At 44.2% G+C, this 94,041-nt stretch carries 87 protein-coding genes, 1 tRNA gene and 1 other annotated feature (1 of these 89 cut by a window edge); of the genes, 54 read left to right on the top strand and 34 right to left on the bottom strand.

The features are described from left to right. The first annotated feature begins 299 nt into the window (after positions 1–299). On the top strand, positions 300–4,529 hold the full coding sequence (fdhF, locus tag OQJ75_RS13200) for a formate dehydrogenase subunit alpha (RefSeq protein WP_265973784.1): 4,230 nt from the start codon (positions 300–302) through the stop codon (positions 4,527–4,529). Positions 4,530–4,648: 119 nt separating this feature from the next. Here fdhF and OQJ75_RS13195 read toward each other — a convergent pair whose 3' ends face one another. The 6 genes from OQJ75_RS13195 to OQJ75_RS13170 all read right to left on the bottom strand — a co-directional run bounded on the left by OQJ75_RS13195 (position 4,649) and on the right by OQJ75_RS13170 (position 11,128). Continuing rightward, positions 4,649–5,629, bottom strand: coding sequence for an alpha-L-glutamate ligase-like protein (locus OQJ75_RS13195; protein WP_048616279.1), 981 nt, complete (start codon positions 5,627–5,629; stop codon positions 4,649–4,651). 3 nt (positions 5,630–5,632) lie between these two features. Then, the gene (locus OQJ75_RS13190; protein ID WP_265973783.1) at positions 5,633–7,138 is read right to left on the bottom strand and encodes an inactive transglutaminase family protein; all 1,506 of its coding nucleotides are present in this window, start codon (positions 7,136–7,138) and stop codon (positions 5,633–5,635) included. A gap of 17 nt (positions 7,139–7,155) precedes the next feature. Beyond that, on the bottom strand, positions 7,156–7,896 hold the full coding sequence (locus OQJ75_RS13185; protein ID WP_265973782.1) for an ATP-dependent zinc protease: 741 nt from the start codon (positions 7,894–7,896) through the stop codon (positions 7,156–7,158). 312 nt (positions 7,897–8,208) lie between these two features. Continuing rightward, positions 8,209–9,180: a tRNA 5-methoxyuridine(34)/uridine 5-oxyacetic acid(34) synthase CmoB gene (gene cmoB, locus OQJ75_RS13180; RefSeq protein ID WP_009846365.1), complete on the bottom strand. Its 972-nt coding sequence runs from the start codon at positions 9,178–9,180 to the stop codon at positions 8,209–8,211. A gap of 174 nt (positions 9,181–9,354) precedes the next feature. Further along, positions 9,355–10,083: a carboxy-S-adenosyl-L-methionine synthase CmoA gene (cmoA, locus tag OQJ75_RS13175; protein WP_017062083.1), complete on the bottom strand. Its 729-nt coding sequence runs from the start codon at positions 10,081–10,083 to the stop codon at positions 9,355–9,357. A 139-nt stretch (positions 10,084–10,222) separates the two neighbouring features. Then, positions 10,223–11,128: a DUF72 domain-containing protein gene (locus tag OQJ75_RS13170; protein WP_265973781.1), complete on the bottom strand. Its 906-nt coding sequence runs from the start codon at positions 11,126–11,128 to the stop codon at positions 10,223–10,225. 314 nt (positions 11,129–11,442) lie between these two features. Here OQJ75_RS13170 and aspS point away from each other — a divergent pair, with 314 nt between their 5' ends. The 18 genes from aspS (at position 11,443) to OQJ75_RS13080 (ending at position 29,336) form a co-directional block, all read left to right on the top strand. Then, entirely contained in the window at positions 11,443–13,215 is a 1,773-nt protein-coding gene (aspS, locus tag OQJ75_RS13165) for an aspartate--tRNA ligase (protein ID WP_265973780.1), read from the top strand. A gap of 212 nt (positions 13,216–13,427) precedes the next feature. Further along, positions 13,428–13,949, top strand: a complete 522-nt coding sequence (gene ruvC / locus OQJ75_RS13160; RefSeq protein WP_004736470.1) for a crossover junction endodeoxyribonuclease RuvC — start codon at positions 13,428–13,430, stop codon at positions 13,947–13,949. A 215-nt stretch (positions 13,950–14,164) separates the two neighbouring features. After that, positions 14,165–15,625: a methyl-accepting chemotaxis protein gene (locus OQJ75_RS13155; protein ID WP_265973779.1), complete on the top strand. Its 1,461-nt coding sequence runs from the start codon at positions 14,165–14,167 to the stop codon at positions 15,623–15,625. A gap of 92 nt (positions 15,626–15,717) precedes the next feature. After that, positions 15,718–16,329, top strand: coding sequence for a Holliday junction branch migration protein RuvA (ruvA, locus tag OQJ75_RS13150; protein WP_017111036.1), 612 nt, complete (start codon positions 15,718–15,720; stop codon positions 16,327–16,329). Positions 16,330–16,432: 103 nt separating this feature from the next. Next, positions 16,433–17,449 carry a Holliday junction branch migration DNA helicase RuvB gene (gene ruvB, locus OQJ75_RS13145; protein WP_017083931.1) on the top strand — a complete coding sequence of 339 codons (1,017 nt, stop codon included), beginning with the start codon at positions 16,433–16,435 and terminating at the stop codon, positions 17,447–17,449. Positions 17,450–18,001: 552 nt separating this feature from the next. Continuing rightward, complete coding sequence (gene cydA / locus OQJ75_RS13140) at positions 18,002–19,588, top strand: cytochrome ubiquinol oxidase subunit I (protein WP_004736475.1); 1,587 nt, start codon at positions 18,002–18,004, stop codon at positions 19,586–19,588. A 13-nt stretch (positions 19,589–19,601) separates the two neighbouring features. Further along, positions 19,602–20,738 carry a cytochrome d ubiquinol oxidase subunit II gene (gene cydB, locus OQJ75_RS13135; RefSeq protein WP_054547301.1) on the top strand — a complete coding sequence of 379 codons (1,137 nt, stop codon included), beginning with the start codon at positions 19,602–19,604 and terminating at the stop codon, positions 20,736–20,738. A 31-nt stretch (positions 20,739–20,769) separates the two neighbouring features. Beyond that, on the top strand, positions 20,770–20,877 hold the full coding sequence (gene cydX, locus OQJ75_RS13130) for a cytochrome bd-I oxidase subunit CydX (RefSeq protein WP_000270284.1): 108 nt from the start codon (positions 20,770–20,772) through the stop codon (positions 20,875–20,877). After that, the gene (ybgE, locus tag OQJ75_RS13125) at positions 20,870–21,172 is read left to right on the top strand and encodes a cyd operon protein YbgE (RefSeq protein WP_017055065.1); all 303 of its coding nucleotides are present in this window, start codon (positions 20,870–20,872) and stop codon (positions 21,170–21,172) included. The genes cydX and ybgE overlap by 8 nt, the downstream gene beginning before the upstream one ends. 172 nt (positions 21,173–21,344) lie before the next feature. Next, positions 21,345–21,782, top strand: a complete 438-nt coding sequence (ybgC, locus tag OQJ75_RS13120; RefSeq protein ID WP_017078182.1) for a tol-pal system-associated acyl-CoA thioesterase — start codon at positions 21,345–21,347, stop codon at positions 21,780–21,782. Then, positions 21,772–22,455 carry a protein TolQ gene (gene tolQ / locus OQJ75_RS13115; protein ID WP_171310808.1) on the top strand — a complete coding sequence of 228 codons (684 nt, stop codon included), beginning with the start codon at positions 21,772–21,774 and terminating at the stop codon, positions 22,453–22,455. Before ybgC ends, tolQ begins: the two co-directional genes overlap by 11 nt. 3 nt (positions 22,456–22,458) lie before the next feature. Beyond that, complete coding sequence (tolR, locus tag OQJ75_RS13110; protein ID WP_004736481.1) at positions 22,459–22,902, top strand: protein TolR; 444 nt, start codon at positions 22,459–22,461, stop codon at positions 22,900–22,902. 13 nt (positions 22,903–22,915) lie between these two features. Beyond that, the gene (gene tolA / locus OQJ75_RS13105; protein ID WP_265973778.1) at positions 22,916–23,980 is read left to right on the top strand and encodes a cell envelope integrity protein TolA; all 1,065 of its coding nucleotides are present in this window, start codon (positions 22,916–22,918) and stop codon (positions 23,978–23,980) included. Between the two features lie 11 nt (positions 23,981–23,991). Next, entirely contained in the window at positions 23,992–25,344 is a 1,353-nt protein-coding gene (tolB, locus tag OQJ75_RS13100) for a Tol-Pal system beta propeller repeat protein TolB (RefSeq protein ID WP_265973777.1), read from the top strand. Between the two features lie 111 nt (positions 25,345–25,455). Continuing rightward, the gene (gene pal, locus OQJ75_RS13095; protein WP_004736484.1) at positions 25,456–25,998 is read left to right on the top strand and encodes a peptidoglycan-associated lipoprotein Pal; all 543 of its coding nucleotides are present in this window, start codon (positions 25,456–25,458) and stop codon (positions 25,996–25,998) included. Positions 25,999–26,031: 33 nt separating this feature from the next. After that, positions 26,032–26,820, top strand: coding sequence for a tol-pal system protein YbgF (ybgF, locus tag OQJ75_RS13090; RefSeq protein ID WP_004736487.1), 789 nt, complete (start codon positions 26,032–26,034; stop codon positions 26,818–26,820). A gap of 210 nt (positions 26,821–27,030) precedes the next feature. Continuing rightward, positions 27,031–28,092 (top strand): quinolinate synthase NadA, encoded by a 1,062-nt coding sequence (gene nadA / locus OQJ75_RS13085; protein ID WP_017105740.1) that lies wholly within the window; start codon positions 27,031–27,033, stop codon positions 28,090–28,092. Positions 28,093–28,304: 212 nt separating this feature from the next. Then, positions 28,305–29,336, top strand: coding sequence for a potassium channel protein (locus OQJ75_RS13080; protein ID WP_265973776.1), 1,032 nt, complete (start codon positions 28,305–28,307; stop codon positions 29,334–29,336). A gap of 75 nt (positions 29,337–29,411) precedes the next feature. Here OQJ75_RS13080 and OQJ75_RS13075 read toward each other — a convergent pair whose 3' ends face one another. Then, positions 29,412–29,981 carry a UPF0149 family protein gene (locus tag OQJ75_RS13075; RefSeq protein WP_114633763.1) on the bottom strand — a complete coding sequence of 190 codons (570 nt, stop codon included), beginning with the start codon at positions 29,979–29,981 and terminating at the stop codon, positions 29,412–29,414. Between the two features lie 171 nt (positions 29,982–30,152). Here OQJ75_RS13075 and OQJ75_RS13070 point away from each other — a divergent pair, with 171 nt between their 5' ends. The 4 genes from OQJ75_RS13070 (at position 30,153) to gltS (ending at position 35,044) form a co-directional block, all read left to right on the top strand. Further along, positions 30,153–32,606 (top strand): hybrid sensor histidine kinase/response regulator, encoded by a 2,454-nt coding sequence (locus OQJ75_RS13070; protein ID WP_265973775.1) that lies wholly within the window; start codon positions 30,153–30,155, stop codon positions 32,604–32,606. 248 nt (positions 32,607–32,854) lie between these two features. After that, positions 32,855–33,304 (top strand): L-alanine exporter AlaE, encoded by a 450-nt coding sequence (locus OQJ75_RS13065; protein ID WP_065204886.1) that lies wholly within the window; start codon positions 32,855–32,857, stop codon positions 33,302–33,304. Positions 33,305–33,484: 180 nt separating this feature from the next. Further along, positions 33,485–33,575: transfer RNA gene (locus OQJ75_RS13060), tRNA-Ser, on the top strand. A gap of 254 nt (positions 33,576–33,829) precedes the next feature. Beyond that, positions 33,830–35,044 (top strand): sodium/glutamate symporter, encoded by a 1,215-nt coding sequence (gltS, locus tag OQJ75_RS13055; protein WP_265973774.1) that lies wholly within the window; start codon positions 33,830–33,832, stop codon positions 35,042–35,044. A gap of 64 nt (positions 35,045–35,108) precedes the next feature. Here the strand turns inward: gltS and OQJ75_RS13050 are convergent, their stop codons facing one another. Both OQJ75_RS13050 and OQJ75_RS13045 read right to left on the bottom strand, forming a co-directional pair. Continuing rightward, a complete protein-coding gene (locus OQJ75_RS13050; protein WP_265973773.1) occupies positions 35,109–35,864 on the bottom strand; it encodes a DeoR/GlpR family DNA-binding transcription regulator in 756 nt (251 codons plus the stop codon). 9 nt (positions 35,865–35,873) lie between these two features. After that, positions 35,874–36,578 carry a glycerophosphodiester phosphodiesterase family protein gene (locus OQJ75_RS13045; protein ID WP_265973772.1) on the bottom strand — a complete coding sequence of 235 codons (705 nt, stop codon included), beginning with the start codon at positions 36,576–36,578 and terminating at the stop codon, positions 35,874–35,876. A gap of 273 nt (positions 36,579–36,851) precedes the next feature. Here OQJ75_RS13045 and OQJ75_RS13040 point away from each other — a divergent pair, with 273 nt between their 5' ends. From OQJ75_RS13040 to OQJ75_RS12980, 13 genes are all read left to right on the top strand, one after another. Next, positions 36,852–37,865, top strand: a complete 1,014-nt coding sequence (locus OQJ75_RS13040; protein ID WP_265973771.1) for a C4-dicarboxylate TRAP transporter substrate-binding protein — start codon at positions 36,852–36,854, stop codon at positions 37,863–37,865. Between the two features lie 108 nt (positions 37,866–37,973). Next, on the top strand, positions 37,974–38,438 hold the full coding sequence (locus tag OQJ75_RS13035; RefSeq protein WP_102434792.1) for a TRAP transporter small permease: 465 nt from the start codon (positions 37,974–37,976) through the stop codon (positions 38,436–38,438). 9 nt (positions 38,439–38,447) lie between these two features. Beyond that, positions 38,448–39,731 carry a TRAP transporter large permease gene (locus tag OQJ75_RS13030; RefSeq protein ID WP_265973770.1) on the top strand — a complete coding sequence of 428 codons (1,284 nt, stop codon included), beginning with the start codon at positions 38,448–38,450 and terminating at the stop codon, positions 39,729–39,731. A 35-nt stretch (positions 39,732–39,766) separates the two neighbouring features. Next, the gene (locus OQJ75_RS13025; RefSeq protein ID WP_265973769.1) at positions 39,767–40,552 is read left to right on the top strand and encodes an HAD-IIB family hydrolase; all 786 of its coding nucleotides are present in this window, start codon (positions 39,767–39,769) and stop codon (positions 40,550–40,552) included. Between the two features lie 670 nt (positions 40,553–41,222). Next, positions 41,223–42,206 carry a hypothetical protein gene (locus tag OQJ75_RS13020; RefSeq protein WP_265973768.1) on the top strand — a complete coding sequence of 328 codons (984 nt, stop codon included), beginning with the start codon at positions 41,223–41,225 and terminating at the stop codon, positions 42,204–42,206. 54 nt (positions 42,207–42,260) lie between these two features. Next, positions 42,261–43,253 (top strand): hypothetical protein, encoded by a 993-nt coding sequence (locus OQJ75_RS13015; RefSeq protein WP_265973767.1) that lies wholly within the window; start codon positions 42,261–42,263, stop codon positions 43,251–43,253. A gap of 3 nt (positions 43,254–43,256) precedes the next feature. Further along, positions 43,257–43,868 (top strand): lipoprotein, encoded by a 612-nt coding sequence (locus tag OQJ75_RS13010; protein WP_265973766.1) that lies wholly within the window; start codon positions 43,257–43,259, stop codon positions 43,866–43,868. A gap of 84 nt (positions 43,869–43,952) precedes the next feature. Continuing rightward, on the top strand, positions 43,953–45,446 hold the full coding sequence (locus tag OQJ75_RS13005; protein ID WP_265973765.1) for a transglycosylase SLT domain-containing protein: 1,494 nt from the start codon (positions 43,953–43,955) through the stop codon (positions 45,444–45,446). 78 nt (positions 45,447–45,524) lie between these two features. Next, positions 45,525–45,695, top strand: a complete 171-nt coding sequence (locus OQJ75_RS13000; protein ID WP_265973764.1) for a hypothetical protein — start codon at positions 45,525–45,527, stop codon at positions 45,693–45,695. 2 nt (positions 45,696–45,697) lie between these two features. Continuing rightward, the gene (locus tag OQJ75_RS12995) at positions 45,698–46,504 is read left to right on the top strand and encodes an ETEC_3214 domain-containing protein (RefSeq protein WP_265973763.1); all 807 of its coding nucleotides are present in this window, start codon (positions 45,698–45,700) and stop codon (positions 46,502–46,504) included. Between the two features lie 55 nt (positions 46,505–46,559). Continuing rightward, positions 46,560–47,537 (top strand): DHH family phosphoesterase, encoded by a 978-nt coding sequence (locus OQJ75_RS12990; protein WP_265973785.1) that lies wholly within the window; start codon positions 46,560–46,562, stop codon positions 47,535–47,537. Between the two features lie 247 nt (positions 47,538–47,784). Further along, positions 47,785–48,717 carry a LysR family transcriptional regulator gene (locus tag OQJ75_RS12985; RefSeq protein ID WP_265973762.1) on the top strand — a complete coding sequence of 311 codons (933 nt, stop codon included), beginning with the start codon at positions 47,785–47,787 and terminating at the stop codon, positions 48,715–48,717. Between the two features lie 129 nt (positions 48,718–48,846). After that, positions 48,847–50,100: a D-amino acid dehydrogenase gene (locus OQJ75_RS12980; protein WP_265973761.1), complete on the top strand. Its 1,254-nt coding sequence runs from the start codon at positions 48,847–48,849 to the stop codon at positions 50,098–50,100. A gap of 78 nt (positions 50,101–50,178) precedes the next feature. On the opposite strand, the gene OQJ75_RS12975 is transcribed toward OQJ75_RS12980, so the two are convergent. From OQJ75_RS12975 to OQJ75_RS12960, 4 genes are all read right to left on the bottom strand, one after another. Continuing rightward, positions 50,179–50,916 (bottom strand): dienelactone hydrolase family protein, encoded by a 738-nt coding sequence (locus OQJ75_RS12975; protein WP_265973760.1) that lies wholly within the window; start codon positions 50,914–50,916, stop codon positions 50,179–50,181. 220 nt (positions 50,917–51,136) lie between these two features. After that, positions 51,137–52,066 (bottom strand): pyridoxal-phosphate dependent enzyme, encoded by a 930-nt coding sequence (locus tag OQJ75_RS12970; RefSeq protein WP_248389963.1) that lies wholly within the window; start codon positions 52,064–52,066, stop codon positions 51,137–51,139. 139 nt (positions 52,067–52,205) lie between these two features. Continuing rightward, on the bottom strand, positions 52,206–53,492 hold the full coding sequence (locus tag OQJ75_RS12965) for a sensor histidine kinase (protein ID WP_265973759.1): 1,287 nt from the start codon (positions 53,490–53,492) through the stop codon (positions 52,206–52,208). Continuing rightward, positions 53,489–54,166, bottom strand: a complete 678-nt coding sequence (locus OQJ75_RS12960) for a response regulator transcription factor (RefSeq protein WP_265973758.1) — start codon at positions 54,164–54,166, stop codon at positions 53,489–53,491. The genes OQJ75_RS12965 and OQJ75_RS12960 overlap by 4 nt, the downstream gene beginning before the upstream one ends. 125 nt (positions 54,167–54,291) lie before the next feature. On the opposite strand from OQJ75_RS12960, the gene OQJ75_RS12955 reads away from it, so the two are divergent. The 3 genes from OQJ75_RS12955 to OQJ75_RS12945 are packed head-to-tail and all read left to right on the top strand — an operon-like array spanning position 54,292 to position 57,246. Beyond that, on the top strand, positions 54,292–55,311 hold the full coding sequence (locus OQJ75_RS12955; RefSeq protein ID WP_265973757.1) for a glycosyltransferase family 2 protein: 1,020 nt from the start codon (positions 54,292–54,294) through the stop codon (positions 55,309–55,311). Then, positions 55,308–56,795 carry an ArnT family glycosyltransferase gene (locus OQJ75_RS12950; protein ID WP_265973756.1) on the top strand — a complete coding sequence of 496 codons (1,488 nt, stop codon included), beginning with the start codon at positions 55,308–55,310 and terminating at the stop codon, positions 56,793–56,795. Before OQJ75_RS12955 ends, OQJ75_RS12950 begins: the two co-directional genes overlap by 4 nt. Then, on the top strand, positions 56,782–57,246 hold the full coding sequence (locus tag OQJ75_RS12945; RefSeq protein ID WP_265973755.1) for a GtrA family protein: 465 nt from the start codon (positions 56,782–56,784) through the stop codon (positions 57,244–57,246). The genes OQJ75_RS12950 and OQJ75_RS12945 overlap by 14 nt, the downstream gene beginning before the upstream one ends. Positions 57,247–57,321: 75 nt before the next feature. Here OQJ75_RS12945 and OQJ75_RS12940 read toward each other — a convergent pair whose 3' ends face one another. After that, complete coding sequence (locus OQJ75_RS12940; RefSeq protein ID WP_265973754.1) at positions 57,322–58,536, bottom strand: benzoate/H(+) symporter BenE family transporter; 1,215 nt, start codon at positions 58,534–58,536, stop codon at positions 57,322–57,324. A 132-nt stretch (positions 58,537–58,668) separates the two neighbouring features. Here OQJ75_RS12940 and OQJ75_RS12935 point away from each other — a divergent pair, with 132 nt between their 5' ends. Beyond that, entirely contained in the window at positions 58,669–59,319 is a 651-nt protein-coding gene (locus OQJ75_RS12935) for a helix-turn-helix domain-containing protein (protein ID WP_265973753.1), read from the top strand. 156 nt (positions 59,320–59,475) lie between these two features. Here the strand turns inward: OQJ75_RS12935 and OQJ75_RS12930 are convergent, their stop codons facing one another. Beyond that, positions 59,476–61,782: a YgiQ family radical SAM protein gene (locus tag OQJ75_RS12930; protein WP_248374882.1), complete on the bottom strand. Its 2,307-nt coding sequence runs from the start codon at positions 61,780–61,782 to the stop codon at positions 59,476–59,478. A gap of 330 nt (positions 61,783–62,112) precedes the next feature. Between OQJ75_RS12930 and OQJ75_RS12925 the strand changes: the two genes are divergently transcribed. Both OQJ75_RS12925 and OQJ75_RS12920 read left to right on the top strand, forming a co-directional pair. After that, complete coding sequence (locus OQJ75_RS12925) at positions 62,113–62,793, top strand: hypothetical protein (protein ID WP_248371977.1); 681 nt, start codon at positions 62,113–62,115, stop codon at positions 62,791–62,793. 131 nt (positions 62,794–62,924) lie between these two features. Next, positions 62,925–63,125, top strand: a complete 201-nt coding sequence (locus OQJ75_RS12920) for a DUF4250 domain-containing protein (RefSeq protein ID WP_248371975.1) — start codon at positions 62,925–62,927, stop codon at positions 63,123–63,125. 139 nt (positions 63,126–63,264) lie between these two features. Here OQJ75_RS12920 and OQJ75_RS12915 read toward each other — a convergent pair whose 3' ends face one another. Beyond that, positions 63,265–64,176, bottom strand: a complete 912-nt coding sequence (locus OQJ75_RS12915; RefSeq protein ID WP_265973751.1) for a LysR substrate-binding domain-containing protein — start codon at positions 64,174–64,176, stop codon at positions 63,265–63,267. Positions 64,177–64,456: 280 nt separating this feature from the next. On the opposite strand from OQJ75_RS12915, the gene metE reads away from it, so the two are divergent. Beyond that, positions 64,457–66,805, top strand: a complete 2,349-nt coding sequence (gene metE / locus OQJ75_RS12910; protein ID WP_265973750.1) for a 5-methyltetrahydropteroyltriglutamate--homocysteine S-methyltransferase — start codon at positions 64,457–64,459, stop codon at positions 66,803–66,805. A 93-nt stretch (positions 66,806–66,898) separates the two neighbouring features. On the opposite strand, the gene OQJ75_RS12905 is transcribed toward metE, so the two are convergent. The 6 genes from OQJ75_RS12905 to OQJ75_RS12880 all read right to left on the bottom strand — a co-directional run bounded on the left by OQJ75_RS12905 (position 66,899) and on the right by OQJ75_RS12880 (position 70,550). Continuing rightward, positions 66,899–67,294, bottom strand: a complete 396-nt coding sequence (locus tag OQJ75_RS12905) for a GspS/AspS pilotin family protein (protein WP_076651723.1) — start codon at positions 67,292–67,294, stop codon at positions 66,899–66,901. 1 nt (position 67,295) lies between these two features. Next, entirely contained in the window at positions 67,296–67,592 is a 297-nt protein-coding gene (locus OQJ75_RS12900) for a YciI family protein (protein ID WP_004741234.1), read from the bottom strand. Positions 67,593–67,787: 195 nt separating this feature from the next. Continuing rightward, positions 67,788–68,186, bottom strand: a complete 399-nt coding sequence (gene yciA, locus OQJ75_RS12895; protein WP_017061510.1) for an acyl-CoA thioester hydrolase YciA — start codon at positions 68,184–68,186, stop codon at positions 67,788–67,790. Between the two features lie 188 nt (positions 68,187–68,374). Then, positions 68,375–68,941, bottom strand: a complete 567-nt coding sequence (locus OQJ75_RS12890) for a septation protein A (protein ID WP_265973749.1) — start codon at positions 68,939–68,941, stop codon at positions 68,375–68,377. Between the two features lie 133 nt (positions 68,942–69,074). Continuing rightward, positions 69,075–69,323, bottom strand: a complete 249-nt coding sequence (locus OQJ75_RS12885) for a hypothetical protein (protein WP_248371963.1) — start codon at positions 69,321–69,323, stop codon at positions 69,075–69,077. Between the two features lie 339 nt (positions 69,324–69,662). After that, complete coding sequence (locus OQJ75_RS12880) at positions 69,663–70,550, bottom strand: LysR substrate-binding domain-containing protein (RefSeq protein ID WP_248371961.1); 888 nt, start codon at positions 70,548–70,550, stop codon at positions 69,663–69,665. A 181-nt stretch (positions 70,551–70,731) separates the two neighbouring features. Here OQJ75_RS12880 and hisC point away from each other — a divergent pair, with 181 nt between their 5' ends. The 5 genes from hisC to OQJ75_RS12855 all read left to right on the top strand — a co-directional run bounded on the left by hisC (position 70,732) and on the right by OQJ75_RS12855 (position 76,072). Then, positions 70,732–71,874, top strand: a complete 1,143-nt coding sequence (hisC, locus tag OQJ75_RS12875; protein WP_265973748.1) for a histidinol-phosphate transaminase — start codon at positions 70,732–70,734, stop codon at positions 71,872–71,874. Between the two features lie 10 nt (positions 71,875–71,884). Continuing rightward, positions 71,885–72,658, top strand: a complete 774-nt coding sequence (locus OQJ75_RS12870) for an ABC transporter substrate-binding protein (RefSeq protein ID WP_248371958.1) — start codon at positions 71,885–71,887, stop codon at positions 72,656–72,658. A gap of 581 nt (positions 72,659–73,239) precedes the next feature. After that, positions 73,240–74,196 carry a TRAP transporter substrate-binding protein gene (locus OQJ75_RS12865; protein ID WP_265973747.1) on the top strand — a complete coding sequence of 319 codons (957 nt, stop codon included), beginning with the start codon at positions 73,240–73,242 and terminating at the stop codon, positions 74,194–74,196. Between the two features lie 67 nt (positions 74,197–74,263). Beyond that, positions 74,264–74,743, top strand: coding sequence for a TRAP transporter small permease (locus OQJ75_RS12860; protein WP_102554269.1), 480 nt, complete (start codon positions 74,264–74,266; stop codon positions 74,741–74,743). A 21-nt stretch (positions 74,744–74,764) separates the two neighbouring features. After that, complete coding sequence (locus tag OQJ75_RS12855; RefSeq protein ID WP_010438025.1) at positions 74,765–76,072, top strand: TRAP transporter large permease; 1,308 nt, start codon at positions 74,765–74,767, stop codon at positions 76,070–76,072. 102 nt (positions 76,073–76,174) lie between these two features. Here the strand turns inward: OQJ75_RS12855 and OQJ75_RS12850 are convergent, their stop codons facing one another. The 8 genes from OQJ75_RS12850 to OQJ75_RS12815 all read right to left on the bottom strand — a co-directional run bounded on the left by OQJ75_RS12850 (position 76,175) and on the right by OQJ75_RS12815 (position 84,951). Continuing rightward, positions 76,175–77,494, bottom strand: a complete 1,320-nt coding sequence (locus tag OQJ75_RS12850) for a dicarboxylate/amino acid:cation symporter (protein ID WP_321163160.1) — start codon at positions 77,492–77,494, stop codon at positions 76,175–76,177. Positions 77,495–77,804: 310 nt separating this feature from the next. Beyond that, positions 77,805–78,611 (bottom strand): tryptophan synthase subunit alpha, encoded by an 807-nt coding sequence (gene trpA, locus OQJ75_RS12845; RefSeq protein ID WP_052879066.1) that lies wholly within the window; start codon positions 78,609–78,611, stop codon positions 77,805–77,807. Further along, on the bottom strand, positions 78,611–79,801 hold the full coding sequence (gene trpB, locus OQJ75_RS12840) for a tryptophan synthase subunit beta (RefSeq protein WP_048613233.1): 1,191 nt from the start codon (positions 79,799–79,801) through the stop codon (positions 78,611–78,613). Before trpB ends, trpA begins: the two co-directional genes overlap by 1 nt. 131 nt (positions 79,802–79,932) lie before the next feature. After that, positions 79,933–81,372 (bottom strand): bifunctional indole-3-glycerol-phosphate synthase TrpC/phosphoribosylanthranilate isomerase TrpF, encoded by a 1,440-nt coding sequence (trpCF, locus tag OQJ75_RS12835; protein ID WP_265973746.1) that lies wholly within the window; start codon positions 81,370–81,372, stop codon positions 79,933–79,935. A gap of 25 nt (positions 81,373–81,397) precedes the next feature. Beyond that, the gene (gene trpD / locus OQJ75_RS12830) at positions 81,398–82,393 is read right to left on the bottom strand and encodes an anthranilate phosphoribosyltransferase (RefSeq protein ID WP_265973745.1); all 996 of its coding nucleotides are present in this window, start codon (positions 82,391–82,393) and stop codon (positions 81,398–81,400) included. Between the two features lie 9 nt (positions 82,394–82,402). After that, the gene (locus OQJ75_RS12825; protein WP_265973744.1) at positions 82,403–83,029 is read right to left on the bottom strand and encodes an aminodeoxychorismate/anthranilate synthase component II; all 627 of its coding nucleotides are present in this window, start codon (positions 83,027–83,029) and stop codon (positions 82,403–82,405) included. 2 nt (positions 83,030–83,031) lie between these two features. Beyond that, the gene (locus OQJ75_RS12820; protein ID WP_248397222.1) at positions 83,032–84,639 is read right to left on the bottom strand and encodes an anthranilate synthase component 1; all 1,608 of its coding nucleotides are present in this window, start codon (positions 84,637–84,639) and stop codon (positions 83,032–83,034) included. 125 nt (positions 84,640–84,764) lie between these two features. Beyond that, positions 84,765–84,879: a sequence feature (Trp leader region), on the bottom strand. Next, positions 84,826–84,951, bottom strand: coding sequence for a trp operon leader peptide (locus tag OQJ75_RS12815; protein WP_009848753.1), 126 nt, complete (start codon positions 84,949–84,951; stop codon positions 84,826–84,828). Its footprint overlaps the feature before it by 54 nt. A gap of 120 nt (positions 84,952–85,071) precedes the next feature. On the opposite strand from OQJ75_RS12815, the gene rnm reads away from it, so the two are divergent. The 3 genes from rnm (at position 85,072) to rluB (ending at position 87,803) form a co-directional block, all read left to right on the top strand. Continuing rightward, positions 85,072–85,926 carry an RNase RNM gene (gene rnm / locus OQJ75_RS12810; protein WP_017069983.1) on the top strand — a complete coding sequence of 285 codons (855 nt, stop codon included), beginning with the start codon at positions 85,072–85,074 and terminating at the stop codon, positions 85,924–85,926. A gap of 62 nt (positions 85,927–85,988) precedes the next feature. Continuing rightward, complete coding sequence (locus OQJ75_RS12805) at positions 85,989–86,609, top strand: L-threonylcarbamoyladenylate synthase (RefSeq protein WP_265973743.1); 621 nt, start codon at positions 85,989–85,991, stop codon at positions 86,607–86,609. Positions 86,610–86,768: 159 nt separating this feature from the next. Further along, on the top strand, positions 86,769–87,803 hold the full coding sequence (rluB, locus tag OQJ75_RS12800; protein ID WP_248371946.1) for a 23S rRNA pseudouridine(2605) synthase RluB: 1,035 nt from the start codon (positions 86,769–86,771) through the stop codon (positions 87,801–87,803). A gap of 197 nt (positions 87,804–88,000) precedes the next feature. On the opposite strand, the gene OQJ75_RS12795 is transcribed toward rluB, so the two are convergent. The 3 genes from OQJ75_RS12795 to yeiP all read right to left on the bottom strand — a co-directional run bounded on the left by OQJ75_RS12795 (position 88,001) and on the right by yeiP (position 89,540). Continuing rightward, a complete protein-coding gene (locus OQJ75_RS12795) occupies positions 88,001–88,483 on the bottom strand; it encodes an RNA methyltransferase (protein ID WP_017061495.1) in 483 nt (160 codons plus the stop codon). A gap of 147 nt (positions 88,484–88,630) precedes the next feature. Further along, entirely contained in the window at positions 88,631–88,960 is a 330-nt protein-coding gene (locus OQJ75_RS12790) for an HI1450 family dsDNA-mimic protein (protein ID WP_004741258.1), read from the bottom strand. 10 nt (positions 88,961–88,970) lie between these two features. Continuing rightward, positions 88,971–89,540: an elongation factor P-like protein YeiP gene (gene yeiP / locus OQJ75_RS12785; protein WP_248371944.1), complete on the bottom strand. Its 570-nt coding sequence runs from the start codon at positions 89,538–89,540 to the stop codon at positions 88,971–88,973. A 137-nt stretch (positions 89,541–89,677) separates the two neighbouring features. On the opposite strand from yeiP, the gene OQJ75_RS12780 reads away from it, so the two are divergent. Then, entirely contained in the window at positions 89,678–90,445 is a 768-nt protein-coding gene (locus OQJ75_RS12780; protein ID WP_248397218.1) for a nucleotidyltransferase domain-containing protein, read from the top strand. A 133-nt stretch (positions 90,446–90,578) separates the two neighbouring features. On the opposite strand, the gene OQJ75_RS12775 is transcribed toward OQJ75_RS12780, so the two are convergent. After that, positions 90,579–92,942 carry a DNA polymerase II gene (locus tag OQJ75_RS12775; protein WP_265973742.1) on the bottom strand — a complete coding sequence of 788 codons (2,364 nt, stop codon included), beginning with the start codon at positions 92,940–92,942 and terminating at the stop codon, positions 90,579–90,581. A 426-nt stretch (positions 92,943–93,368) separates the two neighbouring features. Between OQJ75_RS12775 and uvrY the strand changes: the two genes are divergently transcribed. Both uvrY and uvrC read left to right on the top strand, forming a co-directional pair. Then, the gene (gene uvrY / locus OQJ75_RS12770; RefSeq protein ID WP_004729778.1) at positions 93,369–94,013 is read left to right on the top strand and encodes a UvrY/SirA/GacA family response regulator transcription factor; all 645 of its coding nucleotides are present in this window, start codon (positions 93,369–93,371) and stop codon (positions 94,011–94,013) included. Positions 94,014–94,028: 15 nt separating this feature from the next. Beyond that, positions 94,029–94,041, top strand: the 5' end (the start) of a protein-coding gene (uvrC, locus tag OQJ75_RS12765; protein ID WP_265973741.1) for an excinuclease ABC subunit UvrC. 1,820 nt of this gene lie beyond the right edge of the window; only the first 13 of its 1,833 coding nucleotides appear in the window; the start codon lies at positions 94,029–94,031; its stop codon lies off the right edge, out of view.

Genomic DNA, 94,041 nt, shown 5'->3' with positions numbered 1-94,041 from the left:
AACTCCGTTATTACTCAATTGTAGTTGCAATAACGGGGCGGACCATACATTTTTGTACCTTGAATCTAACATCTACAACAGAACAACTCCCTCTCAATCCTCTCGTTGCTACTGATAAGACCACTCATACCTTATGGTTATTATCAATGGAACTTGTTTGAGGTCACACGCACAAAACCACAAATAATGTATGGTAATGAAATAGATTTAATAATATTAATAATATTAATAATATTGTATTACTTAAATTTTAATTATTGATAACTCGCGTGTGCGAAAGGTAAAGGTAGGACTTAGGTATGATTCAAATCGTTATTGATGGGAAATATCGAATCGTCGAGCAAGGGCAAACCGTTCTTGAAGCGGCAAAAACATGTGGTTTGGAGATCCCATCTTTATGTGGTTTGAACAAAACAGCGGATAAAGTACCGTGTGATTTGTGTGTCGTTGAAGTTGATGGCGTTGGTGTTACTCGCTCTTGTGAGCTTGAAGTGTCTAATGGGTTGAATATTACCACTCAGTCAAAACAGCTAACGAATCATCGACAAGAAGCGTTGAATCGCATCATGACCGATCATTACGCTGACTGTGAGGCGCCATGTCAAACTGCCTGTCCTGCTGGGGTCGATATCCAATCTTACCTACACCATATTGCTCAAAATGATCACATCAAAGCGATTGAAGTGATCAAAAAGACATTGCCAATGCCGCTTTCAATTGGTCGTGTGTGTCCTGCTTTCTGTGAAACCGAATGTCGTCGTAACTTAGTCGATGAATCCATCGCGATTCGCCAACTCAAACGACACGCTGCCGATGCGGACTTAGCCGCTCAAGAAAGCTATATGCCTACGAAGAAGCCCAATAAAGGCAAGAGCATTGCGATTGTCGGTAGTGGGCCTGGTGGCCTTACCGCAGGCTATTACTTGTCGAATGAGGGTTACGATGTCAGTGTTTATGAATCGATGCCTAAGGCTGGTGGTTGGCTACGTTACGGTATCCCTGAATACCGTTTACCTAAGTCGATTCTAGACAAAGAAATCGAGCTAATGTGTCGTAACGGGATGTCTGTAGAGTGTGACAAAAAGTTGGGCGTTGATTTTACATTGTCTGATTTAAGCAACGACTTCGATGCGGTTTGTTTAGCGGTTGGTGCATCACAAGCCGTTGAGATGAATTACGCCGGAAGTGATTTAGTAGGTTGTTACCTTGGCGTCGATTATTTAAAGGACTATGTCACCGATAAACAATACATCACGGGTAAAAAGGTAGCTGTCATTGGCGGTGGTAATACCGCGATTGATTGCGCTCGAACCGCAGTTCGTGATGGTGCTGATACCACGCTAATTTATCGACGAACACGAGATGAGATGCCGGCGGAAGATTACGAAATCGAAGAAGCTGAACACGAAGGCGTCAAATTCCATTTCTTGACCAACCCTGCTGAAAATATTGCTGATGAGAATGGTCATGTATCTGAAATCCGATTAGAACGCATGGCGCTTGGCCCCGCGGATGCATCGGGTCGACGAAGCCCGAAACCGACGGGTGAGTTTTTTGTTGAGGATTTCGATACCGTGATTGCTGCCGTGTCGCAAAAGCCTGATCTGAGCTTTATGGACAATGAAGAGATTGAGATTCCTCTTACTCGTTGGAATACCGCTGATGCCGATCCGCAAACCATGCACACGGGAACAGGCAATATCTTCAGTATTGGCGATTTCCGACGTGGCCCAGCAACCGCTGTCGAAGCGGTGGGGGATGGCCGAATTGCTGCGCAAGCGATCGACCGCTTTTTCCATGGTGATATGGAAAACATTCCGGCTAAACCGTTTAATTCAAGAAAGCACAAGCAGCTAAAAGCGGTGGATCCTGAGCAATACCAGTCCATACAACGTATGGCGCGTAAAATCATGCCAGAGCTCACCCCAGAACAACGCGAGCAAAGCTTCGATGAAGTAGAAACAGGATTTGATAATGCCGATGCAATTGCGGAAGCAGCAAGATGCCTAGAATGTGGCTGCCAAGCCAATACCGATTGCGACCTACGAGACTACTCGACCGAATACAAGGCAACGCAAACGCATCCAGAATATAAAATCGATGTAGCTTCTAACGACAGCTGGCAAGCTATTCGCGCTGAAGAAGCTAAGGTTGGTTTAACAAGACAAAAATTCGCAGTTGATGACAGTTCAGAATTTATTATCTTTGATGCCAACCGCTGTATCAGTTGCGGCCAGTGTATCCAAGCGTGTCGTGAACAGAATGTTCATGGTGTTTTAAGCTTCATGAATCAATCTGATGGTAAGCCGGCATCAAGACCTGAATGTCGTCCTAATTTTGGGGCAGACAAGACCTTAATGGGCGACTCAAACTGCGTTCAATGTGGATCTTGTATTCAGGCGTGTCCAACTGGTGCAATGGTGGATGCTCGTGATAGAAAGCAGGGAGACACAGACCTACTCAAGAAAGTCGATACCATCTGCACCTATTGTGGTGTGGGTTGCAAGCTCACCATGCATGTTGATGAAGCAAAGAACAAAATCCGTTATATCGAGGGCGGGGACTCTCCGGTCAATGAGGGGATGTTGTGTGTGAAAGGGCGGTTTGGTTTCGATTTTGTGGGCAGCGATGCGCGTTTAACCACACCGTTAATCCGCAAAGATGGCTGGCTACAACCCGCAAGTTGGGATGAAGCGATTAAATTGATCGCTGATAAATTTACTGCGATTAAACAAGGCTTTGGCAGCAATGCTCTAGCGGGTTTCTCATCGGCTAAAACCACCAACGAAGACAACTATGCTTTCCAAAAATTCATCCGCCGTGAGCTTGGAACCAACAACGTCGACCACTGCGCTCGTCTTTGCCACGCTTCAACCGTAACTGGGCTTGAAGCTTCTCTGGGCAGTGGAGCGATGACCAATGATATTCCGAGTATCAAGCACTCAGATGTGATCTTTATTATTGGTTCAGATACCACTTCGGCGCACCCAATTATTGGTTCGCATATCAAGCAAGCGGTGAGACATGGTGGTGCTCGTCTTATTGTCGCCGATCCAAAAAGGATCGATATTGCCGATCATGCTGAACTTTACTTAGCGCATCGACCGGGTACTGACGTAATGTTGATCAACGGTGTGATGCAGCAAATCATCAAGCACGGTTGGTATGATCAAGATTATATCGAAGATCGAGTTGATGGCTTTGATACCTTGTTGCAAGAGGTGATGTCACCAAGCTATTCCTTGGATAAGGTCGAACTGGTTACTGGGGTGAAAGCGGAAGATATCTTCGCGATGGCGCGTTTGATTGGTACTGCGGAACGCACTGCGGTGTATTACTCAATGGGTATTACGCAACACACCACAGGGCACGACAACGTTCGCTCAATTGCTAACCTGCAACTCTTATGCGGCAACATTGGTATTGAAGGTGGTGGTATCAACCCATTACGTGGTCAATCTAACGTGCAAGGTGCATGTGATATGGGCGCGTTGCCAAACAATCTGCCGGGTTATCAGAAAGTGTATAACCCAATGGTTCGTCAAAAGTTTGCGATGGAGTGGGGCGTTGCTGATTTGCCTGCTGAAACGGGTTTAACGCTCACAGAGATTATTGATGCGGCGTGTCACCGTGATGTACGTGGTTTATACGTGATGGGCGAAAATCCAGTGCTCAGTGATCCAAACCAAGCGCACGTGATTGAAGGAATTGAAGCGTTGGATTTCCTTGTCGTTCAAGACATCTTCTTAACCGAAACGGCGCAGTATGCTGATGTGGTTCTTCCGTCTTGTTCATTTGCAGAAAAATCCGGTCACTTCACTAATACCGAGCGTCGTGTTCAACGTATTAATCCTGCGGTAGTGCCTCCAGGTGAAGCGAAGGAAGATTGGGTGATTATCCAAATGCTAGCCAACGCAATGGGCGGCGGCTGGGACTACAACACCGTTGCCGATATCACCAATGAGATAGCAAGAGTGACTCCGCAATATGGTGGTTTACGTTGGGAGAACATTACGGTCAACGGCGTGCAATGGCCAAGTAATAAGAATAACCCAGATGGCACGCGTATCATGCACCAGACCCAATTTACGCGTGGGCGTGGTCAAATGGAGGCGATTCCGTTTAGATACGCTGCTGAGCTTCCGGATGCGGAATACCCGTTAGTATTAACGACAGGCCGCATTCTTGAACAGTTCCACACCGGAACCATGACACGTAAAACAAAAGGGCTGGATAACTTAGCAGGGCCGCGTGCTATGGTGAGTGTTCATGATGCTGAGGCGTTAGGTATCTCGAATGGTCAGATGCTTAAAGTATCAACACGTCGTGGTGAAATAGAAATCGCGGCGTTTGTCACTAAGCGAATGCAAAAGGGCGTGGTGTTTATTCCATTCCATTTCGTGGAGTCTCCAGTGAACCGTTTGACTACGACAGCGACGGATCCGCATGCCAAGATCCCTGAGTTTAAGGTGGCGGCTGTGCGTATTGATCCCATTCGTGAGCCAGAGAGTGAAGTAACAGAGGCTTAACCTAATCCGCTAAGTTAAATTGCAGGCATTAAAAAACCGCGTAACTCTTAGAGCTATGCGGTTTTTTATCGAGCTATATTCAGTATGAACTTACTCAGTCGTTTCGCTTTTTATTTAGATTAGCTTGGGACAATTTCGCTACCGTGAACACCAAATTGCTTAGCAGCGTAGGCAACGCGCTCTGCTGGTTTTGGATATTCAGCGGGTGTGCCCAGGTTTTCAATATGATGCAAGCGAGGTAATAAACCTGCGCCGTTTGCAATCTGTATTGCTAATCCAGGACGAGCGTTTAGCTCCAGTACCATCGGGCCTTCTTCTTGGTCTAAAACCATGTCCGTACCCATGTAACCAAGGCCCGTCATTTCCCAAGCGCTTGATGCAAGTGTTAGCAGCTTTTCCCAATGCGGTACTTGAAGTAGCGCCAACTCTTTCCCTGTATCTGGGTGGTGAGTCACTGGGTGGTCAAACTGAACCGCGCGAACGGCTTTACCCGTAGCGATACAGATACCTACGCCCACAGCGCCTTGGTGCAAGTTAGCTTTACCATCAGAAGCTGAAGTAGATAGACGCATCATCGCCATGACAGGGTAGCCCTTGAATACAATGATTCGTACATCTGGCACGCCCTCGTAACTGAAGCCGTCAAAACACTCGTCAAACTTGATGAGGTTTTCAACTACCGCAACATCGTTCTTACCACCGAGAGAGAAAAGACCCGCGAGAGCGTTACTGATGTGACGCTCTACGTCTTCTTCATTGATAGTCGAACCCGATGGCTTGGTGTAAACGCCGTCCTTGTGAGAAGTCACAACAAGGATACCTTTACCACCACTGCCTTGAGCTGGCTTGATTACGAAACCCGGCCACTCTTTTACCATCTTGTGGATTGTTTTTACTTCAGCTTGATGACCAATCACGCCAATCAGTTTTGGTACAGTAGCACCAGCCTGTTCAGCAATGATCTTCGTCTTAAGCTTGTCATCAACGAGTGGATACTTGGAACGATCATTGTAGCGACCAATATAACTATGGTTACGCTTGTTCATTCCCATTATGCCTTTGTCTTTCAACCTAAACGGTGAAGTAAACTGATCAAACATAACTTAGTCCTCCGCTAGCGGTTTAAAGCGACGAAGCTCGGTTAGACGGTATCCTGTGTAGTTACCTAGTAGCAAGATGGTCGCTAGAATAACAAGTTGTAAACCAATAAAGTTAAACGTTAAGTGCTGAATGAACGGGTTAGTCATGCCTAAGTAAACAAGAACCGCAGTGAATAGAGAACCACCACCTTGTAGCATTACTTCTTTCGCGCCTTCTTCTTCCCATAAGATAGACATACGTTCGATAGTCCAAGATAGGATAATCATTGGGAAGAACGTAATAGATAGACCTTCAGTCAGACCGACTTTAAACGCGACCACAGTAAACACAGAGATAATCATGATTACCGTGATGATTACGGCGGATATCCTGGCTACCAAGAGCAAGTTGAGTTTGGACAAGTAACTTCGAATAATCAGACCCGTACCTACAATAAGTAGGAAGCCAACAATACCCGTTACCAGTTGTGTTTGTACAAAGGCTACCGCAATCAGTACTGGCATGAACGTACCAGACGTTTTCAGACCGATAATGACACGTAGGAACACAACAATCAGAGCACCGATGGGAATCAGCATGATGGTTTTAAACATCGCTTGTTCTTCTAACGGTAGGCTGTGAATTGAAAGGTTTAACAGTTGGTCAGCAGAGACTTTACTATTGGTTGCTTCCGTTGGTGAAACCTCTTGAGCAATCATAGAGAAGTGAACTTTACTGTTCTGACCGCCAACAACATCCAGTAGAGAAACGTTTGATTCATCCCAAATCAGCAGGTTTGGTTGAACTTGTTGTTCGCTTGATTCAGGAGAGAATAGAACCCACTCGTCGTTATCCCAGATCTGAATCATGTTTTGAATCGACTGACGACGACGACCATCTTCTAGCTCGATAACACCAACTACTTTGTTGTGTATTTTCGCCGTTGAAAGTAGCTTGTGTGTCGCTTCCACTTTGGTCATGTTGTTCAGAATCAGCGCTGAGTTTTGGCTGTCTGGATCATTAAGTGTTTTGATGAGCTCGCGGGTAAAAGTGATATTGTCAGCAGAACGCTTTGTTGCTCTATCAATCAATGCAAGAGAAGCCGCTTCTTCAGGGCCGTCGAAGCTTGGCTGTGCAACTTCACCTTCTGGTGCGATAGCATCAACTTTTGCTTGGTTGTCGACTAGGAATTGTGTTTTGTAGTAGATGGTTTGAGGGCCATCTGCGTATCGAATAGACCACTCTGCACGGCGACCTGATTCGGTATTCAAGTAAGAGATACCGTAACCTGGCGATGAAGCCGATTCGCCGATAAGTGTGTAGTTAGACTGAGTATGAGGAGCCGCTAAGGAAACTTTTGCTTCTTTGCCTACTGCATTGAACTCGATGCGAGCTTCAACGTCCCAAACCTGTCTGGTTTCCCCTGGAGTCCAAGGTACACCGTAGGTCGTATGTCTGAACATACTCAGTGTTATACCTGCCACGATAAGCAGGAATATAGAGATATAAAATGGAATTCTTGACGTCATAGCTTACCCTACTATTGTTATTTAACTTCCGTTTGTACGTACTTTTTACTTACATCTACTAGCGCTATGTCTTTGATAAATTCGCGCCCTAGTAATACAGGGTGACTCATTTGAGAGCGATCCGCCAATGTAAATTGCGCTTTTTCATGGATTTTTCCAACTTTCACCCATAATTCGATCACAGCTCGACGTTCTGCTTGATCATTGGTTGATTGACGGATTTTTACATAACGTACAACAGGCGCTTCAATCCATTTCTGGTCTTCTTCTGCTTGGGCTTTGTCGTCTAGGTGAAATTTAACCCAGTTCTTGCCGTTACGTTCGAATTCTTTGATATCGACAGCGTTTAAAGAAGAGGTGGTTGCGCCAGTATCAACACGAGCATCAAAACTTTGGGAGATCGAGTCGATAGACACTTTTTCGATACCGCCAAGGATAGTCGGTTGTGATGTAGGAGCGATAGGAGCAACGGCAACAGCGACCGGTTCTTCTTCCTCGAGCTCTTCGATAACCTTGTGTTCCATGCTCGTTAGATGGGTATCTAATTGATTAGAAAGGGTAGTGATTTCGTCTTCTAAGCTTTCAATATAGTCACTTTGATTGCTTAGTTGCAGTTCAAGATTTTGAACCTTATTTGCGATGTTTGTCTCTGAGCGGGAAATAGCGTCGAGAGTTTCTTGGTGGTAGGTAGCACCGTTCGTGAGGGTACAACCAGAGAGCAAACCAACCGCCACAATAGGCGATAATCGCTTAAACATAAAAAAACCTTTGAGAATTAGAGAATAGTTCAGACTATTTAGAAGTTTAGCCTACAAAAAAGGATGCGTGAAGCATCCTATTGTAAGAGTCTGGTCATATTGAATCGCAATGTGAGCGCTACGCCAATTATTGCTATTTGAAATAGCTCACTTATTAAACATAAGTCAATTTTTGTTCAATTCGTGAGCTCAGGAAGCAAAGTTTGCCGCGAAATTAACGGTGGCTTTTTGACCATGTAAGCAATTGTTTTGCTGCCTTAATAGGCTTGTGTTTTATTTATTCAATATGCCACAGCTTGTCGGGCGATAAATCTATGGTTTTGTTGCTACCAAAATCGCACGTCTCGGTGCAGGGTGACCTTCAACCGTTTTACTTGGATCGTTCGGATCGAGGTAATCTGGAAGAGAGTTGTGTGTCATCCATTCGGTGGTGCGTTGTTCACCAATCGTTGTGACATTTTCGTCAACGATTCGTACGTCTTCAAAACCAACTTGTTCTAGCCAGCGTTTCAGTGCGCGAGCTGAAGGGAAGAAGTAGACGTTTCTCATTTGCGCGTAACGGTCAACCGGAACCAGTACCGCATTTTCGTCGCCTTCGATAACCAAGGTTTCAAGAACCAGTTCACCGCCAGACACCAATTGGTCTTTTAGTTGAATCAAGTGGTCCAGTGGTGAACGACGATGGTAAAGCACGCCCATGCTGAATACCGTGTCGTAGGCTTCTAGCTTTGGCAGCTGCTCAATACCTAGAGGTAATAGGTGAGCTCGTTGGTCATCGCCCATCAACTTACGAATCGCTTCAAACTGAACCAAGAACAGGTGAGAAGGATCGATACCAACCGTTAAGCGGGCACCTTCACCCAGCATGCGCCACATGTGGTAACCATTGCCACAACCTACATCGAGAACCGAACGGTTTTTCAATGGAGAGATATGTGGAAGCACACGATCCCATTTCCAGTCACTGCGCCACTCAGTATCGATATGGATATCGTGAACCGTGTAAGGGCCTTTTCTCCATGGGTGGAACGTCTTTAATAGGCTTTCTAACTTTTTAAGCTCGCCCGTGTGAAACGGTGTTGAGCTACCAATCGTCACTGAGTTTTTTAGATCAACTTGGTCTGGCACACCTTGTGGAATCTTGTTTAGTGCACGCAACCAGCGGTCGAAGTCACCGTGCTCTGCATTTTGCCAATCGGTCAGTTGCTGTGGCAGTACATTTAGCCACGGCTGAAGGCGAGTATCTTGGGCAATAAGTTGATAAAAATTGGCAAAATTAAACATAGGTTTTCACTGAGTTGGTGGTGTAGAAATTAAATTTATCACTCGATTAAGAGTGTGGACAAACATGCTAGAGAATCTCGTGTATCGTGTTTGATAAGAGATCCCCAATTCGCTCGTTCCTCGCTCTTGAGGATGACATTTTAGGTGTCGCGACTGTTACGTAATTGCAAATGTTTACTTTATCGCGAACATTGAACCAAAGTTAAAACATTGGAACCAGACTTCGCTGCTTGAGAAGCCAATCTTATCAAATCGCTCTCTGTGAACAGGGATCGAATCTGGGCGCATCACGTTTTCAATTGCGCTACGTTTCTGACTTACTTCTAGCTCGCTGTACCCGTTAGCACGTTTGAAATCATGGTGCAGGTCGATAAGCAGTTCATTTGAGCTTTCATCTTCGAATACGTATTTTTCTGACAGGATTAAGATCCCGCCTGGGCGCAGGCCAGCGTGAATTTTCTCAAGCAGAGCGTATCGATCGTCCGGAGAAAGAAATTGCAGCGTAAAGTTAAGCACTACAACAGAAGCGTCTTTGATTTCGACTTCACGGATGTCAGCTTCAATCACTTCTACCGGCGTGTCACTGCGGTAAGCATTAACGTGCAATTTGCAGCGCTCAACCATCGCCTCTGAATTATCGATAGCGAAAATCGTGCAGCCTTCTTGCTGAATGTGACGACGCATTGAAAGTGTTGCAGCACCAAGCGAGCAGCCTAGGTCGTAAATATTTGAATGTGGCTTTACAAAGCGCTCAGCCAGCATGCCGATTGCAGAGATGATATTGCTATAGCCAGGCACCGAACGTTGAATCATATCCGGAAATACTTCAGCAACCCTTGCATCAAAGGTGAAGTCTCCAATTTTATCAATAGGAGCGGAAAAGATATTGTCTGTGTTGCTCATGGCATTTTCTCTCGACAGTCAGCGTAATTGGCACAAAATTCGTACCAAATAAAAGGGGACGTATTTTACGTAAAAAAAGCGCCACTGTCACGAAAACTGAGATTTAGCTCAAGGTTCGAAGTTAATCAAAGATGATGGGTTAAAACATCGAGATTTGATGGTTGCCTTTTTGAGCTGGAAACTGAGCCAGATCGGGCAGTAATAATGATGTATTTTCAGACACTTGCTTTTGCAGTCGTTTATAGATAGCAATCGCAAGTTCGGGCGCGTGGTTATTGTCTGGGGTGTGGATCATTAAATAGGGTTGTTTGCCTTCATTAAGCCAGTTTGGGATTTTGGCAAACCAAGGCTTAAAAAACTCAATATTAGGTTCTTGGTCTGGGTGACCAATAAATCGAATCATCGGGTTATTGGCAGTCGCTATGGCATGAACAGGAACACGCGGTTTTTTCTGATGCGCATCGATCACCGCTTCTGTGGTGGGTGGCGCAGAGAAAACGGGGCGGCTGTCCATAATGATGCGATTGATGCCTTCCTCAACCAGCCATTGGTTGAAGCGTTTTTCCGCATCGCCCTTATCAAAGAAACCCAAGTGTCGAACTTCGACGCCAAGCTGCATATCTTTTGGGAATAAGGTGCAAAACTTTTGTAGGGCAGGCAGCATGCTGGGCTCAAAACTGTGCGGCAGCTGAATCGTCCATTGACCAATGCGGTAGTGCAGTGGCGACATGGTCATCAAGAACTCTTTGAGCTCTGCTTGGCAGTGTCTGAGTTGCTGCTGGTGGGTGATGAATTTGGGCAATTTGAAGGTGAACTTGAAATCATCGTGACTGGCGGCTTTCCAATTATGAACGGTAGACATACTTGGCGTAGCGTAAAAGGTCGTGTTGCCCTCGACGGTATGAAAAACTTGGGTGTACTTTTCTAAGCGTTCAGCAGGCTTGGTTCCCTTACCATAGAACTGACTTTGCCACTCAGAGTGAGACCACATGGTTAATCCAAGTCTTAGAGGTAAAGTTTCTGTTGTTATTACACGATCATCCATCTATTACACCGTTATCCATCACGCCATCAGTCATTACAAAAAGTTTTTGGGTTGAAACGAAAATCTACTGTACGAGAGTTTTGCTGATTAAGGTACTTTCGAGATATAATTATCGCAATTTTTTCGGTTTTGATGAATCTTTGCGCACTTGATGGGCTAAAAAGCAGCAAAGCCAGATAAAACACAATAAATTCGAATGCGGAAGGTCGATTTTAAGCGAGTTTCCGCGTATAAATGTTCCTTTGCTCTGTTGTGTGGAATGACCACTGACAGCTTGGAAATTAGTAAATAATTAAGAGATTGGGAAATTCATTATGCGTACCCATTACTGTGGTAACCTGAACAAGTCCCTGGCGGGACAAACTGTAGAATTGTGCGGCTGGGTAAACCGTCGCCGTGATTTAGGCGGTCTTATCTTTATTGATATGCGTGATCGTGAAGGCATCGTTCAGGTTGTTGTCGATCCAGATATGAAAGATATCTTCCCGATCGCTAACCAACTGCGTAATGAATTCTGCATCAAGTTTACTGGTGAAGTACGTGTTCGTCCGGACAGCCAAGTAAATAAAGACATGGCTACTGGTGAAGTAGAACTTTACGCGACTGGTCTAGAGATCATCAACCGTTCAGAAGCGCTTCCACTAGACTTCAACCAAACGAACTCTGAAGAGCAGCGCCTTAAGTACCGTTACATCGATCTTCGTCGTCCAGAGATGAGCGATCGTATCAAGCTTCGTGCACGTGCTTCTAGCTTCGTTCGTCGTTTCCTTGATGAGAACCTATTCCTAGACATTGAAACGCCAGTACTAACAAAAGCGACTCCAGAAGGTGCTCGTGACTACCTAGTACCAAGCCGTGTTCACAAAGGTAGCTTCTACGCACTTCCTCAATCTCCTCAGCTGTTCAAGCAACTGCTGATGATGTCTGGTTTTGACCGTTACTACCAAATCGTTAAATGTTTCCGTGATGAAGATTTACGTGCTGACCGTCAGCCTGAATTTACTCAAATCGATATCGAAACATCGTTTCTGTCTTCTCAAGAAGTGCGTAACATCACTGAAAAGCTAGTTCACGATATGTGGAAAGAGCTTCTAGATGTTGAACTGGGTCAATTCCCAGTAATGCCATTCTCTGAAGCGATTCGTCGTTTCGGTTCTGATAAGCCAGATCTACGTAACCCACTAGAACTAGTAGACGTTGCTGACTTACTGAAAGATGTAGAGTTCAAAGTATTCTCTGGCCCTGCGAACGACGAAAAAGGTCGCGTAGCAGTAATCCGTGTACCGGGTGGCGCTAAGCTGACTCGTAAGCAAATCGACGGTTACGCAGAGCACGTAGGTATCTACGGCGCGAAAGGTCTAGCTTGGATGAAGGTTAACGACCGTGCTGCTGGCATGGAAGGTATCCAATCTCCAGTTGCTAAGTTCCTAAACGAAGACGTAATCAACGGTCTTCTTGAGCGCACTCAAGCTGAATCTGGCGATATCATCCTATTTGGTGCAGATAAAGCGAACATCGTTGCTGAAGCAATGGGCGCACTTCGTATCAAGCTAGGTGATGACTTAGAGCTAACAGACAAGAAAGCGTGGGCTCCTCTTTGGGTTATTGATTTCCCAATGTTCGAAGAAGATGGCGAAGGCAACCTTCACGCAATGCACCACCCATTCACATCACCACTTGGTGTGAGCGCGGAAGAGCTAAAAGCAAATCCAGCGGCAGCTAACTCTGATGCATATGACATGGTAATCAACGGCTACGAAGTAGGCGGCGGTTCTGTACGTATTCATAGCGCAGAAATGCAAACGGCTGTATTCGGTATCCTAGGTATCGAAGCTAAAGAACAACAAGAGAAGTTCGGTTTCCTACTTGAAGCGCTTAAGTACGGCACGCCACCACACGCAGGTCTAGCATTCGGTCTTGACCGTTTAGCAATGCTTCTTTGTGGTACAGAGAACATCCGTGACGTTATCGCATTCCCGAAAACAACAGCTGCAGCATGTCTATTAACAGACGCGCCAAGCCTAGCAAACCCAGCATCACTGGAAGAGCTAGCAATCGCTGTTAACTTAGCGAAGAAAGAAGACTAATCAAACGATTAAGCTCAACTTTCTAATCAAGCAGTGAGTTTTCGATAGAGCTTAAGTTTTAGATAGCACTTAAGCTTTCAACAAAACTTAGTTTTTGATAGAACTTTTTCTTTCGCAGAACAACGAAATGCCCGTTAATTTGACGGGCATTTTTTTTTGCGTTCGATATACTAAGCTCATAAAGCATGTATAAATAATCAGTATTTGAAGTTATGTCTATTATCTTAGGGATTGACCCTGGCTCTCGCATTACCGGCTATGGCGTGATTCGTCAAAATGGTCGCCATCTATATTATTTAGGTAGTGGTTGTATTCGCACTTCCGAAAAAGAATTGCCAGGTCGTTTAAAGCAAATCTATGCGGGCGTGAGTGAGATCATTACTCAGTTTCAGCCTGACGTATTCGCGATCGAACAAGTGTTCATGGCGAAGAATGCCGATTCAGCACTTAAACTTGGCCAAGCGCGTGGCAGTGCGATTGTAGCTGCGGTGAATGCTGATTTGCCTGTACATGAATATGCGGCTCGTTTGATCAAACAAGCGGTGACAGGTAATGGTGGTGCTGATAAGTCTATGGTTCAGAATATGGTGATGAGTATGCTCAAACTACCCGCTAAGCCACAAGCCGATGCAGCCGATGCTCTAGGCGTAGCGATCACTCACGCTAACACCAATAAAACCTTGGTCGCACTTGCAGGTAAAGCAACAGGAGCAAGAAAAGGGCGTTACCGTTAAATCTCATTCTATTGTTAGCTCCTAACATTCTGCCTTTTAAAACTATTCTCTTGATGAGCCTCACGCTCGGTTTGGCTCATATCAAAACAATACGCTGCTAAATCCTTGATGAAATGAGATCTTTCGAACATAACCCAGATAATAACATTGCGTATCATTTAACATGTTATTAACATTGGTCGGAGGTCTTACAAGTTAATCAAGGATGATCACTGATGAACCCAATCAAGCTGTGGCGCGCGCTGTTTCTACCCAAAAGTAACGGGTGGAGTAACAACGAAGTCAGACAAGCCGATATCTTACTACTCTTCACTTTTATCGCATTCTTCGTGGGTGTCTATAGCTTAATCAAGTGGACTAAACATGAAGAGCAACTTCTGATCGCCACATCTGTATTTCTTATCGTATTCGAACTGATCTCTGCACTGCTACTTCGTGTGACGAGTAAGCCGAGCCTTGCACTTAACTTTGGTTTTGTCGGCATGGCTGTCCACGCGTTGAACATCATTTATCAAAGCGGAGGGGTTGTGGCTTCCACTCAAGCTTATTGGGTACCTTTGTTGGTGGTCGCTTTTTTCTTATCAGGAACACGAATTGTGGCCTTGGTGTGGAGTGGGTTGGTTATCGGTGTTTCATTAGTGATGACCTCAGCTCATCTTGATGGATTTGAATTTCCGCAGTTAGTACTTACTCCGGAAGCGGTGGTGGTTGAAACCTGGTCTGGTGTGATCATGCCGCTGGTGGTGATTTGCATTGCTCAAGCGTTTACGGCCAAGCAAAAAGAGGTCGCAATCGAAATGGCCGAAGAAGCGATTTCAGAAAGCCAACAGATTGCCAATCAAGCGACTCAAAGTGAAGGGCGTCTGTCAGTCGTGCTTGACCAAGCTAATTCGAATTCGGAAAGCTTACAGGGTGTGTCTGTGCATCTAGACCAACAGTCGCGAGACTTACATTCTCAAGTTGAAGTGCTGAACATCAACTGTGAATCTCAAGCCAGTGCCGCAGAACAGATGAGCCAACAATTGCATCAAATGACCCAAGGCATCGAAGAGTCCAATTCATTTGTCGGTGAACTGAAAGAACGCAGTGAAGCGGTTGGCGAGAAAGCGCAAAAGAGCTCTGAGTCATTAGAAGCCTCAACCAGTGCAATCACTCAGATCATTCAAAGTAATCAAGAGATCATGAAAGTCGCCGATTTGATTACTTCTGTCGCGGAACAAACTAACTTGTTGGCATTAAACGCGGCCATAGAAGCAGCTCGCGCAGGTGAACAGGGACGAGGCTTTGCTGTGGTGGCCGATCAAGTGAGAGAGCTATCGGCAAAAAGCAGTCATTCCGCAATAGAAATTCGAACCTTGTTGGACCGCAGTAAAGACGAAGTGGAGCATGGCCGAGCGATTATTGAGACGACGGCGAATGAGATGAACGGCATCATCTCAGAGGTGCAAACGATCTCGACTGACGTTAATCAGCTGACCAACATTATGGCGATGCAAATGAATTCTCTGAAAGAGCTCGATCTCGCGAGTTCAGAAGTGGCGCAAAGTGTCGCGGAAACTAAATCTGTCTCAGGCCTAGTGGCCAATTATGGTTCTGAATTAACAGGCCATGTTGCTTCGGTAAAAGAACTGGTTGAAAGCCTGAATAGTGTGGTTTCCCAAGCTAAGCAAGCTTAAATAAATCACCTTAATAAACACAAAGAACTGGATAAGCATCCAGTTCTTTTATATTCTGTCCCTCAAATAATATTCCATCAAGAGAGTGAATTGTGATCGGACGCCTACGCGGTACATTAATAGAAAAACAGCCACCAGAGTTGCTAATCGAAGTCAGTGGTGTTGGTTATGAAGTACAAATGCCAATGAGCTGTTTTTATGAATTACCAAACGTTGGCGAAGAGGCAATTATCTACACTCACTTTGTCGTACGTGAAGATGCGCAGCTACTTTATGGTTTCAATACGGTAAAAGAGCGTGCTCTGTTCCGTGAAGTCATCAAAGCAAATGGTGTAGGTCCTAAGCTAGGTCTTGGCATACTTTCAGGCATGACCGCTAGCCAGTTTGTTCAGAGTGTTGAACGTGAAGATATCTCTACGCTGGTTAAACTGCCGGGTGTGGGTAAGAAAACCGCAGAACGTCTGGTTGTTGAAATGAAAGACCGCCTGAAAGGGTGGGGCGCAGGTGATCTGTTTACGCCTGCAACGGATGCTGCGCCAATGGACTCGATGCCAGCGGTTCACGATGCTGAAGAAGAAGCGGTAAGCGCACTACTTGCGTTGGGTTATAAACCGACTCAAGCCTCTAAAGTTGTTGCTCAAGTGGCTAAAGATGGCATGACAAGTGAACAATTGATTCGCGAAGCACTAAAGTCGATGGTTTAATACCTCATATACTTGTTCTACAAAATAGACTCATTCACTTTGCCTTTACACAGAGTCAAGAAGCGCAGAGTCAGGAAGAGCAGAGTTAGGAATAACAGAATTTATGATTGAAGCCGATCGCCTGATTGCACCGGATAATCCGGTCTTTAAAGATGAAGATGTTATCGACCGTGCAATACGTCCAAAGGCGCTAGCCGACTATCAAGGTCAGGACCACGTTCGTAACCAGATGGAGATTTTCATTCAAGCCGCTCAAATGCGAAATGAAGCTCTGGATCATCTGTTGATTTTTGGCCCTCCCGGTTTAGGTAAAACCACGTTGGCAAACATTGTTGCCAATGAAATGGATGTGAGCATCCGTACCACTTCAGGCCCTGTTCTTGAGAAAGCCGGTGACCTTGCGGCGCTACTGACTAACCTTGAAGAAAATGACGTTCTGTTCATTGATGAAATCCACCGTTTGAGCCCTGTGGTTGAAGAGGTGCTTTATCCTGCGATGGAAGACTACCAATTGGATATCATGATTGGTGAAGGCCCTGCGGCACGTTCTATCAAGATTGATCTTCCTCCTTTCACTTTGATTGGCGCAACCACTCGCGCTGGCTCACTGACGTCTCCGTTACGTGACCGCTTCGGCATTACCCAGCGTCTTGAGTACTACAAAGTAGAAGATCTTCAAAATATCGTTCAACGCAGCGCGGATTGCCTTGGCCTATCTCTGGAGTCTGAAGGTGCATTAGAAATTGCTCGCCGTGCGCGTGGTACACCACGTATTGCTAACCGTTTACTACGTCGTGTTCGTGACTATGCGGAAGTGAAAGGCGATGGACATATTTGCCCAGACGTTGCAGATAAAGCACTCAACATGCTGGACGTTGACGCCAAAGGCTTTGACTACATGGATAGAAAGCTTCTGCTTGCAATCATGGAGAAGTTTGGCGGTGGTCCGGTTGGTATCGACAACATGGCAGCTGCGATTGGTGAAGAGAGAGACACCATTGAAGATGTGTTGGAGCCTTACTTGATTCAGCAAGGTTACTTACAAAGAACGCCAAGAGGTCGAATCGCGACCGACAGAGCGTATTTACACTTTGGAATAGATAAACCGTCTAATCGTTAAATTATTCATTTCTAAAGATCCCAGTTGCATAAGCGCTGGGATTTTTTGGTTTTTATTGAATAACAACTCTTTGAGCAAATCGATAAAAAGGCGAATTATCGAAATTCAAAAATGGAAACTTTGATTCCAAGTTTGATTTGGATAACAAAAAATGAAATAAACTGTCATATCTTTTGTTAATACTTTATAGGTAGTTGTAATTGGTATGTTGAGGTGGTGCTGAGCTTTTGTCACAGATATCATGCGCGGTTATTAACAAGGCTAAAATTGGTGTGATTTTAATCATGATTGTTTAAAAATAACTCTAATTTGCTTGAATAAAATTGATACAAATCAACGCAGACTTCTCCTATAAACCTTTTGAAACATACTGATTTTACCAGTAATATTAGCGCCAGCTATATTAGCTCATGCTTAACAATAATCTAACTATAACGGTACGTTTTTGCTACAAATTTCAATTTGTAATAACAATTACATAAATTGTTTTAACATGGATTTTTGCGGTGAATAATCACACAAGTGTCATTCAGCCGACACAAAGGAGTTACCATGATTGATGTTGTTGATCTGTCGCGATTGCAGTTTGCATTTACAGCGATGTATCACTTCCTATTTGTTCCACTGACCTTAGGTATGGCATTTCTTCTTGCCATTATGGAGTCAGTATATGTAATGACGGGCAAACAAATTTACAAGGACATGACCAAGTTCTGGGGTAAATTGTTTGGTATTAACTTTGCTCTTGGTGTAGCGACAGGCTTAACCATGGAGTTTCAGTTTGGTACAAACTGGTCTTACTATTCTCACTACGTTGGAGACATCTTCGGTGCTCCGCTAGCTATTGAAGCGCTTGTTGCATTCTTCCTAGAGTCTACTTTTGTTGGTCTTTTCTTCTTCGGTTGGGACAGATTGTCAAAGCGTCAGCACTTAGCGGTAACGTGGTTAGTAGCACTTGGCTCTAACTTCTCAGCGCTATGGATCTTGGTAGCAAACGGCTGGATGCAAAACCCAGTGGGTGCGGAATTTAACTTTGAAACCATGCGTATGGAAATGGTGAGCTTCGCTGAAGTTGTCCTAAACCCAGTAGCGCAGGTTAAATTCGTACACACAGTAGCGTCTGGTTACACTACGGGTGCAATGTTCATCCTTGGTATCAGTTCATACTACATTCTTAAAGGTCGTGACCTTGCCTTTGCTCGTCGCTCTTTTGCGATTGCAGCATCTTTCGGTATGGCGGCGATCCTGTCAGTAATCGTACTAGGTGATGAATCTGGCTACGAGCTTGGTGAAGTTCAAAAAGTGAAGCTCGCTGCGGTAGAAGCCGAGTGGCACACTGAAGAAGCACCAGCCGCATTTACTGTTTTTGGTATTCCAAACCAAGAAACAATGAATACTGACTACGCAATTAAAATCCCATACGTAATGGGCATCATCGCAACGCGTTCGCTTGATACTGAAGTAACGGGCCTACGTGACTTACGTGATGATCACGTTGATCGTATCCGCACTGGTATGTACGCATACGAGTTGCTTGAAAAGCTACGTTCAGGCGATAAGTCTGAAGAAAACATCGCAGCGTTCGACGAAGTGAAAGGTGACCTAGGTTACGGTCTGCTTCTTAAGCGCTACACAGACGACGTTGTTGATGCAACAGAAGACCAAATCCAAATGGCTGCGGATGATTCTATCCCAACTGTTTGGCCTCTATTCTGGTCATTCCGTCTGATGGTTGCTTGTGGCTTCATCATGCTGTTTGTATTCGGTGCGGCGTTTGTTCAAACGTGTCGTCAGAAGATCGAACAGAAACCATGGGTACTTAAAGCGGCGCTATTCTCAATCCCACTACCTTGGATTGCGATTGAAGCAGGTTGGTTCGTTGCTGAGTTTGGTCGTCAGCCATGGGCGGTTGGTGAAATCCTACCGGTTAACGTTGCTGCATCAGCACTGACTATTGAACAGCTTTGGACTTCTCTATTCGCGATTCTTGCACTGTACACAGTGTTCCTGATTGCTGAAGTTTACCTAATGCTGAAATTCGCACGTAAAGGTCCAAGTAGCTTAAAGACAGGCCGTTACCACTTCGAACAAAACGATAACTCTGTTGAAGACAAAGTTAGCCGTTCAGTTGAAGTATAAGTGAGGGAATATTATGTTTGATTACGAAAGCTTACGACTTATTTGGTGGGTATTGATCGGTGTTCTACTGGTTGGTTTCGCCGTAACTGATGGCTTTGATATGGGTGTCGCAGCTCTTTCACCTGTTATCGGTAAGAGCGACACTGAACGTCGTATTATGCTCAATACTATTGCCCCTCACTGGGATGGCAACCAAGTTTGGCTAATTACGGCGGGTGGTGCATTGTTTGCTGCATGGCCTTTGGTTTACGCGACGTCTTTCTCTGGTTTCTACTTCGCGATGTACGCGACGTTAGCAGCGCTTTGGTTACGTCCACTTGCTCTTGATTACCGCTCTAAGATTGAAGATCCAAAATGGCGTAAAACTTGGGACTACGCACTTTGCTTTAGTGGCACAGTACCACCAATCATTTTCGGTGTGGCATTTGGTAACCTACTACAAGGTGTACCATTTGATCTGAACGAATTTATGATGTCTAAGTACCATGGTACGTTCTTTGCTCTGCTTAACCCATTTGCATTGCTTTGTGGTGTGTTGGCTCTGATGTTGTTCGTGATGCAAGGTGCAACATGGCTTCAAATGAAGACAACAGAAGAACTGCACAGCCGCGCTCGTAACGTTGCTCAGATCACGGGCCTAATCGCTATCGCTCTGTTCGTTATCGGTGGCTTCTGGGTTCAGTCTATTGAAGGCTATGTAATCACTAGCACGATGGACACGTTTGCTGATTCAAACCCACTAAACAAAGAAGTATCACTTCAAGTTGGTGCTTGGATGACAAACTTCGAAACGTATCCAGCAATGTGGGCTGCGCCGATCCTTGGTGTAGCAATGCCACTGCTTGCTGTGATTGCATCTCGCTTTGAGCGTGGTGGTTTCGCATTCTTGTTCTCAAGCCTATCTAATGCTGGTGTTATTTTAACGGCTGGTTTTGCAATGTTCCCATTCGTAATGCCATCAAGCCTGAACCCTAGCCATAGTTTGACTATGTGGGATTCAACAGCGAGTGAGCTAACGCTTGGTCTTATGACCGGAGTTGCGGCGGTAATGGTTCCTGTGATTCTTGGCTACACAACTTGGACATACTACAAAATGTTCGGTCGTCTAGATAAGAAACACATCGAAGATAACGACGTTTCAGCTTACTAAGCTAGAAGTTAAATAACTTAGGAGAAATTTTATGTGGTATTTCGCATGGATTTTGGGTGTACTTCTAGCATGTGCATTCGGCATCATCAATGCTCTATGGTTAGAGCATTCAGAAATGATGGATAAAGACAGTGAGTAATCTCGCGGAGCAAATAGCTAAACTGCATCAACCAATGGATAAGACTCTGTTAAGAGCTTTATCCCTCGTATTGGGTTTCATGCATGTTGGTTTGGTGATGTGGGATCCTGAAGCGTATGCGACAAGCATCGGTGGCTTTAACGCGATCATCGGGCCAATGTTTATTTGGGCAGTGTGCTCAAGCATGGTTTACGGTATCGGGTTTAAGCCTAGAGCTTGGATGTGGCAGCTACTGTTTAGCCCATACGTTTCACTCACCATTTTGCTCTACCTAACGGTGTTGCGCCTTTTATAAAAGGCAGAAGATTTAGGTTCATAACGACGTGAACCTTTATACTTGTTGGGTTTTTAGCCAAAAAGAGGTCATCTTATACAGATGGCCTTTTTTTTCGTCTATTAAATCAAAAAATTCACAGCGATATACTATTAATGATAAGGAGTTAGGTTATAGTGAGATCTTTATCGTTTTGGACTGTGGTATCAAATTGCAAGGAATATCTAAGCCATTTACGTGGCCAGTGACAGTGTATTACGAAGACACCGATGCAGGTGGTGTTGTATACCATTCAAACTATCTTAAGTTTTTCGAACGCGCTCGAACTGAGATGTTGCGCTCAATTGGCGTCTCTCAGCAAGTCTTGTTAGAACAAAATATCGGTTTTGTAGTCCGACATATGGACATTGATTTTATTCAAGGTGCGCGACTTGATGATTCTTTACAAGTCATTACAAATATTTACGAGTTGAAGCGAGCTACCTTGGTCTTCTGTCAAGAGATCGTAAATCCTGATGGCAAGGCATTGTGTAAAGCAATGGTTAAGGTAGCATGTATCGATAATCAAAAAATGAAACCCAAAGCAATGCCAACATTTATTCTCACGGAGCTAACGAATAGTGACTGCTGAAATCTCAATCTTAGGCCTAATTTTAGAAGCTAGCTTACTAGTTAAGATGGTCATGCTGATTCTTATGGGCATGTCTGTTGTTTCTTGGGCAATGATCATAAAAAGAAGTAAAGTATTATCTCAAGCTTCTAAACAAACTGACGTATTTGAAGATAAGTTCTGGTCCGGCGTTGATCTCGCAAAGCTGTACCAAGAGAGCAATAAGCGCAAAGACGATCTTTCTGGTACTGAAGAAATTTTCTACGCAGGCTTTACTGAGTTTGCTCGCCTTCGTAAATCGAATGCAACATCTCCTGACTTCATTATGGAAGGTACTGGCCGTGCAATGCGCGTAGCGGTTGCCCGTGAAGTAGACGAGCTAGAAACCAACTTACCTTTCCTAGCAACGGTCGGTTCTATCAGTCCATACATCGGCCTATTTGGTACGGTTTGGGGAATCATGCACTCATTCATCGCATTAGGTGAAGTGAAGCAAGCGACATTAGCAATGGTTGCTCCTGGTATTGCAGAGGCACTGATCGCGACAGCAATGGGCCTATTTGCAGCAATTCCTGCTGTTATGGCTTACAACCGCTTTAGCAGTCGAGTCGGTAAGCTAGAGCACAACTATGCGACTTTCTCTGAAGAGTTCCACAGTATCCTTCACCGTCAAGCGATGGCTGGCAGGGAATAATAGATGGCCGGATACCAACCTAAAAAACGCAAAATGACAGCAGAGATTAACGTTGTACCTTACATCGACGTTATGCTTGTTTTGCTGATTATTTTTATGGTGACTTCGCCATTCGTTACTCAAGGCGTAGACGTTGAATTGCCTAAGGCTTCAACGGCTCAGTCTGCACAAGATCTATTGGGTGACGACAATGCGAGCTTTATTATCGTTGAAGTGAACAAAGACGGTGAGCTTGGTTTGAGTGTGAATAACGAAGAAGTACAGCGTGGTTTATCGATGGAAGATATTATCGTCCGAGTGAAAGCCGAGCTGTCTCTTAAGCCAAACTCTCCAGTGGCGGTTGGTGGTGATGCCGCAACGCCTTACGCTGAAGTGGTTTTATTACTTGATGAATTAAGCCGTGCAGGTGTGCCAAAGGTTGGCCTATTAACGGATATAAGGGAATAGCTCCGTAGCATTCATGAAAGCGAATAATAAGAAATCCAATAATTTTAGATCACAGCTTCTTATCTCTCTTGGGCTGCACGTCATCTTATTCGTTGCGCTTATTTGGGGGGCGGATTTCACGATGTCGGAACCAAAGCCTACTGGGCAGATGGTTCAAGCCGTGGTGATTGATCCTCAGTTGGTTCGCCAACAAGCTCAACAGATTCGCCAGCAAAGAGAAGCAGCGAGTAAGAAAGAGCAAGAGCGTCTAGACAAACTAAGACGTGAAAGCGAACGACTTGAAAAAAATCGTAAAGCTGAAGAAGAGAACATTCGAAAGCTGAAAGAAAAGCAGGCTAAAGAAGCGAAAGCCGCTCGCGAAGCGGAAAAGCGTCGAGTTGAGAATGAAAAACAACGTAAAGTTGAAGAGGCTCGTTTAAAGCAAGAACAAAAGAAAGCCGCTAAAGCAGAAGCTGATCGTAAATTGAAAGAAGCAGCGGTTGTGAAAGCAGAAAAAGAGCGCAAAGCCAAAGAAGTGGCGATTGCTAAAGCTGAACAAGAACGCGTGGCAAAAGAGAAAGCCGCGAAAGAAGCTGCAGATAAAGCTCGTAAAGAAAAAGAAGCCGCTGAACGTGCTGAAAAGCAACGTATAGCGAAAGAGAAAGAAGCGGCAGCCGCAGCGGAGAAAGCGCGCAAAGCAAAAGAAGCGGCAGCAAAAGCTGAAAAAGAGCGTAAACAGCAAGAAGCAGCATTGAACGATATCTTTGCTGATCTTGAAACTGAAGCGACTCAAAACTCTTCGGCTAAACAACAATTTATTGATGATGAAGCGCAGCGTTACGGCGAAATCTACAAACAAATGATACAAGGCAACTTACGTGTTGAAGATAGCTTCTCAGGTAAATCATGTAGAGTTAATTTACGGCTACTTGCTACAGGTTCAAATGCTATCGTTAAGAGCGTTAGTATTTTGAGTGGAGATAGTCGCCTTTGTGAAGCAAGTAAACGCGCAGTTGCTCAAACGGGAACATTTCCATTACCGTCTGATCCTGCAATCGTTGATAAACTCAAAGACATCAATTTAACCGTTGAGCTATAAAGGAATGTAGTGTGTTTAAAAAACTATTATTTACTCTGAGTATTATACTGTTTAGCGGTGTTCAAGTCGCAAATGCAGCTCTAGAGCTTGTCATTACAGACGGTATTAACTCCGCAAGACCTATCGCTATTGTCCCTTTCCGTTGGGAAGGTGCAGAGCCATTGCCACACGATGTATCAGCGGTTATTGCTTCTGACTTACAACGCAGTGGTAAATTCAGCCCAGTTGCAACAAGCAAAATGCCCCAGACGCCTTACAGCGAAAGTGAGGTGGATTTTGATGCTTGGACTAACTTAGGCGTTGATTCATTGCTAACAGGTAGCATCACTAAAAATGCCGAAGGGCAGTATGTGGTGAACTACCAGTTGATTGACATTGTTCGTGGTCAACTGACTAAAGGACAAAGCCGAGCACTCAGCGATGAAGGGCAATTGGTGCTCTCGAAAGATCACGTGTTGTTCAACAAAAAGGCAACAGTTCCGGGCAAACGTTTGAGAGAATACGCACACCGTATTTCTGATTTAGTGTATGAAGAACTGACTGGCGAAAAAGGTGCGTTCTTAACTCGTATTTCTTATGTGGTAGTGAACGACAAAGATAAATACCCATACCAACTTCGTGTTGCTGACTACGATGGTTTTAACGAGCGCTTGGTGCTTCGTTCTAAGCAACCTCTAATGTCACCGGCATGGTCACCTGACGGCAAAAAGCTTGCTTATGTGAGTTTTCAAAATGGCCAAGCTGAAATATTCATCATGAATATTTACACGGGTGAGCGTGAGAAAGTAACGTCATACCCTCGTCATAATGGTGCGCCAAGATTCTCGCCAGATGGTAAGACATTGGCATTGGTATTGTCGAAAACAGGCAGCCTTCAGGTGTACACTCTTGACCTTGCTAGCCGTAAGCTGACTCAAATTACTCGTGGCCGTTCTAATAACACGGAACCATTCTGGCACCCAGATGGCAAGTCTCTTATTTTCACATCGGATCGTGGTGGTAAACCACAGATTTATAATGTAAATTTGTCCAATAATTCGACTTCTCGTATTACTTGGCAAGGTAGCCAAAACTTAGGTGGCCAGATCACCCCTGATGGTCGATTCCTAATCATGGTCAATCGCAGTAATTCAGGCTTCAACTTGGCTAAGCAAGATTTGGAAACCGGTGCGGTTCAGGTGCTAACAAAGACATTGTTAGATGAATCTCCAAGTATTGCACCGAATGGGGGTATGGTTATCTATAGCTCTATTTACAACAAAACTAACGTACTATCGATGGTTTCTATCGATGGCCGTTTTAAAGCTAGATTACCGGCAACCAACGGACGTGTAAGAGCGCCTGCATGGTCACCGTTCCTCTAGTTAAAGTGATACATTCTTTTAGCTATTGATAGTGTTAACTATTGTGGCATTTAACTATCTATAGCACTTAGTCGCTGTAGAAACTAAGTTTTATAACGTAAGGAAAAAAAGATGCAACTTAACAAAGTTCTTAAAGGCTTGATGATTGCACTACCAGTGATGGCAGTAACGGCATGTAGCTCAACTGATGAAGCAACATCTGCAACTTCAGGTACTGAAAGCAACCAAACAACTTCAGGTTCAGAAGGCAACGTAGACACAACTGTTGTAACGCCAATTGATGCTAACGCTCAACTGTCTGAGCAAGAGCTTAAAGAGCAAGCGCTACGCGAAACTCAAACAATCTACTTTGCATTCGATAACTCTACTATCGCTGGCGACTACGAAGAAATTCTAGCAGCTCACGCAGCTTACCTAAGCAACAACGTTGACATGAACGTTACTATCGAAGGTCACGCTGACGAACGCGGTACTCCTGAGTACAACATCGCACTTGGCGAGCGTCGTGCACAAGCTGTAGCGAAATACCTACAAGCTCTAGGTGTTCAAGCAGACCAAATCTCTATCGTAAGCTACGGTGAAGAGAAGCCACTTCTTCTAGGTCAATCTGAAGATGTGTACGCTAAAAACCGTCGCGCAGTACTAGTTTACTAATTTTAGTAGACTATATAATTGAGGAATTGCCTCATGTTCAGTAACACAAAGCGAGTCATTTTGCTTTCGTTACTGGCAAGTGCAGCGAACACTACGTTCGCTGCACCAGCTCCAGTATCCGATCTCAATAGCACCGCAACCAATTCATCATCTTCCTCTCGAGCAGCGTCTGCATCTAACGAATCAGATATTGAGCGTTTAGAGCGCCTGCTTCAAAATCGCAATCTCGTTCAGCTTCAAATGCAACAGCAAATCGACGACATGGCACTGGAGATCAGTGAACTTCGTGGTGAGCTGGAACGAAACAGCTACGATATGAAGCAAATGCTAGAGCGCCAACGTGAACTGTTCATTGAACTGGATCGTGTGAGAGGCGAGGTGAAAGCAGCAGGAACGGCAACGGTAGCAGTAGCGGCGAGCGAAGGCTCTAAAGACGCTTCTGGTACGTTCAGTACTGATGTGGATGAGCAAACCGCTTATCAAAATGCTGTAGATATGATTCTAAAGCAACGAGACTACACGGGTGCTATCGCAGCATTTCAAAAGTTTCAAAAAGACTTCCCAGATTCAACCTTCACACCTAACTCACACTACTGGTTAGGTCAGCTTTATTTTGCTAAGAAGCAAGATAAAGAAGCCGTGAAGAGCTTTGCCGCTGTTGTGTCATACAAAGACTCAAATAAGCGAGCAGATGCGCTGGTTAAGCTTGGTGACATAGCTGCACGCAACAACAACGCGGCGCAAGCTAAGAAATATTACCAACAAGTCGTTACCGAGTACCCAAACAGTGCTTCGGCTAAAGTGGCTAAAACCCACTTGTAAAACAAAATAGGGGTGCTCAGGTACCTCTTTTTTATACCTGATCACTCCCGTTTAGTGTCTACTTATCTTCTTTATGCTGCCAACACATCGCCTTGTTTATGCGTTTTAAGTATTAGCTAGTCACTACTTGCAACCAATCCTTTTTGATCCTCATCGCTGTCCTGTGTAGAATACTCTAATCCTCGGAAGAAGTTGCGTAGAGCAAGAGCAATGAGTCATATACTAGATAAAATCGATACAGTTTACCCGTTTCCGCCTAAGCCAGTTCCATTGAGCGACGCTCAGAAACAGGCCCACATCGCAAACATCAAAAAACTACTTCAAGAAAAAGATGCAGTTCTAATTGCACACTACTACACCGATCCTGAAATTCAGGCTCTGGCAGAAGAAACTGGTGGTTTCGTTGGCGATTCATTAGAAATGGCTAAGTTTGGTAACCGTCATTCAGCAAGCACTTTGATTATCGCTGGTGTTCGTTTTATGGGTGAATCTGCAAAGATCCTTACCCCTGAAAAACGCATTTTAATGCCAACGCTTGAAGCTGAATGTTCACTTGATCTGGGTTGTCCTGCTGACAAATTTACAGAATTTTGTGATGCTCATCCTGACCACACCGTGGTTGTATACGCGAACACCTCTGCAGCGGTTAAAGCTCGCGCAGATTGGGTGGTTACGTCGAGCATTGCTTTAGAAATCGTTGAAAGCCTAGACGCTGAAGGCAAACCCATTATTTGGGGGCCAGACCGCCACCTAGGTTCTTACATTGCAAATCAAACTGGCGCTGACATGTTGCTTTGGCAAGGTGAGTGTATCGTTCATGATGAATTCTCAGCTGATGCTTTGAAGAAAATGAAATCGGTCTACCCAGAAGCGGCTATTTTGGTTCACCCTGAATCACCAGCAAGCGTGGTTGAACTGGCTGATGCTGTAGGCTCAACAAGCCAACTGATCAAGAAGGCGAAAGAGCTACCTCATCCACAGATGATTGTCGCGACAGACAAAGGTATCTTCTTTAAGATGCAGCAATTGGTTCCTGAAAAAGAGCTGATTGAAGCGCCGACTGCGGGTGCTGGTGCAACTTGTCGCAGCTGCGCACACTGTCCTTGGATGGCTATGAATGGCCTTGAAGCGATTGAAAATGCACTTGAGCATGGTGGTAAGCAACACGAAATTTTCGTTTCTGACGAACTACGTGTGAAGTCTCTTATCCCATTGAACCGCATGCTAGATTTTGCCGAACAGCTTAACCTACAGGTTAAAGGCAACGCTTAATTTCGTTGCCGTGATGATATATAGCAGTCCAGCTTAATCACTGTTTTGATTTTCTCATCAAGAGAAAAACCAGCCGAGTGCTGGTTTTTTTGTATCTGAATATTGGCTATCGATATCAATGTTGTTCTTATGTATCTTTTTCTGATGATATATCTTGTTGATATCGCGTATTTTTTCTAGCATGTAAGTAAGAGATTAAGATTGGGGCTCGAATGATAATCTGGTTACAACTCAAACGCTGGATCAAAGCAAACATCTTTGTTTTGAATGGCAAAAACTTACTGTTTACGTTTCTAGGCTACATATTCTTGTCGTGGTCGATGCTGTACGTCGCTGGTGAAACGGATTTAACCAACTCAATCACAACATTTGCCTATTATCTGGTCGTGACAGCGTCAACCGTTGGTTACGGAGATCTGTCACCGACCACGGCTGCAGGGCAGTGGATAGTCATTCTATTTGTGATTCCGGGTGGACTCAGCCTTTTTGCCGCATTACTCGGTAAAGTGGCAACAGAAGGTGTTGAATATTGGCGAGCGGGCTTGCTAGGGAAAAGGAGAGTTAGAGTGGACAACCACATTTTGATGCTGGGATGGAATGAACAAAGAACTATTCACCTCATCCGCATGCTGCAACACGAAGAAACGGGTAAGCGACCAATCGTATTATGTACTCGTTCAGATATCGAAAACCCGTTACCCGGCGAAATCAATTTCGTCAAAGTAAACAGCTACACAGATGGCAAAGAGATGGAGAAAACGGGTATTGAGTCTGCGAGTTGCATCCTGATTGATAACCCGGAAGACGACATTACCCTGTCTGCAGCACTTTACTGTGCTAACCGAAATCCGAAAGCTCACTTACTGGTTTATTTTAAAGATGAAGCGTTGAGCGACCTGCTACACAAACATTGTCCAAACTCTGAATGTATTCCGGCTGTGGGTGCAGAGATGCTAGCAAAGGCTGCGGTAGACCCAGGTTCAAGTGCGCTTCATCAAGAGCTATTGAGCTCAACAAGAGGTATGACACAATATTCAACGTATTTCCCTGAAGATGCTGAGCCTGTCACCGTCGCGCCTATTTTCTCTGTGTTTAAAGAGAAGTACAAAGCAACGCTGATCGCGATTGATACGGGGAGTGGTATTGAACTTAACCCAGAACTAGACCAAGTTGTCAGCAGCGGTACTAAACTATTTTATATCGCCGACGAGCGAATTGATGACTTCGATTGGAAAGGCTTCTAGAGCTACTATTTTAATCTCGTCCAAACGAAAAAAGGCCTCATTGTGAGGCCTTTTGGTTCAGTATAAAGCTAACTTTTATTGAGCTTCAGCCAGTGCAATACCACGCTGCGTTAATCCGCAAAGCATTACAGGAACAGCGTTAAAGATCTCTTCAAATTGCTCTAGGCCTTCGATGCCTTGCTCTGCAAGTGTCGCAATTGACGTTTCTGGATCGTAAAGCATACTCAGTGAAAGTAACACGCCGCCCACGAGTGCGTTGTCTTCGCTCTCTTCAGGCATCAATGTTTCCCAGTCATCACGGGCGATCTGCCATCCTTGAAGCAAGCCTTCACAGAAATCGCGAGCAGCGGTATTCACCACTTCTGCATCATCCAATTGGCAAGCTTCAGGCCAACTCCACGTTCCTTCAATTAGCTCAGGACGTGTTTTATTCCAAAGCGTGATGATAACTTCAATGTAGCTCTCTAGTTGCTCACCATCCGTAAAAGGTGCTACTTCTTCACCACCCCATAAGAACGGCAGCCACTCGTGAGGGGTTAACACATTAGGTGCCGCTGCCATTGCAGTGACAAAGCCCATTGTTTTGTGTTCTGTGATTAGCTTTCCTTCCAACTCTGGAAGCGCAAGAATATCTTGTAAAGTCAAAGTGAGGTACCGTAAAAGGGAACATATTTGCGCTTATAGTACCAATGAACTTGTGCCAATCAAGCTTCAATCTAAAAAGGCTTGATGTCATGGATGATAAACACTAGGTTTAACAGAAAAGAAAACAATAAAAGAATTATGCAGATACGGTCGTCTTTAAAGAAAAAAAGTATGGTAGCGCTTGGGTTATACCTTGCGATGTTTATTGCCATTGTCGGTAGTGTGACGTATTACGTCGTAGAATCCCCTGTGCGCGCCAAATTACAACAAAACCTCGACTTGCGTACGCAACTGTTATCCGCATTGATTACAGAGCCACTCAGCAGCTCTCAAGGCTTTGTAGATAGTCTAGTTGGCTTTGCTCAAGCACATCACAACGCTGATGATGTTATTCCGCTCTTTAAGTCGATGTTGGCGGCGAGCGACGATACGATCGTCAGTGCCGGAATTTGGCCTGAACCTTATGCGCTTGACTCTAAAAAGCGTCTTAACAGCCACTTTTTCAATAAAGCCGACGATGGAAAAATTGATCAGCTGTTTTCTTACAACAATCCTAAAAATGTTCCTTATCAAGAAGAGTATTGGTACACCTCTGTAGTCAACAAAAAGCAAGGAACCATCTCTTGGAGCGATGTGTATATCGACCCATACACACACGTTCGAATGATTACTGCTTCATCGCCTTATTATTACGACGGCATTTTTGCTGGCGTTGCGACGGTGGATCTCTCGCTTGAAGAGTTGCTAGGCTTTATCAAGAACCACGCCGAAGAATACAATCTTGGCATTATGCTCAGAGATAAACTCAATCAAGTATTGGTTTCGCATAACTTCAATCTCGTTGAAGGGATCTACATCAGTAGCAATCAATTTGGTGATTTCGGTTGGCAAGTGGATGTGGTTAATTCTAAGTCACGTGTAGCAGACGAAGTATTTCGTCAGGTGATGAGTATTGAGGGCGGTATTGTTCCGCTATTGCTACTTTGTGTGATGGCGGGTTACTACTTATTGAACCGTTATTTGATTAGCCCAATTACAACGATTGCTGCACAGGTAGATAGCTCAAAAGCAGGCGAAATCATAGATGTTGACTACTCAAGTGATGACGAAATCGGTCATTTGATTAAAACCTTCAACGAAAAGACCATTTATCTCGAAGCAGAAAAGGTTAAAGCTCAGGCATCCACCAATGCAAAAACCGCTTTTCTTGCGACCCTGTCTCATGAAATTCGCACCCCTATGAATGGGGTATTAGGTACTGCTCAGATCCTGCTTAAAACGCCTCTAAATTCTGAACAAGAGAAGCATCTTAAGAGTTTGTATGAGTCCGGTGATCACATGATGACCTTGCTCAACGAGATCTTAGACTTTTCGAAGATCGAGCAGGGAAGGCTGGATCTTGATGAGACTCGCTTCCCACTCGATTCGATCATCGGCAGTATCAACAGTGTCTACTACACACTCTCTTCCGAGAAAGGGCTGCAATTCAAAGTGTACTCTGAGGTGCCTTCTGGTCGTTGGTACTTCTCAGATAAAGCACGTCTACGACAAATCTTGTTTAATCTATTGAACAACGCGGTGAAGTTTACTTCCAGAGGCTTTGTCGAGGTGTACCTGAAAGAAGTCGTAGAGGGGAGTGACACCTATCTTTGTATTCGAGTTCGCGACACCGGAATTGGTATCTCTAAAGAAGCTCAAAAGCGTATTTTTAAACCATTTGAACAAGCGGAGTCTTCGACCACAAGACGTTTTGGCGGTACAGGCCTTGGCTTAGCGATAGTGAAGAAAATTGCCCAATTGATGGATGGCAGTATTACCGTTACCAGTGAAGAAGGGATAGGCACGAGCTTTGATGTTCGATTGAAGATTCAGCCATGTCAGCCTGGTGAGATAGAGAGTTTGCCACATAAGAAGTTGGACTACTCAGGCTTAAAAGTATTGATTGTCGAGGATAACCGAACGAATACTGTGATCATTGAAACCTTCATGAGCAGCAAAGGTTTCACTTGTAAGAGCGTCGAAAATGGTGAACTTGCAATACAAGCAGTGGTTGCCGAGCGCTTTGATTTGGTACTCATGGATAACCATATGCCTGTGATGGATGGCGTTGAATCAACCACTGCGATTCGTGCTTTGATAGGTGATGTGTCATCGGTACTGGTATTTGGTTGTACGGCTGATGTCTTTAAAGAGACTCGCGAACGTATGCTCGGGGCGGGTGTGGACTACATTATAGCTAAGCCGATTGATGAGCGTGAACTGGATGACGCGTTGTTCCGCTATTCAAATAAGCTTTACCAATACCATGAAGTAAAAGCGGATGCTCTCGAAAGCCAAGATGTAAAAAAACACGACTCGAAAAGTAAAAGTGAGTCACTGCCTAAACCTGATCTGCGAAATAAAGATAACACCGAAGAGCTGTTAGTGACGCTGTATGTGGCGCTAGAAGACAACAACCTAGAACTGATTCAATTTGCACTAGAGAGCCTGCGTGTCCACGTTGAACCTATGAACAACGCTGAACTTACTGAACAAGTCGATAATGCGCTAGAGCAGGTTTCTTTAGGAGCACCACCTACACAAGATGTCATCAATATCATTACTGTAAATTTACCTATGGCCTAGATGTTGTTTAATTACAGAAAGTAAATAACGAATTGTATATTATTTGACCTTAGTGTAATTTTTTGGTGAAAGTGACTGCTTTTTAAGTGGTTTTTGGTTGTTAATTTACAACTTGATTTACAATTTGAAATGTATGACTGCTAATCTTATGGTTTAATAGAGACATTATCTGGCAGGGTGTAAATACACCTTGTTTATATGTTGCTAATTCACTCAATAGGCAGTGATATATTTTAGGTTTAACGTCAATGAAGTCTCGTGGTCCATTTTGTATTCGAAACGCAGCTGCGGATACATTTGCTATGGTCGTTTTCTGTTTTATTTCAGGCATGATCGTAGAAGTGTTTATTTCTGGTATGACATTTGAGCAGTCTCTCGCTTCTCGAACGTTATCTATCCCAGTAAACATTGCTATCGCTTGGCCTTATGGTGTTTTTCGTGATTGGTTCTTGCGTAATGGTGCAAAGCTTTCACAAAGTTCGTTGATGAAGAATATTTCTGACCTTTTAGCTTACGTGTTGTTCCAGTCACCTGTGTATGCCGGTATTTTATTGGCGGTTGGTGCTTCAAGCGACCAGATCTTTACGGCTGTAACCAGTAACGCTGTGATCTCATGTGGTATGGGCGTGCTGTACGGTTACTTCTTAGATATGTGCCGTAAATGGTTTCGAGTTCCGGGCTACTATCAACAAGCTTAAGAAAAGCAACAAGCGTAAGTGCAGCGAAAGAATGAAATTTGGTTTGTTTTTGATCTAATGAGTTAATTTGTAATCGAACAAACTGAAAAAGGCACTTTTTTTGACAATGCCCCTTGACCAAAGCAAGCAGAATCAATAAAGTAGCGCCTCGTTGAGTGACAAGCTCAACACACAATTTGTGGAAGGATGGCTGAGTGGCTTAAGGCGCTCGCCTGGAAAGCGAGTATACGTTTATAGCGTATCTGGGGTTCAAATCCCCATCCTTCCACCACTATTCAAAACCCTAGCAGAAATGCTGGGGTTTTCTCGTTTTAGAGCCCCTATATTTCACTTCATCTACATCCATCCCTAGTATCAGTTCCTTTAATCATTCCTTTATAGTTATTTCCTCTATTAATGCCGTCGCAGATTGAACCATATTTGGTGTTTTTATCATCGATAAACGCTTGATCTTTTGGCATGAATCTAGATTATTAATAGTACGAAATATTATTAATAATCTAACTATTAGGAATCCATTACCCCATGACAGAAACCCTAGTTTCTCCAATGCTCTCTTTTACTATCGCGATTTCGTTACTGTTTATCGGTAAAGGTCTGATTGAACGATCTGAAGTGTTAAGAAAGTATTCACTACCAGAGCCTGTGATTGGTGGCTTTGTTTGTGCTGCGACCGTAGCGGCGCTTTACTATATTTTTGAAATCCAAATCACCTTTAGCCTAGATGTCAGAGACTTTTTGCTTCTCTACTTTTTTGCTGGTATCGGACTCCAAGCGGATATTAAGACACTGATTAAGGGTGGGCGACCGTTGTTCATTCTATTGTTTCTTGCTGCCGTCTTTATCGTTCTGCAAAACGTGGTCGGGATGGCTGTAGCTTCTGGCTTTGGAATGGATCCTAAAGCTGGTTTGTTATCGGGCTCTGTTAGCTTAATCGGTGGCGTAGGTACAACGTTAGCGTGGGCGCCAATGTTTGTGGAAGAGTTTGGTATTGCTAACGCGCTAGAGCTAGGTGTGGCGTCAAATACGGTTGGTTTGATAGCGGCGTGTGTGATTGGTGGTCCAATTGCCAACTACCTACTAAACAAGCACAAAGTGAGTCCATCCAATGAAGAAGAAGTGACAGTTGGTGCGTACCAAGAAAGTGAAACTCGCACTGAATTGAGCCATTACGGTGTCTTGTGGGCGTGGTTGATTCTCAACTTAACATTGATGCTCGGTTACAGCCTGAGCGAAGTTATCGATTCGATGGGCTTAAAACTCCCGTTATTCGTTAGCTGTTTAATCGCAGGTATCCTAATCGGCAATATTGGTCGTGCATTGTTCAAGAAACGTCGCACGCAAGAGAAAATTGCACAAGGCCGTAAAGGCTTAGCAATGATCTCTGACATCTGCTTGGGTATGTTCTTGACCATGGCCTTGATGGGGCTGCGTATCTGGGATCTCGATGGGCTGTTTGGTTATATCTCTGTTGTTATGAGTATCCAGGTTTTGCTTTCGCTGCTGTTTACCGTCTTTGTCGTTTATTACTTGATGGGAAGAAACTACGACTCGGTGGTGATATGTTCAGGCTTTGGAGGTATCACTCTGGGGTCAACAGCCACTGCAATCGTAAACATGACTGCTGTGACTCATCGCTATGGTGCAAGTCCACAAGCATTTATTGTGGTGCCATTAGTGTGTGGTTTCTTTGTTGATTTGATTAACGCGTTGGTGATCAGCTTTTTCGTTGGGATGTAACCTTGTCGGCTATTTCCTATACGTAGATTTCAAAGCCTAGCTGTGATTCTAGGCTTTGTTATCTTTAAGCATTGGCTTCGTTATCTTCCACTAAGTTTACATTGAGCTCCGAAGGTAACTGGCTGTTATTGGTGTATATACGATCAAATTGCTCCAATGACGCCACTTTTAGTGCAGCAAAGCGTCCCCATTTACTGGCATCTGCAACAAGCCAACTTTCACGACTATTGTTAATTATCGACTTGGATAGGTCAGCTTCAACTTGTTCATGCTCCATGGCGAAATGACTGTCTGTTACTGAACCACAACCACAAATGCCAATGTCTGCTTCAAAATCGGAAAAGAAGTGGACCACGCTGCTTCCCACCATGTCTTGGTGTTCTCGTCGGAACAAACCGCCAGCCAAATACACTTCAATTTGCTCATTTGCTTCAAGGATTCGAGCGACTTGCAGGTTGTTGGTGATCACTCGCAATGCGGGTTTTGCCAACAAATATTGAGCGATACGAGTGACGGTCGTACCAATGCCCATCATTACCGTTGAACCTTCAGGTATTGCGCCTGCAACCGCCATCGCAATACTGTCTTTTGTTTCAGACTCAACACCAGCACGGAATCGGTAGCTGGTATTAGTGAGCGTAGTGGGTAAGCTCACGCCTCCGTGTACTCTGCGTGCTAGGCCTTGCTCACACAGGTGGTTTACATCACGACGAATGGTTTGAGTGGTGACAGAAAATAACTCGGCTAAGTGGTCGATCTGTATGTCTTGATTAGCCTTAAGCGTTGCGAGTATTTCTTTCTGACGATGGTTCAGTTCCATAGAAGCTCACTAAAATTGGTTTGGTACATCGGTGATGATGTTATCGACACCAAGGTTGAAATATTTAGCCGCCAACTGAGGATCGTTCAGTGTCCATATTTTAAGAACTGTGCCTGAAGCTTTGATCGCTTTCGCCGTTTTCTCATCAAGAATTCGGTGGTCAATATGAATGCTGTAAAGATCGAGCGATTGAAGGGACTCCAGACTGAAATTGTTCCACACTTCGCAGATAAAACCACGTCTAACCTCTGGCATCATCTCTTGGCAAAGGCTTAGTGCCTCTTTTTTGAAGCTTGAGATTAACAGTTTTTCACTAGGGAAGTCCTTTTGCTTTATCAGCGCAACAACTTGGTCAACTAAAGATTTTATTGCCTTATCGTCATATATCTTGATCTCAAGATTCAGAGTAAGACCAAGTTCTAGGCACTTGTCTAGCGCTTCACTTAACGTCGGAATCGAGGTTCCTATAAACTCACTACCAAACCAACTGCCAGCGTCTAACGCCTTGAGCGCAGTGAGATCTAAGTCTGCAATATTACCAGTCCCATTAGTACAGCGGTTCACCGTTTTATCATGAAAAACCATAGGGATACCGTCGGCACTGAGTTGGGCATCAATTTCAACCCAGTCTGCACCTGCTTTCGCTGCTTGCTCAATACTGACTAACGTATTTTCTGGTGCTAAAGAAGCGGCACCGCGGTGGCCTGTAATCATAATGTATTCTCGATGTTCATTTGAAAATTTAAGGGACATTAGCTTTATTTTATTACAGATTTATTATCGATAGGCTATATCAACCCGTTTTAACTGAGAACTGGTTAAAAGAAGTCGGTTAGAGTTTACACAATAGTGAGACCTTACCCTCAATGTGTTCAAGTGGCTAAGATAAATGTTCATATGAATGTAATAATTCGCTTACATACTCTACGAAAACTTAATAACACCCTCTATATTTAGAAAAGATAGCCACGATAAGGTGATTAAAAAATGAAAAAGCTATTAGGTACAGTAATTATGGCGGCAACGTTACTTGTTGGTTGTGGTGAAGCTGACAAGGCCGGAACGGACGCTAAAGACGAGCCGATTAATATCAACATGAGCCTTGTGTTCACTCAAAACGAGCTGTTAACCCAAGAACTCATTAAAGCGACCGATAAAATACGCGAAAGAACCGAAGGTTCGGTCAATATTAAAGTTTTCCCTGGTGGTCAATTACCGGTTTACAAAGACAACTTGGAGCAAGTCGTTAACGGCGCGAACTGGATTGCCGTTGAGGATTTAACCTACCTAGGCGATTACGTACCAGACTTCGCTGCACTGGCTGGCCCAATGTTGTACAACACGTATGATGAATATTTAGCGATGATGGATACAGAATTTGTCGCGGGCTTGAAGGCTAAAGCTGAAGAGAAAGGCATTAAAGTGCTGAATGCAGACTACATGTTTGGCTTCCGTCACATGATCACCAATAAAGAGATCGTGAACTCTGAAGATATGAAAGGGATGCGTATCCGTGTTCCACAAAGCCAGTTGTTTATCAGCACGCTTTCAGCCATGGGTGCGGCTCCAGCTTCTCTGCCATTCCCAGAAACCTATGCAGGTGTTCAACAAGGCGTTGTTGACGGCCTTGAAGGTTCGATTTTGACGATGTACTCAACCAAAATCTACGAAGTAGCAAAGAACATGTCTTTGACTAAACACTTCCTAGGCACGGTTGGTATCTACATTTCACCGACTCTTTGGGACAAGTTTACGCCAGAGCAACAGCAAATCATCAATGAAGAGCTAGAAGCGGGCGCTGAATCTAACACTGCAGAGCTGGTTAAGCTTGATGTTGAATACACTCAAAAACTTGAAGAGCTAGGCGTTACCTTCAATGAAGTTAATTCGGATGAGTTCAATGAGTTGACAGCTGACGTGTACAACCAGTTCCCAACATGGAGTGAAGGTATACACGCAACGATCATGAAAGAGTTGGAAACGATTCGAGCTGCACAGTAATTGTGCGAATGTAGATTAATTCGTTAATGAAGACGGCCTGATTTCCTTCAGGCCGTTTTATTCCTGAAGTAACCGACGCGATGTTGGGTATTTCATTGGAGAAGTCTTTTGTTTTTATTGAAAAATATTGAAGAAATCCTCGCCTCTATAGCTATTTCGATTACCGTTTTAGTTGTCATTATTAACGTTGTTTTGCGTTATGGGTTTGGATTTGTTGTCCCTTGGAGCGAAGAACTCTCGGTTATTTGCTTCATATGGGCTGTCTATTTAGGCATTAGTTCCTGCTATAAACACAAGCTCCACATGGGTGTGGACGTGGTGGTCGCCATGCTGCCAGAAAAAGCAAAAATCCCGTTTAGGTTATGTGTTTCCTTCTTCCTACTGGCTCTGAATATCTTGATGGCTGTTCTGAGTTATCAATACCTGATGTTGTCTAACAAGGTAACGCCAGTGATGGGCATGTCATATTTTGCTATCAATGGCGTGTTGTTACTTTGTTTTTCATTGATGGCAATCCACACGGTTCGATTCATCGTCAGCGATATCGCTTCTCTAAAGCGCTCTTTTAAGTAGGTACGATTAATGGAAAGCTATCTTCCAATCCTTATTCTTTTTGTTCTGTTTCTATTGAATATACCCATTGCGTTTTCATTGATCGCATCGGCAATGGTGTATTTTCTCTTTATTAATGACTCGATTCCAGTCAGCTTGGTAATGCAGCGCTTTATTAGCTCGACAGAGTCATTTCCATTGTTGGCTATTCCCTTTTTTATCATGGTTGGTTCGGTGATGAATTATGCGGGGATCAGTAAAAGCTTGTTGGCGTTTGCAGACTCAATGATTGGTCATAAAACGGGTGGCCTGGCGCAGGTTAATGTGGCGCTGAGTACGTTAATGGGCGGTATTTCTGGCTCTGCGAATGCCGATGCAGCAATGCAATCGAAGATTCTTGCACCTGAAATGACCAAGCGTGGCTATGATCTGCCATTCACGGCGGCTGTAACAGCGGCATCATCAAGTATCAGCCCAGTTATTCCACCGGGTATTAACTTAATCATCTTCGCTCTGTTGGCGAATGTCTCCGTCCATCAGATGTTCATTGCGGGTTATGTACCTGCATTTTTGATGGCGTTGTCGCTGATGGTGACTATTGCGTTCATCGCTCGCAAGCGTCGTTACAAGCCTTCTCGTTCTGAGCCTGCGTTTGCCAAAGAGCGTTTTCATTACTTTCTAAAAGCGATTCCCGCTTTGCTTATTCCCTTTGGCATTATTTTGGGCATGCGTTTTGGTCTGTTTACGCCTACCGAAGCGGGTGCTATTGCCGTATTGCTTTGCGCGATTATTGGGGTTTTTGTTTATCGTCAGCTCGGCTTACGACATATCCCGCTTATCATGCGTGAAACGGTACAGGGCACCAGTAGTGTGATGTTCATTATTATCGGAGCAATGGTCTTCGGTTACTACATGACCCTAGAGCAAATCCCGCACAATGTTGCGTCTGCTTTGATAGAACTTACTGATAACAAGTTACTCTTGTTGCTGTTGATTAACGTGTTGTTGCTCGTTGTAGGGATGTTCATCGAAGGTGGCGCAGCGATGATTATCTTAACGCCGTTGCTGCTTCCGGCTGTGCTTAACCTAGGGGTAAACCCGGTTCACTTCGGCATCATCGTGATCGTTAATATTATGATTGGTGGTGTAACGCCACCGTTCGGTTCGATGATGTTTACTGTATGTTCCATCTTGAAGGTTCGTATGGTCGACTTTGTAAAAGAAGTAGTGCCTTTGCTACTCGCTTTATTGTCGGTGTTGATGTTGCTGACTTTCTCTGAAAGTTTAGTGATGTTTTTGCCGAATTTACTTTAACACTAATAAGTTAGTTTATATTTGAGGGTGTAGAAATGAATTCGGTAACGAATGATTTAGACCAAAATTGGAAAAGCATTGATTGGGTTCTGACGGATGTCGACGATACCTTAACTTGGCAAGGACAGTTGCCACCAGAAACCTTGATTGCGTTAAGCAAGCTTCGTGATTCAGGGAAAAAAGTGGTAGCGGTAACAGGCGCTTGTGCTGGTTGGTGTGATCATATTGCTCAGTTGTGGCCTGTTGATGCGGTTCTCGGTGAGAACGGCGCGTTCATTATGGAAAAGAAAAACGGCAATCTGACATTGCGTTCTGATATCCCTTTGCCAAAAGTCAGTGCTAATCAGAGTAAGCTCAAAGAACAAGTATTAGCTATTTTGAGCGATTACCCAGAGCTCAGTTTAACGCTGGATCAGTCTTACCGTTTGTGTGAGGTCGCTATCGACATCGGCCAAAACCGTCCAAAAGTCGATGATGCGATTATTGAAGAGATTGTCTCTAAGATTCACGCGTTAGGTGCACATGCCACTGCAAGCTCTATTCACATTAATGCTTGGTATGGAGAGCACTCTAAGAAAGCGACATCAACCGCTTTTCTCAAAGAGAAAGGACTATCTGAACAAGAGATAGTAGAGCGTAGTTGCTACGTCGGTGACTCGATGAACGACCAATACATGTTTGAAATCTTGCCTAACAGTGTGGGGGTGGCAAATATTCAACACTACTGGGCGCGACTTGAGCATCACCCATCAGTGGTGATGAGCAAGCCGGGCGGATACGGTTTCTCTGAGTTTGTCGACAAGTTGCTTGCATTAAAATAAATCATCGAGATTGACTTTCGATTTGATGTTCTACTTTATTGGACCTCATTGATGAGGTTCATTTCTATTAATTAATAAGTGTCTTGAAATTTTCCTAAAAATAGACTCTCCCTCTTCTCCGAGGGAGGAGTTTTCTGTCCTATTCATTACCTTTCTTAAATTTTTGTGATAAATAAATTACTAATTTATTTATGTAATCCGCCGCCTGTTTACTTATTTTATAATTCACATCAATTGCGTTCTGGTTGTTTGTTATTCTAATGTTTTAGGGTTGTAACTAAATTAATAATCATTAAAGTCAAAATTACCCACTTGCGTGGATGCTAATTGAGCAATGTTTTGATTTTTATTGAATCAACATCATAAAAACAATCAAAACTATGTGCGTTTTTTAATCTTTAAAGAGAGTTTTTCAAGACTTATCTCACGTTTATATTAAAAAATTAATTAATTTCCTATTGTTTCATAAGTGAGACAAAGTTCTTTATAAACAGAGGCTTGTATTATTAAAACTATTAACTCATCCAAAATCGATCAAATAACGATCAGGAAGGTGATGAAATTTATACATATTTAGATTAAAAATAAATCAAGATTAATAATTGAGATATTTGATTGTTTTAATTTGTATATATAAGATTGCGCCAAATTTTTTAGATATTGGTTTTAAATGTCTTTTAACAGAAATGTTTTTCACTTTCTTATCGTCATTATTTCGGTTTTTATAATTTCTGGTTGTCAGTCAACGAAACCAGAATGGTATTCAAAGCCTCAAGTTGATGACGGTGAATATATTTATTCCGTTGCTCAAGCACGAACGTTATCTCATGCTAAAAAAATCGCTGTAAACAACATTAACGAGAAACTATGGACTCAGGTCGAATCCAGTTTTTACATGCGCGATACCGTGCGAGAAACAAATGGTTCAGGCTTCTCGAACAGCTTGGTCGACAATAAAGTAAATACCAAAACAGAGTCACTGACTCTAAATGGTATTGAATACGTACAGATGGAAGAGAACGATCTCGGGGCTTTTGTTGAAGTCAAAATAAAGAAGAGTTTAGTGACTCAGCAGTTAATACGTGAAATTGAAGATATTAACCGAAAAGCCGAAAGAGAAATCGCAGCCTTAAAGCATGAAGACACACTGCTTTGGTGGCTGGATAATCGCACCGCATATCAGATGCAGCACGACGCGTCAGTACGTATTGCTATGCTCGCGCCCCTAAAGCCTAATTATCAAGCTGATGTTAGTTCAATCGAGAAACTCGTGGTTACGCACGAAGCAGTAAGTAGCCAAATCAATATTCGTCTTTCATCTGATCGAGAATCGAGCAAGGCAGTCCAGTTATTAGGCAATCAGCTCTCTGAATTTAATATTGCCACATCGACATCTAAGAAAAAGAACCAAACGCATATTCTGAAGGTAGATTCAGAACGTCGAAGAAATAAAGTAGGTGACGCATTTATTTCAACACTGGTTTCGAATATTAAAGTGGTAAACATGAATTCGAAAACAGTATCTCGCAGTGAAATTATTTCGACGGGCAATTCTGTTACTAACTACAAATATGCCGACGAAGGGGCTGCTCGCCATTTCGATGAGCAAGTAAAAGAAAAAGGGATTTGGACAGCGCTAGGTTTAATCAAATAGCAAACTCCAGATTCTAGAAAAATAAAATAAAACGAACATGTTCGGAGCGAATAAATGTTAAAGAAAACACTAGTGGCTGGTGCTGTACTTGCAACTTTATCTGGTTGTGCGTCAGTGAGTGAAGTGTGTACGCCTGATACACGCGTAGAAATTGAAGCCGCTGACATTCAGATGCCTTCTTCAGACGACACTAAAGTTGTTGTTCTGCCTGTAGACCTTGAGTTTAAGAACTCAGCATCGAAAAAGATGCAGGCGGCTATGCGAAATGCATTGGAAACACAGATTGATGCAACGGGCGCAAACCTTGTTGACCGTAAAATTGCCAACAAAGTAAAAGGCGAGATCAAACTTGCTGAACAAAGCGGCCGTCTAAGCAGTAAAGGCGTGCCAATCGCTGATTACGCAGTAATCACAGAGATCACTCGTGCTGATCTTTCAACAAAATTCAGTGAACGTGACACCTACGAGAATAAAGACGGTGAAACTAAAGAAATTCCAGCGTCATGTAGTTATGACTTTGATGTAGAGGCGATTGCAAAAGTTGTAGCTCTACCAAGCATGGAAGTAGTGAAGCGTATTAAGCTTGAAGGCGATTACTACTCATCATCAGAAACAAATAACTCTCGTTGTCCGGTTAGCGAATCAGGCTACGGTTCAATGGCGGCGAAAGCTGCAGCAGAAGCTGTAGAGCACTCTAGTGAAATAAGCAAAATGCTAGCGGCAAGTGCACCGGTAGTCGAGATGCGCCAATGTGCTGCTGGTACTCAAGTACGCATCGCTATGGGTAAGCAAAAGAAAATTAAACCGGGTACGGACATTCAATTTTCGAATGCGATGAAATCGATGGAAGGCGAGACTGAAATTTATCCAATCGGCGAAGGTTACGTAGTAAACAATGAAATAAACGCAGTCACGGATAAATACTCATGGGTTGTGATTGAAGAAGAAACATCGCTTAAGATGAAAAAGGGTACTACGGGTAAAATGATTCCAGAAACATGTGATTGGAAAGATTTTGAATGCACACTTAAAAATTCTGGAATTTAATTTATGAAAAAGCTACTTATTGCTACATCGTTAGTGACGGTTCTAGCTGGCTGTCAGAGCAATAACGCGACCGTTAAAGAAACACAAAACTTTGCGCCTTGTACTTTCCCAGACGCACCTACTGTATCTGCTCCGGGCTGGATCTGTGATGTGATTCCTACAGATATCGCTACTGCGGCTAAGGGCTACGCTAAGAAAAGTGCAGCGGGTATGAGTGTGATGCGTAAGATCGCCGTTAATGACGCGCGTGTAAACCTTGCTGCGGAATTTGAAACGGATGTGAGCAACTTGTTCCAAGCAGCGACAGAGGGCGTAACGTCAACTTCAGCTGCTGGCGGCGTAACAGTTGTAACTGAAGATGTTAAAGAGACATTCGAAAACATCACTAAGTCGGTTGTCAATAAAACACTCACTAATAGTCGTATCATCGTAAGCCAAGCAAGCCCAACGGGTGGTTTGTATGTTCTAGTCGGTATGGACCAAGCGGCTTACGACGCGAACATGAACAAAGTTATCGATGAAGTTACTGGTGAAGATTCTGCACTGTGGGATCAATTCAACAACGAAAAAGCGGCAGCGGATCTTGCTGCAGCGTTCGATGCATTGAAAAAATAACCGCGAACGGAACCGCGATTAGTATTAGTGAAAAAGGCCGCCATTTGTGTGGCCTTTTGTCTCTATACACTCTGGGAGTGAACTATGTACAAAATGATCAATAAGACTGTTTTAGCTGTCGTTATCTCAGCTGCTATCAGTTCTCAAGCATTTGCAGTATCAGAAGATCAAAAGCAGCAGCTAAACAGCGCTATTGCTAAGGCGAGCCAGTCTCAAGAAGACAAGATCAAAGAGTTTCATGCTTACGTTAGTGCCTACTTGGATGAATACGAAGCGTGGCGTGATGAATACACCAACAACCTTGATGAACGTCGAAGCGACCTTATCAAGACATGGGGTGAGGGGGAAGTTTCTTCTCAAACCAAACAGGTGGATTATTCTCAAGACGACCAAGTAAAAACGGCTGTCGATTACGAAACCAATACGGCAACAGTCTCTGTGTTGGTGGATGAAGATAGTACTCCGGAAGAGATCGAAGCACTGGTAAAAAACATCCCTGTTGAGGTTGCGGGTCAAAATGTTGAATTAGGCAAGCTTAAGGCGGAAGACCACGCCGTGCTTTACTCTTTGGAGAAAGAGCAAGAAGAGAAAAACTTCGTTATCCAGCAGACACAGAGCCAGATGAATGAGCTGGATGTGCAAGCTGAACGACTGATTTTGTCTGATACCGGCATCCCTGACTCCTTCATTTATCAGCGTGCTCATAATAAAAAAATGGCACTACTGGCTAAGGCTCAAGAGCGTATTGCGGCGCAAACCAAACTGTATGACGAAATGCGTGCAAAACATGGTATTGAAGTGAAGCGACCAGAACCTGCAGTTGAAGTGGTAAAACCCGCTGAAAAAGTCGAAGCTCCAAAAGAAGTCGCCAAGCTAGAACCTGCGCCAACAGAAAAACAGCCACCGAAAGTGGTTGAACAGGTCGTCGAGAAAACGCCACAGCCAGAAGTCGTAAAACCTAAACCTGTTGTTGAAGTTGCAGCAGATCCGGTTAAACCGAAAAAAGTCATCAGTTACAAAGTGAAGCTTCCTGAAAACAGTCTTAAGGCACGTGCGAGCAAGTACAGCACTTTAGCTGAGAAAGAGAGTAAAAACTGGGAAATTGATGCGGCGTTGATCATGGCAATCATGCACTCGGAATCCGCTTTCCGTCCGGATGCTAAATCGCACGTACCTGCGTTTGGTCTGATGCAAGTGGTACCGACCAGTGCTGGTCATGACGTGAATAAACAAGTTCGCAATATCGATGCGCCGATGAAAGTAGCAGACCTATATCAGCCGGTCATCAACGTAGAAACGGGGACGGCTTACTTAGATATCTTGAACAGTAAGTATCTTCGCAAGATCAAGAATGACGAAAGTCGTTTGTATTGTGTCATTGCGGCTTACAACACTGGTGCGGGTAATGTGGCAAGAGCGTTTAATAAAGACCGTTCTACCAGTATTAGCAAAGCTTCAAAGGTCATCAACCAGATGACACCTCAACAAGTTTATGACCATCTCGTGGTGAATCTACCGTACGACGAAACCAAAAATTACTTGAAGAAAGTAAACAGTCGTATTGCGTTATATAAGTAATAAGTCAGGTAAGTAAAACAACAAAGTACATGTCATCCGGCATGTATTTTGTCTACCAATTAAGAATTGAGAGTAACAATGTTTAAAATTTTCGCTTTAGTATTTATCTGTTTCGGCATTTATTTAGGTCTTAATTACAGCGATGAAATTGAAAGTATCATGGATACTGATGCGTTTGAGCGAGTACAAGAGAAAGCTGAAAACGGTACAGATGCGTTAATGGACAAAATCGATGAGATCAAAGGTTAAAAATGTCTGAAGAACAAAACAAGGAAATTCAAAAAGATATTCAGGAAGAGTTGCAAGAGCTTCAAGACACTCAAGAGTCTCTGTTGGAAGAGCAGAAGAAGGGCGGTATAGCTCGTACTATTGGCCTAGTGTCGGTGATTTCCATTGCTTTAGGTGGCTTTAATGACAGCTTTGATGCACTGGAGAAGATGTTTGATTTCGGCTTGTCCCAAATGACAGACATCCCATCACATAGAAAACTAGATAAAATCTATATTCGTTCATCTGCTGAGACGTTAGATCAAACATTTGGTGCACCGGTTTATATTAAACGCGCTTCAACGGATGACGTCATTAAGTATTACCAAGACGATAACTTCATTCTTTCTGCCATTACCAGAGACAATGCGATCGTCGCTTATCTTGTTTTCCCAAATGAAGGATTCGCACCGGAAACGCTAGAGCATGCGGGTGGTTCGGACTTCTTTTCTCAAACGTTTAGCTCAATCGAGAGTGTCAATGAGATCCGTGCATCGTTTGCAAGAACAGGCAACTACTACATTGAAGAGAATAATGGTGGCGAATTTGGCTACTTGTATTCATCTGTCAGTGGTGCAAGTGAGTTTATTTCACCTATGTCACAAGAAAATAGGGAGTTACTTTCTGAAGTGGTGGATGCACTGACGTTGGATGATAACATTGTTGAAAGCGTACAATCTTTGCGCACCAATGCGAAACCGAATTTTTACGGATACAGCACGTTAGGTGTAGGTGCTTTGGAAGAAGCGATCCTGTCTAATACTGAGTATCGACTAATACATAAGATTTAGAGTCTCTTACTTCTATAGCCTCTTCGGAGGCTAGTTTTCAATGAGCGATTTCGAAATGGCAAATATTGAATTTGAAGCTTTTCTAGAAAGGCTGAAAGCGAATAAAAGAGTGATTGTACAAGCTCATGATTTTCCAGACCATGATGCGATCTCTTCTGCTTATGCGCTGGCGTACCTGCTTAAAGAACAAGGCTTGAATCCGTTCATCACCTTCAAAGGACACATCGATAGAGTGTCACTACGAAATCTTATCGATTGGCTCGAAATACCAGTGTATAAACCCGAAGATCTGTGTCTAAAGCCGGACGATAAAATCATCGTGATTGATGGTTGTATTGGTGAGAAGAACATTACTGATTTTACTGGCGAGGAAGTCGGTGTTATCGACCATCATCAGGTGGAAGCGCCTGCGTCGGTTTGGTATAGCGATATTCGATCCGATTATGGTGCAACTGCCACCATTATGGTTGAGTACTATCAGTATTTCTCCGTTGATATACCTAAGCGAGTGGCCACAGCATTGCTGGTCGGTTTGAGTTTTGATACAGCCAACTTCACTCGAAGTGTAAGTGCTTCAGATCTTAAAGCGCTTGCGTATCTGCAAGCCAAAGCCGACAACGCGATCGTGAATAAGATTTGTCGAAACCAAGTTGAGTTCCATGAGTTACAACTCTTCAATGTGATGCTTTCAAGTTTGCGCCGTGAAAAAAATGCCGCATTTGCTGCTCTTCCCGAAGGTTGTCCTAAAAATATGCTCGGTGTATTAGGTGATTTTCTGCTAAGTGTTGATGAGCTTGATATCGTCGTTCTAACGGCTAGAAGTAGTGAAAAATCTTTTATTTCTCTTCGTTCTGAGTGTTCAAAAAACAATGTGGCGAAAATTGTTCGAAAGGTATTGAACGATACAGGAATTGGCTTTGGTGGCGGTCATCCTCATATGGCTGGTGGCATTATCAACCGTCAGCTTCAGCAAAATGATGAACTAGATTACCTTTATGATCTAGTTCGGCCTAACCTTGTGCTTGATGCCTAAGTCCATCCTTAAAGATATTTTCGGCCTATAAGAAGCATTAACTCAACAGGCGATAACGAAAGTTGTCGCCTTTGTTTTATCTACAGCAAGCTAAAAAAATCTATATCAGCCTTTAATGTAATGCCTTGAAGTGACTCGGTGCACAAGTTGATGAGCGCAAACCCTATCTCATCAAATTGGAATATAGGTTAATGCCGAATTTATGAGACGCTTGTTCTTAGTGTCAGTTGAATCACAAGGAAGTTGAATGCACCACTTTAATATCCGCGCGCTGGAATACCTTAATGCTTTATCGAAATACGGGTCGTTACGTAAGGCGTCGAAGATGTTGAATGTTGATCCTGCAGCAGTGAGTCGTATGCTGTCCCAACTTGAAGATCAGGTTGAGATGAAGGTGTGGGAGCGCAACAACCGCCAGTCCTATTTAACGGAAGCGGGAAACGAGTTGTTGAATCACTATCGCACCATTATAAGAGGTGAGGCTGCAGTATTAACTCAATTGACCAAGCTTAAAAATCTGACTGGTGGTAGCGTCAGTATTGCGATAGGTGAAGGGTTTATCACTAATCTAGTGTCTGAGCCGATGCAGACCTTTATGACCCGTTATCCGGACATCAACTTGTCGATAGAAATAGCCGGTGCTCTTGATGCAGTTAAAATGCTTGAAGATCAGCAGATCGATTTTGCCATCACTTACGCAGCAGCACCGCATCCAAAACTACGAACGCATGTGGAACGCAGTCACCCATTAGAACTTATCGCTCCGAAAGGGCACTTTCTAACAATGAAAGAGACATCTGTGACGCTGCAAGAAATCAAAGATGTGTCGCTGGCTTTGATTGACACTTCGACTGGCATGGGACGACTAGTGAAACAAGCCGAGCAAATGTCGCATTTCAATCTCCAACCTAAATTACAAACTAACTCGGTGACTGCGCTGACTAACTTTGTTGTTGCGGGGCTTGGCGTCACTTTTATGCCTAAGCTGACGGTTCTCGAAGAGATAGAATCAGGCCGTATAGAAGTCGTGCCGACTGAGATTGAGGTGTTATCTAAAGCGACCGTTAAGGTGCAGTCTTTGAAAGGAAGAGAGTTGAGTATTCAAGCCGAAACCTTCCTTGAGTTTTTAATGGAGAACACGTCTTTTTTACGTAGCGATGCCCACGCTATCGTTCTGTAATCCCGGGTATTTCTTTTAATTATTAAGTGATGACTTTTTATCAACGCTAACTGTATTGTTAAGTCAATGCTCGCTCAATAAAGTGTCCGAAAGTTACAAGAATGTTGCGTGACATAAAAGGCGGATGCAATGGAAGTTATCGTTATTGGCAGTGGTGTTATTGGGTTGACCAGCGCATGGTATTTGGCGAAAGAAGGCCACTCGGTCACGGTTATTGATCGTCAAGATAACAGTGGTAAAGAAACCAGCTTTGCGAATGCTGGGCAAATTTCTTACGGTTATTCTTCACCATGGGCTGCTCCTGGTATTCCGTTGAAAGCAATGAAGTGGCTCACCCAAGAGCATGCGCCACTAAAAGTGAAACCGTCACTTTCTCCCGAATTAGTTTCTTGGGCGACTAAGATGCTCGCCAACTGCAATCAAGCCAAGTACGCACAGAATAAATCGCGCATGTTGCGAGTCGCTAACTACAGCCGAGATTGTTTGACTCACCTAAGAAACAGTGAACAACTGGCTTATGAAGGTAGGCAGAAAGGGACGCTGCAAGTATTCAGAAGCGAGAAGCAACTGGACGCTATTCAGCAGGATATGAAGCTGCTAAAAGAGAGTGGAATCGAACACTCTCTGTTTGGTGTTGATCAGTGTCTGTCGGTGGAACCGGGATTAGTTGACGTGAAAGACAAGCTGGTGGGCGGCTTATACTTACCTCATGATGAAACGGGTGATTGCCACCAGTTCTGTTTAGCCTTAACTGAGAAAGCAAAGGCGCTTGGCGTTCAGTTCGTGTTTGATACTGAAGTGGTGAGTTTGAATCATCAGAACCAAACCATAAAGAGCATTACGACAACTCAAGGTGAATTCAAAGCGGACGCTTATGTGGTGGCTTCGGGAAGCTACTCTCGTGAATTGCTCAAGCAAGTGGACTTATCGATTCCTGTTTATCCAGTGAAGGGGTATTCGTTGACACTGCCGATCGTGAGTGCGGATAAGTCACCGACTTCAACGGTTATGGATGAGACCTATAAGGTAGCGATGACTCGTTTCGATGACCGAATTCGTATTGCAGGGACTGCAGAGCTTGCTGGTTTTAATTACCTGATTCCAGACAAACGCAAAGCTACGATTGATATGGTGATTAAAGACCTTTTCCCACAAGCGGGAGACTTCTCTAAGGCAGAGTACTGGACAGGGTTAAGGCCGATGACGCCAGATGGCACGCCTATCATCGGCAAGACGCCAATTAAGAATCTGTTTACCAATACTGGTCACGGAACCTTGGGTTGGACGATGGCATGTGGTTCAGGAAAGCTGTTAGCGAGTGTGGTTAGTGGTTCTGATTGCGATATAAAAACAGACGACTTGAGTATTCATCGATACATGTAGTTCATCCAAATACTTGGTCATACGAATCAGCCCATGTTTATCATTAAGCATGGGCTGATTTGGTTTGAGTGTTGCTGCTTATCTGGTGGTGGTTTCTAACACATGAGTGAAGCGATCCCAGGATTTTTGGTCGGCTTCATTTTGATAGTTATTTGAGCCAAACACAGTAAACGCATGTGGAGCGCCACTGTAGGTGATCATTTCATGTGGAACCTTGGTCGTTTCAAGTTCAGCGGCGAGGTTGCCAAAATCTTCCATTGAGATCATGGCATCAGCTGTGCCGTGGAATACGACAACTGGGGCTTTAGTCTGAGAGTAGTCTTGGCCTTTTGGTGTTGACAAACCGCCATGGAAGGTGACGTAAGCCTTCGAAGGAATGCCCGCACGAGCGGCTTCCAATACAGCGGCTCCGCCGAAACAGTATCCCATCATTACGTTGTTATCTAAGTTGCCGCCAAGTCTTTTCGCTTCCATAGCACCAGCGTTGAGTAGCGCACGCATTTTCTCTCGGTCTTTATACAGTTCGCCTGTGTGTTGTTTTTTGTCTTTCACTTCCGTCGGGCGAATGCCTTTACCAAATAGGTCTATGGCGAACACGTTGTAACCCAGTTCGTTGAGCATCTCAGAACGCTTTTTTTCGTAATCGGTTAAGCCATCCCAATCGTGTATAAGCAGTACCAAAGGCGCTTGGTCACTGGCTTCACTCCAATAACCTTCGTAATCCATCCCATCGACTTGATAAGTGACGTTTTCTCCTGAAATCGCTGAGAAGGGCAGTAAAACTGAAAACAGGCCGAGCGTAGTGAGTTTTCGCATGCGTTATTCCTTTCGATGACAATTGACGTTCCAATCGAAAGTATAGATAACGCGATGATTCTCGCCAGATTTCTGTCTCTAATTTGAAGTGTAATAGTAGAGGTGAAAAATGAAGGTGAAATATGTTAAACAACCATCACTTATGAAGTGTGATGGCTGTTTGGCGATGTTTTCAGAACACGAGAATTTAAATTGCTTGAGTTAGAAGTAAGAAGAACAATTACCAGGAAGCGTTGGTCGTGCTGCGGCACATCTTTGGATATTTACGCTGATAGCGCGGCAACATCGACTCGTTGCCTAGGATGCCGCCTTGATGGATATAGATAATGGTTTTGGCTGGGTTGTCTTCTTGCCATTGTTCTAAGCATTGCCACATCAGTGGGTCGTAGAGCAGGTCGAATTCAATATCAGTTTGTTCTTGCAGATCCAACCAAGTTTGATAGTCCTGTTGATACAGCTTACCAAAGTGGTGCTTGGTTTTTAGCGGTAAGATCTGTGGGTGATCGGTTTCGCCAAGTTCATTGAACTGCTGTGTTAAGTACTCACTGCCTCCAACACATGCACAGGTTAAAACCGGGATGTTGTGCACTTTTAAATGCTTATGCAGATACAGAGCCGTGCTTCCTGTGCCAGCTGGCAGTGCCACCGCGAAATCGTGTTTGTTTTCAAAACGAGTCCAGCTGAGTATTTCCATCGCCAGTTGCTTCACGCCGTATTCAGAAAGCTGAGAGCGTCCACCTTCTGGTAACAGAATGCATTGTGAATCTGGCTGTCTTACTTGCTCAATATACTCTTGTGGATGAAGTTTCGAGCCCATCTCTTGGGTTGAAATAACCTTAGCCCCAAGATCAATCGCGCCGCGGTAATTTCCTATAGGGCGTTCTTGTAGCCACTGAGGAAGGTGGTCAACGTAAAACTCAAGCGTCCAACCTTTGATCTTTGCAAGTGCTGCGAGTGAAAACAGAGAGTTAGCCTGCGCGGAACCATAACTTATTAGAGTGGTGGTGTTTGGGTGCTCATCTTCCAGTAGCTTCATGAACTTTCTGGCTTTGTTACCGCAAAAGTGGGAGTGAAGCTGATCGTCACGCTTTAAGAAAAAGGTGTGGTCGTTAAATTGATGCTGAGTTACAGGGCTATTATTTAGTTTCATCGCACTTAGGAAAAATGCTGACTAAATAGCCAGCATTTTTAAATCAAATAGGACCCACGAGTATCTAGTAGCGAGCGAGCTCTGTAAACCAACTAAATCAAGTTTTCGTTGGATATTGTACTTAGTACTACGAGTTTATTTACTCTGGTATGGACAAGGGAGAATCGGTTTGAAAGTCGATTCTCGCGGTGCAGCCACCACAGCTGCGATTGACCAATTCAAAGCCCCATTGGAAGCGTTGACATAAGTCCTCGACAATCAATAAACCCAATCCATGCCCATTCGGGTTGTATTGTTCCTGTAGGCCTTCGCCTTGGTCTTCAATCACAAGACTGTCTTGGGAGAGGGTGATGGTTACAGTGCCGCTATTGGTTGCTGCAATGGCATTTCTCAACAAGTTTCCGACCAGCATATTCATTATCGCGCTGGTGGCTTGAATGGTTGGTTCTGATTGAACGTGCATTGAGATTTCGACATCTTTCTCATCCGCCTGTGCGGAGTTTTTGGAGACGATAGTCTCTAACTCTTGTTGGCTAAATAGTCGCGGTGGCGCATCGTCACTATTTCTTTCATAACGTACGAGGCCTAGTAGTGCATCGACCATCTCTGACATCTGAACAATGGCGTCATCGATACGCTCAACCTGGCGAGATTGAAATTCAGTCGTTTCACTGCGAAGGAGTAACTTATTTGCCCCGCGAGCAACAGTCAGCGGTGTTCTCAATTCATGGCTTGAATAGCGAGCAAAGGCTTGTTCACGCTTGAGTAGTGAATTGATTTCTCTTCGATATTGATTAAGCTGATCGGTCAGTTGGCGAAACTCTACCGCCGCATCATCACTCACACCAAACTCTTCGTTGAGGTTGAGTTTGTTAGACTCAAGTTGTTCAGATAAAGCGTTAAAGGGTTCAATCAGTCGTTTGGACAATCGATAAAGTAAAGCACCAAAGCTAAAAATTAGAATAGAAAGTAACGTCAGTACAAAGGTGGTTGCATAAACCAGTTCGTAAATCTCAAACTCGACGCGGTCGATTTCAGAAAGCAGGATGATTGGGTAGGTTTCACCTTCATCAGAATACTCACCTACATACACCATTCGTGATTCAGGTTCTTCACCAACCTCACCGATGAAGCTTCTTTTGCCTTTAATGTAGTTTAAGTATTTGGCAGGTATCAACGCTGGGTCATTGTAGGCGATTGTAAGATCATCAATTCTTAACTCACCGCTTTCGCCTGCTTGGAATAAACCAACCGCATGGTTACGGTCAATCAGGATGCGTCTTTCACCGACGCGATCTTCTGACATGTAGAGTGCAGCAACAAAAACTAAATAGACAAAGGCCGATACAATCACGGCCATTAGCCCAAAGAAAACAGCTAAGCGGCCGGTCAGGGTTTTAGTGCTCGTGAGAACATTTAAAATCAATTTGATGACTCCAGACGGAATCCAACTTTAGGGACGGTAATCAACATCTGAGTGTCAAAAGGTTTGTCGAGTTGGTTTCGTAATTGATAGATGTGACTGCGCAACACATCATTGTTGGGTTCGTCTTCTTCCCAGAGTTTGTAGGAGATATCTTCGCGAGTAACCACTTCAGGTGCTTTTTGGCACAACATCTCAAGGATGGTGTAAGTGGTTGGGTTGAGTGCGAGCGGCTTATCTTGGCGGTAAGCTTTACGCGTTTTTTGGTCGATGGTGAGTTCGTCAAACTGCAATTTAGAGGACGCAACTTTTCCGCGGTAACGACGAACTAGTGCGTTCATTCTTGCTTCTAAAATATCCAAATCGAAAGGCTTGGTCAGGTAATCATCGGCACCGTGTTTAAACCCTTTTAACATGTCTTCACGGCTATCCAATGCGGTAAGCATCAGTATTGGAGTTGTATTGCCTTGATCTCTTAGCTTGTTACAAACCGTTAGGCCGTCCATTCTAGGAAGCATCAGATCTAATATGATGATATCAAAAGAGCTATCCATCGCGAGTTGCAAGCCAAGCTCACCGTTGTCCGCGTAATCGAGTTCCATGCCAATACACTCAAAATAATCAAACAATACGCCTGCAATTTCGCGGTTATCTTCGACTAATAGAACTCGTTTCATTTTGATTCTCATACAGAAATAGACGGTAACATTATCCTGAGTGAGCGTGAAAAATATGTCAATAACATAACTTTCACTTATGAGGGGGTAGATTGGCTTCAGATTAAAAAATAGAAGAACGTATTATGTCTGAACTTCATATTAGCCGCCCCAAGATATCTACATCGCAGATAAACCCTGCGGTCTCTCTGTCTATCATTGTGCCTTTCTACGATGAACAAGAGGTGTTGGAAGAGTTTCACTCGCGTCTCACTAAGGTTCTCGATAGCTTACCGATCACGAGTGAGATTGTTTATGTCGACGATGGCAGCAAAGACAACAGCTTGGACTTGGTGAGTTCATTCACTTCAATCAATAGCTCGATTTCTGTGATTGGTTTAAGCCGTAACTTTGGTAAAGAGTCAGCCATGAGCGCTGGCCTTGAACATTGTCGCGGACAAGCCGTGATTCTGTTAGACGCAGATCTACAAGATCCGCCTGAGCTTATCCCGCAAATGGTTGCCAAGTGGCGTGAGGGTTATGACGTCGTCAACATGCAGCGCAACCAGCGTGACGGTGAAACTTGGTTTAAGAAGTTTTCAGCGGCGAGCTTTTACAAAGTCATGAACGTGGCTGCGAAGATCGATGTACCAGAAAATGTTGGTGATTTTCGACTATTAAGCCGAGAGGTTGTCGACCATATCAACCAACTGCCTGAACGTAACCGTTACATGAAAGGCATCTTTTCATGGCCAGGTTTTAGACAAGCAACGATTCAGTTTAAGCGTGACGCTCGTTTCTGCGGTGAGACCAAGTGGAATTACCTCAAGCTTATTGGGTTGGCGATGGATGGCATTACTTCGTTCTCGATTCGCCCGCTGCGAATCGCTACAGCACTGGGTGGCCTAGTCGCGCTGACTGCTTTTGTGTATGGGATGGTCATCGTGTTCAAAACCCTGATGTTTGGCGAACCCATTACGGGCTATCCGTCAATGATGGTCGTACAGCTTGCCCTTGGCGGCATCCAACTTTTGAGTATTGGTTTAATGGGAGAGTACATAGGTCGTATTTTCATTGAAACCAAGAATCGCCCTTTGTATCTGATCCAATCCGTGGTCGATACACCTGCATTAAAAACACATTTTAAATTAGAGGAGTCAGCATGAGCCTGAACCGAACGCACTTATGGTATTTGTTGGCTTTTGCATTGGTCCTAAGGCTCTTATCTCTGACGACGTACCCTTTAATGGATACCACGGAAGCGCGTTATGGAGAAATGGCTCGCTTGATGGTAGAAACCGGAAACTGGTTAACTCCTCAGTTTGATTACGGCATTCCTTTTTGGGGCAAGCCACCATTGTTCACATGGATGAGCGCAGCTGGGATTGAGTTGTTTGGTTTGAGTGAATTTGCTGTGCGTGCGCCACACTGGCTAGCAGGTTTCGCGACGATTCTGTTGGTTGCATACATGGCCAAGCGCACAGGACAAAGTGCCTTGGTGGCGGCCGTGGTATTGGCGACATGTGGGATTTTCTCTATCGCTGCGGGTGCTGTGATGACCGACATGGCGTTAACGTTATCGATGACCATTGCCATGTTAGGTTTCTATCTATGTTGGTTAGGAGGAGAGGGTTCGAAGAGAGAAGGTAGTGCGAAGACTAATCGATCTTGGGGCTATGTCGGTTTCATTGGTTTAGCACTAGGCTTGCTTGCAAAAGGGCCTGTAGCGATTGTGATCATGGGTATCGCTATTTTCCCTTGGTTAGTATTACAACATGGCTTCTTTGGCGCTTTCAAAGTGCTATGGCAACGCTTTCCACTGCTATCTGGTTTAGGTGTCATGTTGGCGATTGCTTTGCCTTGGTACATCATGGCTGAAATGGCAACACCGGGCTTTATTGATTACTTTATTGTTGGCGAGCACTTTAAGCGTTTTGTTGTGAGTGGTTGGGAAGGGGATCTTTATGGTTCGGCCCATGATCAAACAAGAGGAATGATTTGGGTTTTCTGGATTCAAGCGGCTGCGCCGTGGTCGGTTGTGTTGCCTATTTTGACTTTTGCCCGTCGTAAGAAAATCGCAGAAGTTAACGCTGAACATAGTGGGTTGTTTTCATTCCTTGTGTGTTGGTTAGTCTCTCCTCTAATCCTTTTCACTATGGCGGGTAATATTCTTCCTGCGTATGTATTACCGGGTATTCCAGCCCTTGGTTTGCTGGTGGCAATGCTTGTGGTAGAAAAAGATAAGAAGTGGTTTTCGAGTGTGGCTTTAGTTCTGCCTGTGCTGTTAATGATTGCGATGGTCTACCTTAACCTAGGCAAAGCGAACGAGAAAAGTGACCGTATTATCTTTGAACAGATTACGGATAAAGCACCGAGCTTTTACGTAGGTAAACGACCGTTCTCTGGGCAGTTTTACAGTCACGGGCAAGCAAAAAAACTGCTTGATATCGAGCAACTGGATGGCATCGACAAGTTCTACTTGATTGGTAAAAGAGCGGAAGTAGAAACCAAAATTAAGGACAACGCGTTAACGTGTATTTTAGAGCCGACGGTGAAAATAAAGCGCGCTTTGTTCAGTTGTCATAGCCAAAACATCAAACCAAATTTGTCGTTGAGTCACATTAGAAGTGCAAGTGATGTTCAGCGTTAACTCGGGGCTGCGAATGATCAATTACAAGCTTCAGACACAGAGCCAAAGGCTTCAGTCCCATCACAAGATAGTTCGGTTTGCAGTGGTTGGTGTTGGCGGGTTTGTTGTTGATTGCTTTGTATTTGCATTGCTCCATTACGTTATTGGATTGCCTTTAATGACTGCGCGAATTGGCTCCTTCATTGCTGCTGTCACGACAACCTGGCTTGGTAATCGTGTGCTGACTTTTGGGTTCAAAGGGCAGGGAAGTTGGTCTGAAAAGCTGATTCAGTGGCAAAAGTTCATGTTCTCAGCGTCGATATCAGCAGTACCTAATCTATTGTGCTTTAAGTTCATGACTGAATTACTGCCAGCGTTTACTGGGGCTGTGTTTATCGCAATGGCCGTTGGTATATTGGTCGGTATGGTGACTAACTACTTGTTTAGTCAGTATTGGGTCTTTACCCGTTAGACAAGAAAGAGAAAGGCAAGTCATCCAATGACCTGCCTTTTTTATTGAATCTCTGTGATAGCTATAAGAGTAAATTTAACTCTGCTCTTTGCCTTCGTTCGCTTGTGTAGATTGAGCCTGTTTTGTTTGAGCCGCTTTTAGTTGCCAGTTCTTGATCGCGTAGCAAATTAAACCTAAACACAATCCCCAAAATGCGCTGCCGACTCCGGCAAAATTAATACCAGAGGCAGTAAGCAAAAAGGTGAGGAGCGCAGCCTCTCTATGCGTTTCATCTGCAAGTGCCGTCGTTAGGCAGTTCGCAAGAGTTGGCAATAAGGCCAATCCCGCAATGGTTATAATGATGGCTTGCGGAACGGATGAGAACAGAGACACAAAGGTTGTGCCTAATATCCCTGCCAACAAATAGAAACCGCCCATCGCTAATGCTGCCTTGTAACGACTTTTCGGATTTGGGTCGGCATTCGGGCTCATGCATATTGCCCCTGTCAGCGCTGCCAAGTTAAAGGCAAAGCCACCAAAGGGAGCGAGCAATAAACCGGTAATGCCTGTTGTGGTGATAATTCGTGACGCTGGAGGGTTATAACCATTGGCTTTCAATACCGCGAACCCAGGCAGGTTTTGTGATGCCATCGTTACCACGAATAGTGGAATGCCGACACTCAAAAGAGACGCCCAGTCAAAATCAGGGGTGATGAACATCGGCTGAGTCAGCGTTAAGTTCACATCTGACAAATCGAGCTTTCCTGCAACGCCACTCATTATGACGGCAAGCAGTAAGATAAAAGGAATCAACAGATTACCAAACTTAGGCTTAGCAAAAATATACGCAGCTAACATGGTGCCGATGATAATCGCTTCTTGAGACAGAGAGGTAAATATTCCGATGCCAAACATCCACAACACACCCGCCAGCATCGCAGAGGCAATTGATGTGGGTATTCGTTTAAGCAGCGTATCAAAGATGCCAGTTAGACCCGTAATGGTGATCAGCAGTGAGCTGAATAGGAAGATAGCCACGGCCTGCTCTACGGTGAGCCCATCCAATGAGGTGATAAGTAGCGCAGCACCCGGCGTAGACCACGCGGTCACGACTGGCTGTTTATATCGCCATGAAAGCAAAATTGTCGATACACCCATGCCAATTCCGAGCGCCCAAAACCATGAAGCGATCTGTTGCTGGCTTGCTCCTGCACTGGTTGCAGCTTGGAAGATGATCGCCGCCGCACTCGCATAACCGATAAATACTGCAATAAAACCAGTACTGATGTGAGAAAACTTAATCTGACCCATACTAACCAATCTCGTTGTACGTTATAACATACATAGGACTCAACTTAGCATCTGTACGTTATAGCGCACAAGTGTTGTTTGTATAAAATTTGTTCGTCATGATTTTAGTCGCGAGCAAACTTAAGTAGGTAGATGAACGAAAACATGCCGAAGAACATCAATGTAGAAGCTAGCTTTAATGTAAAAGAGAGTTTGAGTGGTCAAGACGAGTTGCAAGTCAGCCACAACCTAAAACGGATTCGTAAAGAGAAAGGGTGGAGCCTCGACGCGACTGCCAAAGCGACAGGTGTCAGCAAAGCGATGTTAGGGCAGATTGAACGTGGTGAATCGAGCCCAACCGTCGCGAAGCTGTGGCAAATCGCCACTGGCTTGAACGTTTCATTTTCGAGTTTGATTATGTCTTGCTCCAGTAATGAGCTGGTGAGTTTGTTCCGAGACGCGAATGAGCTGCGTGATGAAAGCCTGAATAAGGGCTTCTCGGTCAGTGTTGTTTTTCCTTTTGAACCATCGTTAGGCTTTGAAATTTATGAGCTTGGGCTAGCAGAGAACTATGAGCACTTTTCTGAACCACACAGTACCGGAGTGATTGAACATATATTGTGTATCTCAGGTCGTATGGCGGTGTTCTTTGACGATAGCTGGTATGAATTGAGCCCGGGACAAGCGGTGCGTTTTAATGCTGAACAGCCCCATGGCTATAAAAACATCGGCACAGAGAAAGCGGTTTTCCACGACATTATTCATTACCCCGACCAATGGCAGCGTCCAAGTTTGATAGTTTGATAGTTTGATAGTTTGATAGTTTGATAGTTTGATAGTTTGATAGTTTGATAGGTTTATTGATTGAAACCATGTGGAAAATCTTCCAGACACAAAAAAGCGCAGCTAAATAGCTGCGCTTTGTATTTTTATGATAACCAAGTAAATGGGGTCGCTATATTAACGCTGTGTTGCGCGCTGGCGATTTTTTCCGTTACTTGCAGGTTTACCACCTTGACCATTGCCTGCTTTGCTGCGGTTTGGCTTGCCATTTCCGCCGCCGTTGCCTTGTGATTGCTGACTAGCAGGGGCTTTTTTGATGAAGCCAGTCGCTGGTTTATTACCATTACCGTTCTGCTTTCCATTGCCCTGATTGCCGTTGCTTTGGCTACCTGTTGGCTTCTTACCACCCGGTTTAGGCTTATTGCCACCTGGCTTAGAATGGTTACGTGGGCTTTCACCACCAAGACCCGGTTGAGCTTTACTGTGCTTAGTTGCGAAACGTTGTGAGCCGTGACGACCAGACTTACGACGTTGTGCTGGTGTCTGAGCTTCAAAATCTTCTTCTGGCACTAAGCAGTTCGCTTTGTCACCAATTAGGTGCTTTTTGCCCATACTGATCAGTGCTTCACGGATGATCTTCCAGTTTTCTGGATCGTGGTAACGAAGTAATGCTTTATGTAGACGACGTTGACGATCACCTTTAGGCACAGGAACATCTTCACGCTTCTTATATTTCACGCGTTTCAGAGGGTTGGTCTCTGAGTAGTACATCGACGTAGCATTACACATTGGCGATGGGTAGAAGTTCTGTACTTGGTCACACTCGTAGTTGTGCTTTTTCAGCCACAACGCAAGGTTAAGCATGTCTTCATCTTCTGTGCCCGGGTGAGCAGAGATGAAGTAAGGAATTAGGTACTGTTTCTTACCGGCTTCAGCGCTGTACTTCTCGAACATCTCTTTGAAACGATCGTAAGTGCCCATGCCCGGCTTCATCATCAGATCCAGCGGGCCTTTTTCAGTATGCTCTGGAGCAATCTTCAAGTAACCACCAACGTGGTGAGTTACAAGCTCACGAACGTATTCTGGAGATTCAATCGCTAGGTCGTAACGTACGCCAGAAGCGATCATGATCTTCTTAACGCCAGGTACTTTTCTCGCAGAGCGGTACAGGTCGATGGTGTGTTGATGGTCTGTGTTTAGCTTTTCACAGATTTTCGGGAACACACATGATGGGCGACGACAGTTAATTTCTGCTTTCGGATCTGAACAACCTAAACGGTACATGTTCGCCGTAGGGCCACCCAAGTCAGAAATAGTACCGGTGAAGCCAGGTACTTTGTCTTTAATATCTTCTATTTCATCCAAGATAGATTCTTTCGAACGGTTCTGAATGATACGACCTTCATGCTCTGTGATTGAACAGAAAGAACAACCACCAAAACAACCACGCATGATGTTAACCGAGGTTTTGATCATGTCGTATGCAGGAATCTTCGCTTTGCCATACATAGGGTGTGGAACACGTTTGTACGAAAGACCAAACACGTAATCCATCTCTTCTGTGGTCAATGGAATTGGCGCTTGGTTAACCCAAAGTTCACGGTCACCGTGACGTTGAATCAGAGCTCGGCCCGAATACGGGTTTGTTTCAAGGTGCAGAATACGGCTAGCGTGAGCGTAAAGAATGCGGTCATTGTTTAGCTTTTCGTAGCCTGGGATACGAACCGCGGTTGTTTTTGCATCGTGACGAGAAGGGCGAATCGTAATCGGCTGCGCTTTAACTTCTTCTTTCTCATCTTTCTTAGTATCACATTGCGTTTCCACTTCGTACGGGTTTACCGGCACGTAAGCTTTGTTCGGCTTTTCGATACGAGAAGAGTCGATGATTTTGAAGCCTTCAGGCGCTGCAGCAAGGTTGATTGCTGTACCACGAATGTCTGTCAGCGTTGACATGTCTTCACCATCAGCAATGCGGTGTGCTACTTCAACCAGTGCACGCTCAGCGTTACCAAAAAGAAGAATGTCAGCTTTTGCATCAAACAATACAGAGCGGCGAACTTTATCTGACCAGTAGTCGTAGTGAGCCACACGACGCAAGCTCGCTTCAATACCACCAAGCACGATTGGCGTACCTTTGTAAGCTTCACGACAACGTTGAGAATAAACCAGAGTTGCACGGTCAGGACGCTTGCCACCTTCATTGTTCGGTGTGTAAGCATCATCGTGACGTAATTTGCGATCAGAGGTGTAGCGGTTGATCATGGAGTCCATGTTACCCGCTGTGATGCCGAAGAATAGGTTAGGTTTACCTAGCTTCATGAAGGCATCTTTATTGTCCCACTTTGGTTGAGCAATAATGCCCACGCGGAAACCTTGAGCTTCAAGTAGACGGCCAATGATAGCCATACCAAAGCTCGGGTGATCGACATACGCGTCACCAGTTACAATAATAATGTCACAGCTATCCCATCCAAGAGCATCCATCTCCTTTCTACTGGTAGGCAAAAAGGGTGCTGTTCCGTAGCACTCGGCCCAGTATTTTTTGTGTTCGTGAATAGGAGTGATATCGCTGTACATATTTCAACCTCTGATTTTTGAGGCGGGAATTATAGCGGCATGAGCCTAGACTAGCCAGTAGAACATGCCCCTGTTAGTTCTGGTGTCTTTCGTCTTTTTACGGTAAATGGCGACAAAAGAGCCATAGAACAGCATAGTTGAAGCCTTGAGTAACGTCGCTAATTTGTGATTTTGATTAGTGTTCGCAGCAGTTTTTGATATTATTCGCGAAAATAAGTCTGAAGAAGTAGATCCACAATGGTCGAAACGTTATTAGTACAATTTGCTCCGATGCTTTTAGGAGCTCAACTGATCTTAACCCTCATCTTGGTGAAAGGGGATATTTGTCCGGGGCAACGTGGTCGTATCCACAAGATGTTACCTGCGATTGGCGTGCTGTGGCTTGCCGTAGCTTCAGTAAAAATTGAAGCCTTTCTGGTCGTGTTTGCGATCTTTTATTTCTATTCTCAAGTTCAAACCAAGAAGACACGCGATTCTGGCCCCATTTGGGTGATGTACTTAGCTTGTGGTTTGGCATTGTCATACGTTGCTATTCAAGCAAGCGAACAGGTAAACCCAGTAGGTATTATCGCTACTGTGTTGTTGGTGGCTTTACTGGGTGCTTCTTTCGGACATTTACTGCTGACGATTGCAAGAACGCGTTTGCAAGCATTCCACCGTGTTCTTCCTGTGGTGGGTGTATTGACGGGCATGTTGGTGGTTTTAGCAACGGTCGTGAGTGTTTATTCTCTTTCTGAAGCTCAACTAGAGCCTGTGATTTCAACGCTACTATTCAGCTTTGCTTTGTTAATCTCAGCTATCGTGGTGTGGTGTTGGCATTTACTGTTCGTTAAAACCCCGGAAAAACTGCAACTGACGATTTCGTTGCTGATGTTATTGGCGGCGGCTGTGGGGTTAACGCCAGTTTGGGCGCTTTAATCGCGCACTTTCATTTATTACGTACGCTCATTAATCACGTATTCTTGTTAGAAGTGTGATCAGTTTTTTAGCATGGCGTTGGTAAGCGTTCTAAACTTAAATCTAGTCGGTGTGTTCGTTAGGAGTACGGGATGGATTTAAGCAACGTCAAAGGTTTCGATAGCATTATTTTGCTGGGAATCGTGAATGAAAAACTTCGCCTAGAATGCGATAGCTTTGAAGAGCTGATCAGTATGTATGAAATGGATATAGAAAGTGTCGTGGGTAAGCTTGATATGCTTGGCTATCAATACGACCCACTGACTAACCAGTTTAAATCTTACGCAAGATAGTCTATTTTTCGCGAATCAACAGGTATCGAAAATCATCGGTACTGAAACTAAAAAGTCACAGATTATCTGTGACTTTTTTTGTTTCTGGCATTTGTCTCTTGTGGTTTGTATAAACAGAGTTCACTGACGACAACTATCGTTAAACGACCTCAATACCATCAAGGTGACTCTTACTTTGCTGCCTTGCCGTACTAAAGAAAGCTTGCAGGTAACGTTTATCTTTTTCTGAGTTTCTTACCGCTGCAAACAGTCTTCTTGAAAGCCCTTTACCTAACGGCTTGCTGGCTATCAAACCTTGTCTTGAGAACTCACTGATCGCCCAGTTTGGTAATGCAGCGACTCCTAAACCCGCCGATACCATTTGCACCAACATCAATGTGTTGTCTGCTTGTTTCCACTTCTTCGGTTCTACACCTGCAGGTTGCAAAAAGTGCTTCACGACGTCTAAACGCTGCTTTTGAACTGGGTAGGAGAGCATAGTGAGATCGCTAAGATCTTGCGGATCAATACTTGGATTTTCAGCCAAAGGCGAGTTGATCGCGGTGATGAGGCGCATCTCAAAATCGAAAAGAGGTTCGTAGTGAACTTCAGAACGAGGTTGGATATCAGAAGTGATCACTAAGTCTAATTCACCTGCCATTAATGCAGGTAGAGGTTCAAAACCAAAGCCTGATGAGAAATCTAGAGTCACGCTTGGCCAAGCAACTTGGTACTCCTTCAAAGCGGGCATTAGCCATTGAAAGCATGAGTGACATTCGATCGCCATGTGCAATCGACCATTCACATCCTCTTTCAGGCTTGCGAGTTCGTTCTCTGCTTTAGCGATTCTAGGTTGTATCTCATCGGCGAGCTTAAGCAAAATTTCACCTTCAGAGGTAAATTTAACTGGCCTAGTTTTACGAAGGAAAAGCTGACCGCCAATACGCGCCTCAAGGTCTTTCAATTGGTGAGAAAGCGCTGACTGCGTCAGATGAAGAGAGGTTGCAGTAGCTGTCAATGAGCCGCTGTCTCTCAAGGTGGTCAATGTTCGAAGGTGTTTAAGCTCTATCATGAGTATTCCTCATATTCCCTAAGCCAATTCAATATTTCTTAATAATCACCCTACGGGGTTTTTTATCATTTGTAAACGTCTAGATGTCCAGATGGATTTAAGAACCTCATCTTTGGTTTATTGAAGATGAATATTTTTAATAAACAAGATGAAAATTTGGACGTTGTTCATCGAACCGATTAGGTGGATAGTTTAGCCATCTAGACGCCTTTTGTGAAAGTAAAAAACACGATAGGCAATCTGAACAGATACTAACAATTATTGAATAAGGAACAGGTTCATGACTACAACGACACATATTCTTGGCTACCCACGTATCGGCGAAAAACGCGAACTCAAATTCACACTAGAGAAGTACTGGCGTGGTGAGATTGGTCAATCTGAGCTCAAGCAACTCGGCAGTGAATTGAGAAATCGTAACTGGAATGTACAAGCCGACGCGAATCTAAGCTTTGCAACTGCGGGTGACTTCGCATGGTATGACCATGTTCTAACAACGACGTTACTTCTAGGTCATGTGCCAAAACGTCATGTTGGTGGAGCAGAAGATGAAAAAGCCTTCCCAGATCTGGATACCTTGTTCCGTGCAGGTCGCGGTCAGTCTCAAGTTCAGTCTACTTGCTGCGGTGGTACGCATACGTCGAATGATGGCACTAAAGACAGTGCAGCAGCATCAGATATGACGAAGTGGTTCAACACTAACTATCACTACATTGTTCCTGAGTTCAGTAAAGACGACACCTTTGAAGTGAGCTGGCCACAACTGTTTGATGAAGTGAATGAAGCCATTCAAGCTGGGCATAAGGTTAAGCCAGTCCTTCTTGGCCCATTATCTTACTTATATCTAGGCAAAGAAGTGGAAGAGGGCTTTGACCGTTTAACCTTGCTTCCACGTTTGCTTACCGCTTACCAAGCGATTCTGGCGAAACTTGCCAAGTTGGGTGTTGAGTGGGTGCAAATCGATGAGCCCATTCTATCTCTGGAACTTGAGACTAAGTGGACAGATTCATTCAAATTGGCGTATCAAGTGATTCAAGGCGATGTGAAACTATTGCTTACCACTTACTTTGATTCGGTGACTGATACTTTAGATAAAATTGTAGAACTGCCCGTCAACGGCTTGCACATTGATTTGGCTGCCGCACCGCAGCAACTTGATGAAGTGGTGAATAAGCTACCTGAAGATTGGGTGCTTTCTGCAGGTGCAATTAATGGACGCAATGTTTGGCGAGCTGACCTAGCCGCGCAGCTTGAGTTACTGCAACCAGTGAAAGATAAGTTAGGAGATAAGCTTTGGCTCGCAAGTTCATGTTCATTGCTGCATAGCCCAGTTGACCTTGAGTTAGAAGAGACGCTTAGCGAAGAAGTGAAGAGTTGGTTTGCCTTTGCAAAACAAAAAGTCACTGAGGTGAGCTTATTGGGGGCAGCGTTAGATGGCGACCAAAATGCTATTTTAGCGTGTGGTACTTACAGCCAACCGATTGTTGCACGCAAGAGCGCGACTCATGTGAACAAGCCGCAAGTTCAAGCTCGACTCAATACTATTACTAAAGCATTAGCAGAGCGCAGTGCACCTTACGCAGAACGTGCCGCGCACCAGTCTGAGGTTTTGGGTTTACCGTTATTGCCAACTACAACCATTGGTTCGTTCCCACAGACAGGCGAGATTCGCGTTCAACGTAGAGCCTACCGAACTGGTCAATTGAGTGAAGCTGAATACACAACCGCATTGAAAGGCCATATTGCGGATGCGGTTAAGCGACAAGAAGCTTTAGATTTGGATGTGCTTGTGCACGGTGAAGCGGAACGTAATGACATGGTGGAGTACTTTGCAGAAAACCTAGCAGGCTTTCAAACCACAAAGTTTGGTTGGGTACAAAGCTATGGTTCTCGCTGCGTGAAACCAGCGATTGTGGTCGCGGATATCGAACGTGAGAAACCGATGACGGTGGAATGGTCGACCTACGCTCAATCTCTGACTTCAAAGCAAATGAAAGGCATGCTCACAGGACCTGTCACTATTTTGTGTTGGACATTCCCACGTGAAGACATCTCGCGCAAAGAGATCACCAACCAATTGGCGTTTGCGCTGCGTGATGAAGTGTCGGATTTACAAGACGCTGGAATCAACATTATTCAAATTGATGAGCCTGCTATTCGTGAAGGCTTGCCGCTGAAAAAACGCGACCATGCAGAATATTTAGAATGGGCAGTTGATGCTTTTAAAATTTCAGCAGCGAGTGCCAAGCCAGAGACTCAAATCCATACACACATGTGTTACAGCGAGTTCAACGAGATCATTGATTCAGTGGCTGCGCTAGATGCCGATGTGATTACCATTGAGACTTCTCGTTCGAACATGGAATTGCTCAAAGCGTTTGAAGAGTTCAATTACCCGAATGCGATTGGCCCCGGTGTTTACGATATTCACTCACCAAACATTCCATCAGAAGAGTGGATTGTTGATTTGCTGAAAAAAGCGGCAGAGAAAATTCCGGCAGAACGTTTGTGGGCGAACCCAGATTGTGGCCTTAAGACACGTAACTGGGCAGAGACAGAAGCCGCACTAACTAACTTAGTTTCTGCGACTAAGGCACTGCGTAAAGAGTGGGAATCAGCAGAAGTTTAAGCTTAACAAACGCTAGGGTTTGATTATTCTAAAAAAACAAAGGCCTCGCAAGTGCGAGGCCTTTCTGTTTAATGCTTGTTCGAATATCGAAATCTAGCTGCTGCTCTGGCAAGTATCTTTGCTGATCAGCTTCTCAACCATCAATTGTCCGCGAGTGTTGCGAATCTTGATGTTGTAAGCCAAACCCATGTCGAGGTTTGCTCTGACTTCAGAGTTGGTGCAGTAGCTATTCACACTCATGTCTACAACTTGGTTTAAAGGTTTAGCACCTTTTGCATCTTGGTTGTAGATCATCATAATTTCGATAACCGTGTTTTTTGCTAGCACGCGCATGACCGATAGTGGGCCATACTCAATCGGCAAGCCTGCGGATAAAACGCCAGCTCGGTGCTGCGCCATCATCTCTAGCTGTCTTTGTTCGTCTTGCTCACTTGAAGCACAGCCTGCAAGCAGAGCTAAAGCCAGTGAGCCAATAATCCATTTTTTCACGTTAAAATACTTTCTTGAATGGTTTTACAATCACATTTTGGTAAACGCCAGCATCAATGTACGGGTCAGCGTCTGCCCATGCTTGAGCGTCTTCCAAAGAGTTAAATTCGGCAATTACAGTTGAACCTGTGAAGCCCGCTTCGCCAGGGTTATCTGAGTCAATAGCTGGCATTGGGCCTGCTGTTAACAGTCGGCCTTCATCGTGAAGTGTTTGTAGGCGTTCTAGATGTTGTGGGCGAACACTTAAGCGTTTTTCTAATGAATTTTCGACGTCTTGAGAAAAAATCACGTACCACATATTGAGATATCCTTATTTTACTTCACTAAGTTTGGGGCGTTTAAATTCGCTATCTTGCTAATTTACGCGAACTAATTGGTATTGGAAGGGCTAATGATAAGAAATTGTGAATTGGTGCGAGAGAGTTGTATGGTCTTTAGCAATTTCATTTAGATAAACTAAAGACCATCGATACAAAACGCTGACTAAAAAGTGTTATTTGTTGATTGGGCGAGGTTTACCACTTTCATCAACCGCAACGTAGTTGAATGTCGCGCCACATACCTTGTAGCGGTCGCCGATGCCGTGATCAAGTACAGGTTTAACCCATACTTCTAGGTCTATATTCATCGAGCTACGACCAATCTTAGTGCAGTCACCATAAACACACACAACATCACCCACTGAAACCGGCTGTTTGAACTCGATACTCGATACTGAAACCGTGACTATCTTGCCGTTAGAGATCTCCTTTGCCAGTATGCCGCCAGCAAGGTCAAGCTGAGACATTATCCAACCACCGAAAATCTGGCCTGCTGCATTTGTATCAGAAGGCATCGCTAATGTGCGAAGAAGTAAAGAACCAATCGGGTTCAAAGTTGATTGAATAGTCATTGTCGTACTCTTAATGGTATTGATTGTTTTATATAAAAATAGATGTGTTTACGAGATTCGCGGTGGTCGAATTTTTAACGTCTTCACCGAACACAAATAATCAGTGGCCAATGATCACGAGTATCATTGGCCAATCGCATATTGATAATAATTGTATCAAATAGAGTATGAGGACTCATCCCTAAGGATTATTTCTCGTCGGTATTTTTATCCGTTAACTCTTTCTGCTGGTCTTTTGGTAGATGCTTATAGATATAAACACCAGTGAGCAAGGTGAAGAGCAAGGTCGCGATGAGCAAACCAAACACTTTGAAGTTCACCCAAACATCCAACGGTAGGCTGAAAGCAACGTAAACGTTGAGAATGGCGCATAGGGTAAAGAACATAGTCCAAGCCCAGTTGATCTTGCCCCATACGGCATCAGGCAGTGTGATCTCTTTACCCAACATGCCTTTAATTGCTGATTTGCCCATTAGGTGGCTGACTGTCAGGCCGATAGCGAACAGAGCGTAAACGATGGTGACTTTCCATTTAATGAAGTTGTCATCGTGCAAGAAGATGGTCATGCCACCAAATACGGCAACCATTAGAAAGGTGATGATCTGCATTTTTTCTACTTTCTTGTAGATGAAGTACGTCAAAATAATTTGAACTGCAGAGGCAACGATAAAAGCACCGGTCGCGGTATAGATGTCGTACATCTTATAAAGCGCAAAGAAAATAATGAGAGGAATGAAATCAAGAATTTGTTTCATGAGACACTGACTATCCAGTTAGTTGAGTTGCTGACAGTCTAACGAAAACTGTCTCGATGCTAAATAGCCCGAGACAATTGGGTGCCAATTAATTCAATCTAGCCACTCATCGTGTTTAAAGAGTTTAAGCAGATTATCGCATTGACGAGGTTTGGTAGCGCGGTATCAACTGCTTGATGTCTTCTAGATAACCTTCGCTTTTCAAGCTGTCTAAGGTGTTTTCGAGTTCTTGTTCGCTCATGGCAAAGCATGTCGATTTACCAGTTGTTAAGTCGAGATACTCGTGGTACTCACGCTCTGTGAAGTGGCCAATTCTGTCTATTAATAGGGTCTTAATTCCGTGGTGAATCAAGCCGTAATACGTATGTCTTTGTAAGGTCATAGCCTATCCTCCGTAACAAGCTGCATGATGAATAAAATGCAATCTGCTGTATATTGGTTGGGTTGTCTATGACAAAGCAATTCGAATGCCATTTTCTCTATGAGGTCAGATCTTTTAACCTAACGAAATGATTTGATTTGTATTTTCATTGAGCTAAAAGAAGGTTTCGCCTGTTCTCACCCAAACAATACGTTGTGAAAGAGGAATAGTTTTATTTTGAGAATCGATTTCCTACATCAATTTGGGAATCACTCTATTCTCATTCTGACGAGTGAGGGCTGCTTTCTGTTCTAAAGGCTTGTTACGTTGGGATTTTATTGGATTGTTGCTAATTAATTCTTAATCAACGAGCCAATCTACCAGAGTCGATAATGACGCATTTTGGCGATTCTTAGGTTGCAGTAAGAAGTAACCGTTGCCGGAGAACACACTGCCTTCACTCACTTTCACCAATCTACCCAAATCGATATCTTGCTTAGCAAGCGTGATATCGCCTATCGCTATTCCAAACCCTTGAATGGCCGCATTCATGGCCTGATCAAGCGTGGCGAATTGCTGGTTGTTCTTACTCGAAAGATCATGGCTTCCTATGTGCTCTAACCAAAGTCGCCAGTCACTTTGTTCATTGTTGGCGTGTAACCAAGTGTAATGAGCAAGCTTGTGTGGCTTGATGACGGTTGAAGTGCTGTCAATTAGGTGGCTTGGAGCAATACTCTGCGCTTGGCAGATGGGTGCGAGTTGTTCGTTGAACAGGAGTTGGCTAACAATTGAGTGTTGGCTTGGTTTCTTGCCATAGGTAATCACCGCATCGAAGGGATCAAAGCTTGGCTCAAAAACGTGCTTGATGGTCGACGTGAGCTCGACATCAATTTCAGGGTAGGCTTGTTGAAAAGACATCAACTTGGGTAGCAGCCAAGAGGTAATACAGCTGGGGGCGTTGAGTTTGATCTTAGAGGGAGAACTTGCCACTTGATTGAGAGCCGATTGCAGTTGATGAATCGTTCCTTGTATCAGGGGAACCAGTTCTTCCCCTTTCGGCGTTAAAGACAATCCGCGAGCATGGCGATAGAAGAGGTCACAGCCAAGGCTTTCTTCAAACGACAATACCTGACGACTCACTGCACCTTGCGTAACATTGAGCTCATGTGCCGCGCGAGTAAAGTTGAGATGCCTTGCCGTAGACAAAAATGTGAGCAAGGTTTTGGTTGAGGGAAGTGTGCGATTCATATCTTTACCTATGACTTTTTATCATGGCTATTATGTAATTATTTCGATTCATTTATCAATAGTGTTCTGTTTGAATGTAAATAATTACTCATCATTTTTGATTCAATATTTGTATAAGTCACATTTTTTGAATATAAAGGCAATGATGAAGACATTGTGATTTTGTGAAAGGGATAGCTTCTTGACATCTTTTATTGATAACTTAGTGCCTCAGGCTGTAAAAAAATTAATACCTTATCAATCGGCGAGAAGAATTGGTGGTGATGGACGTGTCTGGCTAAACGCCAATGAATTGGAAAGCTCTCTGTTTCAAGGGGAAGTCAGTCATAATCGTTACCCAGACTTTTTACCCCAAGACATTGCCAAGGCTTACCAAGCTTATTGCGGCACTGATGCCGCGACTGTTGCCGTTCGTGGTGCAGATGAAGCGATTGATTTGCTGATCAGAACATTCTGTAAACCTGCGAGCGACAGCATACTTATCTGTTCTCCAACGTATGCGATGTATGAGTTTTGCGCCGATGCTTTGGCGATTAATACTTTGGACTCTCCATTGCAGGAAGACTTCAGCCTGAACGTTGCTGATATCGTGAATAAAGCGGAATTGGTTAATATCGTGTTTCTTTGCTCACCAAACAACCCAACGGGTAACGTGATTCTTAAATCGGACTTGATTCAGGTACTGGAAGGCACGGTTGGAAAATCTCTAGTGGTAGTCGATGAAGCGTATATCGAGTTTGAACCACAAACGTCAGCGGTGAGCCTTATTGAGCGTTATCCGCACTTGGTTGTGATTCGCACTTTGTCGAAGGCGTTTGGATTAGCTGCGGTTCGTTGCGGCTTTATCTTAGCGAGTCAAAATGTGATGCAGTATGTCTCGAAGCTGATTCCACCTTATCCGATGCCAGATTGTTCATCTCAAATCGTGTTAGACGCTTTGTCTGATGAACGAGTCTCAGTGATGCAAGACGCCACGAAAAAGTTGGTCGAACTACGTAACTGGTTTGCTTGTGAGTTAACGCAGTTTGATTTCATCGAATCTGTTTACCCTTCATCGACAAACTTCATTTTGCTGCGTCAAAAACCTGGGCATCAAGTGTTCAGTGTATTGGCGAAGGATGGCATTGTGACAAGGAATCAAAACCACGAACCTGCTTTACGTAACTGTGTTCGAATCAGTATTGGTAGCCAAGAGAGCATGCTAGAAGTGATAACGTCACTGACACGCTACCAAACAGAATTAGAAAAGAATCAACAAGGCAAACAAATTCAACAATCTCAACATAAAGAAACTCAATTTCAACTCGATAAAGATCATATCTAGGATGGCAATGATGAAAAAGATAATACTAGGACTCGCTTGTGCGGCCGCTTTACTTGGTACAACGGTACAGGCGAAAGAAATCCGTTTGGCGTCGGACTTTACGTATCCGCCATTCAACTATAAAAACAGCGACGGTGTGCCTGTCGGGTTTGATATTGAGATAGCTGATGCCTTATGTGAGCAAGCTAAACTCGATTGTACTTGGGTTTCGCAAAGCTGGGACTCACTAATTCCAAGTTTGTTGGCAAGAAAGTCAGATGTGATCATGGCGTCAATGCGTATCACCGAAGAGCGTAAGCGTAAGATTTTGTTTACTGATAAGTACTACCAAACACCAGCCGTATTTGTTGCTGCTAAAAGCGCAGAGTTCAGTGTCGATGAGGCAGGCCTAGTCGGCAAAACCATCGGTGTTCAACAAGGTACGATCCACGATCGCTACGTAACCGACAAGTTTGGCGATGTGGCAAATATTAAGCGTTATACTGGTCAAGATGAAGTGTATCTGGATCTGCAAAACGGTCGTCTAGATCTAACCTTCGGCAACTCAGATCAACTGTCATTGGCTTTCTTAGATAAGAAAGAAGGCGAGGGCTTTGAGTTCAAAGGTAAAGCAGTGACCGACAAAGCCTACATTGGCGAAGGCACGGCACTAGCGTTAAGAAAGCAGGATTCAAAACTGGCGAAACAATTCAATGCCGCGATTGAAGAGATCAGAGCAAACGGCACTTACGACAAGATTGCCGCTAAGTACTTTACGTTTGATATCTATGGCGCTGATTTGTAATTCGTCTCACGCCTAAAACTAGAACACCAGAAACAAAAATCCGAGGGCTGTGAAGCTCTCGGATTTTTGTTACAAATAATTCGCCCTATCAAGTTTCTCTCTATTGCCTTTGTCCATTCTTATCGTCTAAGTCCAGCCTAAAACCTCGCCTTCATTACCTCACAAAACACTGTTCAAGACTCGCGTTTTCGAACGATGAGACCTTCTTGATCGTGCTCCATAATTGAACTTAATATCTTAAAATAACATAAATATATCGGTGCTTTTTTGCTAAGAGGTTGTTCTTAAAGCAGTTAAAAGTAATCGAAATTCCCAATAAATCCAAAGTAGGGCTGATTAATGGTCTAATTAGTCCCAAATATGATTGGTATCACAATCAATTCGGTTCTCAGACCAATAGATAAACCTTAGCTCACAAAATATACACATATTATTGTAATACAAAAATCATAAGGGTAAGAATATTGTAATGAAGCGTTACAGTTATGAGCGATATGCAATTGAACGTTAGATTTCAAGCTCAACTATAACGTGCCATATACAAACTGTACCTCTTACAAAAATGGATTCTGGAGAAGAACATGAAAAAACACCTACTGACGATTACAGCGGCATCAATTCTTATGGCATTTGGCGTTCAAGCAAAAACGTTGACTTTAGGGCATGCAATGTCATTAGAAAGTGCAGCTCACCAAGGGATGGTGATCATGGCTGATAAGGTTAAAGAAAAATCGAATGGTGACCTTACGATTAAGATTTTTCCAAACGGTCAACTAGGCTCTGAACGTGACCAAGCTGAGCAAGTTGTTACCGGTGCGATTGATATGGCTAAAATCAACGGTGGATTAGCAGAATCTTTTGAACCAACTTTTAAAGTTAATGCACTGCCTTTCTTATTCCGTGACGTTCCACATATGAGAACGTTCATGCGAAGTGAAGCGGCACAAGAGATGTTGCTTTCAAGTGAAGGTAAAGGCTTCATTGGTCTTACATTCTATGATTCAGGTACACGTAGCTTCTACGCTAAAAAAGCAATTAACTCACCTGCCGATCTTGCTGGCATGAAAGTTCGAGTCCCTGGTTCTCCAACCATGATGGAAATGGTCAACCTATTAGGTGGTAAAGCAACACCTGTCCCTTTCAATGAGGTTTACACAGCACTTCAGCAAGGTGTCATTGATGGTGCTGAAAATAATATTTCTAGCTTAGTTGAAATGAAGCACAGTGAAGTAGCTAAATTTTATTCTATGGATCAGCACATGATGACACCTGATGTGATCATTATTTCAGAATATAAATGGGGTTCATTAACTGCAGAAGAGCAGAAAATATTAAAAGAAGCAGCAGAGTCTCTTGAAGAGCAGATTAAAATATGGGACGCAACAGATGACATGAACAAAGAGAAAGGAATGAAAGAAGGCGTAACGTTTGTTGAAGTTGATAAAGCCCCTTTCCGCGCTGCTGTTAAACCTATGATTGATGAAGCGAAAAAAGATCCAAAACTAGCTCCATTCATTGAAAAAATTGAAGCTCTTTAATCTGTATTAGTGAAAATATAATTTTGCCTTAGCTTTGCTAAGGCAAAATTTTTTGAGGTATCACACCATGTTAGCAACTTTCAGAAACCTACTTGATAGGTTGATTCTTTTTGTCTCTTCTTTTGCATTAATGTTACTTGTCGTTACTGTCACTTGGCAGGTTTTTAGTCGTTATGTTTTGAATGACCCAAGTAACTGGACTGATGAACTTGCTCGTTATGCGATGGTATGGCTTGGATTACTAGGAGCAAGCTACTTATTCGGTATCAAAGGACACTTAGCAATAACGTTATTGGATGGTTATCTTAAGGGTAAAGCACATATAGCATTACACGTACTTATCAATGTGATCTCTGGTTCATTTGTATTTTTAGCAATGCTTCAAGGTGGCATCGCTTTAATGGGAAGAACCACACAACAACTCTCTCCAGCATTGCAATTACCGATGTCGACGGTTTATTCAATATTGCCGATATCAGCCGTTATTATCCTCATCTATTTGGTCATGAATACGTTTGATCTTTTTTGTGAACCCAACAAAAAGTAAGTTTTAAAAGGACTCTATATTATGGATTTGTCCATTGGTGTTTGGCTGCTAGGCCTATTCTTATTCATGATCGCGATTAGCATGCCCATTGCGATTGCAATTGCCATGTCATCGTTAACGATCATGTATTTCATTTTACCGTTTGAAGTCGCGAGTATTACTGCGGGTCAAAAAATCATTACCGGTATTGATAGTTTCAGTTTATTAGCCATCCCTTTCTTTATCCTTGCTGGGAATATAATGAATGTGGGTGGCATCGCGAGTCGACTTATCAATCTTGCAAAGCTCTTGGTTGGTTGGATCCCAGGCTCACTTTTTCACGTGAACATCTTTGCCAATATGATGTTTGGCGCTGTATCAGGATCAGCTGTTGCCGCTGCAGCAGCAGTGGGTAAAACCTTAGGCCCTGAATTAGAAAAAGATGGTTATGATAAAAACTTGGCAACAGCAGTAAACGTTGCATCCTGCCCGGCAGGCTTACTAATACCACCAAGTAATTCACTGATCGTATTTTCAGTAGTGTCGGGTGGAACATCCGTGGCGGCGCTGTTTATCGCAGGTTATGTCCCAGGTATTTTAATGGGTTTAAGTTGTATGGTCGTAGCCTATTTCATTGCTAAAAAGAAAGGCTACAAAACAAGCGCGAATGACGGCTTCACAACGAAAGATGTGTTGAATATTGTTTGGCAAGCAACACCAAGCTTAGGGCTTATTGTTGTTGTTATTGGCGGTATTATTGGTGGTATTTTCACCGCAACAGAAGGGGCATGTATAGCGGTTCTTTACTCTTTTATACTGTCACTTTGTTACCGAACCCTCAAATGGGCACACTTCCCGATAATTTGTAGAGAAACCGTTCAGGTCACTGGCATTATGCTGTTCTTGATTGGTGCTTCTACTATTATGTCATGGGCAATGGCGTTTACCGGTCTACCAACCATGATCAGCGATTGGATGCTCTCTATTTCAGATAATCCAATTATCATCTTTATTCTGATGAACCTGATTTTACTGATCGTGGGTATGTTTATGGACCTTACGCCAGCCGTATTGATCTTTACCCCTATCTTTATGCCGATTGCTGAGCATTTAGGCATGCATCCAATTCACTTCGCGATGATGATTATCTTCAACTTATGTATTGGTATTGCAACGCCACCCGTTGGCACGGCGCTATTTGTGGGTTGTAGTGTCAGTGGATCTAAGATTGAGAATGTTATAAGAAGTATCATGCCGTTTTGTGCCGTATTGATCGTCACACTGTTGGCTATTACTTTTATTCCTGAAATTAGCTTGGCTCTGCCTCGTGCGTTTGGACTAATCAATTAGCCTAACAAGGGTAAGGTTTACCGATTCAACATTGGTCATCACCTAATAAAAAACCGCCTGTATGAAGGCGGTTTTTTTATCAATCAAAACTGAAGCTTAATATCACGCTTGCTGTTTTTGTAGCTCAGCTTCTTTCGCTTCGTCTTCGATTAGAGAATCAACGATGACTGCACATGCTGCATCACCAGTGATGTTCAGAGCAGTACGGATCATGTCGAAGATACGGTCTAGAGCGAACAACAGAGGTAGACCTTCGATAGGGATACCAGCCGCTAGAAGAACTGCAACCACTAGGAAAGAAGGACCTGGAACACCTGCTTGACCAACTGCGCCTAGCGTAGACGTTACGATGATAGCAACGTATGCACCCATAGACAGGTCGATGTTGAACAGCTGTGCGAAGAAGATAGCAACTAGGCCGTAGTAAATTGCGTTACCAGACATGTTGATCGTCGCACCAAGAGGCAGAACGAATGAAGCCGTAGAGTTACGAACGCCAAGTTCTTTCTCTACCGTTTCCATTGTTACTGGCAGTGTCGCCATTGAAGATGCTGTTGATAGTGCAACCGCTTGAGGCTTCTTCATTGCCACTAGGAACTTCTTCGCAGAAGTCTTAGTGAAGATTTGAATCATCAGTGGGTAAGCAACAAAGCCGAAGATTAGGATCGCAGCGATGTAAACAATGAACAGTTTGAACACAACCATAAGTGCGCCAAAACCGAATGTACCTACTGCTTCCGCCATCAGGCCGAATACGCCAAGTGGTGCAATGATCATAACCTTGTTGATCATCCAAACCATCGCGTCAACAATCGCGTTTACGCCATTGATGATAGGGTCACGTTTCTCTTTCGCTTGTTTAGAAATCGCAATACCGAAGAATAAGCAGAAGACTAGAATTTGCAGAATGTTTGCTTCATTCAGTGATTGGAAAACGTTGGTCGGGATCATGCCCGTGATGGTTGCCCAGAACGTTGGAAGTTCGCCTTTCGCAGCGTATTCAGAAGAGAACATGCCTTCAACGCCAGAAACATCGATACCACGACCTGGTTCGAATATTTCACCCATTACTAGCGCTAGTGCTACAGCAAGTGCAGACGTTAGTGCAAAGTAACCTAGAGTGGTCACGCCCACTTTACCTGCTGATGAGCTGTTGCCTAGACCAGCAGCACCTGAAATTAGGGCAACCGCGACTAGAGGGATAACCAGCATCTTGATCAAATTGATGAAGATAGCACCCAGTGGAGCGAACATAGTTGCGCTGTCACCCATCATCGCACCGACTAGGGTACCGATGATCATTGCAATAACGACTTGAACGCCGATGTTGCTTAGCAAACTCTTTTCTTTTAACACTTCCATAACCTCTGTGCTACTAAATATAAAAATACCAGAACTACTCACCAATGTACGATGTACCATTGGATTAATATTTCGCGAGAAGTTTTACACGTATCCTTTACATTTATCAATATGAGCAGAGATGAAAGAACACCAAAAAGCAGTAATCAAATGTCATTTGATGATTTTTTACACCAAAGCAAACGATTGCTTTTTGATTTGTCATTATTTTTATAAATGGTAGTGATGTTTTGGTGGGGTATTATAGGTGTGCTACAGGTTTGTATGAGGTGTTGTTTTTATCATAAATTTAACAATTGAGAGGGTTTGGACGTGTTCTCGGAGAAAAACTCCCACAGCGCAAATTATCGCACTAGTGGGAGCCTATTTATTATTTTTGCGTAGCCGCTTTCATTGGCGTAACAAACTCAGCAAGAGCTTTAAGCATTGCTTCTGGTTGTTCAACGTTATTTTCAATGATTTTCACAACTGCTGAGCCAGAGATAGCACCAGCAGCGCCAGCTACAATTGCTTCTTTCACTTGTTCAGGAGCCGAGATACCGAAACCAAGCAGTGCTGGTGGCGCATCAAACTTGTTCAAACGATCAAGTAGGGCAGTCACAGGCATGTTTGCTTTGGTTTCTGCACCCGTTACGCCAGCACGAGAAAGTAGGTAAGTGTAACCACCACCTAGCTCAGAAACTGATTGAAGCGTCTCATCACTTGCTGTTGGTGGAGCAATAAAGATTGGGTGAACGCCAAACTTCTTAGCTGCAGCAACAAACTCGCCACTCTCGTTGGTTGGTACATCAGCAATCAATACTGAATCGATACCTGCATTAGCACAACGCTCGTAGAAGTTCTCGATACCACGTGCGTACACCAAGTTTGCGTACATCAGTAGGCCGATTGGTAGCTCTGGGTATTTAGCGCGGATTTGAGCAATTAGGTCAAAACACACATCTGGCGTGACTTTAGAATCTAACGCACGAATGTTTGCACCTTGGATTGTTGGGCCATCAGCCAGAGGATCAGAGAATGGAATACCAAGCTCAAGTGCGTCTGCACCCGCTTCAACCAAAGTTTCCATGATCTTAAGCGATTGCTCAGGGTTAGGATCGCCAACCGTTACGAATGGTACGAATGCGCCCTGATTCTTTTCAGCTAAGCGAGTGAAGAGTGATTGATAGCGATCCATTATAATGCTCCTTTCTCTTTAAGAATGTCGTGTACAGAGAAAATGTCTTTGTCACCACGGCCAGATAAGTTAACGACTAATAGCTGTTCTTTTTCTGGATCGTCGTGAGCCATTTTGATTGCATGAGCCAAAGCATGAGACGACTCTAGCGCTGCGATAATACCTTCGTTACGTGCGATAGCTTGGAAAGCTTCTAGTGCTTCGTCATCGGTCACGTTGTCGTATTCAGCACGGCCAATCGCATTTAGGTGCGCGTGTTGAGGACCAACTGATGGGAAATCTAGACCGGCAGACACAGAGTAAGACTCTTCTACTTGGCCGTTCTCATCTTGCATCAGTGGTGCTTTCATGCCGAAGAAGATACCGGTTTTACCGTGTTTAAGCGGTGCGCCGTGTTGGTCGGTATCAATACCTTTACCCGCTGGCTCTACACCGATTAGGCGTACAGACTCTTCTTCAATGAAATCCGCGAACATACCGATAGCGTTTGAACCACCGCCGACACAAGCGATAACCGCATCAGGAAGGCGACCTTCACGAGCTAGAATCTGGTTCTTCGTTTCTTCACCAATCATGCGTTGGAAATCACGAACAATCGTTGGGAATGGGTGAGGGCCCGCTGCAGTACCCAATAGGTAGTGCGCGTCTTCATAAGTTGCAGACCAGTCACGTAGCGCTTCGTTACAAGCATCTTTTAGCGTTGAAGAGCCAGAATGTACAGGGATAACCTCTGCGCCCATTAGCTTCATACGGAACACGTTCGGGCTTTGACGTTCAACGTCTTTTGCACCCATGTATACACGACACTTAAGACCTAATAGAGCACACGCTAGAGCTGTTGCCACACCGTGTTGGCCTGCGCCAGTTTCAGCGATGATTTCCTGCTTGCCCATACGTTTTGCTAGCAATGCTTGACCAAGAACTTGGTTTGTCTTGTGAGCGCCGCCGTGAAGTAGATCTTCACGCTTTAGGTACAGTTTTGTTTTTGTACCTTTTGTTAGGTTGCGTGCTAGCGTTAGCGCCGTTGGACGACCAGCGTACTCTTGAAGAAGCGTCATGAATTCGCTACGGAACTCAGGATCGGCCTGTGCATCGATAAATGCTTGTTCAAGTTGGTCTAGTGCTGGCACTAGGATCTGCGGTACGTATTGACCACCGTATTCACCAAAGTAGGCATCGAGTTTAGCCATTGTGTTATTCCTTCAATTCTACTGATGTGTATTCACACCAAGTCATTTAATCTTGTTTGAGCTTCGCAAAAGGCAAAGCTCACAAATATGTTTTTAGTTTCTGCTTTCTAACTTCTAGCGCCGAGATGGGACTAGTAATTACGAATCGCAGCAAAAGCACGTTGCAGTTTGTCTGCGTCTTTTTTACCTGGAGCAGATTCAACACCAGAGTTTAGGTCTAATCCTAAGCAGCCCAACTTAGCCGCTTGGTTAGCATTTTCTGGGTTTAGGCCACCCGCCAACATGATTGCGCTTTGGTTGTTGATTAGGCTCCAATCGAACACTTGGCCTGTGCCACCTGTTTGAGAACCCACTTTAGTATCTAGCAGGTGACGAGTCACGTTGCTTTCCAGTAATTCTGGTAGCGAGCTCTCAGCATCGGGAGCAACACCATAAGCTTTCCAAATCTCAACGCTTTCAGGCAGTGACTGTTTTAGTTCATCGACAGACGCTTGAGACTCATCACCGTGCAATTGCACAGCGAACAGGCCTAGCTCAGAAACCGTTTTCGCAACGTCAGTAACGCTATGGTTTTGGAACACACCCACGTAGTTCAAAGGTGCGCCGCTCATGGTTAAACGAGCTGCTTCGATATCCACATGACGCTTAGATGCTTCAACGAAAATCAGACCGCCGAATACTGCACCAGCTTGATAAGCCTTCGCTGCATCGTCAGAGTGAGTTAAACCACACACCTTGTTTTCGCCTAACGTTACTTTGCGAACGGCCAGTTCAAGGTTCTTTTCAGCCATAAGAGAGCTACCGATTAGGAAGCCATCTGCAAATGTTGAAAGGTCACGTACTTGCTGGTGGTTGTAGATACCCGACTCAGAAATGACAATCGCTTCTGGAGCCAGTTCGCGAATCAGTGGAGCCAACTCTTTAGTACGGTTCAAATCAGTCGAAAGGTCACGTAGGTTACGGTTATTAATACCGATCACTTTTGCTTTTAAAGCGACAGCGCGGTGAAGCTCTTCTTCGTTGCTGACTTCGGTAAGTACACCCATGTTTAGCGAGTGAGCGACTTCAGCAAGTGCTTTGTACTCTTCATCATCCAATACCGATAGCATTAGCAAGATTGCGTCAGCTGAGTAGTGACGAGCTAGGTAAACTTGGTAAGTATCAACCATGAAGTCTTTACAAAGAATAGGTTGCTTAGCAATGCTGCGAACCTTTGGCAAAAATTCAAAGTCACCTTGGAAGTATTTCTCGTCTGTCAGTACTGAAATGGCGTTGGCGTGGTTGTTGTACACCGATGCAATGTAGTCCAAATCAAACTCGTCACGGATCAAACCTTTTGACGGAGATGCCTTTTTACATTCAGTGATGAAAACCGTTTGTTCGCCGCTCAGTGCATCATAAAAGCTGCGGTCTGTTGCGGTTAACGCCGCTTTAAACTCATCTAATGGTTGAGTCTGCTTACGCGCTGCAACCCATTGGTATTTATCACGAACGATTTTTGCTAATACTTCCGCCATTTCCGCTTCTTTGACTGAAACGTGGGTCGACAGTTTATCGGTAGTCTGTGTCATGTTCTTTGTCTCAATTCGTCGTTCGTTAGGCGTGAGCAGCAAGCTTTTGCACAAGCTCGTAAGCTTTACCTGAGTTCATCGCGTCAATTGCTTGCTGTGCGTTGGCTTTTAGATCTTCATGACCAAATAGACGCATCAGTAGAGCAACGTTGACTGCCACTGCGCCAACTTGAGCATCAGTGCCTTTACCCGTCAGGATATCGGTTGTGATGGCTTTGTTTTCTTCTGGCTCGCCGCCCTTGATTGCTTCAAGAGGGTGAGTGTTCAAACCAAAGTCAGCCGGAGTTACGGTGTACTCGTGAATTGCGCCATCTTTGATTTCAGCAACGATGGTTTCGCCGTGAATCGCTACTTCATCAAGGCCGCTACCGTGAACAACCGCCGCGCGCTTCATACCCATTTGCAGCATGGTTTCCGCGATAGGGCGTACAAGTTCTTTGCTGTAAACACCCATTAGCTCGATGTTAGGGCGAGCAGGGTTAATCAGTGGGCCAAGGATGTTGAAGATAGTACGTGTTTTCATGGTTTGGCGAACAGGCATCGCGTGACGCACGCCACCGTGATATTGCGGAGCAAATAGGAACGCTACGCCAAGCTCATCGACAGCCGCACGCGTGTCTTCCGCGGTCATCGCTAGGTTGATGCCAAACGAATCCAGTAGGTCAGAAGAGCCTGATTTGCTTGATACACTGCGGTTACCGTGTTTAGCGACTTTTAAACCACAAGCGGCTGCAACGAATGCAGATGTCGTTGAGATATTAATGGTGTTATGACCGTCGCCACCTGTACCTACGATGTCTGCAAAATCATAATCAGGGCGTGGGAACGGGTTTGCATTCGAAAGCAGTGCTTTCGCCGCGCCAGCGATTTCGTCTGGTGTCTCGCCTTTGATTTTTAGTGCAGTCAGTGCAGAGGCCATCAGAATTGGGTCTAGTTCGCCCTTGATGATGACATCAAATAATTGTTGGCTTTCTTCTTGAGTAAGAGACTGCTGTTCGTAAAGTTTATTAATCTGTTCCATGATTTCGTCCTAGTTAGTCTTTTTATCAAGAGTGGCTTTCTTCTCAAGGCAGAGAGGTTTCTCAAGAGCCCATTCGATAGCGTTCGCAAGAAGCGTTGCACCGTAGGTCGTCATAATTGATTCAGGGTGGAATTGGAATCCACACACCTTGTCTTGTTCTTGAACCACAGACATCACCAAATCATCGACTTCAGCTGTCACCGTTAGGCTATCAGAGACATGCGTTGCTACTAAAGAGTGGTAGCGAGCGATAGCCAGTGGCGAAGGTAAGCCTTGGTAAGTCGCATGGTTTTGGTGTTCCATCATCGACACCTTACCATGAATGATTTCGCCAGCGCCTGCAACGGTGCCGCCATAGGCTTCAACAATCGCTTGGTGGCCTAAGCAAATACCAATCATTGGCACTTTGCCTTTTAGCAGCTGAATCAACTCAGGCATACAGCCCGCGTCTGCTGGAGCGCCAGGACCTGGTGAAAGTAGGGCAACAGGGTTGTCTAATTCGTTGATCGCCGCTTCAACGACCTTTGCAGGAATGTTGTTACGGTAAATTTTTACGCTGTGACCTAATGAACGAAACTGGTCTACAAGGTTGTATGTGAACGAGTCGAAGTTATCGATGAATACAATATCAGCCATGATTACGACTCCTTCTTATTTGATGTGCTTTTACTTGGTGCCGTATTTTTAGTGTGGGCAGCTTGAATCGCAGAGATGACCGCTTGTGCCTTGCCACGAGTTTCATCCGCTTCGGCTTGTGGATCTGAGTCGAATACTACACCAGCACCCGCTTGTACTTGTGCTACGCCATCTTCAACGTAAGCAGAGCGAATTACGATACAAGTATCTAACGTGCCTTCACCTGTTAGGTAACCCACTGCACCACCGTAGCTACCACGACGTGTTTTTTCTACGTCACGGATAAGCTGCATTGCGCGGATTTTTGGTGCGCCCGTTAGCGTACCCATATTCATACAAGCTTGGTAAGCGTGTAGGGCATCTAAGTCTTCACGGAGCTGACCAACAACACGAGAAACCAAGTGCATTACATGGCTGTAGCGATCAACTTTTAGTAAGTCTGCTACGTGGCGAGTGCCGGCTTCTGCAATACGTGCCACATCGTTACGTGCTAGGTCGACTAGCATCATGTGCTCAGCGTTTTCTTTCTTGTCGGTGCGCAGTTCAAGCTCGATACGGCTGTCTAGGTCGAAATCAATTTGACCATCAGGACGCTTACCGCGACGACGAGTCCCCGCAATTGGGTAAATCTCAATTTGGTTGGTTTCGGTTTCGTATTTCAGCGCACTTTCTGGAGAAGCGCCGAACAGAGTAAACAGCTCATCTTGCATGTAGAACATGTAAGGGCTTGGGTTGCTTTGCTTAAGCTCTTTGTAAGCTGCCAGTGGAGCAGGGCAAGGCAGCGTAAAGCGGCGTGAAGGTACTACTTGGAATACATCGCCTTTTACTACGTACTCTTTTAGGTCACGAACCGTTTGGCAGAAGTCTTCATCTGAAACGCTTGGTACAGCGTCAACGTTGTCTAGTGGCGTAACTTCTGTAATGGCTTTCAATGACTGGCATTGTGTTTGAATGTCGGCTAAGCGCTCAGTGAGCTGTGCTTTGATGCTTTCGTCTTGAGCGAACAAGCTTGCGTGTAGCAGGCCTTCGTTCTCTTGGTGATCGAAACGTAACAGGGTTTCAGCCACATAGAATACAAAGTCAGGGCAGTTGTTGGTCGCTTCTGCATCGCCTAACGGCTCAAAGTTTGCCACGATGTCATAAGCAAATAAGCCAGCCATGAACAATGCGTGCTTATTATCAGTGTCTTGCTCAAAGCTGTGTTGAACCAAACGTAATGCATCGAAAGAAGAAGCTTCTCTTAAGCGCGAGTCTTCGTCTAACTCGTTGCTCGGCTCAACAAAAGTCAGCGTCAGTAAATTATCTGTAAGGTCAGATTTGATCTCAGCTTTAACGTTTTGAGTGAGATGTTCGATAAGCGCTTGACCATTTTGAGTCAATGCTTGAAAGGTTACTTCATGCCCGCGACATACGATGCGAACAGCAGAGTCGATAAGGAGTAGGCTTGTCAGGTTCTGTTTAGATTCAATCTCAGCAGATTCCAACAACAGACTGTCTGTTTTGTTTTCACACAAAGTATGAAAAACGCTGGTTGGATCTTGCGAGTAAGGAACTGAAGAATTGATGACCTCAATGGTTCCCAGCTTTTTGATTTCAATGGCCTTGTTCACAAGACCTCCTTTATGATTCTTTAAATTTCCTGCCGTACATAGTCGCATAAAGATACCTTTCACCCAATCTAGAATATGGTCAATTCGTTGATTTGTTAGTCAGTTGAATGTGAGATGTTCGACAAATTAAAAAGCCCGCTATTAAAGCGGGCTTAGTGATAACTTTTTTATAAACAAACTGTTTAACTAGAAGTACACGTTGGCCCACCAAGAACTTGTCCAAGTGCGCCACCAATTAAGCTCTGAACTTGCTTCTACTGAAGAAAGTTCTAAAACTTTATCTTTATGGTTTTGGTTAAATTCTTGTAACATAGTGAACCTATCAAATGTGATACTTCGTATTTGTGTACTAGTTAACTAGTTTTCTGCTTGCGGGTCAAGTGTGTTGACACAAATATAACGATAAAAATTGAAAACAATGAAAAAGAATATATGAGAATTGATCTACACAGTCATACAACAGCCTCAGATGGCCGACTTACTCCACCTGAGCTAATTGACCGAGCGCTTGGCTTTAACATCGAAGCGCTAGCGATTACAGATCATGACACGACTGATGGGCTTGCTGAAGCACGCAACTATATTGCTGACAACAACCTTCCTATTCAGCTGATCAACGGCATTGAGATTTCTACTGTTTGGCAAAACAAAGATATCCATATTGTTGGGTTAAACGTTGATCCTGAGTCACCAGAGCTTAAAGCGCTCATTGAGCAACAGAAGCAACACCGTATTGGACGTGCAGAGATGATTGCTCAACGTCTTGAGAAAGCGACTCGTGAAGGGGTGTTAGAAGAAGTTAAATTGATTGCGGGTGATGCGCCTATTACTCGCGCTCACTTTGCTAAGTGGTTAGTCGACAACGGCTACGCAAAAACCATGCAACAGGTGTTTAAAAAGTTTCTTACTCGCAATAACCCAGGTTATGTGCCGCCAACGTGGTGTTCAATGAGTGATGCTGTCACGGCCATTCATGCGGCTGGTGGACAAGCCGTACTTGCTCACCCTGGGCGATATGGCCTTACAGCAAAGTGGGTTAAGCGCCTGCTCGCTGCATTTGTTGAAGCGAAAGGGGATGCGATGGAAGTCGCTCAACCTCAGCAAGCGCAACAAGAAAGACGCACGCTCGCGGATTATGCTATACAATACAAACTATTAGCCTCCCAAGGCAGTGATTTCCATTACCCATCTCCGTGGATGGAACTTGGACGTAATCTCTGGCTACCTTCTGGGGTCGAAGAAGTATGGAAAGATTGGGAGTTTCAAACGGTTTCACCATCTGAATAGTCTTTAGGTGAACCAGCTCCTTCTGATGATAGAGTCGAGAGATTCGATAACGAGGATCAACAATGAGCCAGTTTTTTTATGTACACCCAGATAACCCACAAGCACGCTTAATTACTCAAGCGGTTGCGATTATTCGCAATGGCGGCGTTGTGGTTTATCCAACAGATTCCGGTTATGCGCTGGCCTGTCAGCTTGAAAACAAACAAGCGCTTGAACGCATTTGTAAAATTCGTCGCATCGATGACAAGCACAACTTCACGTTGTTATGCCGTGATCTTTCTGAATTATCACTGTATGCACGCGTCGATAACGTGGCTTTCCGTCTACTGAAAGCACACACGCCAGGTGCTTACACGTTTATCTTTAAAGCAACCAAAGAAGTGCCAAAGCGTTTGATGAACGCCAAGCGTAAAACCATTGGTATTCGTGTCCCAGACAACAAGATTGCACTCGACCTGTTGGAAGCGATGGGCGAACCATTGATGTCGACGTCTCTGATTCTGCCGGGTAACGAGACTACGGAGTCGGATCCAGAAGAAATTCGTGACAGCCTAGAGCATGCGGTTGATGTTATTTTGAATGGTGGTTACTTAGGTGAACAACCGACGACGGTTATTGACTTTAGTGACGATGATGCCGTGGTTCTACGTCGTGGTGCCGGCGATCCTGCGCCGTTTGAATAATCGCTTTACTGATTAACAGTCTGTAACGATACAGCAAACCTGCCACAGTAAATAACAAGTGCTTTTTGGCAGGTTATTTGCGATAATACGCGACCGCGATTTGGTCGCGAAAAATTCATTCGACGTCTGTGAAGACGACAATTAGGTAGAAAAGAGTAAATGAGCGAAAAATTACAGAAGGTTTTAGCGCGAGCTGGTCACGGTTCTCGTCGTGAACTAGAAGGTTTAATCAAATCTGGTCGTGTAAGTGTTAACGGTCAAGTTGCGAAACTGGGCGAGCGTCTTGAAGACGAGAACTCAGTGATCCGTATCGATGGCCATACTGTTTCAGGCAAGGCTTCTGAAGAAGTGGTTTGTCGTGTACTTGCTTACTACAAACCTGAAGGTGAGCTTTGTACTCGTCACGATCCTGAAGGCCGCCGTACTGTTTTCGATCGTCTACCTAAGATCCGTGGTTCTCGTTGGATTTCAGTTGGTCGTCTTGACGCAAACACATCAGGCCTTTTGCTTTTCACTACTGATGGTGAGCTTGCAAACCGTCTAATGCACCCAAGCCGTCAGGTTGAGCGTGAGTACCTAGTACGTGTATTCGGTGAAGTGACTGAACAGAAAGTTAAAAACGTGACTCGTGGCGTACAACTAGAAGACGGCATGGCTCGTTTTGAAGATGTGGTTTACGCTGGTGGTGAAGGTATGAACCATACCTTCTACGTTGCGATTAACGAAGGTCGTAACCGTGAGGTTCGTCGTCTTTGGGAATCTCAAGAAACAACAGTCAGCCGCCTGAAACGTGTACGTTACGGTGATATCTACCTTGATAAGAAACTGCCTCGTGGCGGTTGGAAAGAGCTAGATCTTCAAGAAGTTAACTACCTACGTGAGCTTGTTGAGCTTAAGCCTGAGAAAGAGACACTGTTGGATCTTGATCCTTCAAATACTTCTCGTAAGCGTGAGCGTTCTCGTAGCCAGAAAATTCGTCGTGCTGTTAAGCGTCACGAAGAGCGTGCAAATGCTCCTAAAGGCCGTAGCAACCAGACTAAGCGTAAGAAGCCTGCAACTCGCGGTACTACAACACCTGATTCAGGTCGTAGCGCTCCAGCTGCAAACAAAGGCAACCCTCAGGCTAACAAAAGTAAGCCTAAACTGAACAACGGTCGTCCGGCTAAACCAGCTAAGCCAAGAACACGTCAGTAATTACGCCGGTAATTGCTTCTGTTCTCAAGCTTAAAGCTTCATTAGCTGAAAGCACTGAATACTAAAAAACCTGCTCATTGAGCAGGTTTTTTTACAACTGAAGAAATTGAAGATGCGGGATACGAGTAACCGAGTATCGAAAACATACTGCCATAAACGCAGTAAGCGAGCTTTTCGCATCTCGTATCTCGTTCCTTTTACTTATGATTCGAAAAGTTATCGCCCTTCGCCAGTCGGTCGTAAAGCACAACATTCACTGATGCCGCTAGATTCATACAGCCGTTGGTCGGAACGTAAATCGTCTCACGACAGAAATCTGTGATCTCTTTCTTTAGCGTGCCATCTTCAGGGCCAAAAATGTAAAACGCGCGTGGTGGGTGCTTGTAATCAGGTAGAGGCTTAGCACCTTCAATCAGGTCAACAGCTACAGGCACGCAGCCTACTGGAATAATGTCTTTCAACTCTTCAACACCAATTAAGGGTAGGGCTAGGTGCTTTTCTTTGGTGTCGGTATGGAATTTTCGCGCATGGTCGTAGCGTGTGCCAGTGTAAAACACAGAGTTGGCGCCGTAGCAGCCAGCAGCTCGCATCACAGAGCCTACGTTTTCAGGCGTCTTTGGGTTAACTAGGCCAATGCAGGCATAGCCTTTTGATTGTGTGTCTGTTTTTGCTTTGGTCATAATCAGTGAATCTAAAGTTGATGATGAAAGTGAGTAATCATGATGAAAAATTGCGTGATAAAAATAGCCGAGCAATCGGCTCGGCTAACTTTTAACTCGCTTACATGAATACTTGTTTACTCATGCAGATGAGCGTCAACAGCGGTATTAGTCGCGTTTCCACAGCATGTGACAGAACTTATGTTCTGGGTCACGGCTGATTAACATGCGAGCAAATACGTCGTCTAGAACGTCATCAGCTTCATTCACAAGACCAATGCGCACTTCAGCGTAGATTTCTTTGTCGACTTCAAAGCCAACATGTTCAACCCAATCATCGCCAGTTTCAACAAGTTCTGCAGCGCCACGATCTTCAAACTGAGCTGTGAATAGAATCACGTCTGCAGGTTCAAGATTATCAGGTGCCATCTCAAGAAAGATGTCGTATGCAGTATCAATTGCATCGTCGTAAGACATTAGGTCGTTAGCTTCGGTCATAATAAGTATCTTAGCTTGCGCGGTTCATGTATTTACGTTCAGTCGTGTTCACTACTACTTTATCGCCAGTTGCGATGTACTCAGGAACTTGAACAGTAAGGCCGGTAGACAAACGAGCTGGTTTAGTACGAGCAGAAGCAGAAGCACCTTTGATTGAAGGGTCTGTTTCTTCGATAACAAGCTCAACCGAAGAAGGCAGTTCAAGAGTTGCCGCTGTGCCATCGATAAGAATTGCGTACACGCCTTGAGTTTCTTCGTTGATGAACAGCAGTTCGTCTTCGATCATTTCACCGTTGAAGATGAATTGTGTGTAATCTTCGTTATCCATAAAGATGTACTCGTTGCCATCAACGTAAGAGAACATCACTGCACGCTTAGTAACATCGATAGTTTCAACGATTTCGTCAGCCTTGTGACGAACTTCTGTCTTAACGCCAGTTGCTACATCGTTACCACGGAAGCGGTAAATCTTTTGGCCGCCACGGCCACCTGGTGTAGTCACTTCGATATCTTTAACGATTACTGTTTTGCTTTCTACTGTGATAGCAAAACCTTTTTTAATTTCACTTGCTCTAGGCATTTTGTGTTTGTCCTTAGTGGGTCTATCCACTGATTATATCTCGGAGATGCTATAAATAGGAATAGCTTGAATCATAAAGTCACCTAGGCGATCATAGAGTTATAGTTAAATCATTATTTTCTTTACCGAAACGACCTATGCAGCTACCTGTTATTGACCCAACACAGCCTTTTCAACCTGAATTTCAACCTGTGGTTAACGATCTGATTACCTCTTTAAAAGGTGGATTAGGAGCTAATCTGCACAGTATTTATATTTATGGCAGTGTGGCACGTAAGCAAGCCGTTGTCGGTCGATCCAATCTAGATGTGGTTGTGGTGACTCATCGACCGTTTCCAGATCAACGAACTACGCTGCTGAATACCATCAAATGGCGCTTCCAAAAGAGCTTCCCTCAGGTCACTCAAGTGGCGATCAAAACCACCTTGGTGAGCGAGATAGTTGATTTCGACAACATCTTTACGTGGGGCTTCATGCTCAAGCATTTGGCTGTGTGTGTGCACGGTGAAGATTTATCTGACTGCTATGGCGATTTCGAAACGAGTTGGGAAATTGCTAAGCATTGGAATATGGACGCGGAAAATTGGTTAGCGGTTTATCGTAATAAAATAGCCCGAGCAACAACGCCAGAGCAGCAAGTGGCCGCGCAAGTAGTGATTGCTAAAAAGCTTCTACGAGCGAGTTACTCTTTGGTGATGTACCGCGATAAATATTGGTTCGATGATCCAATAGAGTGTGGCCAGCAATTTTTGAAGTATCATCCAGATCGAGAAGTCGAAATCCAAAGGTTGGGTATTTTACTTTCTGGTAGACCAATCCCTAAACGTTCGGTGATCGGTATTCTTGATGGTTTTGGTGAGTGGTTGATTAAGCAGTATCAGAAAACTGAGTTCAGAATCGGATAGAGGTTCGTAAGCTATCCATTGATATGAAAAAGCAGAACGAGTTAAGCACTCCTCTGCTTTTTTTGTTTTGATGTTTGGCCCGAGTTTTAATCGATATCTCGAGTCTAATGTCGCCTAGAAAAGAGAATTCAATCTAGAACAGGCCTAGTTGCTGGCCGCTGACTCTTTCAAAATCTAACCCTACGAACGGCAAAATCGCTTCTGCGACCGGTTTAATCTGCTTATCGATGTAATGCTGATAATCGATGCCATTCTTCAAGTACTCCTTGGGCTCAGGGCCACTCAACGTAATCAAATATTCAATACGTCCTTTGTTTTGGTATTGAAGCGGGCGACCAAGCTGGGCATTGATTTCGTCTGCTAATCTTGCGGCGCGAACTTGTGGCGGAATGTTCTTCTGGTACTCATGCAGCTTACGACGCAGACGCTTTTGATAAACCAATAAATCATCGTGTTTACCTGCTGAAGTCTCATCAACAAACTGTCTGACATAGTCGGTCGGGTCTTGATCGTGAAACACCATCTCATACAAGGTTTGTTGGAATTGCTGTGCGAGAGGTGTCCAATCGGTACGAGCACTCTCAAGTCCTTTAAAGATGATCTTCTCTTGATCACCTTGATTGATTAAGCCGGCATAACGTTTCTTTGACCCTGTCTCAGAGCCTCGAATCGTTGGCATTAGAAACTTGCGATAGTGAGTTTCGTATTCCAGTTCAAGTATTGAGGTTAGATTGTGGGTCTCTTTTAAATGATTCGTCCACCAATCGTTGATGTAAGCGACCAGTTCATTCCCTATCTCGTCTGCTTTTTGCTGATCATAACTGCCGTTCAGAGACACGAAGGTTGAATCGGTATCGCCGTAAATCACTTGATAGCCTTTGTCTTCGATCAGAACCTTTGTTTGCTTCATGATCTCATGCCCACGCATGGTGATAGAGGATGCCAAGCGGGTATCGAAGAAACGACAACCAGACGAACCTAACACACCATAGAATGAGTTCATGATGATCTTAATCGCCTGAGAGAAGGCCTTTTCGTTGTTCTTCTTCGCAACATCTCGTGCAGCCCAGAGGTTTTCAATCATTTCAGGCAAGAAGTGTTTAGAGCGATGGAATTGACCACCGCGAAAGCCTTCTACTGCTTGGTCTTTTGCTGGCCCTAGTTCCAACTTCAACCCTTCAATCAGCCCCATAGGGTCAATTAGAAACGAGCGAATGATCGATGGATACAGACTCTTAAAGTCGAGAACTAACACTGAGTCATAAAGGTTGGGAATTGAATCCATTACATAGCCACCGGGGCTCGCGATCCAGTTTTCAGGCTCTAAGTTCGGTGCCACGTAACCTGCTCGGTGTATCTGAGGCATGTATAAATTGGTAAAGGCGGCAACAGAACCACCAACGCGGTCCAGCTCTACACCGGTTAATCGAGAGCGCTCAATCGCGAAGTCGAGTAGGTGAGTGCGTTCGAAGATGCGGTTTACTAGCACACAATCTTGCAGGTTATATTTGGCGAGCGATGGTTTATCGAACTTAAACATTCGGTTGATCTCGTCCATGCGATCGTGAACGTTATGAATGTCTTTACCTTCCCCAAGAAGTTCTTGTGATACCGATTCAAGTGACCAAGAACGGAAGTGGTAGGTCGCTGTCTTGAGCATATCGATACCATCCAAGACAACGCGGCCTGGAATCGTGATAAAGCCTTGCTGATTTTGAGCGGAACTACGGAAAAAGCTCGGTTGGTTGTCTCTGCCGATGTTGAGCTTCACTTCGTTCCATTCTGAACGTTTGTGCAGCAGCCTGAAATCGAAGTCGATAACGTTCCAACCAATGATGATGTCAGGATCAAATTTAGAGAACCAAGCTATCATTGCTTCGAGTAGCGCTTTCTCGTTGGCAACCCATTGGATGTTGGTGTCTGCTTGTTGTGGTTCGCCGACTATGATCACTCGGCTGTCCATAGGGCTGTCTAGGCCAATTGAATAAAGCACGCCTTTTTCCGAACACTCAATATCAAGCGAGACCACTGATAGGTTGGGTAAGTAATCACCTGAACGGCATTTTGCGTTTGAGACTCGACGGTGCTGACTTTTTTGCACAGCAGATCCAGTGAACTCAATACTTCCCTTGATAAAACGTTCCATTAAGAATCGATCGGCGAGTCGAATATCGCTTTCAAAGGTTTGGATTTCTTCGTTGTGAAAGGCTTGCGCTAAACCAAAGCTACTTCTCGACAGTGAGGTGTAACATGCGGCGAGAGGTGTTTGCTCGAAGGTGGCTAATTCTAGAGGCTTAAATTGGCAATCGATCGACTCTTTCACTGCGATTGCCTGACATGCTTCTACATCAGATTGAGCAACAAAAAATACAGGTTTTTCATTTTGAATTGTCAGCAGAGTAGGGCCTTGAGGGGTGCTTAACCACAAGTCGATTTGCGTGCGCCCTGAAAAATCTCTTGCTTGTCTTGTGAGTACAAAGCCTTGCTGAATATCCAATGTAGTAACCTATTGAAATGGGGAATCGAATACTACCATCTAGCGACCCTCTGCGCACAACAGGCAGTAAAAATACTAACTAAATTCTAGTTAGTAGAGGCAAATAACGGGACTCTATAGGCAAATAAGTGAAATTGTCGCGAATGGTTATTCAATGGTATTGAAAATATCTTTATCTTGTGTAATTTTATTGGGTGTTGTTTTAACTGGTTGATTTTTAGAAAAAGCTTGTTGTTTTAGTTAGCTTATTTGTTAATAAGTACTTGCTAAAGTTCGTGTTTCAGCACATATTCAACAGAGCTTTTTTTTAGTAATTAAGTTAAGATGTACTCAATGCTGCGATCCACTGTTCCTTTGTTCAATTGTTTCAAACAGATGAAACGACACAGTGGTTGCAGAGCCAATTAATAGTGTGGAGATACAAGTTTGATAAATGTTTTCCTTGTAGATGATCACGAGCTGGTTCGCACAGGGATACGACGTATTATTGAAGACGTCCGTGGAATGAACGTAGCAGGGGAAGCTGAAAGCGGTGAAGATGCTGCAAAATGGTGTCGTACTAACAATACTGACGTTATTTTGATGGATATGAATATGCCTGGTATTGGTGGCTTAGAAGCAACCAAGAAAATCTTGCGTTTCAACCCTGATGTTAAAATCATCGTTTTAACTGTTCATACGGAAAATCCGTTTCCAACTAAAGTGATGCAAGCTGGAGCTGCTGGTTACCTTACTAAAGGGGCAGGTCCGGATGAAATGGTAAATGCAATTCGAGTGGTTAATAGTGGCCAACGATACATTTCACCAGAAATTGCGCAGCAGATGGCTTTGAGCCAATTCTCGCCTGCGTCTGAAAATCCATTCGCAGACTTATCTGAACGTGAACTTCAAATCATGATGATGATTACCAAAGGTCAGAAAGTGACGGATATTTCAGAACAACTCAATCTAAGTCCTAAAACAGTCAACAGTTACCGCTACCGCTTGTTCAGTAAGCTGGATATCAGTGGCGATGTAGAGCTGACGCATTTAGCGATTAGACATGGAATGTTAGACACTGAGACCCTTTAACACTGAGATCGTATAGTGACCAACTTGT

It is taken from the genome of Vibrio sp. 14G-20 (assembly GCF_026241515.1).
In the GTDB taxonomy this organism is placed as follows: Bacteria; Pseudomonadota; Gammaproteobacteria; order Enterobacterales; family Vibrionaceae; genus Vibrio.
Note: the sequence above shows the minus strand (reverse complement) of the source record. Positions and strands in the feature narration are given on the sequence as shown.

Coding starts and splice junctions, on each gene's coding strand:
- fdhF (WP_265973784.1), top strand. CDS start 300: ATGATTCAAATCGTTATTGATGGGAAATATCGAATCGTCGAGCAAGGG.
- OQJ75_RS13195 (WP_048616279.1), bottom strand. CDS start 5,629: ATGTTTGATCAGTTTACTTCACCGTTTAGGTTGAAAGACAAAGGCATA.
- OQJ75_RS13190 (WP_265973783.1), bottom strand. CDS start 7,138: ATGACGTCAAGAATTCCATTTTATATCTCTATATTCCTGCTTATCGTG.
- OQJ75_RS13185 (WP_265973782.1), bottom strand. CDS start 7,896: ATGTTTAAGCGATTATCGCCTATTGTGGCGGTTGGTTTGCTCTCTGGT.
- cmoB (WP_009846365.1), bottom strand. CDS start 9,180: ATGTTTAATTTTGCCAATTTTTATCAACTTATTGCCCAAGATACTCGC.
- cmoA (WP_017062083.1), bottom strand. CDS start 10,083: ATGAGCAACACAGACAATATCTTTTCCGCTCCTATTGATAAAATTGGA.
- OQJ75_RS13170 (WP_265973781.1), bottom strand. CDS start 11,128: ATGGATGATCGTGTAATAACAACAGAAACTTTACCTCTAAGACTTGGA.
- aspS (WP_265973780.1), top strand. CDS start 11,443: ATGCGTACCCATTACTGTGGTAACCTGAACAAGTCCCTGGCGGGACAA.
- ruvC (WP_004736470.1), top strand. CDS start 13,428: ATGTCTATTATCTTAGGGATTGACCCTGGCTCTCGCATTACCGGCTAT.
- OQJ75_RS13155 (WP_265973779.1), top strand. CDS start 14,165: ATGAACCCAATCAAGCTGTGGCGCGCGCTGTTTCTACCCAAAAGTAAC.
- ruvB (WP_017083931.1), top strand. CDS start 16,433: ATGATTGAAGCCGATCGCCTGATTGCACCGGATAATCCGGTCTTTAAA.
- cydA (WP_004736475.1), top strand. CDS start 18,002: ATGATTGATGTTGTTGATCTGTCGCGATTGCAGTTTGCATTTACAGCG.
- cydB (WP_054547301.1), top strand. CDS start 19,602: ATGTTTGATTACGAAAGCTTACGACTTATTTGGTGGGTATTGATCGGT.
- cydX (WP_000270284.1), top strand. CDS start 20,770: ATGTGGTATTTCGCATGGATTTTGGGTGTACTTCTAGCATGTGCATTC.
- tolR (WP_004736481.1), top strand. CDS start 22,459: ATGGCCGGATACCAACCTAAAAAACGCAAAATGACAGCAGAGATTAAC.
- tolA (WP_265973778.1), top strand. CDS start 22,916: ATGAAAGCGAATAATAAGAAATCCAATAATTTTAGATCACAGCTTCTT.
- pal (WP_004736484.1), top strand. CDS start 25,456: ATGCAACTTAACAAAGTTCTTAAAGGCTTGATGATTGCACTACCAGTG.
- ybgF (WP_004736487.1), top strand. CDS start 26,032: ATGTTCAGTAACACAAAGCGAGTCATTTTGCTTTCGTTACTGGCAAGT.
- nadA (WP_017105740.1), top strand. CDS start 27,031: ATGAGTCATATACTAGATAAAATCGATACAGTTTACCCGTTTCCGCCT.
- OQJ75_RS13080 (WP_265973776.1), top strand. CDS start 28,305: ATGATAATCTGGTTACAACTCAAACGCTGGATCAAAGCAAACATCTTT.
- OQJ75_RS13070 (WP_265973775.1), top strand. CDS start 30,153: ATGGTAGCGCTTGGGTTATACCTTGCGATGTTTATTGCCATTGTCGGT.
- OQJ75_RS13065 (WP_065204886.1), top strand. CDS start 32,855: ATGAAGTCTCGTGGTCCATTTTGTATTCGAAACGCAGCTGCGGATACA.
- gltS (WP_265973774.1), top strand. CDS start 33,830: ATGACAGAAACCCTAGTTTCTCCAATGCTCTCTTTTACTATCGCGATT.
- OQJ75_RS13050 (WP_265973773.1), bottom strand. CDS start 35,864: ATGGAACTGAACCATCGTCAGAAAGAAATACTCGCAACGCTTAAGGCT.
- OQJ75_RS13045 (WP_265973772.1), bottom strand. CDS start 36,578: ATGATTACAGGCCACCGCGGTGCCGCTTCTTTAGCACCAGAAAATACG.
- OQJ75_RS13040 (WP_265973771.1), top strand. CDS start 36,852: ATGAAAAAGCTATTAGGTACAGTAATTATGGCGGCAACGTTACTTGTT.
- OQJ75_RS13030 (WP_265973770.1), top strand. CDS start 38,448: ATGGAAAGCTATCTTCCAATCCTTATTCTTTTTGTTCTGTTTCTATTG.
- OQJ75_RS13025 (WP_265973769.1), top strand. CDS start 39,767: ATGAATTCGGTAACGAATGATTTAGACCAAAATTGGAAAAGCATTGAT.
- OQJ75_RS13020 (WP_265973768.1), top strand. CDS start 41,223: ATGTCTTTTAACAGAAATGTTTTTCACTTTCTTATCGTCATTATTTCG.
- OQJ75_RS13015 (WP_265973767.1), top strand. CDS start 42,261: ATGTTAAAGAAAACACTAGTGGCTGGTGCTGTACTTGCAACTTTATCT.
- OQJ75_RS13010 (WP_265973766.1), top strand. CDS start 43,257: ATGAAAAAGCTACTTATTGCTACATCGTTAGTGACGGTTCTAGCTGGC.
- OQJ75_RS13005 (WP_265973765.1), top strand. CDS start 43,953: ATGTACAAAATGATCAATAAGACTGTTTTAGCTGTCGTTATCTCAGCT.
- OQJ75_RS13000 (WP_265973764.1), top strand. CDS start 45,525: ATGTTTAAAATTTTCGCTTTAGTATTTATCTGTTTCGGCATTTATTTA.
- OQJ75_RS12995 (WP_265973763.1), top strand. CDS start 45,698: ATGTCTGAAGAACAAAACAAGGAAATTCAAAAAGATATTCAGGAAGAG.
- OQJ75_RS12990 (WP_265973785.1), top strand. CDS start 46,560: ATGGCAAATATTGAATTTGAAGCTTTTCTAGAAAGGCTGAAAGCGAAT.
- OQJ75_RS12985 (WP_265973762.1), top strand. CDS start 47,785: ATGCACCACTTTAATATCCGCGCGCTGGAATACCTTAATGCTTTATCG.
- OQJ75_RS12980 (WP_265973761.1), top strand. CDS start 48,847: ATGGAAGTTATCGTTATTGGCAGTGGTGTTATTGGGTTGACCAGCGCA.
- OQJ75_RS12975 (WP_265973760.1), bottom strand. CDS start 50,916: ATGCGAAAACTCACTACGCTCGGCCTGTTTTCAGTTTTACTGCCCTTC.
- OQJ75_RS12970 (WP_248389963.1), bottom strand. CDS start 52,066: ATGAAACTAAATAATAGCCCTGTAACTCAGCATCAATTTAACGACCAC.
- OQJ75_RS12960 (WP_265973758.1), bottom strand. CDS start 54,166: ATGAAACGAGTTCTATTAGTCGAAGATAACCGCGAAATTGCAGGCGTA.
- OQJ75_RS12955 (WP_265973757.1), top strand. CDS start 54,292: ATGTCTGAACTTCATATTAGCCGCCCCAAGATATCTACATCGCAGATA.
- OQJ75_RS12950 (WP_265973756.1), top strand. CDS start 55,308: ATGAGCCTGAACCGAACGCACTTATGGTATTTGTTGGCTTTTGCATTG.
- OQJ75_RS12945 (WP_265973755.1), top strand. CDS start 56,782: ATGTTCAGCGTTAACTCGGGGCTGCGAATGATCAATTACAAGCTTCAG.
- OQJ75_RS12940 (WP_265973754.1), bottom strand. CDS start 58,536: ATGGGTCAGATTAAGTTTTCTCACATCAGTACTGGTTTTATTGCAGTA.
- OQJ75_RS12935 (WP_265973753.1), top strand. CDS start 58,669: ATGAACGAAAACATGCCGAAGAACATCAATGTAGAAGCTAGCTTTAAT.
- OQJ75_RS12930 (WP_248374882.1), bottom strand. CDS start 61,782: ATGGATGCTCTTGGATGGGATAGCTGTGACATTATTATTGTAACTGGT.
- OQJ75_RS12925 (WP_248371977.1), top strand. CDS start 62,113: ATGGTCGAAACGTTATTAGTACAATTTGCTCCGATGCTTTTAGGAGCT.
- OQJ75_RS12920 (WP_248371975.1), top strand. CDS start 62,925: ATGGATTTAAGCAACGTCAAAGGTTTCGATAGCATTATTTTGCTGGGA.
- OQJ75_RS12915 (WP_265973751.1), bottom strand. CDS start 64,176: ATGATAGAGCTTAAACACCTTCGAACATTGACCACCTTGAGAGACAGC.
- metE (WP_265973750.1), top strand. CDS start 64,457: ATGACTACAACGACACATATTCTTGGCTACCCACGTATCGGCGAAAAA.
- OQJ75_RS12900 (WP_004741234.1), bottom strand. CDS start 67,592: ATGTGGTACGTGATTTTTTCTCAAGACGTCGAAAATTCATTAGAAAAA.
- yciA (WP_017061510.1), bottom strand. CDS start 68,186: ATGACTATTCAATCAACTTTGAACCCGATTGGTTCTTTACTTCTTCGC.
- OQJ75_RS12890 (WP_265973749.1), bottom strand. CDS start 68,941: ATGAAACAAATTCTTGATTTCATTCCTCTCATTATTTTCTTTGCGCTT.
- OQJ75_RS12885 (WP_248371963.1), bottom strand. CDS start 69,323: ATGACCTTACAAAGACATACGTATTACGGCTTGATTCACCACGGAATT.
- OQJ75_RS12880 (WP_248371961.1), bottom strand. CDS start 70,550: ATGAATCGCACACTTCCCTCAACCAAAACCTTGCTCACATTTTTGTCT.
- OQJ75_RS12870 (WP_248371958.1), top strand. CDS start 71,885: ATGAAAAAGATAATACTAGGACTCGCTTGTGCGGCCGCTTTACTTGGT.
- OQJ75_RS12865 (WP_265973747.1), top strand. CDS start 73,240: ATGAAAAAACACCTACTGACGATTACAGCGGCATCAATTCTTATGGCA.
- OQJ75_RS12860 (WP_102554269.1), top strand. CDS start 74,264: ATGTTAGCAACTTTCAGAAACCTACTTGATAGGTTGATTCTTTTTGTC.
- OQJ75_RS12855 (WP_010438025.1), top strand. CDS start 74,765: ATGGATTTGTCCATTGGTGTTTGGCTGCTAGGCCTATTCTTATTCATG.
- OQJ75_RS12850 (WP_321163160.1), bottom strand. CDS start 77,494: ATGGTACATCGTACATTGGTGAGTAGTTCTGGTATTTTTATATTTAGT.
- trpA (WP_052879066.1), bottom strand. CDS start 78,611: ATGGATCGCTATCAATCACTCTTCACTCGCTTAGCTGAAAAGAATCAG.
- trpB (WP_048613233.1), bottom strand. CDS start 79,801: ATGGCTAAACTCGATGCCTACTTTGGTGAATACGGTGGTCAATACGTA.
- trpCF (WP_265973746.1), bottom strand. CDS start 81,372: ATGACACAGACTACCGATAAACTGTCGACCCACGTTTCAGTCAAAGAA.
- trpD (WP_265973745.1), bottom strand. CDS start 82,393: ATGGAACAGATTAATAAACTTTACGAACAGCAGTCTCTTACTCAAGAA.
- OQJ75_RS12825 (WP_265973744.1), bottom strand. CDS start 83,029: ATGGCTGATATTGTATTCATCGATAACTTCGACTCGTTCACATACAAC.
- OQJ75_RS12815 (WP_009848753.1), bottom strand. CDS start 84,951: ATGTTACAAGAATTTAACCAAAACCATAAAGATAAAGTTTTAGAACTT.
- rnm (WP_017069983.1), top strand. CDS start 85,072: ATGAGAATTGATCTACACAGTCATACAACAGCCTCAGATGGCCGACTT.
- OQJ75_RS12805 (WP_265973743.1), top strand. CDS start 85,989: ATGAGCCAGTTTTTTTATGTACACCCAGATAACCCACAAGCACGCTTA.
- rluB (WP_248371946.1), top strand. CDS start 86,769: ATGAGCGAAAAATTACAGAAGGTTTTAGCGCGAGCTGGTCACGGTTCT.
- OQJ75_RS12795 (WP_017061495.1), bottom strand. CDS start 88,483: ATGACCAAAGCAAAAACAGACACACAATCAAAAGGCTATGCCTGCATT.
- OQJ75_RS12790 (WP_004741258.1), bottom strand. CDS start 88,960: ATGACCGAAGCTAACGACCTAATGTCTTACGACGATGCAATTGATACT.
- yeiP (WP_248371944.1), bottom strand. CDS start 89,540: ATGCCTAGAGCAAGTGAAATTAAAAAAGGTTTTGCTATCACAGTAGAA.
- OQJ75_RS12780 (WP_248397218.1), top strand. CDS start 89,678: ATGCAGCTACCTGTTATTGACCCAACACAGCCTTTTCAACCTGAATTT.